The organism is Flavobacterium sharifuzzamanii, from assembly GCF_003254585.1.
In the GTDB taxonomy this organism is placed as follows: Bacteria; Bacteroidota; Bacteroidia; order Flavobacteriales; family Flavobacteriaceae; genus Flavobacterium; species Flavobacterium sharifuzzamanii.
In genome coordinates this window covers 1-115,343 of record NZ_QJGZ01000032.1, presented here as the reverse complement: position 1 = coordinate 115,343, position 115,343 = coordinate 1, and the positions used below count along the sequence as shown (strand labels likewise).

The window sequence follows — 115,343 nt, the reverse complement described above, 5'->3', positions numbered from 1 at the left end:
GTAATCCTGAATTTCGTCAACCACGAGAGGGATATAAGTATCAAAAGGGTGAGGGTAATTATATTTGGGACAATAATAACCTGAATTACTGGATTTTATTGTCGCAAACCCCTAGATTAAAAAAAGATCATAGTACTTTTATTTATAGTAGATGTGTCTTAATTAAAAAGGGAACTCGTGTAGAAAACTCAACAGACAATACAGTATTTACTGTTTTGGACAGTTTTAAAATGAGTAATTAAAATAATGGAAAAGCTATTGCTACTACTCGTAATAGGTTCAATAAATATATCATGCAATTCTCAAACAGACTTAGAAAGATTAAAATTTGATAAATCTATTCCCGAAGACATTAAAAAGATTAAAGATGTTGAAAAAGATGATAATGGAACATATGGACTAAAGTCTTATAGAACCAATCAACTGGATTATTTTAAGTTTGGCGAGGTTAATTTCTCCAAATACGCTGTGCCTAACGGTTACGATGACGCATACAGTGACATTTATATACATGTAGACAATTTTGAGCAAAATAATTATTTAGGTTTTAGCACTAGTATAACAAATGATAAAGAAGCAGAAGATTTACTTAATTATCTAAAAAAGAAGTTTGGTAAACCTGAAGAAAGAACTACAGGTCTGGAAAATGGCATTGCTTTAGTTTGGGAACTAAAAGAATCCAAACAGTGGGTTTTATTGGAACAAAATACTGAAAATACAAGAGACCATAAAAAATATTTAAATACTGAGTTTACGATTGTAAAACAAGGGACTCGGATGTTAAATTCAAAAAATTCAGAATGGCTTACTGTTTTAGAAAACTTTAAAGCATCAAGTAGTCCAAAAAAATATAATTTCTATAAAAATGAATCAAATATATTACGAATTAGATTGTAGTGCTTTAATGTGCTATTTTGAAGTACGCATAAATGATGTTTGTGTTTTTTCCTTAAATGTAGACGGCCAAGCCTCAATGGATATTCCAATAAACAGTGGAATATTGGAAAAAGGGGAGCAAGATATCGAAATCAGAGTTTTACCATTATCTGGAGGTAAGGAACTTCATAAAGAAGCTTATGTACGATATAAAGTTATAGAATATGATGTGAGTTCTGGAGATTTTAAATTTATACAGCAATTTGAAAATTTTCACACAGCTCCTGTTCAGAAAAATATTCCTTTTATCATACACAAAAGTGTTTTTATGTCCAATGTATCTTATAAACTCGATGCATGGCAAAATGGTGTAGATCTAAAAGATGTTAGTTTTGATTTAAAAGAAGCATTGATAGCAGAAAGCAACAAGCTTGTTGCTATACTGAACAATAAAGACTACAAACTCTTTATTGATAAACTATCAAAAAAAGAAAAAAACGTCGCAATTGCGATGTATCTAAATGCATCAGAATCTAAAAGCAGAATTTCACAAATAATAGATGAAATTGAAGATGGCTTTAAAGCGATGCCTATTAAAAATGATGTATATATTGAATACTCTGCTTATAACAAATTAGCAACATTAAAAAGATTAAATAGAATGCCCGCATTATATCTTGAAAATTCGCAGACAAATGAAGAAATTGTTTTGGATATTCGTTTTTGTGGTTTTCCTGGAAAGAATGAATTTGAGATTTTTTAGAAACAATTGTAATTTTCTTAAAAAAGCAATGAGAAGAACCTTTTTAAAATCTGATTAATGAAACTAATAATAGTGACCTTTTTTTTATCTATTCTATTCTCTTGTCAATCGAACTTGTCACAAGAAACAAAAGAAAAAATAAATAAAAAAGAGCCTTTTTGGAAAATAAGAAATCAAATAATCAATAAGAACAAAAATACAATTGAATATCCTCTAAAAAAAAATACAACAATTACAGAACTAAGAACAAACAGAATTTATTTAAGAAGCAATAACTGCCAGTTTGAAGCCTTTGTCGATGATGTATTATTATATAAAGAAATGGGAGAATCTACAAAAAATGGAGGAGGCGTTAGTACCAACTTCGACATTAACCAATTATTGCTTACAAGTGGAACTCACGAAATAAAGATTCGCATGTATCCTAAATATAATGAAGCAGTTTTTGGTGAAGGAGGCTATGTGGGATTAACTTTCTCTTACTTTAAAAATAGAGATTTAAGAACCAAAGAATACAATTTAAGTATGAATGGTGAACATGGGATAGATCTTGATCAAACTACCGAACAATGGATTGATAATAAAGGAGAATTAGGTAGCCCAGATTATGTTGAAGCTCATTATGAACAAAAGAAGCCTCTTCCACTAAAAGGTTTACCAATATATGAGTGGAGAAGTACTTTTGATGCTCAGGTAGATTTTGATAAAATTGGATGGAGAAATTCTGTTAATTTAAAAGAAGAAGATGATGATGAGAAAAAAGATATTAGGTCTGAGCTCACAAAAGAATATGAAAAAATTTATGAAATATTAAGCAAAAAAGATGTTGCCGGATATTTGTCTTTAGTGAAAGAGAGGGAAGAACTTGTTACTACAACACTTCACTATAGAGAAAACGAAAAAGAGCTAAGAAGCAACGAATTTGTAAAAATAATAAAGGATAATGATTATGAAATAGAACCTTTGTTTGAGGAAACATTTCAATTAGAATATCAAGGATATGGGAAATTGGTTATGTTTTTACATAAAGCAGACGGAGAAGGAATTATAAAATTGAAAAATAAAAAGAATCCTGCCGAGGTTGTACATTTAGAATTTAGATTTCAACGAAAAGAAAAAGGAGGGAAATTAACTGTGATTTAAATGATGAAAGTACCAGTCATAATCATTTGCTTATTTACTTTATTTTCTTGTCAATCTAAATTATCTCCAGAAACAGTAAATAAAATAAAAGAGCAAGAATCGTTCTGGCAAATTAGAACCAATCTAATCATTGAAAATAAAAACGCTACTCAATATCCCGTAAAAAAAGACACCTCAATAAGTCATGAAAAAAGATCAAACTACATATATATTCATAGTGCAGATTGTCAGTTTGAAGTATATATAAATGATGTGTTGTTAACTAACTTTAAAGGAGAAATGGCTCGAAAAGGTGGCGTTACAGGAGGTCATATTACAAACTTTTTATTATTGACTAGTGGTACTAACGAAATAAAAGTAAGAATGTACCCGCCTTATGGTGAGAAAGTTTTTAAAATTGGAGCGGCAGTTGGTTTAGTATTTCAACATTTTAGAGATGGTAATTTTAAAACAACTGTTTATGATGAAAAAATGCGAGGAAAAGATGGAATCATTTTAGATCATTTCGACAAACAATGGGTTAGTGACAAAGGTGAATATGGTACTTCGTCTTGGGTAGAAGCTCACTACGAACCAAAAACACCACTTCCCTTAAAAGGATTACCAATTTATGAATGGAGTAGTACTTTTGAAGCCCAAGTTCCTTATGATTTGGTTGGTTGGCATAACTCTGTAAATCTCGAAAAAGAACAAGAAGACGAAAATAAAAATATTAAAGCAGAACTAATTGCTGAATATAAAAAAGTATATGAAATTATAAAAAACAGAGATGTACAAGGCTATTTGAAATTGGTTAAAGAAAGAGAAGAGTTACTTGAAAAAACAATGTATTATACTGAAAAAGACCGTAAAGAAAAAGTAAAAATGGCAGAAGAATTGCTTAATGATAGTGATTATGAAATAGAACCTTTATTTGAGGAAACATTTCAATTAGAATATCAAGGATATGGGAAACTTGCCACGTTAATACACAAAGCTGACGGAGAAGGAATTATTCGAATGAGAAACAAGAAAAACCCCGATGAAAATATATATCTAGATTTTCTCTTCCAACGAAAAGAAAAGGGAGGAAAATTAACCGTAATTTAAAATTACATCCTAAATTAATGAAAAATTCCTTTTTACCTATACTTGTATGCATCTTACTACAAAGTTGCAACGCGCCAAAAAAAGATTTGGCAAAAATTACTTAAACATATAAAATGAAAAAAATCACTATCTATCTTTTACTATCACTAATAATTATGAGTTGTAAAGGACAAATTTTAGATTTATCTACAATAGATTTCGATAAGCCTGCAAATAGCTATCCTTTAGAGAAATTAAAAATCTATCGGAAAGAAAATCAAAAAGGGCATTATGAAATTAAAGAAGACAAAGACGGGGTCTCATTGGATCTAAAAGATAACGGAGAACGGGTCTTAAATTATATTTTTATGGATGAAAGCACCTCTCAAATTAATTTTAAAGGATTAAATATTGATCCTATATTAGGCGCAAAAATAGTTAATTACAATAATAAAATAGGATACATTTCGGCTAATATAATTTCAAAAGAAACTCCAGAACTAATTAACTCCTTAATAAAAACATTAGGACAACCTACTGAAGTGATTTATAATGAAAGGCTTGAAGAAACTCTTGAATTAGGAGCTTCTAAAATATTATTTAAAACCCTTCCTCAATTTACAAAAAAGCAACAAAATAATATAGGAAATAATATTATTAAGTACTCTCAACGTATTATTTGGAATAAGAACGATGTTATATATCAATTGACTTTAGAACCTTTAAATAATTTGGTTGGGAATGATATTAAAATCATTTCAAAAAAAGCTTTTAAAGACAGAATTATTAATGGTTTTCATAATCCAGAAAAAGATCCGTACTTAAGTAAATATCTAAAATGAAAAAACTATAATTATAATGATTTCCATTTTGACCATTTCATGCTCCAGAAGCATTGATAATGAAAAAACACCCTAAACAGAAAAACTAGAAATGAAACAAAAACACATAACATCTCACTTGATAAAATTTATATCCTTTTGTTTATTAGCCTTTTTTGTTTCATGCAAAAAAGAAGTCAAAGTAGTTAAAGTGGATTTATCTAAACTTCAACTGAATGAAAAAATAGAAAAGGTAATCTCTTACAATGACTCATTATATATTGGAGTAGAAACTGTTGAGTATCCGTTTTGTTTGTTGATAGAAGTAGATAATTCGACAAAATATAATTTTGATGGTATCGAGTTAAAAAATCAAAAAATCGTTTTTCAGATCAACTCTGAATTGTTAAAAACGGACAGTATTACCAAATCTGGAGGAGGTCACATTGATTTAAAATCTTTAAGAAACGGAACTGATCTAAAAAAAACATTGAAAAAATTTAAAGCTGAAGATCATATCTATGGTATCCGAATAGAAATGGATACAACAGAACAGAAAAATGATATTCTAAAAAAGATTGAACTTAAATATGGAAAAGGCACAAAAAACCCTAATACAGACAACGGATTATATTGGAATCTAAAAAAGTTGAACAAATATATCTTCTATGCGCCAGACTATAATAGATTAATAATTCTGAATAATACTAATTTGTCAAAAACATGTTATTGGGATGTTTTTAATGGTTTAATAGATTTTGGCGGTTGTGACAAAGAAAGCTATTTTAAAGATTTACTTGTAAATACTACAAAACCAGAAGACATTAAAAATAAACCAAAAATTAAAATTGACAAAAATTGGAATATCAATGGTCTAACAATTGGTCGATCAAATGAGAATGATTTCAAAAAATCAACAATTAATAAAAATTTTGAAAGGGCAACTGTTATTGAAGGAAGTAGTGGAGACATTAAAGAACTTACCTATAATAATGAATATAATTATTGCTATTTCTTTTTTAATAGTACCCAAAAAAATAATGACAATCCAAATTTTAATATTTTAAACGCATATTCTATAAGCGATTTTGAACGAGTTGAAATCTCATTTGAAAATGGATTACTGCCTCTTTGCTCTCGAGCTCAAGTCCTGAAAAAATTTAATAAAGACGAAATTGAAAATTATAATGATTATACATACTCAAATAACATCAAGATTAAGAATGATCTTTTAGATATTGGACTTTACTTTAATGACAAGGATCAACTTTCTAGTTTATACATTTTAAACAAAAAAAAGCCCTGATTACTCAGGGCTTTTTTCTTTTTGCATATTTAATAAATACGCCATATTAGCAATTACGTGATCATGTTTTTTGACAAACGAGTTTTCTTCATTCCAAACATAACCTGCTAAAACGGCACATATTTTTTCTTTTACTTCAGGATTCTCAGGCTGGTGGAAAAATAAAGTCTGAAGATTTCCTGTGTACCATTCTTGAACATAAGTCGTGAAAACGGCAATTCCGCGTTTCATGTATTGCGTAAATTCCACTTCCCAATCTACAGGAATTCCTTGCGATTCTTTTAAGTATAATTTTGCAGCCAACATTCCAGATTCGGTTGCAAAAGCTACACCTGATGAGAAAACTGGATCTAAGAATTCAGAACTGTTTCCTGTTAAGGCAAAACCATCGCCGTACATTCTTTTCACGGCTCTTGAGTAATTTTCTAATTTAACAGGCTCAAACAAAAACTCTGTTCCAGCAAATCTTTTAATATAATAATCCGATTTCTGAATCGCATTTCGTAAAGCCTCCGCATTGTCTTTGTTTTCAGAAAGAGAATTAATAAAATCTGTTGGACCAACAACACCTAAACTTGTATTTCCATTTGAAAACGGAATTACCCAAAGCCAAACTTCGGTTTCCAGAATATCAAAAGAAATTTGAGTTCCTTCTACACCTTCTTCTCTATTAATATCTTTAACATGGGTAAAAATAGAAGAATGCGGATCTAGTTTTGACGGAGTATCCAGATCTAAAAGTCTCGGCAAAACACGTCCATATCCGCTCGAGTCAATTATAAATTTAGCGTGAATTTCTTTTAGGTTTCCGTCTTTATCTTTTACAATAGTTTTCGAATTTTTACCTTCAAAAGAAACTTCCAAAACTTCAGTTTCAAATTCTAAGTCAATTCCTTTTCTTATAATTTCTTGAGCCATTGTATTGTCAAAATCAGCTCTTGGAACTTGCCAAGTCCAATCCCATCCTTCGCCAAATTTTACACTAAAATCAAAATTGCAGATTTCTTCCCCTCTGATAAAACGAGCTCCTAATTTTTTTTCGAAGTTCATAGCATCTAGCGCGTCAAACAATTCTGCCTCAGCAAAATGGTCCATTACACGCGGGATAAGACTCTCGCCTACTACAAGTCTCGGAAACTTTGTTTTTTCTACAACTTTAACCTTTACGTTGTTTTTAAAAAGATACGATGCCGAAACACATCCAGACGGTCCTGCACCAATCACTAAAACATCAACAAACTCCTTTGTCATATTAGAATTATTATCATTAATTAACCTACATTTGCCATCATCAAAATAACTACATTTATTTTGATAAATAAAATTAAATTAGCACAACCAAAATCGATTTGATGAATACAATAAATGAATATTTAAGTTTAGCAGAATTTGAAGCCATTATCTTTGGAAAAAGCAAAGTTGCGATAAGCGATGTGGTTTTAAATCGAGTAAACGAAAGTTTTAATTTCTTAAAAGAATTCTCAGGAAACAAAGTAATCTACGGAGTAAATACAGGATTTGGCCCGATGGCTCAATATAGAATTAAGGAGTCAGATCAAATTCAATTACAGTACAATTTAATCAGAAGCCACTCTTCTGGAACAGGAAAACCTTTAAATGCTGAGTGCGCAAAAGCAGCAATTTTAGCTCGATTAAATACACTTTCTTTAGGAAATTCGGGAGTTCATTCTTCTGTTATTCATTTAATGGCTGAATTAATCAATCGAGATATTACGCCTTTAATTTTTGAACACGGTGGTGTTGGTGCCAGCGGAGATTTAGTACAATTATCACATTTAGCTTTAGTCTTGATTGGCGAAGGTGAAGTTTTTTATAAAGGAGAAAGACGCGCAACTGCAGAAGTTTTCGAAATCGAAGGTTTAAAACCAATTCAGGTAGAAATTAGAGAAGGTTTGGCGTTAATCAACGGAACTTCTGTAATGACAGGAATTGGAGTTGTAAATGTTCATTATGCAAAAAAATTATTAGACTGGTCGTTAAAAGCTTCTTGTGCAATTAACGAATTAGTTCAAGCTTATGATGATCATTTCTCCGAAGAATTAAACCAAACCAAACGTCATAAAGGACAACAGGAAGTTGCGGAAAGAATGAGACAAAATCTTTCTGACAGTACTTTAATCCGTAAAAGAGAAGATCATTTATATTCTGGTGAAAACACCGAAGAAATCTTCAAAGAAAAAGTTCAGGAATATTATTCATTACGTTGTGTTCCTCAAATTTTAGGACCTGTTTTAGAAACTATTAATAATGTATCTTCTATTCTAGAAGACGAATTTAACTCGGCAAACGATAACCCAATTATAGACGTAAAAAACAAACACGTTTACCACGGCGGAAATTTCCACGGAGATTATATTTCGCTTGAAATGGATAAATTGAAAATCGTTATTACGAAATTAACGATGCTGGCAGAACGTCAATTGAATTATTTATTGAATTCTAAAATCAACGAAATTCTTCCTCCATTCGTAAATTTAGGAACATTAGGTTTTAATTTCGGAATGCAAGGCGTTCAATTCGTTGCGACATCAACAACTGCCGAAAACCAAATGCTATCTAACCCAATGTATGTGCATAGTATTCCAAACAACAACGATAATCAAGATATTGTAAGTATGGGAACCAATGCGGCAGTGATTACATCAAAAGTTATCGAAAACTCATTTGAAGTTTTGGCGATCGAATTAATCACAATTGTTCAGGCAATTGATTATTTGAAACAAAAAGATCAGATTTCGTCTACGACTAAAAAATGGTACGACGATATCAGAAATATAATTCCAGAATTTAAGGAAGACCAAGTAATGTATCCTTTTGTTCAAAAAGTAAAAGATTATTTGATCAACAGTTAATTTGAGACTTTAATCATACGACAATCCAACATGAAAAAAATATTTTTTTTATTCTTAATTTTCGCCCAATCAATTAACGCTCAAGAGCTTGCTTTAGTGAAAAAGGACGGTAAATTTGGGCTTATCCGAAACGACGGAACTTTTGCTGTTGAGCCAAAGTATAGCGTTGCAAGAGAATTTTCTGATGGTTTGGCTGCTGTCAAAGAGAATGGAAAATGGGGATTTATAGATAACACAGGAGCGTTTGTAATTCCAGCAACTTTTGACAGCGCAAAAGATTTTAGCAGCGGAATATGTGCCATAGAAAAAGACGCTGTTTGGCATTACATCAATAAAAGCGGCGAGATAGTAAACGGTAATCCAAAATCAGATAAATTATTTGATTTTCATGATGGAGTAGCTTTTTTTAGACAAAACGATAAAGTTGGATTAATCAATAACAAATTTGAAATTGTTCTTGCTCCAAAATATGATGTTATCAGAGCTTTTTATAAAGGTTATGCAAGAGTAGCGTTAAATGACAAATGGGGAATTATTGATACAACAGGGAAAGAAATTGCCGAAGTTGTTTACGACGAAATTGGCGATGGTTTCAATAATACAACATGGGCAAAAAAAGGAAAAGCATATGGATTAGTACACAATGGGGTTTTTATTGAACTACCCGGTGTTACTGAATTTGGTCCTTTTGGCACGCAAGACTTAATTGCGGCCAAAAAAGATGGAAAATTTGGATTTGTTGATTTTAAAGGTCAATGGGTTCTTAAACCATTATTTGACAAAGCTAAAGGTTTTTCTCAAAATTTAGCGCCTGTTTGCTTGAGAGGAAAATGGGGCTATACTAATTTAACAGGAGAGTGTATTGTACAGCCAACATATACCGACGCAGAGCCTTTTAGTGAAAATGGTCTTGCCGCTGTAAAAAATTTAAACGGTTGGGGATTTATAGATAAAACCGGAAATTTAGTAATTCCAACAGATTACGAAATTTCAGCAGTATTTGGAAATTATACACGTGATGAAAAAGGGTTTGTCAACGGATTAGCAAGGGTTAAACATAAAGGAAAATGGGGTTTTCTTAAGCCAAATGGAGAAATTTTGATTGAATGGTTTCAGAATGCTGAACTCTTTCAAAAATAACAAAAATGAATTTTCATAATATTAATATTGAATCATAAAATCATGAAAAAGTCACTTATTTTTTTATCGCTAGTATTAATTCAATTTGTTAATAGTCAAGAATTGGCATTAGTTAAAAAGAACTCCAAAATTGGATATCTGTCTAAAGACGGATCTTTTAAAATCGAACCTCAATACAAATCTGCTAAAAGTTTCTCTGAAGGCTTAGCTGCTGTAGAAAATGGCGGAAAATGGGGATTTATCGATACCAAAGGAACTTGGGTAATTCCAGCCGATTTTAAAGATGCTAAAGATTTTAATAGCGGAATCGCAATTGTACAAAAAGACAAAGACTGGGTTTATATTAATACGAAAGGAGAAATTCAAAAAGCTCCAGCTTCAGAAAAATTATTTGATTTTAATGACGGCGTTGCTTTCATCAGACAAAACAATAAGGTTGGTTTGATTAACAACAAAATGGGTGTTGTTTTAGAACCAAAATACGATCAGATCAAACCTTTTGAAAATGGTTACGCTAGAGTTGAATTAAATAAAAACTGGGGAATTATTGATACTAACGGAAAAGAGTTGGTCGAGCCAGTGTATGCCGAAGTTGGAAATTATTTTAAAGGAACAACTTGGGCAAGAAAAGACAAAACTTTCGGATTGGTAAGTGGCGGAAAATTTATTCCTGTTGACGGAGCTGAAAAAATCTGGGATTTTGAAACTCAAGATTTGACATTTGCCAAAAAGAACGGAAAAATTGGATACATCGATTTAAAAGGAAATTGGGCAATTCTTCCGATTTATGATAAAGGAAAAGCTTTCTCAAAAAACCTAGCTCCAGTTTTAGTTGGAAAAAAATGGGGATTCATTAATCCTGAAGGAAAATTTGTGATCGAACCAACTTACAATGATGCCGAAGTTTTCAGTACAAACGGTCTGGCTCCTGTAAAAGAAAGCAATTGGGGATTCATCAACGAATCTGGAAAATTAGTAATCCCAACTCAATATGGCATCACAACAAATGCTATTATTGCGATGTTTACGCAACAAGACAAAGGATTTATTGACGGTGTTGCCAGAGTAAAAAACGAAGGAAAATGGGGATTTCTTAAACCTGACGGAACAGTTTTAGCCAACCAATGGTTTGAAAATGCAGAACTGTTTTCTAAAAGCGCTGAAAAACCTCAGCCAGCTGCAGCTCCTGTTTCTGCCGAAAAACCAAAACAAGAAACTAAGCCAGCAACAAAACCAGCTGCAAAATCAGCACCGAAAAAAAAGAAATAATATTTATCTCCAAATAAATTAGAAATTTGCATCAATGAAATCGCTTTTATAAAAGTGGTTTCATTGATGACGAATAAAAATAAACCCTACATAAATGAAGTGTGTATTAGTAACAGGCGGTTCGAGAGGAATTGGAAGTGCGATTTGTAAAAAACTAGCCGTAGAATCCGATTATCATATTCTGATTAATTATCATTCGAATAAAACAGCTGCTGAAGAAACATTACAAGAAGTACAAAAATTAGGCGCAACAGGCGAAATCTTAGGATTTGATGTTTCTAATTTTGAAGAAGTACAAAATGTTCTAACTGCTTGGCAGGAAGCAAATCCTGAAAAATTGGTTGAAGCAATTGTAAACAATGCTGGAATCACAAAAGATGGCCTTTTTATGTGGATGACACCTGAAGATTGGAACGGTGTTATGAATACGAGTGTAAACGGTTTCTTTAATGTTACGCAATTTTTTATTCAAAAAATGTTACGCAACAAATACGGTCGAATCGTAAATATGGTTTCTGTTTCTGGAGTAAAAGGAACAGCAGGACAAGCCAATTATTCGGCTGCAAAAGGTGCCATTGTAGCAGCAACTAAAGCTTTGGCTCAAGAAGTTGCAAAACGAAACATTACTGTAAATGCTGTCGCTCCAGGTTTTATCAGAACCGATATGACAAGTCAGCTGGATGAAAAAGAATTATTAAAGCTAATTCCGGTTAATCGTTTTGGTGAAGCCGAAGAAGTAGCAGATTTGGTAAGCTTTTTGATTTCTAAAAAAGCAAGCTATATTACAGGAGAAATTATCAACATAAATGGCGGAATATATTCTTAAAGAATACTATGTTTGCGAGATTATTTTAAGATTATTAAACATAGAAAATTACACTTTAAGGATAAAAAATTACTTTTGAAAGACGATGAATAGACGAGTTGTAATTACTGGAATGGGAATTTATTCTTGTATCGGAACTTCTTTGGACGAGGTAAAAGATTCGTTATACGAAGGAAAATCTGGTATTCAGTTTGATTCTGAAAGAAAAGAATTTGGTTTTCAATCGGCCTTGACAGGAATGGTTCCGAAAGCCGATCTTAAAAATTTATTGACGCGAAGACAACGTATGAGCATCGGTGAAGAAACCGAATATGCTTATATGGCAACTATAGAAGCACTTAAAAATGCCAACATCGATGACGCTTTTTTTGATGAACACGAAGTAGGTATTATGTACGGAAACGACTCTGTTTCTAAAGCAATCATTGACGCAACAGATATTGTACGCGAGAAAAAAGACACCGCTCTTATTGGTTCTGGTGCTATTTTTAAGTCAATGAATTCTACGGTGACGATGAATCTTTCTACGATTTTTAAACTTCGCGGCATCAATCTTACCGTTAGTGCGGCTTGTGCCAGCGGATCTCACTCTATTGGTTTGGCTTATTTTTTAATTAAAAGCGGTTTTCAAGACATTGTAATTACTGGCGGAGCTCAGGAAATTAATAAATATGCCATGAGCAGTTTTGACGGATTAGGTGTTTTTTCTAACCGAGAAGGCGATCCAACAAAAGCTTCAAGACCTTTTGATATTGGTCGCGACGGATTAATTCCGAGTGGCGGTGGTGCAACTTTAATTCTAGAAAGCTACGAATCTGCTATTGCGCGCGGTGCCAATATCATTGCAGAAATTGGCGGCTACGGATTTTCTTCAAACGGAGGACACATTTCAACTCCAAACGTTGAAGGACCAGCCACAGCAATGAAACGTGCCCTTGACGATGCCAAATTAGAAGCTTCAGATATTGAATATATAAATGCTCACGCAACCTCAACTCCAGTTGGAGATGCAAACGAAGCCAAAGCAATTTTTGAGGTTTTTGGAGAAAAAAATCCTCCAGTAAGTTCTACAAAATCCATGACAGGCCACGAATGCTGGATGGCGGGAGCAAGCGAAATCATTTATTCTATCCTTATGATGCAGCACGATTTTATCGCGCCAAACATCAATTTGGAAAACCCAGATGAAGATGCGTCAAAATTAAATTTAGTTAAAACTACGTTAAACAAAAAATTTGACATATTTTTGTCCAATTCTTTCGGTTTCGGAGGAACCAACTCTGCGTTGGTGGTTAAAAAGTTTAAATTGAACAATGAATAAAGAAGAGATTATAGCAAAAATTAATGGTTTTTTAGTTGATGAATTTGAAGTTGATAATGACGACATTGAACCAAATGCTAATTTAAAAGATACACTTGGGTTAGACAGTCTGGATTATGTTGATTTAGTCGTTTCAATAGAGGCAAACTTTGGTGTAAAACTAGTTGAAGCAGATTTTGTTGGAATTTCTGATTTTCAAAGTTTTTATGACTTAATCGAAACTAAAATCAAAGCCAAATCAGCTTAAATGAGTCGATGGGATGGTAAATCCAAAGGAACTGTATTAGGTTATAAAATATTCGTTTTTTTAATTCAAAAAGCGGGTGTCAAAGCTGCTTATGCCTTACTTTATTTTGTTGCTTCTTATTATTTTTTATTTCTAAGAAAAAGCAACAGAGCCATTTTCTATTATTTTAAAGAAAGACTTCAATACTCCTATTTCAAATCCAAAAAAATGGTTTTCAAAAGCTATTATACTTTTGGACAAACCATTATTGATAAGGTTTCCATTTCTGCAGGAATGCGAAACAAATTCACCTATGAATTTGACGGAATAGAAACGCTTAAAAAACTACTTGCCGAGAAAAAAGGCGGTGTTTTAATCAGCGCTCATGTTGGAAACTTCGAAATTGCAGAACATTTTTTAGGAGATATTGATCTTAATTTCCAAATCAATCTTGTTACAACAGATTTAGAACATTCTGCCATTAAGAATTATCTAGAAAGCGTTTCTCAAAAACCAACCGTAAAATTCATCATCATCAAAGAAGATCTCTCTCATATTTTTGAGATCAATGCTGCTTTGGCCAATAACGAATTAATCTGTTTTACGGGAGATCGTTATTTTGAAGGAACAAAATCGCTTTCTGAAACACTTTTAGGCAAAGAAGCCAATTTTCCTGCAGGTCCATTTTTAATTGCTTCGCGATTAAAAGTTCCAGTAGTTTTTGTTTACGTAATGAAAGAACCAAACTTGCATTATCATCTATACGCAAGAGAAGCCGAAGTAAAACACCGAGACGAAAAAGCACTTTTGAAAGAATATGTAAAAAGTGTTGAAAGCATCTTGAATCGTTATCCATTACAATGGTTCAATTATTTTGATTTTTGGAACCAGTTAGAAAACAAAAATTCATTGCCAAAATAGCATCAAACAAACACTTTTCGGTTTAGTTTTTTTCAATAAATCAAAAAATTGGGAATTCTATATCATTGGTCGAAATAAGAAAATTCGTTTAAATAAATTTACTTACTTTTGCGAACCACCAAAGCCAAAAAACCTAATGAAAAATGTTCTCGTAATTTATTATTCTCAATCTGGACAATTGGAATCTATTGCAAGAAATATTGCAAAACCATTTCTAAATTCAGACGAAATAAATCTTACTTTTCACGAAATACAATTAGAAAAACCATTTCCGTTTCCATGGAACAAAGAATCATTTTTTGATGCCTTTCCAGAATCGTTTTTACAGATTCCTACCGCGTTAAAACCAGTTCCAGAAGAAATTTTAAACACAAAATTTGATCTAGTTTTATTTCATTATCAGGTTTGGTACTTATCGCCTTCAATTCCTATTAATTCATTTTTGAAAAGCGAAGATGCCAAGAAAATTTTGAACAATACACCTGTTATCACCATAAGCGGCTCAAGAAACATGTGGATTATGGCTCAGGAAAAAATCAAAGTTTTATTGCGAAAAGCTAATGCCAATTTGGTTGGAAATGTAGCTTTGGTAGACCGCGTTGGAAATTTAATCAGCGTGATTACAATTGTAGAATGGATGTTTTCTGGAGTTAAGAAAAAATATCTAGGTATTTTTCCGCTTCCAGGAGTTTCAGAAAAAGACATACAAGAATCTAGTCAGTTTGGAGAAATCATGCTTGATTCTTTACAAAAAGATAATTTAACGCAATTACAGCCAAAATTGGTCGAAGCTGGCGCTGTAAAAATAAGTTCATATTTAGTGACTGTTGACAAAACGGCCAATAAAATTTTTAATAAATGGTCAAACATCATTTATAAAAATCAAAAAAAACGCAAACAGCTGCTTAAAGTATTTAATGTTTATTTATTCCTTGCGATATGGTTAATTTCGCCAATAGTGTATATATTGCACCTTATTACCTATCCGCTTAAGTTAAAATCTATAAAAAAGGAAACTCAATATTATCAGGGAGTTTAGAAGACGAAATTTAAATTATGTTTGAAGTATATATTACAAAAGCTGCAAAATATTTGCCAAACGAAGCCGTTTCAAATGACGAAATGGAAGCCTATTTAGGCCTTATCAATGATACTGCTTCAAAAGCAAGACGCATTATTTTGCGCAACAATAAAATTACAAGCCGATATTACGCTGTTGACAAAGAAGGAAAAAGCACTCACAGCAATGCCGAATTAACCAGAAATGCCATTTTACCGTTATTCGACGAAAATTTTACGCCTCAAGATGTAGAAGTACTTTCATGTGGAACTTCGACTCCGGACATATTTCTGCCTTCGCATGCTGCGATGGTTCACGGTCTTCTAAAAAATAAATCGGTAGAATTAAACTCTTCAACTGGAGTTTGCTGTGCCGGAATGAACTCTCTTAAATTTGGTTTTCTTTCTATAAAATCTGGAAATTCAAAAAATGCAATCTGTACAGGATCTGAAAAAGTTTCGACTTGGCTGAATGCTCAAAAATACAATCACGAGGCTGACAATTTAAAAAGCCTTGAAGAACAGCCAATTATTGCTTTCAAAAAAGATTTTCTTCGTTGGATGCTATCTGATGGTGCTGGAGCTTTTTTATTGGAAAATAAACCAAGAGGGCCAATTTCGCTAAAAATCGAATGGATGGAAGCTTTTTCGTATGCGTACGAATTAGAAACTTGCATGTATGCGGGAGGCGATAAATTGGAAAACGGAGAAATTAAAGGTTGGAGCGATTATTCTCCAGAACAATGGTTGAATGAATCTGTTTTTTCAATAAAACAAGACGTTAAATTATTAGATGAATTTATCCTGTCAAAAGGTGCAGAAAGCATGAAAGACGCCATGGATAAAAACAATATTAAATCGGAAGATATTACATATTTCATTCCTCACGTTTCTTCTAATTTTTTTGTTGAAGGATTGAAAAAAGGATTAAATGAAAAAGGTATCGGAATGAGCGATGACAAATGGTTCATGAATCTTTCTCGAGTTGGAAATGTAGGCTCTGCCTCTATTTACCTAGCTCTTGAAGAATTACTGAATTCAGGGAATTTGAAAAAAGGAGATAAAATTTTATTATCTGTTCCAGAAAGCGGAAGATTTTCTTTTGCTTATGCATATTTAACTGTTTGCTAATGGAAACAATGGCACTTCTAGAAAAAGAAATGGTAGAAAATTTACTGCCACAAAAGTTCCCTTTTGTGATGGTAGATGCTATGCATTCTTATTCTGAAACTTCTTTGGTTGCTGGTTTAGAAATACAAAATGATAATATTTTTGTTGCTGAAAACACTTTTCTGGAAGCAGGACTAATAGAACACATGGCGCAATCTGTAGCATTGCATACCGGATATCAATATTTTTTAAGAAACGAAATTGCGCCAACTGGTTACATTGGATCTATTAAAGAAATTGAGATTAAAAAGCTTCCAAACGTACACGACAACATTCAGTCTGAAGTTACAATTCTGCAGGAATTTGCAGGAATTACTTTGGTTGATATTGTGACGACTTTAAACAATGAAGAAATTGCCAGAGGACAAATGAAAACGGTTTTGGCAAAATAAAACAATAATGAAAGCTACTGCTGTTGACATACAAAATTATTTACCGCACCGAGCACCAATGCTTATGGTGGATTTGATTTTGAATATCGATTCGAGTTCAGTAGAAACTGTTTTTCTTGTTGAAGATGACAATATTTTCGTTCAAAACAATATTTTTATTGAAGCAGGCCTAATCGAAAATACCGCACAAACGTGTTCTGCAATTGTTGGAAAAAAATACTTTTTTGACGATAACGGAATTGAAAATGAAAACGTAAACGTAATTGGGTTTATCAGTGCTTTGAAAAATGTGAAAATTCATGCGCTTCCAAAAGTTGGTGACACCATTATAACCAAAGCAGATCTGGTTTCTAAATTTGTCGGAGACGATTATACTTTATGCACAATGAGCTGTAAAAGCTTAGCCGAAAACCAGATACTCTTAGAATGCGAAATTAATTTGTTCATTCAAAAGACGGTTTCAGTTGGATAATTTTAAAAAAGTCATTTTACATTTAGGAATTCGAATCGGGATTTTATTGTCATTGTTTGGATTATTAGTCTTGTATTGGAGCTTCATTTATGATCCTCACTCACTTTGCGATCAAGACCAACACAGACATACAGATGCAGGTTTAGGAATGTTCGTTTTAGCATTATTCATCACTGTTTTTTTCTATTTTGGATTATTAATAGAAATGATTTATTTATTCGTGAAGAAAAAACGAATTTTAGCTTTCACAAATCTTGGATTTTTAATAATTAGTTTATGTATACTTTCAATCTGTATGTTTCTAATAAATTAAATTAGCAAAATGGAAAAAGATCAAGTACCTCAGGATCAAAGTAACTTAACGAAAAACAACGTAAAAGAGCTTTTGTATGCAACTGATGAAAACGGCAATTACACCACCACATTAAGTACAGGCTGGGAACCCAAAACAATTGCTCTTTCAAATTCTATTGACGAAATAAACGAACGAATTGCCGATGCCAAACAACAGGTTTTAAACGGCGAAGTAAGTCCGATTGTGTATTTTATGGAAGCCAATAAAATGGATCTTAACATATTATCAAGTTATGTTGGATTTTGGAAATGGCGCGTAAAAAGACATTTTAAGCCTAGTGTTTTTGCCAAATTAAACGATAAAATCCTGAAAAAATATGCTGATACTTTTGGAGTATCAATTGAAGAATTAAAAAACAGCATTACCAAATAAATGGAATTAACTTTCACACATCATCAGTCTGCTCATTGCGAGAATGGAGTAGCGTCAAATCTGCTAAAAAATAGCGGACTAAACATTAGCGAACCGATGGTTTTTGGTATTGGCTCTGGATTGTTTTTTGTATATCTGCCTTTTATAAAAGTGAATCATGCACCAGCAATCAGTTATAGAACTTTGCCTGGACAGATTTTCAATAAAGTGGCCAACCGATTAAATTTAAAAATAAAAAGACAAAAATTTTCTTCTATAGCAAATGCCAATAAAGCTTTAGACGAAAATTTAAAAAACAATATTCCAACTGGATTACAAGTTGGAGTTTACAATTTAAGTTATTTCCCAGACGAATATCGTTTTCATTTCAACGCGCACAATTTAGTCGTTTACGGAAAAACCGAAACGGAATATTTGGTGAGCGATCCTGTTATGGAAACCGTTACGACTTTAACTTACGAAGACATGAATAAAGTGCGTTTTGCCAAAGGAGCTTTTGCACCTCGTGGACAAATGTACTATCCGATTCAGATTCCAAAAGACGTTGATTTAAAAAGCGCCATTATAAAAGGAATCAAAAATACATGCAGAGATATGCTCGCGCCAATGCCAATTGTTGGTGTTCGCGGCATCAAAATGGTTTCTCGCCAGATTCGTAAATGGCCTAAAAAACACGGAGTAAGAAAAGCCAATCATTACTTGGCGCAAATGGTTCGTATGCAAGAAGAAATTGGAACTGGAGGCGGTGGTTTCCGTTTTATTTATGCAGCATTTTTACAGGAAGCTTCGGTTATTTTGGGTAACGAAGAACTGAAAGAACTTTCTAAAGAAATGACTCAAATTGGAGATTCATGGCGTGATTTTGCTGTTGAAGCTTCACGAATTTACAAAAACAGAAGTGCCAAAGAAGACGCCTACAACACTATTGCCGATGAACTTTTGGACATTGCCAATAGAGAGGAAATCTTTTTCAAAAAACTAAAAAAAGCGATCAGCTAAAACACTATTTTGCAATCTATCATTCAAATAGAATCCCTTTCTAAAAAGTACAAAAATGCAGAAATGTATTCTTTGAACAATGTTTCTCTAAATATAAATGAAGGTCAGATTTTTGGTTTACTTGGCCCAAACGGAGCTGGGAAAACCACTTTGATTTCCATGCTTTGCGGATTGGTAAAACCAACTTCGGGACATTTTACCATTGATGGTTTAGATTATCAGCATCATGCTTCAAAAATTAAAAAAATCATAGGCGTTGTTCCTCAAGAATATGCTTTGTATCCGACTTTGACTGCGAGAGAAAATCTGCTCTATTTTGGAAGCATGTACGGTTTAAAAGGATCTGATTTAAAAGATAAAGTAATCGAAACGCTAGATCTTTTGGGTTTATTGAAATTTGCCGACAAACAAGTTCAGACTTTTTCGGGCGGAATGAAACGCCGTGTCAATCTGATTGCTGGAATTCTTCATAATCCGAAAGTTTTGTTTTTGGATGAACCAACAGTTGGTGTCGACGTGCATTCTAAAACTGCCATTATCGATTATTTGAAAGTGTTGAACCAAAACGGAACAACCATTATTTATACTTCGCATCATTTGGCTGAAGCCGAAGATTTCTGTTCTCAAATTGCGATTTTAGATCAAGGACAGATTTACGCACAAGCAACTCCGTCGGCATTAATTGAATCTACAAAAGATGCTCGAAATCTCGAAGATGTTTTTATTTCATTAACTGGTAAAGCGTTGAGAGATGATATATAAAATTTGGATGTCGGTAGTAAAAGAATTCCTTTTGCTAAAAAGAGATTTAGGCGGATTGATTATTTTATTTATCATGCCCTTGGTTTTGGTAATTGCCGTAACCTTAATTCAAGACAGCACTTTTAAAGCCGTAACCGATTCTAAACTTCAGATTCTTTTGGTCGATAAAGACCATGGATCTGTTTCTAAAACGGTTTTTGAAAATTTAGAAAAAAGCAAATATTTTACGGTTGTAACCCAAATCGACAATAAACCGATTACCGAAGAAATTGCCAAAGAAAATGTATACAAAGGAAAATTTCAGCTGGCAATTGTAATTCCAGAAAGCTTAAGTTCGGATTTACAGGAAAAAGTGAATCAGAATGTAGAAAAAATTGTCAGCAATTTAGGTTTGACCGACAGTACAACGGCTGCCGAACCTCAACGCGTTATTAAAGAAAAAGAAGTAAAACTGTATTTTGATCCAGCAGTTCAGATGAGTTTCAAAAATGCCGTTATGAGTTCAATCGATAAAATGATTTCGCAGATTGAAACCAAATCAATTTACAGCACTTTTCAAAAACAGTTAGGCGAGGAAACAATCGATTTTGAACAAAAGAACTTTATTACTTTCAAAGAAATAATTCCGAGAATCAACAACAAAGAAGTTCGTCCCAATTCAGTTCAGCATAATGTTCCAGCTTGGACACTTTTTGCGATCTTTTTTATTGTCATTCCGTTATCTATCAATATTGTAAAAGAAAAATCGCAAGGAACTTTTGTTCGATTAAGAACCAATCCTGTTTCTAATCTAGTTGTCATTATTGGAAAAACCATTACCTACTCGATCATCTGTATGATTCAGTTTTATATGATGGTTGCCGTTGCCGTATTCTTATTTCCGTCCATCGGATTGCCTTCTTTAAATATTGAAGGTCATTTCTTGCTGACAAGTGTTGTCGCATTATTTTCAGGTTTTGCAGCAATCGGCTTCGGAATTTTATTGGGAACTGTGGCAAGCACTCAAGAACAATCGGCTCCGTTTGGTGCGACAAGTGTGATCATTTTAGCAGCAATTGGCGGTGTTTGGGTTCCTGTTTTTGCCATGCCTAAAATCATGCAATATATTGCTAAATCATCTCCAATGAACTGGGGATTAGAGGCTTTTTACGATGTATTGCTTAGAAACGTTTCTTTCGTCGAAATCATACCAAGAATAAGTTTATTATTTTTGTTTTTCATTATTACCACTTCCATCGCATTATTTTATGATAAAAAGAAAAGAGCAGTTTAAAGAAGCTACAGATCTAACCGTTTCACACGAAATCAGGATTCGTTTTAACGAAACTGATCCGCTTGGAATTGTTTGGCACGGCAATTACATTACGTATTTCGAAGATGGACGAGAAGCCTTTGGACGCCAACACGGACTTACGTATCTGGATATTGCCAAAACGGGTTATACAACACCAATTGTAAAATCGACCTGTGAACATAAATTGTCTTTGCGTTATGGTGATGTGGTAACAATAGAAACTACTGTTGTTGACACTCCAGCCGCCAAAATGATTTACCGTTTTAAAATTATTGATGATAAAGGAGAAGTGGCCTGCACCGGCGAAACAACTCAGGTTTTTTTAGATGCAGCAGGAAATTTAATGCTGACCAATCCTCCTTTTTATGAGGAATGGAAACGAAAAGTTGGGTTGTTGAAATAGTTTTTTTGCCACAGATTACACAGATTAAAAGGATTTTAAAAAAAATCTGCCAAATCTGCTAGATCTGCGAGCAAAAATTTCACGAAATTAAAATCATAAAATGTTAAGAGAAATATACATCACAGAAACAAATTGCATCACACCTTTAGGCTTTGATGTTGAATCTAATATTAGCGCCATTCTTCATGGTGATTCTGGAATTCAGCTTCATAATGATGTTTCTTTGATGCCGAATCCGTTTTATGCTTCGATTATTTCTGATGAAAAAATAAATAGTGTCTTTTTAAAAATTAGTACGGAGACAAAATATTCCCGTTTAGAGAAAATGATGATTTTGGCTTTGGAGCCGATTATCAAAAAATCAGGAGTTGAGTTAAATTCAAAAACTGCTTTTATACTTTCTACCACAAAAGGAAATGTAACCGCTTTGGCAAATGATTCTGAGGAAAGTTTCAACAACGCACATTTAGATGTTTTGGCTAAAAACGTTGCCGATTTCTTCGAATTCCAAACTCAGCCAATTGTGGTTTCGAATGCTTGCGTTTCTGGAATTTTAGCCGTTTCTGTTGCCAAAAGAATGATTCAGTCTCAACTTTATGACAACGTTTTTGTGGTGGCTGGAGATGAAGTTTCAGAATTTGTTTTGTCTGGTTTTAATGCATTTCAAGCTATGAGCGAACTGCCTTGCAAACCCTATTCTAAAAACAGAACCGGTGTAAGTTTAGGCGAAGCGACAGCAGCCGTTTTAGTTTCAGCGGAAGCCAATAACGCCAAAATAAAAGTGATTGGCGACAGTTCGATAAACGATGCGAATCATATTTCGGGTCCGTCAAGAACGGGTGAAGGTTTGTTTAGAAGTATTCAGAATGCTTTGAAAGAAGCTCAAATTGAAGCGAACAAATTAGATTATATTTCAGCCCACGGAACCGCAACACCATATAATGACGAAATGGAAGCGATTGCTCTAACTCGTTTAGATTTACAGAATGTTCCCGTAAATAGTTTAAAAGGATTTTACGGTCATACACTTGGCGCTTCAGGATTATTGGAAACGGTAATTGCCATAGAATCTGCCAATCAAAATAAACTTTTTGAATCGAAAGGTTTTGATGAAATTGGAGTTAGTGAAGCTATTAATGTAATTGAGAAAAATCAAGAAAAGAAGATTGAATATTTCCTGAAAACAGCTTCTGGTTTTGGAGGTTGTAATACGGCTGTGGTTTTTGAAAAGATAAAATGAAATGGAAAATAAGGAAACTAAATTTATAATTTATAGTCAACCTAGCGGAAATGTTAGGGTTGATGTTTTTGTACAAGATGAAACTGTTTGGCTCACACAAAAAGCCATGAGTGAGCTATTTGATACAACAACACAAAATATTACAACACATTTAAAAAACATTTTTGGGTCAGGTGAATTAGAAGAAAATTCAACTTGTAAAGAAATTTTACAAGTTCAACTTGAAGGTAATCGTAAAGTCTCCAGAAACCAAAAATTCTATAATCTCGACGCTATTATTTCGGTTGGTTATAGAGTAAATTCAGCAAAGGCAACACAATTTAGAATATGGGCTACTCAAGCCCTAAAAGAATATATTGTTAAAGGTTTTGTTTTAGATGATGAACGTCTAAAACAAGGACAAACAGTTTTCGGTAAAGATTATTTCAAAGAATTATTACGTAGAGTACGTTCAATCCGAGCCAGCGAACGTCGAATTTACCAACAAGTAAGTGATATTTTTGCAGAATGTAGTATTGATTATGATAAAAACTCAGAAGTTACCAAAAGTTTTTATGCAATGGTTCAAAATAAATTTCACTTTGCTATAACAGGAAATACTGCTGCAGAAATTATCCATAATAATGCGGATAAATCTAAGGACAATATGGGGCTTACAACTTGGAAAAATGTTCCAGGAAGAATTATAAAATCTGATGTAATTGTCGCCAAAAATTATTTACAAGAAAAAGAAATTAATCAATTAGAAAGAACCGTTACAGGTTACTTTGATTACATAGAAGGTTTAATTGAAAGAGAAAATACTTTTACTATGGAACAATTGGCTGCCAGTGTAAATAAATTTCTTTCTTTTAATGAATATAAAATCCTAGAAGGAAAAGGAAAAATATCGAAAATCCAAGCAGATAAAAAAGCAATTAAAGAATATGACGAGTTCAATAAGACTCAAAAAATTATTTCAGATTTTGATAAAGAGATAAAACAAATCGGAAAGATAAAATGAGAAGTTTAAGAAACTTAGATATTGAAAAAAGTATAGAAAAAAGTAAATTAGTTTATACTGAAAGCTGGGGTGAAAAACTTAATACTATAATGCTTTGTTTATTTTTTGGCTTTGGAATTATTTGTCCTTTTTTAGTTTATTACGATCCATATCGAGATCATTCTAAAACTGGAACCGAATATTATCTGCTATTTTTTGGAAGCCTCTTTTTTGCTTATGCAATTTATCGAAAGGTGACTGAAAAACATCTTACAAAAATTATAAGCAAATATGACGCTGAAAAAAATAGAACTATCATTAATGACTATTGCAAAAAACTAGAATTTCAAAAGGCTGTAAATTCGAAAGACTTAATCATTTATAACAAATCTGATACTTTTGCTATTAATAATTTATACCAATCAAGCAGGATATTTATTTTAGAGAAGAATGAAATTTATGTAACAATGATCAAGAATGGTCCTAAAACCAATTTTCCTGTTCTGTTTTCACAATTATTTTTAAAGATGGACATAAAAAAATTATGCCAATAAGATTTATGAAACTATCAAAATTCATATTTATAACTTTAGTTCTTCTTTCATCTTTTGGATGTAAGAAGAAAGAAGTGCCTAAATCTGAATTTGAAAAAGAGGTTTTAAATAGTGTTTTTGTCGAAATTGTAGATTCAATTTATATGGATAGAAGAATTATTCTTCCTCCGCCCTCACCAAGATTCAATGAAAAAACAAATAAAGAAGATACAACAGGACATGCTGCCGAATTAAAGAAATATTGGCGTTATACAGACAGTATAAAAAATGACAAAAAAAGAATTTTATTAGGTGTATATGATCGTGTTGGAAAGATTAGTTCTTTCGAAACAGAAATGATTTCTAAAGAAGTTAATCTTTCAAACTTTACTTATGACACTTTAAAAGAAGGCGAAGAATTTAAATTTGATTTAAAACCTTTTAAGAATAATAAAAAGTTTCGTTTTGAAAATACTTCCAAATATCTTCATGAAAAAGAATGGAACTTAAATGATAAAAGTAATTCTTTGATACCTGTTGGAACTATTTTTATATCTAGAATTCAATTTGATAAAACAAAAAAAACAGGAATTTTGTCAGCTGGTGCTTCATGTGGCGGCGGAAAATGCGGAAGAGGTTTTCTTGTTTTAATTGAAAATAAGGCTGGGAAATGGAAAGTAAATAAAATTATTCAAACTTGGGTTTCATAAAAAAACAGACATTATGAATTTAGACGAATCCCTTTTTAAAAAAGCTTTAAAAATTCAAGATTTTGATTTCAAAAATGATGTTGTAAAAATTACAGATAAAACTATTGAATTTCTTGAAAGTTTAAATCTATCGAAGGATTTAATAGATTTTTTTAAAACATTTTCCTTTAGAGAAGAAATCATTTTTGGAAGCATATATTTTAATTGTGTAAACAGAATTAGAATAGAAAATCTTGAAGAAGAGAACAAAGAAATCTATAAAAAAGATTTACTTATAATTGGTTCAGGTGCAAATGGAGATCCAATTGTTGTAAACACAAAAACAATGAGTATTGGATATATTTTTCATGACATTCTTTGGGAAGAAGAAAATATTGAAAATTTAAATAAAGTTTACATTGATCTAAAAATGAGTATTGGAACTTTCTTTTATAAATCGGTAACAGAAGAAGATTTTCCAATTGATGCTTATCAAGCAGAAGATTACATAAAATAAAATGACTCAAAACAAAACCTACATACAATCCTACATCACCATTCAAAACAACGAAATTGTTTTGAACGGAACTTCTGTATTCAAAATTGAACCGACAGATTTTGGTGATTTTTCTAAACAAGCGTATCGTAATTTTGAAATGCAATATCCAAAGTTTTTCAAAATGGATGCTTTGAGCAAACTAGCTTTTTTAGGATCAGAATTGCTTTTGAGTCCGATAACCTCAACGGAGCAGGAAAATAATATTGCTTTGGTTTTGGCCAATAAATCGTCGAGTTTGGATACCGATGTAAAATATCAGGAATCTATTTCAGACAAAGAAAACTATTATCCAAGTCCGGCGGTCTTTGTTTATACGCTGCCAAATATTTGTTTGGGCGAAATAAGTATCCGTCATCAGCTGAAAAGTGAAAATTCTTTCTTTATATTTGACACCTTTAACACCGAATTTATGTCGAATTATTCGAATATTCTTCTGAATACGAATAAAGCAGATGTTATTTTGTGCGGTTGGGTAGAATATTTTAACGACAATTATAAAGCTTTTTTATGTACAATTAGTACAGAAGAAAATACAAAATATACAAACGAGACTATCAATACATTATACAATAAATAATCATGGAAGCATTAAAAGAAGAATTAAAAAATAAAATCATAACAACTTTAAACCTTGAAGATATTGCAGTAGAAGATATTGCTGATAACGATCCTCTGTTTGGAGATGGTTTAGGTTTAGACTCGATTGATGCACTTGAATTGATCGTGATTTTAGATAAAGATTACGGAATTAAATTAGTAGATCCGAAAGAAGGAAAATCTATTTTCCAGTCTATCGAAACTATGGCAGCTTATATCAGCGCGAACAGAACGAAGTAAGACTTCTTAGACTGACTTAGAATTTTAGACTTCTTAGACAATGCTTTTCAAAAATCTAAGAAGTCTAAAATTCTAAGCCAGTCTAAAAAAATCTAAGAAGTCTAAAATTCTAACAATCTAAGAAGTCTAAAAATGAAAGGTGTTGCAATAACGGGAATGGGAATTATCTCTGCGATTGGCAATTCGGTTGAGGAAAATTATATTTCCTTGATTGAAAACAAAATCGGTGTTTCTCGTATTCAAAATATTTCGACTGTTCATGCAGATGTTATCAAAGTTGGCGAAATCAAAAAAACCAACGAAGATCTTGTTGATGAACTGAAATTAAATGAGGATAATAATTTCTCCAGAACCGCTATGATTGGCACTTTGGCAGCAAAACAAGCTGTTGAAAATGCTGGCATTACTGATATAAATGAATTTAGAACGGGACTTATTTCGGCTACAAGCGTGGGCGGAATGGACATGACGGAAAGACATTATTACGATTATTTCGAAAAACCAGAATTGACCAAATACATTACTTGCCACGATGGCGGCGATGTTGCCGAAAAAATTGCTGAAGAATTAGGTTTAAAAGGAATGGTGACAACTATTTCTACGGCTTGTTCGTCTGCAGCCAATTCGATTATGTTGGGTGCGAGATTAATCAAAACGGGAAAATTAGATCGCGTAATTGTGGGCGGAGCCGATGCTTTGGCAAAATTCACCATCAACGGATTCAAGACTTTGATGATTTTATCTGACGATTACAACAAACCTTTTGACAATACCAGAAAAGGATTAAATCTCGGAGAAGCTGCCGCTTTTTTGGTTTTAGAATCGGATGAAATTGTAGAAAAGCAAAACAAAAAAGTGCTGGCAAGAGTTTCGGGTTACGGAAATGCCAACGACGCTTTTCACCAAACTGCTTCTTCAGAAAATGGAGACGGCGCTTATTTGGCCATGAAAAAAGCGTTTGAAGTTTCGGGTTTAAAACCTTCTGAAATTGATTACATCAACGTTCACGGAACTGCAACTCCAAACAACGATTTGTCTGAGGGAAGAGCTTTGCTTCGAATTTATGAAAACGGAAAAGTTCCAGATTTCAGTTCTACAAAACCTTTTACAGGGCATACATTAGCGGCTGCAGCTGCGATAGAAGCCGTTTATAGTGTTTTGGCAATTCAGAATAATGTGGTTTACCCCAATTTGAATTTTGAAGTTCCGATGGTAGAATTTGATTTGAAACCGCAGACTACTTTAAAAAATAAAACTATCGAACACGTTTTATCCAACTCTTTTGGTTTTGGTGGAAACTGTTCAACCCTTATATTTTCAAAAAGCTAATGACGAAGACATATATAAATGGAGTAGGCTGTATTTCGACTCAAAAAACATTTGATACTGTTTTTTTGGAAGAAGCTGTTGTAAATCATGACGAAAATGTACTGGCAATTGTTCCGCCAGTATACAAAGAATATATTTCTCCTGCTGCCAGCCGACGTATGGCAAAAGGTGTGAAAAACGGAATCGTAGCTTCGGCTTTGGCCATGAAAGATGCTAATGTTGAAAATGTCGATGCCATTATCACAGGAACGGGATTAGGATGCATCGAAGATTCTGAAAAATTCTTAAAAAGCATTTTAGACAATAACGAAGAGTTTTTAACTCCGACATCTTTCATCCAATCCACTCACAATACCGTTGGAGCACAAATTGCACTTTTACAACAATGTAAAGGTTATAATTTTACCTACGTGAATGGCGCTGTTTCTTTTGAATCGGCTCTTATTGATGCTAAAATGCAGATTGAAGAAGCTGAAGCTAATTCGATTTTAGTGGGCGGTGTTGATGAAAATGGCGATTATACCACTTCTCTTTTTAAACTAAACGGACGAATTAAAGCAGATAATTCTGCTCCGTACGATGTTTTAAATTCTACAACGAGCGGTGCTGTATATGGTGAAGGCGCCAATTTTTTTGTTTTAGAAAACGAAAGAAAAGAAAACACTTATGCCGAACTTCTAGATGTTTCTATTGTAAATACGCTGGAAGAAAATGAAGTTGAAGCAGCAATTATTTCGTTCTTAAAATCAAATCATTTAGAAATTTCAGATGTTGATGCTCTTGTTTTAGGTTTTGACGGAAATGCCGATTTTGAGAATTATTATAGAAATCTTGCCGAAAATTCGTTTACCCAAACTCCTATTTTATATTACAAACATTTGAGCGGAGAATACGATACAGCTTCGGCTTTTGCTTTTTGGATGGCTGCTAAAATTTTGAAAACTCAGGAAATTCCTGAAATCGTAAAAGTAAATGCTATCGAAAAATCAAGCTACAAAACGATTTTATTATACAACCAATTAAACGGAAAAAACCATAGTTTTACGTTGCTGTCAAAATGATAACGCATAAAAACATATCGCTGTTTTTTATCTTTTTATTGCTTTTATTGTTTCTTCTGAATCTCTATAACGCAATTCATTTTCTGTGGTTTGTGGTTATAATTCTACTTTGGATTGGAATAAATGCCTTTGGTTCTGCACGAATTTCTTCCAATTATCATGTAAAAGCATTTTGCAGCAATCCTTTAGAAACAGAAAAAAAAATCGCGCTTACTTTTGACGACGGTCCTTGTATTTACACTTTAGAAGTTTTGGATCTTCTGAAAAAATACAACGCCAAAGCGACCTTTTTCTGCATTGGAAAAAACATCGAATCTCATCCTGAAATTCTCCAAAAAGTGATTGATGAAGGGCATTTAGTTGGAAATCATTCTTATTCACATTCTAAGTTTTTTGATTTTTTTAATGCTAAAAAAATAACCGAGGAACTTCAGAAAACAGACGCGCTTTTAGAAAAATTCACTTCCAAAAAAATAAACTTCTTTCGTCCGCCCTATGGAGTTACGACACCTTCGATTAGAAGAGCTTTAAAAATAACTGGACATAAAACAATTGGCTGGAATATTCGTTCGCTTGACGGAGGAACCCAAAATCAGGAATTAATTTTCAATCGACTCATTAAGCATATTTCTCCCGGCGGAATTGTACTTTTGCATGATACAGGCAAACATTCTGTTTTGGTACTGGAACAGTTTTTGCAATTTTTACAGCAAAATAATTATCAAGTCGTTTCGATCGAAGAACTTTTGAATCTCAATGCTTATGAAATTGGACGCGGATAAAACAGATTCGCTTGCGCGAAGACGCGGATAAAATGGATTCTTATTAAATAAAAAATTCGTGGCAATTCATGTAATTCGTGGCAAAAACATTAAGCACAATATTATAAAATATGAAAACTAAAATAGCACTACTCATTCTATTTATTTCAGGCAATTTGTTCGCGCAGGAACAAAAAATGACCGATGCCGAAATTGCTTCTTTTAAACAAGATGTAAATGTTGTAGCCAAAAAAATCAAAACCTTAAGTACCGATTTTGTTCAGTACAAGCATTTGGATTTTTTATCGAAGGACATTGAAACTTCAGGAAAAATGGTTTTTAAAGAACCTGCTTTGCTTCAATGGCAATATAAAAAACCGTACAATTATAGCATCACTTTCAAAAACGGAAAAATCCTAATTAACGATGAAGGAAAGAAAAGTGCCGTTGATATTGGAAACAGTAAAATCTTTGCGCGAATTAATAAATTAATTGTGGGTAGCGTAAGCGGAAATATGTTTGATGATAAAGAATTTACGATTTCGTATTTTAAATTGAAAGGTCAGAATCTGGCAAAATTTGTTCCGAAAGATGCGACGCTTAAAAAATACATTAAACAAATCGAACTGACTTTTGACAAAGAAGAAGCAACAGTTGTTCAGGTAAAATTGTTAGAATCATCTGAAGATTATACCCGAATTGTACTTAAAAATAAAGTGATCAATGCAAAAATCGACGATTCAGTTTTTACTAATTAATTGCTTTCTGGCAATTGTTTTAATTTCTTGTGGCTCGGTCACAAAAAATTATACGCCTAAAAAATTAGACAAAACGTCTTATACGGTTCCGTATTTTTCAGACTCAAAAACCGACTATGTTTATAAAACCAATATTAGTGTTTACGGAAATGAATTGTCTGGAATTTTCATTGCCAAGAAAATAAATGACACTACACATCGAATAGTTTTTACAACCGAATTCGGAAATAAATTAATGGATTTTGAAATCTCAGATACCGATTTTAAAGTCAATTCTATTGTGTCTGAATTAGATCGAAAAATTTTAATTAATACTTTGAAAGAAGACTTCAGACTGCTTTTAAAAAAGGAATATTCGATTCAAGAGCAATTCGAAAATGAATCGGCAGACATATATAAATCGGCAGATGGTAAACGCGACAATTACATTTTTATCTCCAAAAAAGATCAGAAATTAGAGAAGATCGTTCATGCTTCTCAAACAAAAGAAAAATTTACACTGCTTTTCAGTTCAGAAAACAATATTTTTGCCGAAAGGATTCAGATAATTCATCAGAATATTAAATTAAAAATCGAACTGAATTATTTCAAATCAGAATAAAAAATTAAACTAATCCTAAACTTAAAATCAATTAGAAATGAGAAATTTTGTTGTACTTGCATTTGTTTTATTAATCGGAATCCAAGCAGAAGCGCAAGTAAAAGTTAGTCCAGGACTAAGAGGTGGTTTGAATGTATCAACATTAACGAATATTGATGATAATAGCTCTAAAACTGATTTCTATGTTGGTGGATTGGTAAATATTAAATTCAATAAATTTTTCTCAGTTCAGCCAGAGATAAATTATTCAAAACAAGGTGATGAAGGAAGATATTTTGAAAACGGCCGTTATTATACTGAAAAATATGAGTTGAATTATATAACACTGGGAGCGGTTGCAAAATTTAACTTTGGTGGTGGAGGTTTTCATCTATTGGCGGGCCCTTCTTTAGATTTAAAAGTTAGTGATAATTATATAAATACTAACCCAGAAGATTTTGACATTGCATTTGTTGGAGGCCTTGGTTATACTTTGCCAAATGGTTTAACTTTTGAAGCTCGACTTAAACAAGGATTAATTGATATTTATGGTTATAATGGATATGATTATGGCAATGACGGATATTACTATAATGATGTAATCTTAAATCAAGTTTTCCAAATCGGAATTAGTTATACGTTTAAAACAAAATAAAAATGAATAAAAGAATATTCTTCTTTATTGCTGTTTTTTTCTCGGTTTTAAATATACAAGCCCAAGTAACCGTAAAGCCTGGATTAAGAGCTGGATTTAGTTTCTCTACCATTTCTGAAATGCACGCCGATTATAAAACTGATTTTTATGCCGGAGGTTTTACAGAAATTAAAATAACCAAAATTTACGCCCTTCAGCCAGAAATTAATTACAGCAGGCAAGGTTCTAATAATGTAGCGCGAAATTATTTTGATGAAAATACACAGACCAATAAAGTAGAGCATTTAGATCTTGATATAAACTATTTGTCTCTTTCTATGATAAATAAGTTTACGCTACCAATAGGAATTCAATTTCAAGCAGGTCCGACATTAGATATTTTATTGAATGATAATCTTGCTGTTAGAAAAGCGCAAAATGATCTTGGTTTGGTTTTAGGAGTTGCCTATGCTCTACCTTCTGGTTTGACATTTGAAGCACGATTCAAAAAAGGTCTACTTGATGTTTTAAGCAGCGATTATTATCAAAATGACTCCAATAATTATTATTTATTTGGAGATTATAACACAAATATTAATTTTCAGTTGGGAATCAGCTACTCTTTTAAATAACGAAAATAAAATAATGACTAAACAAAATTTAGCGATAATCGCATTAACTTTTTTTGCATTTTTAACAACACAAGCTCAAGTAACATTTAAACCTGGTATTCATGCTGGAATTAATATTTCTAAACTAACAAATACCGATCTTGGCAACAAAACAGATTTTTACATAGGTGGTTTTGGAGCTTTAAAACTTGGAAGAGTTTATACGCTACAACCTGAATTAACATATTCAAGACAAGGAGGAAAAGGGACGGCAGATATGGGTACAACAAGTATTTACAATCCAGAAACAAATACATATACAACAACTTCTGTTAGTGGAACTGTAGATGCTTCTTTACAATATATTTCAGCAATTACTATAAATAAATTTAATTTTACTGAAAATTTGTATGCACTAGCAGGACCTTTTGCTGATATTTTAATTGCTGATGACATAAAAGCAGAACCTAAAGAAAAAGAATACAATTTTAATAAAGGTGAAGATATTGACTTCGGAATTATTGCAGGCTTAGGATATAGCTTGAAAAATGGAATTGCATTTGAAGCAAGAGTAAAAAAAGGATTTACAAATGCTTTTACTAATTATTATGATGAAAGTAGTGATAGCAACAATTTAGTGTTTCAATTTGGTGCTGCTTATACATTTGGAAAATAAAAAATATGATTTTACAAGATTTTTATAAAATATTATCAGAAGAAAAAGTATCTGATTCAAAATATATTATTACAATTTTAGTCAATGCCAAGCATGAGGTTTTTAAAGGACATTTTCCTGGAAATCCTATTATGCCAGGTGTTTGTATGATTCAGATTATCAAAGAACTTACAGAATCTATTACCAAAAGTTCGTTGATGATTCAGTCTTTGGCAAATGTAAAATTCATGGCGCTGATTAATCCAGAGGTTAATCCAGAATTACGCTTGGAACTTGATGTTACAACAACTGAAGACGGTTTAGTAAAAGTGAAAAACACGACTTACTTTAACGACACAACTGCTCTTAAACTGAGTAATGTGTACAAAAAATTATAACTATGAAACTGTTACTGACATTACTTTTATGGGTTAGTTTTGCTGGAACGCCAGATTTGGCTTCGATCCGCAAAATGTATTCTGATGTAGCAAAATCAGAAAACAATGCCAAAGAATTTGTAGCCAAACTTTCTGGAGTTTCAAATAATGATGATAAAATTTTGGTGGCTTATAAAGCGGCTTCTATTTTATTGGATTCTAAATTTGAAAAAAAATTTAGCCAGAAAATGGATCGTTTTAAAGAAGGTGCAAAATTACTTGAGGCAACAATAAAAAGTGATCCAAGTAATATTGAAATGCGAATGATCCGATTGAGTGTTCAGGAAGATGTTCCCGGTATTACAGGCTACAAGAAAAACATTAAAGAAGATAAAAAATTCATAACGACGTATTATGCTTCGCAAAGTGCAACTTTGAAAGATTATCTTAAAGACTTTGTTTTACAATCTAAAAGTTTCTCTGAAAAAGAGAAGCAATTTGTAAAGTAAGCTCAAAAAACTCTCCATGAAATCACAGCAAGAATTACTCAGTTCGACTAACTTTTGCGTTATTGTGCCCACTTACAATAACCAAAAAACACTAAAAAAAGTACTGGATTCTATTTTAGATTTCACCACAAATATCATTATTGTCAATGACGGTTCAACCGATTCTACCAGTGAAATTCTAAAATCATATTCGCAGCTGACTCAAATTCATCATCCTAAAAATTTAGGAAAAGGACGAGCGCTGAGAAACGGATTTAGAAAAGCATTGGAATTGGATTTTGAATACGCCATTACAATCGATTCTGACGGTCAGCATTTTGCTGCAGATATTCCTGTTTTCTTAGAAGCAATTCAAGAAGAGCCAAATGCGCTCTTGATTGGAAGCCGAAATATGGCTCAGGAAAATGTTCCGAAGAAAAGCAGTTTTGGAAATAAGTTTTCTAATTTCTGGTTCAAGTTTGAAACCGGAATCAAGTTAGACGACACACAATCTGGTTTTAGATTGTATCCGCTTCGATTGCTTCCAAAAAGTTTTTATACCAATAAATTTGAATTTGAAATCGAAGTTATCGTTCGTGCGGCATGGAAAGGAATTGTAGTAAAAAATATTCCAATTCAGGTTTTATACGATCCTGCAGAAAGAGTTTCGCATTTTAGACCATTTCAAGATTTTACCCGAATCAGTATTTTAAATACTGTTTTGGTGACCAATGCTTTGCTGTATATAAAGCCAAGAGATTTTTTTAGAAGAGCTAAAAAAAAAGGGTTTAAAAAATTCTTTTTAGAAGATATTTTAGAAAGCAATGATTCTAATTTTAAAAAATCGGCCGCAATTGCTTTAGGTATTTTTATCGGACTTTCGCCTTTTTGGGGATTTCAAACTATATTGCTTTTTACCTTTGCTGCCTTGTTCCGACTCAACAAAGTCATTGCTTATCTTACTTCAAACGTAAGTTTTCCGCCTTTTATTCCGTTTATTATTTATGCTTCACTTCAAGTTGGGAGTGTTTTTGTAACCAGCGATACGCCACTGGTTTTAGACAGTTCAATCACCCTCGACGATATTCAAAAAAATGCTACACAATATATCGTAGGAAGTCTTATTTTAGCAACCGTTTCAGCGCTATCAGTTGGTCTTATAAGTTATTTGCTTTTAACGGCTTTTAGTTCTAAAAACAAACCGAATATTTAAGTTAAGTTTGCCACAGATTAAAAGGATTAAAATGATTTTTTTTTCGCCACGAATTTCACGAATTTACACAAATTTAATTGTGGTGATATTTAAAACTTCTGATAAAAAACAGAGTTAAAATCTATCTAACCCTTTCAATCGGCAGCAAAAAACAAAACAAATTTATGCCCTTTTTCAAATTAAGAATTCGTGAAATTCGTGGCAAACCAACACAGATTAGAATCTTTTTAATCCTTTTAATCTGTGGCAAAAAAAATAATAAATAACCATGCATCAATACTTCTACGCCATTCATTTATTTGTAAACCGAAGAAAATCTCTTTCGGTTCTATTGGCTGTTTTGATGCTTCTATTTTTTGGATTTTTCGCTTCAAGATTGAAGTTTGAAGAAGATATTACCAAACTTATTCCAACCAACGACAAAACCGATGTTACCGCCAAAGTCTTAAAACAATTAAATTTTGCCGATAAAACTACCGTAATTTTCAGTTTGGATAAAAATGGTTCTGCCGAGGATTTGAAAGAAATGGCAACTATATTTTCTGACAGCGTTTCTAAATCTTGCAAACCGTACATAACAGGAATTCAAGGAAAAATTGATGAAGAAAACATTCAAGAAACAATCGATTTTGTTTACAATAATTTGCCACTTTTTCTAGATGATAACGATTATTCGGCTATCGAGAAGAAACTTCAAAAAGACAGTATTGCAGCAACCGTTCAAGGAAATTACAAATCGATTATTTCTCCTTCGGGATTTATTACCAAAGATTTTATTCTGCAAGATCCGTTTGGGATTTCTTTTATTGCTCTAAAAAAATTACAGCAATTAAATATTGGTGACGATTTTACTCTGGAAAATGGTTTTGTAATGACAAAGGATAAAAAGAAATTACTGCTTTTTATCACTTCGAATATTCCGTCGAGCGAAACAGAAAAGAATACCATTTTTGCAGAAAAACTGAAATCGATTCAAGAAAATCTCAATGCACAATTTAAAGGAAAAACGTCTATTAGTTATTTTGGTTCTGCTTTAATTGCTGTTGCCAATGCCAATCAGATTAAGGGAGATATTATTTTAACAACATCAATTGCGATGTTCACTTTAATGCTGATTCTTATTTTGTTTTATAGAAAAGTATTAATTCCGCTTATTATTTTCCTACCGACTGTTTTTGGCGGTTTGTTTGCGGTTGCCTTTTTATATTTCGTTAGAGAACAGATTTCGGCAATTTCATTAGGAATTGGTTCTATTTTATTGGGAATTACAATTGATTATTCCATTCACATTCTCACACATTACAAACATAATAGCGATGTAAAAACGTTGTACAAAGACATTACGATGCCGGTCATCATGAGCAGTTCTACAACCGCAGTTGCTTTTTTATGTCTGCTTTTTGTAAAATCGGATGCCTTAAACGATCTCGGAATTTTTGCTGCTGTTATTGTTATGGCAACTGGAGTTTTCTCACTTTTGATTGTTCCTCATTTATACAAGCCAACAGAAAATCCAGCAGAACACAAAAAGAATGTGATCGATAAAATGGCTCATTTTTCTTTTCACAACAATAAAATCTTAATCGGACTTTGCGTTATCATTACCATTATCTGCTGTTTTACTTATAATGATGTTGGTTTTAATAACGATTTATCGCAACTGAATTTTATTCCGAAAGAAATCAAAGCTGCCGAAAAACAGTTGGAAGAAAGCACAAGTTTAACTTCCAAAACCATCTATGTCGCTTCTTACGGAAAAACCATGGAAGAAGCTTTACAGCACAATAGTAAACTTTTTGATGATTTATCTACAGCAAAAAAACAGGATAAAATTTTAAATTTCAGCTCCGTTGGAGGCATTGTTCTTTCGCAACAAGCCCAAATAGAAAAAATTAAAAAATGGAATTCGTTCTGGACTTCACAGAAAAAACAATTTGTAAAATCTGAATTAATTGCCGAAGGTTCTAAGCTTGGTTTTAAACCAACAACATACAATCTGTTTTTTGATCATTTAGATTTCAATTTCAAACCTGTTTCTGCAGCTGAATTTCTAAAAATTAGAGCGCTACAGTTACAAGAATTTATAACCGAAAAAAATGGTTTTTATACCATTTCAACTTTAGTAAAAGTAACGCCAGAACAACGAGATGTTTTTGTAAAATCGGCTTCAGCAAAAGAAAACATCATTGCGATTGATCGCCAGCAGATGAACGAAACGTTTTTCAGCAGTTTAAAAACCGATTTTAATTCGCTTGTAAATTATTCATTTGTTGCTGTAATTTTAATTCTATTTTTCTTTTTCCGAAGAATCGAATTAGTAATCATAAGCTGTATTCCAATTGCCTTAACCGGAATTGTGACCGCAGGAATTATGGGCATTTTTGGCATTCAGATGAATATTTTCAGTATGATTGTCTGCACTTTAATTTTTGGTCATGGAGTTGATTTTAGTATTTTCATGACCAGCGCCTTGCAAAAAGAATATACCAATGGTGTTAACGAAATTGCCATATACAGAACTTCAATTATTCTGGCAGTTATCACGACAATCTTAGGAATCGGTGCAATGATTTTTGCCAAACATCCTGCGCTTACTTCTATTTCATTGGTTTCATTAATCGGGGTTTTTGCTGCGTTAATTATTACTTTTATTTTCTATCCGATTTTATTCAAACTGTTTTTATCGAATCGTCCGAAAAAAGGAAATCCGCCTTTTCAGTTAAGAACTTTTATTCATGGCGTAATTTCATTTGCTTATTATGGTTTGGGCGGAATCGTAATGTCGATTTTCAGTTTTACTATTATGCCGATTTTGCCTTTTAGTAAAAAGTCCAAAATGAAAACTTTCCGATATGTGGTTTCAAAATTCATGAAATCGGTATTGTATTCAAATCCTTTTATTCGCAAAAAAGTAGTTAATAATTTCAATGAAACTTTTGATAAACCAGCCGTAATTATTGCTAATCATTCTTCGTTTCTGGATATTCTTTCAATCGGAATGTTAAACCCAAAAATCATTTTCTTGGTGAGCGACTGGGTTTACAACTCTCCTATTTTTGGCGGTGTTGTGAGAAAAGCGGGATTTTATCCTGTTTCTGAAGGTCTTGAAGGCGGAGTAGAACATCTGCGTAAAAAAGTAAACGAAGGATATTCTCTGATGGTTTTTCCAGAAGGAACTCGATCAGAAAACAATGTTATAAAGAGATTCCATAAAGGTGCTTTCTTCCTTGCCGAAGAATTTAAAATCGATATTATTCCTGTGGTTATTCATGGTGCTTCAGAACTAATTCCAAAAGGTGATTTTGTTATTCACCACGGAAAATTGACAGTTACGATTTTAGAAAGAATTGCTCCAAATGATCTTTCGTTTGGAAATAATTATGCCGAAAGAACCAAACAAATCAGTTCGTTTTTTAAAGCAGAATATCGTAAAATTAGACAAGAACTTGAAGGCCCAGATTATTTCAAAACAATGCTGATTAACAGTTACGATTATAAAGAAATTGAAATTGGGCAAAGCGTAAAAAAAGATTTGAAACCGAATCTCGAAACGTATTACAGCTTAAATGAACACATTCAGCCAAAAGCAAAAATCCTTCATTTAGGAAATGATTATGGACAACTGGATGTTTTGCTTGCTCTACAAGAACCACAGCGCAAAATATATTCTTTTGTAAATGATGAAGAAAAATTGCTGGTTGCCAAAACGAATTATATCGTTACAAAAAGAAAAATATTTTATCTCGAGAATATAGAGTCCGCGACTGAAAATCATTACGATATACTTTTAATTTCCGACGAAAGTTATCACGATGAAATCGAAAAAGTAATTTCGAATGTTGCTTCTATAATTTTAGTGAATTGCTCCCGTTTAAGAAATCAGTTTGAAGATTTTGAAATTGTTTCTGAAGAAAATACTTTACTAGTTTTAAAGAAAAAAGGATGAAAAAACAGTACGATGTAGTTATAATTGGCAGCGGTTTAGGCGGATTGGTTTCTGCTGTTATTCTGGCAAAAGAAGGCTACAGCGTTTGTGTACTCGAAAAAAACAATCAATATGGCGGAAATCTTCAGACTTTCGTTAGAGATAAAACCATTTTTGATACGGGAATTCATTATATCGGAGGTTTAGGTGAAGGTCAAAATCTGAATCAATATTTCAAATATATAGGAATAATGGATCATTTGAATCTAAAAAAATTGGATGAAAATGGTTTTGATATTATTTCTTTTGATGATGATAAAACCGAATATCCGCATGCACAGGGTTTTGAAAATTTCATTAAACAACTAACCCAAAACTTTCCAGAAGAAAAAGAGAATCTCGAAAAGTACTGCCAAAAAATAAAAGCTGTCTGCAAAGCATTTCCACTTTACAATCTAGAATCGGAGGGAAAATATGACGACGAAATTTTAGCGCTCAACGCGAAAGAAACCATAAATTCTTTTACTGAAAATGAAAAACTGAAAGCTGTTTTAGCTGGTTCCAATTTTCTCTACGCTGGTATTCCGGATAAATCGCCTTTTTACGTTCATGCGCTTGTGGTCAATTCATACATTGAAAGTTCATGGCGTTGTGTAAATGGTGGAAGCCAGATTACCAAGCAATTGCTGAAACAGCTTAAAAAATATGGCGGTGAGTTTTTTAAACATAAAGAAGTCACGAAAATTGAAGTCATAGACCAAAAGGTAAATTCTGTACAAATGAAAGACGGAACTGAAGTTTCTGGAACGTATTTTATTTCGAACATCGAACCAAAAACGACTTTGAAAATGGCGGGTCAGGAAAATTTCAGAAAACCATTTTTCAATAGAATTCAGAATTTAGAAAACGTACTTTCTGCTTTCAGTCTGTATATCGTTTTTAAACCCAAAACTTTCAAATATATCAATCACAATTATTATCATTTTAAAAGTGCTAATGATGTTTGGACCGCTTACGAATACGATGAAAATTCATGGCCAAAAACTTTTATGGCTTCTATGAATCCGTCGAAAAAAGACGAAGAATGGGCAGACGGAATGACATTTTTGACTTATATGAAATATGATGATGTTAAAGCTTGGGAAAACACTTTCAATACTACTTTTGAAGAAAATGATAGAGGAGAAAGTTATGACGAATTCAAAGCGAAAAAGGCATCAAAATTTTTAGAAGAAATAGAGAAAAAATTTCCTGGGATAAAAGATTGCATCAAATCGGTGCATACTTCTACTCCGCTTTCTTATCGCGACTACATAGGCGGAGACGGCGGAAACATGTACGGATATGTTAAAGATTCAAATAATCCGATGAAAACTATGATTCCTACTAAAACTAAGATAGAAAATCTTTATCTTACAGGCCAAAGTATTAATATGCATGGTGTCTTAGGAGTTACAGTTGGAGCAGTCATAACCTGCTCTGAAATTGTAGGAAAAGAATATCTGCTGGAAAAAATTAAAAAAGCATCTGAATAAATCATTATGAAAAACCGAATCTTATATATCTTCTTCCTCGGTTTTTTTAGTTTGCTGATTTCCTGCGGTACTTCAAAATCAAAAAAACACAGACCTGATCTTACTGGTTTAAATGATACAAAACCTGTTGTCACCAAATTATCTGACAGTATTTTTATTGCTGGAAAAAATTCGCTTTTAAAAAACAAACAAGGTCTCTGGGAATTATATGTCGAAGGCGATCCGCTCGAAATTGGACTTTCAACCGGAGCTTTGACCGATTCACTTTTGCACAAACAGCAAAGTATCTTTTTTTCAAAAATAACAGATTTCATTCCGTCAAAATTTCAGCAGAAGTTGCTTCGTCAGTTTTTAAAATGGTACAATCGTAAATTGTATCTGAATGTTCCTGACGAATATCAAACTGAAATCTATGGCGTTTCTCAATATTCTTCAAATGACTTTGATAATATCGCACCGCAATACCAGCGCAGTTTATATCTGCATGCCGCACATGATATTGGACACGCTTTACAGGATTTAGCTTTAGTTGGCTGTTCTTCTTTTGCGGCTTGGGATGAAAAATCAGAAGACGGAAATTTAATTCTGGCGAGAAATTTTGATTTTTATGTCAATGACGCTTTCGCGGAAAATAAAATCGCTGCCTTTATAAAACCAAAAGAGGGATATCCGTTTATGATGGTAACTTGGCCAGGAATGATCGGCGCTGTTTCTGGAATGAATTACGAAGGATTGACTGTAACAATAAATGCTTCGAAATCTAAAATTCCGCTTAGCGCGAAAACTCCGATTTCGATCTTGACCCGCGAAATTTTACAGCACGCGAAAAATTTAGATGAAGCGATTTCGATTGCAAAAAAAAGAAAAGTATTTGTTTCTGAATCGATTATGGTTGGAAGTGCAAATGATAACAAAGCTATTCTGATTGAAGTTTCACCAAATAAAATGGACGTTTATGATGTTCCTAACAGTGATCAATTAATTTGTTCCAATCATTTTCAAGGAGAAGCTTTCAAAGAAGATAAACGAAATCTCGAACAAATTGCCAACAGCCATTCTGAATATCGATATGAAAGAATGCAGGAGCTTTTATCTGAAAATCCAAAAGTAAATCCTGAGATTGCTTCGGAAATTCTTCGAAATAAAGAAGGCCTGAAAAATATTTCTCTAGGATTTGGAAATGAAAAAGCGTTGAATCAACTTCTTGCTCATCACGGAATTATCTTTAAACCAAAAGAAAAATTGGTCTGGGTTTCGGCAAATCCGTTTCAATTGGGCGAATTTGTCTGTTATGATTTAGATTCGATTTTTGGTGGAAACCACAATGCAACAAAATCTTTTCAGAACGAAAGTTTGAATATTGCCAAAGATCCTTTCTTGGAAACGACCGCTTTTCAGAATTTTAAAAAATTTAAAATTGAAGATCATAAAATAGATTCTATTATAAAGAAAAAAGAAACTGTTTCACCAGAATTTATTGAGCATTATCAAGCATTAAACTCTGATTATTGGGTTGTGTATTATAAGACAGGATTGTACTTTTACCAAAAAAAGGAATTTCTTCAAGCTAAGCTTAATTTTGAAAAAGCTTTGAGTCACGAAATCACTACAGTTCCTCAAAAAGAAGAGATTGAAAAATATTTAAAAAAAGTCAAAAGAAAATTACAATGATTCCAGCAATAGAAAAAGATTCTTTAGAAGAGATTAAAATTTTTCAAGAAAAAAAATTAGCCGAACTTTTAGCTTATATCAGTGAGAATTCTCCTTTTTATAAAAGACTTTTTTCAGGACAGAATATTGATATTTCGAAAGTAAAAACGCTGGAAGATTTACAACATTTGCCTGTTACAACCAAAGAAGATTTACAGCAATATAACGATGATTTTTTGTGTGTTCCGCAACATAAAATCATTGATTACGCTTCAACATCAGGAACTTTAGGCGACCCTGTTACTTTTGGTTTAACCGATTCTGACTTGGATCGTTTGGCTTATAATGAAGCAATTTCCTTTGCCTGCGCCGGAATTGCAGAAGGAGATGTTGTACAGTTAATGACCACAATCGATAGAAAATTTATGGCAGGTTTAGCTTATTTTCTAGGACTTCGAAAACTGAAAGTGGGCGTAATTCGAGTTGGTGCAGGAATTCCAGAAATGCAATGGGATTCTATTTTAAAATACAATCCGAGTTATTTGATTACGGTTCCTTCTTTCCTTTTGAAACTAATTGAATATGCCGAAATGCACGGAATCGATTATAATAATTCTAGCATAAAAGGCGCAATCTGTATTGGAGAATCTTTGAGAGAACAGGATTTTTCAATGAATATTTTATCGAAAAAAATTACAGATAAGTGGAATATTAAGTTGTTTTCGACTTATGCATCTACCGAAATGAGCACTGCTTTTACAGAATGTGAACACGGAAAAGGCGGACATCATCATCCAGAATTGATCATTGTAGAAGTTTTAGACGAGAATAATCAGCCTGTAAAAAATGGCGAAACGGGCGAATTGACTTTTACTACTTTAGGAATTGAAGCAATGCCTTTACTGCGTTTTAAAACGGGAGATATGGTTCAGTTTCATGATGAGCCATGCGCTTGTGGCAGAAACACTTTACGTGTTGGTCCAGTTGTTGGCCGTAAAAAACAAATGATTAAATATAAAGGAACAACTCTTTATCCGCCAGCGATGAACGATGTTTTGAGCAGTTTTGATAATATAGAAAATCATTTGATTGAAATCTCTACAAACGATTTAGGAACAGATGAAATCTTGATTAAAATTGCCGTTAAAAATCAAACTCCAGAATTTTTACAAGAAATAAAAGATCACTTTAGAGCCAAATTAAGAGTGACTCCAAAAATAGAATTTGCTTCAAAAGAAGTTTTGAATCCGTTGGTTTTTAATCCAATGAGCCGAAAACCAATTCGATTTTTTGATTACCGTTAAAGGTACAAAGTTACAAAGGCTCAGAGGTACAAAGGTTTAACATCTGAATATAAAACCTTTGCAACTTTGCCACTTTGAACCTTTGAACCTCAATTTGGTACAAATTGAACTAAAAGTTGTAATTTTGCAAAAAATTACGAAGATGGTCAAGATTGGCAACATAGAATTACCCGAATTTCCTTTATTATTAGCACCGATGGAAGATGTTAGTGATCCGCCGTTTCGCAGATTATGCAAAACGCACGGAGCTGACTTAATGTATTCTGAATTTATTTCGTCGGAAGGATTAATTCGTGACGCTATAAAAAGCCGCATGAAGTTGGATATTTTTGATTACGAACGCCCTGTTGGAATTCAGATTTTTGGTGGTGATGAAGAAGCGATGGAAATGTCATCTAAGATTGTTTCTACTGTAAAACCTGATTTAGTGGATATCAATTTTGGATGCCCAGTAAAAAAAGTCGTTTGTCGTGGTGCAGGTGCAGGAGTTTTAAAAGATGTTGATTTGATGGTTCGTTTAACCAAAGCGGTTATCAAAGGAACCGATTTGCCTGTTACAGTAAAAACCCGTTTAGGCTGGGATGATAGCTCAATAAATATTGATGAAGTTGCAGAAAGACTTCAGGATATTGGCGTTCAAGCTTTGACAATTCACGCCAGAACTCGTGCTCAAATGTACAAAGGTCATTCTGACTGGTCTCACATTGCGCGTGTAAAAAACAATCCAAGAATTACAATGCCAATTTTCGGAAATGGCGATATCGACAGTCCAGAAAAAGCATTAAAATATAAAAATGAATACGGAATTGATGGTATCATGATTGGTCGTGCTGCAATTGGTTATCCGTGGATTTTTAACGAAATCAAGCATTATTTCAAAACGGGTGAGCACTTGCCTGCTCCAACGGTTATTGATCGTGTTGAAGCTGCTAGAAACCATCTACAATGGTCAATGGATTGGAAAGGCGAGCGTTTGGGAATTGTAGAAATGAGACGTCATTATACCAATTATTTCAAAGGAATTCATTCGTTTAAAGAATTCAAACAAAAATTAGTTACTACAGATGCTCCTGAAGATTTATTTGCTATTATGAAAGAGATTGAAGAGGCTTATGCGGGATATGAGTTTGTTTAGAATTTTAAAAAACTTTAGTTCTAAACAAAATTAAACACAATCATTGTCATTTCGACGAAGGAGAAATCTCCGCAACTAAGTCCATAACAAAAATCCAATCTTTGTCGAGCTTCTCGCGGAGATTTCTCCTTCGTCGAAATGACAAAAATGATGAAACAAAAAAAAGACCTTCAAAATTTGAAGGTCTTTCTTGTTTATTAAACTTGAACTCTTTTCCACTTTCCTCTTTTATAGAAAAATATCCCTGTTAAAGTGATTGCTGTTTCAGCAACAGGAATTGCGATAAAAACCCCAGTTGGCCCCATATTAAAATGTTTAGCAAGAACAAAAGCTAATGGAATTTGAAACAGCCAAAAACCAAAAAAGTTAATTCCGGTTGGTGTCCAGGTATCTCCAGCTCCATTGAAAGTATTGATTAAAACCATTCCGATTCCGTAGAAAATAAATCCAATACTCATAATCTGCAATGCTTCAATTGCAATGGTTTTGACCTGCTGATCATTCGTGAAAAACGAAATAATATATTGTCCAAAAACTAACGTAATAACCATAATCGAAGCCATGAAAATCACATTATATCGGGCTGTCGTATATACCGATTTTTCGGCACGTTCAATTTGTTTAGCACCTAAGTTTTGTCCAACTAAAGTCGCAGCGGCATTACTTAATCCCCAAGCCGGAAGTATAAAAAACATCATTATTCTTAAAGCCGTTTGGTAACCTGCAGAACCGTGATCGCCTCCTGTTGTCGCAACTAATTGCGCTAAGAAAATCCAACTGCAGGAAGCAATTACAAATTGAAGAATTCCAGGTGCGGCGATTTTTACTAAAGCTTTGATTTGTTTAAAATCGGGAGCAAAATAGGGTATTTTAATTTTTAAAATTCCGTTTCCAAAAAACAAATGATATACTTGATATAAAACTCCAATACTTCTTCCAATTGTCGTTGCCAACGCTGCGCCGACTAATCCAAAAGCAGGAACTGGTCCTAAACCATTAATTAAGATTGGACATAAAATAATATTGCAAATATTAGCAATCCAAAGGCTTTTCATAGCAATAGCTGCATTTCCTGCTCCACGGAAAATTCCGTTTATTAAAAACAAAAGCATAATGCACAAACTAGAGCCAATCATAATTTGAGTAAATCGGAAACCATGTTCGGCAGATTCTACAGAAGAACCCATTAAAATCAAAATATCTTTTGCGTATATAATTCCTAAAATGCTCATTATACTATTAATTGCAAATGCAATTATAATGGCTTGCATTCCAGCTTTTGCGGCTGCAATAGGATCTTTTTCTCCGATTCTTCGTGCAACAACAGCGGTTGCAGCCATACTCATTCCGATGGCAAGAGAATAAATTACTGTTAGCACAGATTCGGTTAAACCAACGGTTTGAATGGCAAAACTGCTGTGTTCTAAATGTCCGACGAAATACAAATCGACTAGAGCAAAAACCGATTCCATCATCATTTCTAAAACCATCGGAATGGCTAATAGAATTACAGCTTTTTTTATACTTCCAGAAGTATAGTCAAAAGATTCGTCGCCTTTTAAGGCTTGCTTAATTGTGGTAAAAATTTTAGAAAAGAAACTTTTCTTTATAGTTGTTTCTGTCATGATGTGTTAGGATAAATAATAATATTGGTCCAGATGCTTTTTGATCTGAACTAAAAAAGTAAAAACGTAAGTATCCTAATTATTCTAAAAAAATAAAATAGGATTAGGCAGAAACAATCATATGCTGTAGATTTTCAAGGAAGTAAATATAAGTAATATTTCTAAAGAAAAATTAATCTAGCAATTTTTTACTTACGCGACTGCTTGCAATTAATGAAGCAACAAACCCTAATGAAATAATTGTCGTCATTACTATTAGAACATTTTCAACTGTAAAAACAACTGGATAGGCCAAGGTTGGCGTAATCATTATAAGTTCAAATTTCTGCTGCAATATCACGAGGATAATGCCTAAAACAAGTCCAATTAAACCGCCAAAAACGCTTAATAAGGTTCCTTGAAGCAAAAATATTTTTCGAAGATCGCCAATGTCAGAGCCTAAATTGAAAAGTGTTTTAAGGTTTCCTTTCTTTTCTAAAATCATCATAATCAATGCGCCAATTAAATTAAAAAGTGCCACAATGATAACTAAAGTGAAGATTAAATAAACAGCAATATTCTCTGTATTAAGCATTTTATACAAAGACTCATTCAGCTGTGCTCTATTTCTTAAAGTAATTTTATCTTTAAAAATAGAATTAAGCTGTTTCTTTACAGCTTCTTCATCTGCGTTTTCTTTTAATTTAAATTCTAGTCCGGAGATTTGATTGTGCTTATACATTAACAATTCTTGTACTAAGCCTAAATCTGCAAATACATATTTTGAATCTAAATCTTCGCTGATTGAATAAATTCCAACAGGCAATACATCAGTTTTATTGAAAGCTTCTTCTGGATTTTCAATTCCACCTTTTCCTGGTTTGGGAGCAAAAATCTGAAGCGGATTTTCAAAATCTAAAATCCCCATGGAGAAATTTTGAGCTAAACCATAACCAATTACAACCTGATAACTATCTGGTTTCAGCCACTGACCATTAAAAAGTTTCTTCTTAATATCGTTGACAACGGGATATAGACTGTCAACTCCTTTCAAATATGTAACTTGCTGTTTGTCTTTGAACAAAAACAGCACACGTTCTTCAATAATTTTGGTATAAGAAGCAACACCATTGATTTTCTTTATCTGATTTTCCTGATCTGGAGTAAATAAAAAAGACTTTCCATAGGTACTCGTCAATTTTAAATCAGGATCAATTTCATTTGTAAACGAAAGACTAAAAACCTTTAATCCGCTAAAAACAGATAAAACCACAAACAAAGCCATCGTTCCAACAATGATTCCCATGCTGGCAATACGATTGATGATATTAATAGCATTGTTTTTACTACTGCTAAAAATATAACGTTTGGCTATGTATAAAGGGAAATTCAAATTATGACTTTCTTCTTTTTTCTAAAAGATCACGGTTTTCTATTGGGTTTTCTTTTCCTGCAAGTGCATTGTCAATTTTCTCAATATAGTCTAGAGAATCGTCTATAAAGAATACCAAATTCGGAACACGGCGTAATTGCAAACGCACACGCTGTGCCAAATCATGTTTGATTAAAGTTGTGTTCGTTTTTATTGCTTCTAAAGTTTCTTTGGCTTTTTCTTGCGGAAAAATGCTTAAATATACTGTTGCTACAGATAAGTCTGTAGTTACACTTACTTTGGATACTGAAATTACCAAGTTTGTAATTCCGTTTTTTCTCACTTCACCTTGCAAAATGTCAACCAGATCTTTCTGAAGAACACCGCCTATTTTTTTCTGTCTATTTGTTTCCATACTGCAAAAATACTAAAATTTAGTCGTATTACATGTTCTTTTAATTGTTTTAAAAGCTGATAAAGGTCATAGCGTTTGAGTGAATTATTCTACACATTTGATATAAATATAAAACTAATCTATCATGAAAAAAAGAGAACCAATTAGTCACATTATGACAAAAACTGTTGTGACTGCAAACGAAAAAGATGATCTAAAAACCGTAGTCGAAAAACTAAAAACAAATACAATTCGTCATATTCCAATTGTAAAAGGTAAAGAAGTAATCGGAATAATTAGCCGAACAGATATTAACCGATTAACTTTTGGAGCTTTATTTGAAGGTCAGGATAATGCTGATGAAGCCATATTAGAAATGCTAACTGTTCCTCAGGTAATGACATCCAAGCCAAAGACCGTTTCGGCTGATACTATAATAAGAGATTTGGCTGAAATTTTTGTAAAAGAAGATTTCCATGCGCTTCCTGTTGTTGACAATGGTGAACTTAAAGGAATTGTAACAACTACCGATGTTATAAAATATTTATTAGAACAATACGATTAAATTATACTTGAATAAAAAAGGGAGCTAAATGCTCCCTTAAATTTTATCTGTCTTGCAACCATCCTTCTGGATTGTTGTTAGATGTATTTTGAAGAATCAAAAACTTTATTACTGTCTTTCCAGTATCTCCACTCGTTCTTACTTTTCCAATACTTTGTTTAAGTTTTACTTTATCTCCCTGTTCTACAAAAACCTGACTCAGATTCTGATATACTGTAAAATAATCTCCATGCTGAATAAAAACTGCTCTATTTACAGGAGATAATGCAATTACTTTTGATACAACGCCATCAAATACAGCTCGGGCAGTGGCTCCTTGTTCTGTTGTTATTTCTACTCCAGAATTATGAACCGTTAGAGATGGATGTAGCGGGTGTGGTTGGTCTCCGTAACCAAGAGAAATAAATCCTTTTTCTACTGGCCATGGCAATTTTCCGCGGTTTGCCTTAAAGTCTGCGGCCAAAATCTTGCCTTCAGGTGTTAATGCAATTTTGTCTGAAGAATATGTTTTAGGCGGATCATTACTTTCTGTAGTTTTACCTTCTGCTATTCTCTTTCTTCTCTCTTCTTCTGCTTTCTGATTTGCTAATCTAATTTGTTCTCGAATCAATTCTTTGATTTTTGCATCAATTCTTCTCGATTCCTGCTGTTTAGATTTTGTATCTGCAATAATTTTATTCTTATCTTTTTTAAGCGAATTAACAAGTTTCTGCTGTTCCTTTTTTTCTGCTTCGAGAGAAACTTTCTCTTTTTGATTTTCGGCAATTATTTTTTTCTTTACTTGTCTTTGCCCATCCAATTTAGCATTAAAATCAACTAACTGAGCAGTTTTTGACTGGATTTCAAGACCTTGATTTTTTCTAAAAGCCGTATATTGCTTTAAATATTGCGCTCTTTTATAAGCTTGTAAAAAACTTTCAGAAGATAAAATGAACATGGCACGGCTCTGTTCAGAACGGCTTTTGTAGGATTTTAAAATCATCTTTGCATAATCTTCCTTTAGAACTTTTAGTTCCTTTTTAAGCTTATTTACCTGAACCTGATTAATATACATGTCATTACTAATCAGCTTTTCTTGCTTTGCTGTCGTATTAATTAATTTCTCTTTCAGCTTGATTTTGTTAGCCTGAATTATATATTCATTTACAGCAGATTTCTCTTTTTTTCGAACAGACTGAAGCATCTTTTCGTTATCTCTGATTTCCTGCTGAATTTGAGCTTTACGCTGTTCCAGTTTTTCTTGCTGTGAATCCTGTGCCCATACAAATGTAGTGGCACAAACTAAAACTAGACTTAGAAGAAATTTTGGCATGTTTCTGTTTTTATTTTTGCAAATTTACTTAATTGTAACTTTTTTATAACCGCTTGGAACACTATACGGAAAAGAAAGTTCTTCATTAAATGAAATATTGTTATAATTTAAATTAATACTTGTTTTGCCTTTTGGCTGCACTGCATTTATTTCTATACTTGTCGGTAATATTCCCTGATCAAAATTTTTAGTGTCTGAGTAAGCAATTTGCAATGTTCTATTTTCAGATGGTTGTGAAATCTCTTCTTTCTGAATTAAATATTTTTCTCCATCTAAGAAAAAGGTCTTTTTTAAATTTGCATCCTTTTCTTCGTCTAATCTAAATAGATTATCTACTATTGTCTGCGTATATTTTCCTTTTCTTAAATCATCAAAAGCTTCTCCAACTAATAAATTTTGAACTTTAGAATAATCTAAATCTGTTCCAAGCCATTTACTTAAACTTGTAAAATCGCCTTCATAGTAAGTTCCGTTCATTTTTTCATAATAACTTACAGCAGAAGGTGTTATTAAAGCTTTAGCCATTGTAATTCCTAAGAAACGAACACTTATTAAAATCTGTTTGTCTTTTTCGATTCTAATCTCAGCTGTAACATTCTGGCTTTGTTTTTCATCAGCATATCTTGCGCTCGCTTTTATGTACAAAGTCGAAAAATCCAACTTGTTGTCGTAATGTTTTTCGATTACTTTTTTGTCTTCTTTCTCTACAATTGTTTGGCTTGTATTTCCTTGCACTGCTACTGCTTTCGATTTGCACGAAATTACGGCAATAGACAATGCTAGTATTGATATATATTTTTTCATTTAAATTTTATTTTTTCTTTTTTAATACTTCATTTGCCTTCAAAAAGTATTCCTCTTTTTTCTTTGCATCACCCAATCCATTGTACGCCTCTCCTAATTGAATATTAAAATTTGATTCTAATTTTACGTCATCCACTACATAATCAAGCCCCATTTCTAAGACGGTTTTTGCATTTTTATATTGTTTCAGCTGATTACTTCCTAAACCAGCATAATAGTAAAACTGAGCCTGACTCGGATAAACTTCAATCAGCATCATGGCTCTTTTGGTCATTGGCTCGTATTGTTTTGCCTGCGAATAGGCTTCCAACAATAACATATTGGTTTCAAGATCTGTATCTGAATTGGCGCTTAAATCTTTTTCGTAATATTTAATCGCATTTTCAAATTGTCCTTTACTATGATAAAATTTTCCAATTTCTTTGGCAACATCAACATCTTTGTCATTATCAAAGTAAGAAATAGCTTTTTCTAGATCGGCAGAATACTGTGGATTTTTATTTACATAAATCAAAAATTCATTCAAAGTTCTATGTTTGATTTTTGAATCGATTTTTGAACTTGCCAAAATCACATTCATCGATTTTATAGCTTTATCTGCCTGATTGGCATCTAAGTAAGTTTTGAACAAACTAACTTGCCCCCATTCTGAATTTGGAATTTCTTTAGCCAGCTGTTTTGCTACTTCAAGCGATTTCTCATTTTCGTTGTTTTTTGAATACAACAAAATAAGATTCAAATAATTAGATTCTTCTTTCGGATCTTTTTTAATCTGCTGAACTAAATTGTCAATTTCAGCATTTTGATATTTTCCCTGAGATAAAATCTGAGCTTTATAAATTTCGCGATCCGAAGATTTTCCGAACTTATCATTCATTTCGTTAATCGCTATCAATGCTTTGTCATACTGATTGGTAATCATATATAACGAAATCAAATCGTCTTTATATTCTTCGTCAAAAACAATTATTTTTTGAATAATGTCAATTGCCAAAGGATAGTTTTTTGTCTCGTAACTTACATCATAAATTCCGAGCCAAAACCATTTGTTTTTAGGATCAAGCTGTGTGGCTTTCTCAAAAGCAGTCTGCGCATTTTGATATTCTTTTAGCAAAAAATAGTTTTTCCCTAACTCAAAATAAGCAACTGCATCATTGGGTTTAAGTTTAATACATTTCTCCAATGATACAATAGCTTTATCATAATTTTCAATTCCTTTTTGTTTTAATGATTCATAAAATGAGTCTTGATATTCGTCTGTTGCCATAGCGATATCTTCGGGTTCTGTCTGAGCAAAAACCGAAAATGATGTGCTGAATAAAGCAAAAATCAATATTGTAAAAACTCCTTTTTTAATCATTTCTAAAAATTACATTTTAAACAAAACGAAACTTTCTTATTTTTTATTTTATTCTAAAACAGCGTAATCTCCAATGCTGATGCTTGTAAATTTACCATCATAACTTACATGGTTTCCGATCATTGCATTATCTAAAGCAGCATTTTTAATTTGAGAATAGGTCTGAATCAAACTGTTTTTGATTGTACTGTCTGTTACATGACATCCATTTCCAAGAGAAACATTTGGTCCTATTGTCGTATTTTTCAAGACTACATTTTGCCCAATATAACAAGGAGGAATAATAGTTGAATTTTCTAACGTCACTCCATAATCTACTAAATGCTCTCCGTCATTGTGAAGAAACCCTAACATTCTTGTATTGGTTTCAACAGTAACATCTTTGTTACCGCAATCCATCCACTCGTCTACGCTTCCTGTTTTGAAAACTTTTCCGTTTGCCATCATCGCTTTGATACCATCATTAATCTGGTATTCTCCACCATTCTGAATATTATTATCTAAAACATTTTGAAGTTCATTTTTTAAAATTCCAACCTCTTTAAAATAATAAATTCCAATAACAGCCAAGTCACTAACAAACTCTTTTGGTTTTTCAACCAATTCTATAATTTCATTATTCTGGTTCAATTTTACCACACCAAAAGCTTCTGGCTGATCTACTTGTTTTACCCAAATTACCGCATCTGCTTCTGGATCTAATTCAAAATCAGCTCTAATTAAAGTATCTGCGTAAGCAATTACAGCTGGTCCCGAAAGAGATTCTTTTGCGCACATAATAGCGTGCCCAGTTCCTAACGGTTGATCTTGGCGATAGATTGAAGCTTTTGCTCCTAATCCTTTAGCCAAATCTTCTAAACTTGCTACAACATCATCTCCAAAGAACGCTTCATCTCCTAAAATAAAAGCAACTTCTTCAATTGGTTCTTTTAATATTTTGGCAATATCTTCAACTAAACGGTGTACAATCGATTTTCCTGCAACTGGAATTAACGGTTTTGGAACCGTCAATGTATGAGGCCTCAATCTTGATCCGCGGCCTGCCATTGGCACAATTATTTTCATTCTTTAATTTGATTTTATGGGAAGATCTATCAAAATCTTCATTGGGTTTGGTCTTTGTTTTTTCTACTATTTTACTCCAGTGCTTCCAAAGCCTCCTTCACCTCTTGATGTTTCAGTAAGTGTTTCAACTTCTATCCACTCTGCTCTTTCGTGTTTTGCAATAATCAGCTGTGCAATTCGCTCTCCATTTTCGATTACAAAATCGTCATTAGATAAATTTACTAAAATTACTCCGATTTCTCCTCTGTAATCTGCATCAACAGTTCCTGGCGAATTTAAAACGGTTATTCCTTTTTTTGCTGCCAGACCGCTTCTTGGTCTTACTTGTGCTTCATAACCAATTGGTAATTCAATAAAAAGTCCTGTTTTTACAATTGTTCTTTCTAAAGGTTTTAACGTAATAGGTTCTATAATATTGGCACGCAGATCCATTCCTGCAGAAGCAATCGTTTCGTAATTCGGTAAATCGTGCTGTGATTTATTGATAATTTGAATTTTCATTTTTTGAATATAATTTTGTAAACCGTCTTATTTCCTTTTCATTATTCCTTTAATAGTATCTTTTTCAAAATGGTAAACCATATACATAAAGATTAAAAGAAGCGGAATTCCAACATAATATTTTTCCCTAAATCCGTAAAATGAGATAATTGAAAATACTATTGAAACACCTAAATAAGCACCAATTTTGTTCATGTCATAAGGAATCGGATAATATTTATTTCCTAAAACATAAGAAATAAGCATCATACTTCCGTAAGCTGATATGGTTGCAATTGCAGAACCATAATAGCTATATTTTGGAATTAAAAGATAATTTAAAATCAAAGTAACAATGGCACCTACAATAGATATGTATGCTCCAATTTTTGTTTTATCGGTCAACTTATACCAAACCGATAAATTATTATAAATACCAAGGAAAAAATTTGCTAAAATAATTAGCGGGACAACTTTCATGGCTTCCCAATAGGATTTGTTATCTAATAATAGGTATTTTAAAACATCAGCAAAAACAATTACACCTAATAAAATCAATGATCCTAAAATCACGAAATATTTGGTAATAACGGCATAAGTCTGCGGTGCGTTTTCATTTTTGGCATGACTAAAAAAGAACGGTTCGATTCCTAATCTAAAAGCGGTTGCAAAAAGAACCATGAATAATCCCAGTTTGTAACAAGCGGAATAAGCACCAACTTCAGATTTTGCCAAGTTTTCTGGAAGCAGATATCCTAATAGAATTTTATCGAAGTGTTCGTTGACAGCAAAAGCCAAACCGGCAACCAAAATTGGAAGCCCATATTTCATCATTTTTTTCCATAGAACAGGATCAAATTTTCGTCCAAGCGAAAGATAATTTGGAGAAAGCACAATAAACGTCGCCAAACTTGCCAAAAGGTTTGCAATGAAAATATAAGCAATCTGGAAGTTTTGAACATATAAATTATCCCAAATAGAATTCGGATTTGCCTCTGCTAACTTTGGAAGATACATTAAGAAAAATATATTTAGCAATAAGTTTATCACAACATTTCCAATCTTAATAGCCGCATAAACCATTGGTCTCTGATTTGCCCTAAGTTTAGAAAATGGGATTAAGACTAATGCGTCTAAAACTAAAATCCAAATTGTATAGGTAATATACTGAACATCTACTTCCGCTAAGTTTGCTAATGTATTTCTAAAGATTAAGCCTGCGAAAAGAAAAATTATAGAGGTCCAAAATATTGAAATGGTAGATGTTGCGATTACATTTTTCTTATCCTCTTCTGCACTGTAAAATCTAAAAAACGCAGTTTCCATTCCGTACGAAAGAACCACATTAAAGAAAACCATCCAAGACAATACGATCGAAACTTCGCCATACTCTGCTGTAGGCAAAATTCCTGTATATAATCTCACTAATAAAAAACTCAGCATTCTTGGTAAAACTGTAGCCAGTCCGTAAATTGCCGTTTGCTTGAATAGATTTTTATATAATCCCAAAATATAATTCTAATAATGTTTGTAAGACAAAAATAACCATTTCTTTTGTTTAATAATGTTTTTGTTGGTGCAATAAAGAAAACTTCTGATTGTTTTTAGACCGTCAATTTTTTTTCATCCAAAATTTTCACAAAATGAAATCCTCTTGGCGCATAACCCTGATTATAATAAAATCTATGAGCCCCAAAATTTCCTGTAAATGCATCCAAAACGATACTGCTGCAATTTAACTCGAGAGCTTTTTTATCTACATAATCGGTAAGTATTTTACCGATTCCTTTAGATCTGTATTCTGGATTAACAACAAAATTATCTATCTCAAGATATTTTCCTGTCCAAAGTTTTGTAGCCGACCAGCAACCTGTTAAGCCAAGACAATTATCATCTTCAAAAACTGCAATCTGAATATAATTATGCGGTAACATTTCGGAAAGAAATGCTTTGTATTTTTCAAGAGATATGTTTGGATATAAAAATCGAATCGTACTTATTTGAGTCACCATATCATCAATGGTAGTAAGCTCTTTTATTTGTAAGGCCATTGTTTAAAAGAATAGAAATTCAAAAATACTTAAAATATAAGATAAGCCGAGAGGAATTAAACTTTGAAAAAAAATTTTAACAAAAAAAGAAGAATTATTGTACAAAGTAATCTTAAAATACTTATCTTTAGCTAATTATAACACGTTTTTTTAACAGAACATGTGAAATATATAAAATTAAGTTAAAAATTATGTAACATTTTTTTTACAGTCTTTAACTAAATTTGTTACAAAGGGAATGAGAAAGCTAGATACAACCCTTTAAAAAAAGAAGCACTGGGACTAATAAAGCTTGTTTGTTCCCATAAAAGACAAAGCATAAGGGATTGATTCAGCTGTATTGTAACCCTAATAAAAACAGAGCACTGGGACTGATAAAGCTTGTTTGTTCCCATAAAAGACAAAGCACAAGGGATTGATTCTGCTGTATTGTAACCCTTAAAAAACAGAGCACTGGGATTAATAAAGCTAGTTTGTTCCCATGAAAGACAAAGCACACAGAGTTATCTGTCTATTTTTATAAAATGGTAGTGATTCTCAACTTAACTATAATTTGAGAATCACCATTTTATAAAAGTATTTTTAAAAAAGAATAAAACTTCCAATAAAAGAAAAGCCAGCTAACGCTGGCTTTTCTTTTATCTATTATGGAATAGATTATCCGTTTAAAGCTTCAGCTCCACCAACAATTTCCAAAATCTCACTTGTAATCGCAGCTTGACGAGCTTTGTTATAAGTTAATTTCAATTGGTTTCTTAAAGCTGTTGCGTTATCTGTTGCTTTGTGCATTGCAGTCATACGTGCTCCATGCTCAGAAGCGAATGAATCGCGGATACCTTTGTATAATTGTGTTTTTAAAGACTTCGGAATCAAAGCCAATACAATTTCTTCTTTTCCTGGTTCAAAAATATAATCTCCAGAAGCAGCTGCTGCATCAGTATTAATAGGTGCTAACGGTAAAAACTGCTCTACTTGAACAATCTGAGTTGCAGCGTTTTTAAACTGATTGTAAACTAACTCAATTCTGTCGTATTCTCCAGTTAAAAACTTTTGTGTTAAATCATCTGCAATTCCAGCAACATTTTCAAATGTCAAATTATCAAAAATTGCATTATGATGACCATGAATTTTATGCGTTTTAATCAAAGCATCACCACCTTTTTTACCAATGGCAAAAACGTCAACTTGCTTTCCAGCATAAAAATCAGTACGATTTTTAATCTCTTTAATAATATTCGAATTGAAAGCTCCACATAAACCTCTGTTTGAAGTTACAGCAACTAACAATACTTTTTTTACTTCACGTTGTGTAGTGTAATCTCCTCCTATTTCACCTTCTAGTGTAGCAGAAAGATCTTGCAATAACTCCGTTAATTTCTCGGCATAAGGACGCATTGCAGTGATTGCATCTTGTGCTTTCTTCAGCTTTGCAGCAGAAACCATTTTCATAGCCGATGTAATCTGCATCGTCGATGAAACGGAAGTAATTCTATTACGGATTTCCTTTAAATTTGCCATCTATTAATTAGAAAATGTGACAATTTTGAAATTAGATAATTAGAATAATGATTGCATTTTCTAATTATCTAATTTACCAATTGTCTTATTAGTTATATTTTGCTGAAACTTCTTTTGCTGCTTTCTCGATAACGTCAGTAATAGTGTCATCTAATTTTCCAGCTTTCAAAGCGTTAAGTGTATCTTTATGTTTGCTGTTTAAGTACGCTAAGAAATCAGCTTCGAATTCTTTTACTTTATTAACAGGAACATTTCTTAATAAGTTTTTAGAACCAGCATAGATAATAGCTACTTGGTTTTCAACTGTATAAGGATCATTTAAACCTTGTTTCAAGATCTCAACGTTTCTTTTACCTTTTTCAATTACGTTTAAAGTAACTGAATCTAAGTCAGAACCAAATTTAGCGAAAGCTTCTAATTCACGGAATTGAGCTTGGTCTAATTTTAAAGTTCCAGAAACTTTCTTCATTGATTTAATTTGAGCATTACCTCCAACACGAGATACAGAGATACCTACGTTAATTGCAGGACGAACCCCAGAGTTGAACAAATCTCCATCAAGGAAAATCTGACCATCTGTAATAGAGATTACGTTTGTTGGAATATATGCAGAAACGTCACCAGCTTGAGTTTCGATAATTGGTAATGCAGTTAATGAACCACCACCTTTTACGATAGATTTGATAGAATCTGGTAAATCGTTCATTCCTTTAGCAATACCATCATCAGCGATTACTTTACAAGCACGCTCTAATAAACGAGAGTGTAAGTAGAAAACGTCTCCAGGGTAAGCCTCACGTCCCGGTGGTCTTCTTAATAAAAGAGAAACCTCACGGTAAGCAACAGCTTGTTTAGATAAATCATCGTAAACGATAAGAGCTGGACGACCAGAATCTCTGAAGTACTCTCCAATAGCAGCACCCGCGAATGGAGCATAAACTTGCATTGGAGCTGGATCAGAAGCGTTAGCAGCAACGATAACTGTATAAGCCATTGCTCCTTTTTCTTCTAACATTTTTGCGATTCCTGCTACAGTTGAAGCTTTTTGTCCAATTGCAACATATATACAGAATACAGGTTTTCCTGCATCGTAAAATTCTTTTTGATTTAAGATTGTATCGATACAAACAGTTGATTTACCTGTTTGACGGTCACCAATAACAAGCTCACGCTGTCCACGACCAACTGGGATCATAGCATCAACCGCTTTTACTCCTGTTTGTAATGGCTCAGTTACTGGTTGACGGAAGATAACACCAGGTGCTTTTCTTTCCAATGGCATTTCGTATAAAGTTCCTTCAATTGGTCCTTTTCCATCAATTGGAAAACCAAGAGTGTTAACCACACGTCCTACCATTTGCTCACCTACTTTAAGAGAAGCAATACGTTGAGTTCTTTTTGCAGTAGATCCTTCTTTAAGTCCAGTTGATGGCCCTAATAATACAACTCCAACATTATCCTCTTCAAGATTCAATACGATACCTTCCATACCGTTCTCGAATTCCACTAACTCACCATATTGTACATTAGATAGCCCGTAAACACGAGCAATACCGTCTCCAACTTGAAGTACTGTTCCTACTTCCTCTAGCGTAGCACCAGATTCAAAACCTTCTACTTGCTTTCTTAATATTGCTGAAATTTCAGCAGGTTTGATTTCCGCCATCTTAATTTATAATTTAGACACTTTTTTGTGTTATAAAAACTAATTACTTAACTCTCTTTTTAATACTTGTAATCTGTTTGCAACAGAAGCATTGTATTGCTTGTCACCTATTCTTAAAATAAATCCACCAATAATTGAAGGATCTACTATATTTTCAATCGTAATTTTTTTATCCGATAAAGTTGCAACTTTTGCTAAAACTTTAGCTTCCAAAGCAGCGTCCATTGGAATAGCAGTTGTAACTTTTGCAGTTTCAACTCCGTTACTTTCATCAAATAATTTATTGTATTCTATTGCAATTGCCGCTAGAATTTCAAATCTTTTGTTTTCAAATAATAAATGAAATAAACCTTTAGTTACATCATTTACGTTTGCGAAAACTTCTAAAAGAGCACTTTCTTTAACCTCAACTCTTGTAGTTTGGTTTTGAATAAATGCACTCAATTCCGAATTATTTTCAATTGCTGATGCAATTGTTTTCATATCGTTATTTACAGCTTCGGCAACACCTTTAGAGTTTGCTAAGTCTAGAATTGCTTTTGCATAACGAATTGCTGCTCTTGTACTTGCCATAATCTTAGTTTAACTTTACATCACCTAACATTTTCTCAACCAATTTAGTTTGAGATTCTTTGTTAGATAATTCTTCTTTCAATAATTTTTCAGCAATACTCAATGATAGAGAAGAAACTTGAGATTTCAATTCTGCCATTGCTGCATTTTTTTCACTTTCGATAGCTGCTTTAGCTTGCTCTATTAATTTTTGACCTTGCTCTTGCGCATCGTTTTTAGAATCAGCAATAATTTGCTCTCTCATTTCACGAGCTTCTTTCAACATAGCATCACGTTCTGCACGAGCTTCTTTTAAAATACGCTCATTATCTGCAGTTAAATTTTCCATCTCTCTGCGAGCAGCTTCTGCTGAAGCTAAAGCATTATTGATAGATTCCTCACGGCTTTTTACAGCACCTAAAATTGGTTTCCAAGCAAATTTTGCTAAAAGAATAAAGAAAACAATAAAGATAATTGTTGTCCAAAAAATTAAACTTTCTGGTGAAGTTAATTGCATAACATTATATGTTTAAAAATTGTTTGTCGTTTTTTTTTAAAAAAACTTCCTGAAGCCAACCGCTGCAGGAAGTTTTAAGTTTTAATTATTTTGCGATTAACGCAACAACTACTGCGAAAAGAGCAACCCCTTCGATAAGTGCAGCAGCAATAATCATAGCAGTCTGGATTTTTCCAGCAGCTTCTGGCTGACGAGCAATAGCGTCCATTGCAGAACCACCAATTTTTCCAATACCAATACCTGCACCAATTACAGCTAATCCAGCTCCGATTCCAGCTAATATCATAATAATAAATTTATATAGTTAATAATTAAAAAAACTCTGATTAATGATGATCGTGCTCTTCAACAGCCTGACCGATAAATAATGCTGAAAGCAATGTAAATACATACGCTTGCAAAGCAGCAACTAACATCTCTAAAACACTCATAAATAATACAAATGCTCCTGATACAGGTCCAATTGCAACTGTTTTAAATATAAATATTAAAGAAACTAAACTTAAAATAATAATGTGCCCAGCAGTAATATTTGCAAATAAACGAATCATTAATGCAAATGGCTTAGTAAGCATTCCAATAAGTTCCACAGGAATCATAATTGGTGCCAACCACACAGGAACTCCTGGCGTGTTAAAAATATGACCCCAATAAGATTTATTTCCACTTAAAGTAGTAACTACAAAAGTTATGAATGCCATTACAAACGTAAAATAAATATTTCCTGTTAAGTTTGAACTAAATGGGAAGAATGGAATCAATCCAATAAGGTTATTAATCCAAATAAAGAAAAATATAGTTAAAAGATATGGCATGTACTTAGCATACTTTTTTGTACCTATATTAGGAATCGCAATTTCATCTCTTACAAAAGTTACAAGTGGCTCTAAAAATCCAGCCAATCCTTTTGGTGCTTTGTCATTTTTCTTGTATGATCTTGCTACTGCAAAAAACATAAGAAACAAAATTATTGCAGACATTAACATTGAGAAAACATTTTTCGTAATCGAGAAATCTAAAGGTCTTGCATCGAAAGCAAAAGCTCCATTATCTTTAACATCTTGTGACAATCCTTCGAACTTGTCAGCGTAAAAAATTATTTCTTTATAACGAACAAATTTTTGACCGTTAATATCAACTACATGTTCTCCTGAATTATCGTGGTGAAATTTTGCAGATGAAAAAATCTCTAAACCATTTTTAGTCCACAAAATAACTGGAAGACTAAAAGATATTGGATGACCATTCCAGTCAGCAATATGAAAATCGTGAGCATCTCCAATATGAGAATTGATTAATTCACTAGCATTAAACTCCTCTTCGATTTTATGACCAACAGTTTCTCCATGAGCACTTGTTTCTGCATGGCTTTCCTCTATTGCTTCAACATTTTTGTGTTCTACCGAAACACTGTCCACAGATGTTGCTGCGAAATTTATCGACGAAGTAAGTGCTAATAAGCCAACTAATAAGTACTGGACTGGTTTGTTTGAAATTATCATTATTAAAACTGTATCTAAATTTAGGTTTCAAAAATTTTTTGCAAAGGTACATTTTTAATTTAAAACTGAAAATATATCTACAGAATTTTTATTAATACAACTTTAAATTACGATATTGTTAAAAATGAAGCTATTAGCCTTTGTTTATAAGTCTAATTGCAAAATATACTTCAAAAACTAAAAACAAAAAATATGGAATAAAAAACGCACCCAAGTCAATTATTGGATCTTTTACATCCGCTTTTATTAAAGGGATTAAAAAAACAACTGCAACCATCATTTTGAAAAAGCTGAGGCCAAGAAAAGTAAATCCTGTGTAAGCGGAAAAATTCTTGTTTATATATATAAGGACACTATATATAAGAATAGTGGTAATAACATTAAACAAATAGATACTCCATGCTGGATAAAAAAACACAATTCTTTCAGACAATGAATGCATTATGAAAAATTGTATCAGAAACAATATTATCGAAAAGGGAGCAAAATACTTTAGAAAATCTACAGTTCTATTCATTATTTATTTAAATTTTTTACTTGGCGGATGACATTATACAATGCTAAAAAAACAGAGAATAAAGAAAGGACTATAGTCCAAAGTGATCCTCCATTAGAATATTTTTTGTCTAACCACGTGCCAAAGTAACTAAATATAAAAATAATAATGCCCATTTGAAAGGGAATATTAATAAATGCTAACCATTTATTTCTTCTATCATTATTCGGTTCCTTTTCCATCTTCTAGCATGATTACGGGATTTGAATGTGCAAGCATGGTACAGGTTGCTGTGAAGTCGGCTCCTGGTTCTATCGAAAGTTTTCCTACTGCCACTTCTCCGTGTATTTGGGCAGTCGATTTAATATTAAGGGTTTCTAGAACTTTTATCTTTCCGTGAAATTCTCCTTCAATATCAGCATTATTACAAATTATTTCTCCTTTAACGGCTCCTTTGGCCCCAATCACTATTTTGCCTTGCGAAGTAAAGTTTCCAATCAATTCGCCGTCTAATCTAAAATCGGCTTTTGAGACTATGTCTCCTACTATTGATGTTCCTTCTACAATTCTATTTGTTCTTCCTAATTGTTCAGTTCCGTTTTTCTTTACTTTTTCAAACATGGCGGTTAAGATTTAAGGGGTTTTGGGGGCCAAGTACGCGTCCAAATTCTTTTTGATCTGAACGATCTTGTAATTATCATTTGATATTATTATTGCCTGATCTGGGATTTTATATTTTTTATCGTCTCTGAAAACACCTGCAACATCATTTGCGTAAGCCTCAGATTTTAAACCATGAATAACTACAAAACTTTCTGTTTTATTGTATTTATCCAAAGAAGTCGTCAATCTTTCATAGTTTTCAACTAATAAAAATACTCTGATTGCTTCTTCAATTCTTTTTACTGCTTTTGTATCGTTGTTAGAAACACGATATAATATTTTCCAGTTTTTAGTATCGGTTGTTGTAAAACTAAGTTTTTCTAAAACAGGAACTTGTTTCTCTAAAATTTCTCTAGCATTTTTACCTTCTTCACTATTTGGGTAATTGTCTGCCACATTCTCAAGTCCTTTTTTATACGCTTCCAAACCATTTACTTTTCCTAAAGTATTGGCTTTTAATAATTCATATTTCGATACAATGTCATCTCCCGAATATTGGTTAATCAAATTGTCAATATTAGCTAAGACCTCATCGAATTTTTCTTCTTCAAAAAGTTTATACCATTTTTGATATTCTTTATCGGGACTAGAATTTGGATCGTCTTCTTTATTATTTAAAATGTGAGCATATCTCGAATCTGGATATTTCGTAGAAATCTCTGCCTTTATAGCTTCTGCTTTTGCTGGATTTGTAATCTGATAAATTTTGTACAAATTATACATAGATGGCAATACCAGTTTTTCTTCAGGATTATTTTTAAGCAATTGTTCTAGTTTGTCACTAGCCAAATTGTATTCTTTAAACTTCTCCTTATATATAAGTCCTAATTGATAATATGAAAAATTGCGCTCTTTGCCAATACTATCCATAGCAGTTTGCGAAGTTGGAAGCTGTTCTACATAATATGCCACAGTATATTTTTCTGGAACAATTGTATCTTTCAGTGCATTTGCAACTTCTTTCGTATTAATGGTGTCTTTCATTGCAGCATCGTTTGCAGATCGTACTCCTGCCAATCTCCAATTTCCGCCCAATGTTCTACTGCCCCACATTTTTTTAAACTGAAGTTTTCCGTAAGCAACAGTTGTCGGATTGTAAAAATAAAATGTACTTGCATTATCATTTCCGCCTGGAGGCATCCCAATTCCTTCTGGTTCTACTGGTTTGCCTAGAGAATTAGGATTAACAGCTCCGTTTCCTGAAAAGTCTGCTTGAGAATTTCGATCAATATTAGCCAATCGCTCTTTTTCTTTTTCTTCTAAAAGTCGTTTTGCTTCATCTTTCTTTTTAAGCTCGGCAATATAATTTTCGAAATAATCTTTCTTTTCATTCGGCGGCAAGTTATATACCTTAATAATACTATCATTGCGTTTTGCAATAGCTTCGTATTTAATTACGTCGTCAAGATTTTTTCTGTTTTTTTCTATAAAAGCATATTCTCTGGTTTTAGGATCCAGTTTTACCAAAGTACTGTCATAATATTTGGCTGCCATTGTATAGTCTGTATTTTTGAAATACATGTTTCCAATATTTCTATAAGCCGAGGCCATCAAATATGGATCTTTAGATTTTCTGCCTAAAGATTTATTGTAGAAGACTAGTGCATTTTCCTGATCTTTCTTTTTATCATAATAAACTCCCATTTCATAAAAAAGAACATCATAATAAGGACGATTTTCACGATCAGTCACCAATTTATTAAATGTTTTTAAGAAAATCGTATCATTATCTTTCCCATAATCAAACATTTGTGCTTTCTTCGCGTAAGCGTGCATCATATACTTACGATCTGCCTTTCTGTTTAAATCTATAACGGCATCATAAAAATAAATGGCACTGTCACGTTTTCCTTCTGCCTGATACATTTGTCCAAGGATAAAACGATATCTTGCACGTTCTTCGTTGCTTTTTGTAAATTGCTCAGCAACTCTAAGTCTAGAGACAGCGCTATCTTTTTGTTCTAAATTTAGAAAAGCTTCTGCCAAAAGCGCGTTGGCATCAGCATAAGTCTGTTTATCTAAATCTGTTTTTTTAAGTAAGATTTTGATGTTTTTAAGAGCAATTGCATCATTCCCTAAACGCATGTTGGTTTTCTCGCGCCAGATTTTTGCGGTATAAATATTATTGCTTTCTGGATATTTGTATAAAATATAATTGAATGCCTCAATTGCCGGAATAAAACGCTGATCATAATATCTTGCTTTTCCAAGCATAAGATACGCTTCATCCATCTGCCAGTTTCTTTCTCTTCCGCCAATATTCATAGAGTGTTTCTGAATGGCTTTTGTAGCTTTAGTTTCTGCTTTTTCAAAATCAGGATTTTTAGCTTTTTCGCCTTCAGAAAAATTTTCATCAAACTGCATTTTTTCAATTGGCAGCTGTTTCCAAAAATTATCTTCATTATTGGCCTGAATAGACTTTAAACCTTTATCAAGGCCAATTCCCCCGTTATAAAGAATATTATATTTGGTCCCAATCGAGTGAGAACTTCGAGCCAAAAAGGTATTCTTTTTGGTAGAACAAGCTATCAAAAAGAATAAAAAAATCGGAATAAAACTATATTTAAGAGTATTCTTTTTCAATAGAAAAGAGTTTAAAACACATAACTACTAAAAACTAATTTTAGTATAATCACTTGTAAAAATACGGTTCTTTTTGAAATATAGAAATTCTTACACAGCAAAAAATAATTCTAATTCTTGTAAGGTTTCTTTTGAAGTCTGAATATCTTTAACAATTTCGCCTTTATTAAGAGCAACAATTCTATCACAAACCTCCACGGTATGCTGTAAATCATGGCTTGAGACCAAAACAGTTACATTTGGATCATCTGCTAATTCTCTGATTATTTTTTTTAATCGGCTAACTGTTGTTGGATCTAAATTTGCAAAAGGTTCGTCTAAAATTACAACTTCAGGATTACCAATAAGTGTGGCAATAATTCCCACTTTTTTCTGATTTCCTTTAGAAAGGTCGCGCAGGTATTTTTTGTTCTTTAAAATTTCTCCATTAAAAAACTCTTCGTGTTTTGCTAACAATGCATCAATATCTGCTTTGTTTTGATTTCGTAAATCTCCAATAAAATAAAAATACTCTTCTGGAGTCAAATATCCGATAAGGAAATTTTCATCTAAAAATGATCCTGTAAAAGATTTCCAATTTTCACTTGTATTTACCTGAATATTGTTACTCTTTATATATCCCGTTGATGGTTGGATAAGATCTAAAAGCAAACTGAAAAATGTTGTTTTCCCTGCTCCATTATTTCCTACCAAGCCAAAGCTTTGCCCTTTTGGGATTTCTAAATTGCTAATGTTTAAAACTGTGGTTCCGTTATATATTTTTGAAAGCTGATTTACTTGTATCATAATAATTTTAGATTGTTGATTTCAGATTTTAAATTAATTATCCTATTAACTCTTTTGTTTATAAGCACTTATTGTACTGTATTTCTCAATTTTATATCTTCTTTCTATTAACGAAAACACTTTTTCCTTAAATATAAAACCCAAGATACCAGCTCCCGCAACCAAGCTTAAAGCCACTGTTTTATCTGCGAAACGTAATCCTAGCCAATACAATAATAATGGCAAAAATATTTTTGGCAAAGACAAAAGCATCGAATTTACATTAAAGGCTTTTTTATCTCCAAAAGCTCCACCAGCATTACTCAAATCAATTGGTGTTTTAGTAAAAGCACCTCCTAAAAGCACCAAATGAGAATTGACTCCGATGTTATAAACTGCCCCAACAACAATCGTTAGATAAACTTCCCATCCATACAAAAGATAAAAAGAAGCTAGAATTGTAGAAATAAAAGTAGCAATTACAATAAGCCACCATTTTGCGGTAATATAACCTCTATACGGAATATTCTGAGTCATCATTAATTGATAATACGAACTGTCCCAGCTTGGTACAAACTGGCCAAAAACAAATAGAAATCCTCCTGAAACAAATATTCCAGCAAAAATTTGCATAGCAGGCGGCTGATGCGTATTTCCAAAGAAAATTAATCCGTAGAATAAAAAGATTACACTCATTACTATAGTGGTTTTTGACCTTTTATTTCTTTTAATGAGTTTAATATCGTTTTTAAGAAAAGTCCCTAAAGTCCCAAATTGATTCAGCCAAGCAAGATTTTCTGTTGATGCCACATCGTGTTTTACAGAAAGACCTGCATCTAGGTATAAATTCTTTTCGAAGTATTTAAAAGTAAAAATATAGAGTCCGATTAGTATTAAAATCGGAACTAAAAACACTCCGTCAATATCATAGAAATTTTGAAAAAATGGAGTTGTAAATATAGTGATATCAAATAATTTATAATATTGTGCACCTCCTAAAACTACTATCAATACTACAAATACAGCAAACAATTTGTCAATATTACTCAAGATAATGTTCAGGAAATTATTGATGTATATCATCGCCATTATTCCTAAATGCCAGAAAATAATTTCGACAACATCATATCCATTCAAAATTAACACAACTGAAAACGGAATAAAAAATAAAGCATGTACCCAGTTAAAAAAAGATAAAGCCGTTTTGCCCAAAGAAAAATGAACTATTGTTGGTTTCTTAAAAGGAAGAACCAATAAAGGTTTAATATTCAAAACAGGAATTGACTGTAATAACAATCGAATTATTAAATCTAAAAGGAAATAATAAAAAAGAAATTTGTTGACCGTTACTAATGGTTCCAATTTCATATCCTTTAGAACATAAAATGCTCCAACGCCCATACCAATAAAAATTAGCGAAAAATAGATCATCAGAAAACCTATTATAATTTTCATTGCCAGGTTTTTACCGAAGGATGCCGACCTAATAAAAGCCTTCCATTCGAGGTAAATAAACTTCTTAATCATGGTTTTTGGTTTTAATATTTTTGTAGTAAGAGACCAAATGTAGGAAAACGTTACAAAAAAAGTTAAAAAAAATAATTTCGTGCTAAAATTTTAATAGTGGTTTGCTACTTTTGCATAAAAATTCTATCATGCCTTCATTCTTAAAACTTATAATTAAAGAGGTTAAACGCGAAACTGCAGATGCTGTTTCTATCCTTTTTAATGTTCCCGAAGAACTAAAATCTGACTATAAATTTATAGCAGGTCAATATATAAATTTAAAATTAACTCTTGATAACCAAGAAATTAGACGTGCTTATTCTATTTGCTCTGCACCCGACAGCGGCGAATTAAGAATTGCTGTAAAAGCAGTAAAAAATGGTCTTTTTTCGCAGTTTGCCAATACTACATTAAAAGCAGGAGATGTTCTTGAAGTAGGTCATCCAGAAGGTAAATTTACTTTTGAACCAGATGCTGAAAGACAAAAAAATTATGCTGCATTTGCTGCAGGAAGCGGAATTACTCCTGTTCTTTCTATTATAAAGTCAGTTTTAAAAAATGAACCAAAGAGTTCATTTGTATTAGTTTACGGAAATAAAACTCCTGAAAGTACAATCTTTCAGCAAGAACTTCATGATCTGCAATTACAATATGTAGGCAGATTTTTTGTGCATTATGTGTACAGCCAAGCAAAGGCCGAAAATGCTTTATTTGGAAGAATTGAAAAATCGGCTGTAAATTTTGTTTTAAACAACAAACACAAAGAACTTCAGTTTGATAAGTTTTTCCTTTGCGGACCAGAAGACATGATTAACACTGTTTCTAACGTTTTGAAAGAAAAAAATGTAAAAGAGTCTGCCATCAAATTTGAATTGTTTACTTCTTCTTCTGAAGAGCATGCAATCCAAGGTTCTCAAGAAGGACACACGAAAATTACTGTTTTGGTAGATGATGAGGAAACTACTTTCGAAATGTCTAAAAAACAAACTATTCTTGATGCTGCTCTAAAACAAGGTGTTGACGCTCCTTATTCTTGCCAAGGCGGAATCTGCAGCAGCTGTTTAGGACGCGTTACGAAGGGAAGCGCCGAAATGACGAAAAATTCTATTTTAACAGACGGCGAAATTGCTGAAGGTTTAATTTTAACATGTCAAGCGCATCCAACATCAGAAACTATTTATGTTGATTACGACGACGTATAATATTTGAAAAATATCAAAATATAAAAATCCAAATTCCAAAATAAACCGGAATTTGGATTTTTTTTGTTTCTATATTCACAATTCTTGCTGGGACTTGAAGATTTAGTCGCAATTGAAATAAAAGCAAAATTTTATTAAAATATTGCCAAATTTTCATTAAATTAGAGGTATAATTATCGCAATCTCAATCTAATGGCTTGAGATTTTATAGAGCAAACTCAAATTTTGTCAAACATTTAAACATTAAATATCATGACAGCTCACGTTCACCACTTTCATTTATATCTATTTATCATGCTGGCTGTAACTGCTTCGCTATGCGTTCTGGCAGTTATTATAAAAATGAAAAACAAGAAAGGTCCTAAATTGCTCGAAAGAGAAAAATACAATTCAACTTTGACCGAAAAAATGGTAGAAGTAAAAAAAACAGATTCGAATATTTTTAATATTTGGCCCTATGTAAGCAAACTTAAATCGGCAAAAGTCTTATCTAAAAAAATTAAAGATCATGACTTAATTTATAAAATTTACAGAGATTCATCCAATAAATTCGAACACATTCTATTATCAACCGAAGACAAAAATAACTTTGTTTCTATTATAGTAAACAAAAAAAGAAGAAAAACGATAGGATACTCTTTCCTCGATTCTAATGAACGATATGTTCTGAATAAAAATATTGCTTAAAGATTTTTATTAGCAAATATCCCTGCGAGGTAAGATATTTATAGAATCTCAATAAAAACAAATGAAAAAAGCTCCAGAGAAGCGACATATTATAAAAAACATGTCGCTTCTCTGGAGCTTTAGTATTGTAGCATCATTCCTTTTCTATAAATATTTCGCTTCTCCGAAGCTTACAAAAGAAGATGTTCTTAAACTTTTTTTCTTTATGAAATCTGTTCTACAACTTTATCAACAACCTGCTTCGGTGAAATTGTCCTCATTGCATCCTCATAACCTTCAACAATTTTATTGCCATAAACAGAAGTCGGTAATTTTGGATATTGATTTCGGTCTGAAGTCAATGCATTCTCCAGACTTTGATTGAATGGCAAAAATCCCGCGTACGGATGTGTCGCACCCCAAAGTGTAATGACCTTTACGCCCAGCATTGCTGCAATATGCGCATTTCCAGAATCCATAGAAAGCATTACATCGAGATTGCTTATCAATTGCAATTCTTGCTGAAATTTAATTTTTCCAGCCATATTAATTACATTTTCAAAAGGCTCAGAAATTGAATCCAAAATTTCAATTTCTTTCTTTCCTCCGCCAAAAAGTAAAATTTTATTTGCTGAATTTTCTGCCAATTTTGCAATTACCTCTTTCATTAAATCTAATGGATAAACTTTAGAATCGTACTGAGCAAAAGGTGCAATTCCTATAAGTTTTTGATTTTCATTTCCGATAATTTGCAAAATATCAGAACTTAAAACTACTTTTTCAGGAAATGCTGGATTTGATAAATTTAAAGGAAAGCCTAATTCTTCAAACACTTTTACATGTCTTTCAAACATGGTTGGCAATTGTTTGAAAATCTTATTTTCTTCTCGCGTCAATTCTTTTTTCCCTTCTCTTCCTTTATCAACAGTTGCTCTTTTTTTTCCGCTTAAAGCGAAAAGTAAACTCACAACTTTAGATCGTAAAACATTATGAAGATCGGCAAAAGCATCAATCTTCAATTTTTTCACATCTCTAAATAAGCGTAAAAGTCCTGGAAATCCTTTGTGTCTTTGTTTTTCATCAAAAGCAAAAAAATCCAGATTCGGAATTCCATCAAAGAAAGGTTTAAAAAACGGACGGGAAATAACGGTCAATTTTACCGTTGGATATTGTTTTACAAAAGCTCGTAAAACAGGAACCGTCATGGCGACATCTCCCATTGCGGATAGTCTCATGACGGCTATATGCTTAATTTTGCTAGACAAGTCTGCCAAATTATTATTTTTTATTTTGATATAAAACTGGGTTCAAATCATCATCATTGTACATTTTCATTTGTTTGTACACTTTCATGAATTTATCTCCGTTTTCGATATCTGTCAATAATTCTTCAATTGCTGTAGATAAATCTGTTCTTTGCTCTAAAAGGATATTTAATTTTTCCTGACATTTATCTCTGTGTTCTTGAGAAGCTTCTGCACGATTCGCTTCTTCGTGCATGTGATAGATTTTTAAAGCCAAAATCGATAATCTGTCAAAAGCCCAAGCTGGACTTTCAGAATTGATTTTTGCTCCGTCTTTTACTTTTACATTGCTGTATTTTTGTAAAAAGTAGCTATCTATATATTCCACCATATCAGTACGCTCTTGATTTGATGCGTCAATTCTTCTTTTCAAAGTTAAAGCTGCTACAGGATCAATCTGTGGGTCACGAATAATATCTTCAAAATGCCATTGAACTGTGTCAATCCAATTTTTTAGATATAACAAATGTTCGAATTTATCTTTTGGATATGGATTGTTTATTGGCTGGTCAACATTATCAAATTGGTGATAATCTTTGATGCTTTGTTCGAAAACTGAATATGCTAATTTTGAAAACATGTCTTTATTTTTTTATAGATACAAAGATACTTTTTATACTTTTATGCAGCGAAGAAAAGAAATTATTTTTCGTTTCATCATTATATCTCTAAATAAATTACAATTTCATCATGAAAATTCATTATATCTCTGAAAATAACAGTGTTTTAAATCATTTCTTAGGACAAATTAGAAATGTAAATGTGCAGAATGACAGTATGCGTTTTCGTAGAAATATTGAGCGCATTGGAGAAATTATGGCTTATGAACTGAGCAAAATTTTGCCATATAAAAATGTTGATATTCAAACACCTCTTGGAATTAAGAAAACTACAGAAATTGATGCAGATTTAGTTTTATGTCCTATTTTGCGGGCTGGATTACCGCTTCATAATGGTTTTTTAAATTATTTTGATCATGCAGAAAACAGCTTTGTTTCGGCATGTAGATTTCATCCAAACAATGATGACGAATTTGAAATTCGCGTTGAATATCAAGCTATTTCAGATTTAAATAATAAAACTGTTCTACTTCTTGATCCGATGCTGGCTACTGGCCAATCGATTGTAGCTGTTCACAAAAAATTAATTGAAAATGCAACTCCAGCAGAAATGCATATTGTTGTTGTTATTGCCGCTCCCGAAGGAATCAAACATCTAGAGGAAAACCTTCCTGAGAACTGTCATTTATGGGTAGCCTCTTTAGATGAAAAACTAAATGAGAAAAACTACATTGTTCCTGGTCTTGGCGATGCTGGCGATCTTGCTTACGGAAGCAAATTATAATTGAGAGAAAAAAGTAAATAAACTACATACGATCAGAGTGTAATAAACAATTTCGTTATTAAGTTTCTGTTGCATATATTCTACATGGCTCGTTGCCATAATACTTAATGGCGCAATACTAAACAATAATAGATCGTTGCTTTTGTTTGGCGAAATGATGTAAACAAAAACTGCTATAAAAAAGCAAGCGACAATCTTCTTATATGAAGAATGTACAATTTGAGGTCTGTTTGACAAGGTCATCAACATCGAAGTAACAAAAAACAAAGCTACTGCTGTATATATCGAAAGTGCGGCATTTTCGTAATTATTCTTAAAGTAATCAATTCTAAAATCGATTACAGCTCTTTCCTGAATGAAAGCTATGGCATCAAAATTTAAAATTAATGATGTCATGTAAAACAAAATCGTTACTGCTAAAAGTGCGATAAAAGGCAAAACCCAGTTTCTATAATCTCTCGAAACGTGAAAAATAATCGAGATGTAAACCAAAATTAGGAAGAGAATACTCCAAAATTGAAATAAAGAAGCTATAAAAATCCAAAATGCTGCATCAAATATTTTCTCTTTTGATGCTTTTAGAGATTGCAATGAAACTAATCTTCGAAGTGCCAATAAAATGAAAAAATTGGCATAGATAATATTTGAGTTGTTAAATATTGTTGGAAAAAATAAAATAAACAACAAGTAAAAAAGTATCGCGTAACCATTGTCTTTACTGAGTCCGTTCTTTTTTACAATGAAATTAATCATAAAAAAAGAAGCCAAAATAAAGCACAGCAAACTCACTTTTTGAAAAGCCAAAAAATAAGAAGTAACCCAAGATGGGTCTTTAATTTGGAACATAAAAAAGAAAACCAGTATTAAAATTACAACCAATGAATAATTTAATGGCGTAGATTTTTTAAAAACACTTGTTATCATAAGGATATTTTATACTTTTGTGATTGTAAAGATAATACTTGTTTAAAAGGAAAAACCTAACAAGTTGAAAAAAGATTTGGTTTACCGAATTTTATCTTCAAGGCATTACACAACAATAAATAACATATAATTTTTAAAATTATGACAGCTTTTTTTGAAGGAATTCAATACCTATTTGTTAACATTTTGTTTGCTCCTCTTGACTTTTTACGTCATTTAGAATTAATTACGTGGTTTGGTGCAAACACTATTAACTGGATTTTTATGATCATCTGTGCATGCGCAATCGTTTATTGGATTAAACAATTACGTATTTTTGATGACGCTGGAACAGAAAACCAAGATACAACGGCTCATTCATTTTTAAAATAAAAAACCAAACCCTTTAATTAAAAAGGGCTTGTGAATTTATTTTTTAGATTAAATCGAAACCGATATCTTTTCTAAAATACATCTTATCAAAGCTTAGTTTATCTATGTTTTGGTAAGATTTTTTTATGGCCTGTTGAAAATCATCTCCATAAGATGTTACAGCAATTACACGTCCTCCATTAGTAACGACATTTTCGCCATCTAATTTTGTTCCCGCGTGAAAAACTATAGAATCTGTAATATTTTCTAAACCTGAAATTACTTTTCCTTTTTCGAAATCTTCAGGATATCCGCCAGAGACAACCATTACAGTTGTTGCGCTTCTTGGATCAACTTCTAAATTAAAGTCTCCTAATTTCTGATCTGCAACAGACAAGAACAATTCTACTAAATCTGATTTTAATCTAGGAACCACAACCTCAGTTTCAGGATCACCCATTCTAACGTTGTATTCAATAACAATTGGTTCTCCTTTTACATTGATTAAACCGATAAATACAAACCCTTTATATTCGATGCCGTCTTTTTGAAAGCCTTCGATTGTTGGTTTTACAATGCGAGTTTCGATTTTTTCCATCAAAACAGCATCTACGTAAGGAACTGGAGAAACCGCTCCCATTCCGCCTGTATTTAATCCTGTATCTCCTTCTCCAATTCTTTTATAATCTTTTGCAGTTGGAAGAATTTTATAGCTTTTTCCGTCTGTTAAAACGAAACAGCTCAATTCTATTCCGTCCAAGAATTCTTCTATAACTACTTTTGCACTTGCTGTACCGAATTTAGCATGAACCAACATGTTTCTTAATTCAGTCTTTGCTTCTTCAAGATCTTGAATAATCAAAACTCCTTTTCCTGCTGCTAAGCCGTCTGCTTTTAAAACGTATGGAGGTTGTAGTGTTTCAAGAAACTTGCATCCTTCTTCAACTGTTTCAGCAGTGAAACTGTCATAAGCCGCAGTTGGAATATTGTGTTTCATCAAGAATTCTTTTGCAAATTCTTTACTTCCTTCCAATTGTGCACCTAATTTTGATGGTCCAATAACTGGGATATCTTTTAAACTTTCGTCATTTTTAAAATAATCATAAATACCTTTTACTAATGGATCTTCAGGTCCTACGACTACTAAACTTATATTTTCTTTAAGTACTAATGCTTTTACTGCTTCAAAATCTGTCGCAGATATTGCAACATTTTCAGCAATTGCAGCAGTTCCCGCGTTTCCAGGCACTACAAAAAGTTTTTCGCAAAGCGGACTCTGTGTCATTTTCCATGCAAATGCATGCTCTCTTCCGCCTGATCCCAATAGTAAAATTATCATGGTGTTGTTGTATTTTAGTTGTGGTGCAAAAATAATTGCTTTTGAACGTAAAAAATAATTAAATCTCAAAAACTTCGTGATTCTTGATTGTTAGTAATTGGTAAATACTATTTTTGACGAAAATTATCCCGAAAAATGATTCGCCTTTTTGATCTTTCACTCAAACTAAATGGTTTTCCAATAAAGGAAGCTAAAGCCGAATTGGATAAAGTTGCTCATTTTTCAGAAGAAGAATATGCTTCATTTCTTGAAAACAAAAAAGCAGAAATTGTTGATTTTCATCTTAAAAACAATTCTTTTTACAAAGAGTTAGCAGGAAATACAACCGCTCAAAATTGGGAAAATCTTCCTATTTTAAATAAACAAAATTTGCAAAAACCTCTGGAAGAAAGGCTTTCAAATGGTTATACTAAAAAATCTGTTTACCTCAACAAAACGTCTGGATCTAGCGGAACTCCTTTTGTTTTTGCAAAAGACAAATATTCGCATGCTTTAACATGGGCTTCCAATATTATGCGTTTCGGTTGGTTCGGGATTGATTTTAATCATTCTTATCAAGCACGATTCTATGGAATTCCAATGGATTTTATTGGATATCAAAAAGAACGTTTCAAAGATTTTTTAACGCATCGTTTTCGTTTTCCAGTTTTTGATTTGTCTGATGATGTTTTAGAAAAATTTCTGAAAAAATTCAGAACTAAAAAATTCGATTATATCAACGGTTATACGAGTTCGATTGTGTTATTCGCTAAATTTTTAGAACAGAAAAATATCATTTTAAAAGAAATTTGTCCGACTTTAAAAGCTTGTTTTGTTACATCAGAAATGCTTTTTGAAACGGATAAAAAACTCTTAGAAAAACAATTCGGAATTCCAATCATCAGCGAATATGGAGCTTCAGAATTGGATTTAATTGCTTTTGAAAATCCGATAGGCGAATGGCAGGTAAATGCTGAAACTCTTTTTGTGGAGATTTTAGATGAAAACAATAATCTTGTTCCACATGGAACGGAAGGGAAAATTGTGATTACTTCTTTATTCAACAAAGCAAATCCTTTTATCAGATATGAAATTGGTGACATCGGAATTTTGGATGAAAAAAGTACACCTCAAAAACCAATTCTTAAAAAATTAATTGGAAGAACCAATGATGTTGCCGTTTTGCCAAGTGGTAAAAAATCTCCCGGTTTGACCTTTTATTATGTAACCAAAAGCATTATTGAAGATGATGGAAACGTAAAAGAATTCATTATCAAACAAACTAAATTAGATACTTTTGAAATTGAATATGTTTCTGAAAAAGAATTAATTTCAGAACAAATTCAAAAAATAAAAGAAGCTATCGATTTGTATTTAGAACCCAATTTAAACTTCACTTTTACTCGAAAAACAGTTTTAGAAAGAACCAATCGCGGGAAACTAAAACAGTTTAAATCTTATTTGTAAATATAAATAAAATCTTACATTTGTTTTTTTTCAATTAAAAACTTATGGAAGATCAATCTCTACTTTCTGAAGAAACAATTTCTAATAAAATATATTTTATCCGCGGTCAAAAAGTGATGCTTGATCGTGATTTGGCTTTGCTTTATGGTGTTGAAACACGAATTTTGAAACAAGCTGTCAAAAGAAATATAACAAGATTTCCCGAAGATTTCATGTTTGAACTTAATAAATCCGAATTTGAAAATTGGAAATCACAAATTGTGATTTCCAATTCTGAAAAAATGGGTTTACGTCATATACCAGCTGCATTCACTGAACATGGCGTGTTAATGCTATCTACTGTTCTAAAAAGCGACAAAGCAATTCAAACCAATATTCAAATTATGAGGATTTTCACGAAAGTGAGACAAATGCTTTTGGATACAACTGAAATTAAAGTCGATATTTTACAAATTCAGAAGAAGTTAGAAAATCACGATAAAAATATTGAATTGGTATTTTCTTATTTAGATGAATTAACTGAAAAGAAAGAAAATGAATCTGAAAGAGTGAAGATTGGCTATAAAAAATAATTCTTTAAGATCACAAATTGTGATCTTAGAAACTTGATGTCACAATTTGTGACCTCAAGTTTGTCATTTATATTACGGTTTGAAAAAATTGGAAGTCACAAATTGTGACCTCCAATTCTAAATTAAATTCTTCAAGTTCACAATTTGTGACCTTGAAACTTGAAGTCGCAATTTGCGACATCAAGTTGAATTTTAAATCTTCTTTATATACTTTGGTTTGATTATCAACTGAGTAAATAAAAACCTCATCATTAATAAAACAGAAAAAATGAGATTGTACCCGTGAAAATCTCGATAAACCCCAAAATTGTGTTTGATCAATTTAAACTTTGAAGATGAAATAGAATCTTTTCTAATTCTATAAAAAGCCAGACTTTCTGGAACCGCTTTTGCCGTTTGTATTTGTTTTAGAATTGTAAGCCATATTCTCCAATCTTGTCTTTTCTCAGAAGATTCTAATTTGATTTTTCCAAAATATTCAGCATCATAAATAGCAGTAAGATTACCCACATAATTGCAAAAAAACAATTCTTGATACGTTAACGGATTTGGAGATTCAACTCTTCTGTTTAAGCTATTTCCTTCTTCATCAATCGAATCGTAATAACTAAAAGTAAATGGCTGATTATTTGCTTTTAAAAACTGAATCTGTTTTTCTAATTTATCTGAAAACCATGTATCATCGGCATCGAGATAGGCGATGTATTTTCCGGAAGCTTTTTCTAAAGCTTCATTTCGGGCAAAACCATTTCCACAATTTTTGGCTAATTTGAATAATTTTATTCTGCTATCATCTTGGGCAAATTCTTCTATAACAGAAACTGTTCGGTCTGTAGAAGCATCATCAATCAGAATCATTTCCCAGTTTTTATAGGTCTGATTTTGAACTGATTCGATAGTTGCTCTAATGAACTTTTCAGTATTGTATGTTGGTGTTAAAATAGATACTAAATCGTTCATTAGATTTATTGTTCTTTCAGAATCTTAATTTATTTTATATAGTTTGAAAAGTCTTTGTGTTCTTCTTTTGCCAGTTCTTCAGGAGATAATGATTTGAAATACTCATACGTGATTTTCATTCCTTCAGCACGGCTAACTTTAGCTTCCCAACCCAACAATTCTTTTGCTTTTGTTGTATCAGGCTGACGTTGTAATGGATCATTTATTGGCAGCGGATGATAAACCACTTTCTGGTTTGTTCCTGTCAATTTTATAATTTCTTCTGCAAAATCTTTGATAGTGATTTCGTCAGGATTTCCAATATTCACTGGATAAACGTAATCTGAGTGTAGCAATCTGTAAATCCCTTCAACTTGATCGTCAACATAGCAGAAAGAACGTGTTTGCATTCCGTCACCAAAAATTGTTAGATCTTCTCCGCGTAAAGCTTGTCCAATAAAAGCTGGAATTACACGTCCGTCGTTTAATCTCATTCTTGGTCCGTAAGTATTAAAAATACGTACGATTCTAGTTTCTACTCCATGGAAAGTATGGTAGGCCATTGTAATTGATTCCTGAAAACGTTTAGCTTCATCATAAACCCCACGCGGACCAATTGTATTTACGTTTCCATAATATTCTTCCGTTTGTGGATGCACTAAAGGATCTCCGTAAACTTCTGATGTTGATGCAATCAAAATTCTAGCCTTTTTTACTCTCGCCAATCCAAGGAGATTATGCGTTCCTAAAGATCCAACTTTCAAAGTTTGGATTGGAATTTTTAAATAATCAATTGGGCTTGCCGGCGAAGCAAAATGCAATATATAGTCTAAATCTCCAGGAACATGAACAAACTTAGTAATATCATGATGATAAAATTCAAAGTTTTCTAATTTGAATAAATGTTCAATATTTTTAAGATCTCCCGTAATAAGGTTATCCATCCCAATAACAAAATATCCTTCTTTGATAAATCTGTCACATAAATGTGATCCTAAAAATCCCGCAGCTCCTGTAATAAGTATTCTTTTCATTTCAATATTTTCTGTTCATTACAATCGTTTACCAAATTAAACATGCAGTAAAAAATTATAAAGAAAATTATTCCTCTTTGTCGACTCAAAAAAGATTCGGTCAAAAATAAGACTATCATTGTTACCGCAAAAGCAATATGAATAAAATCTTTATTTATAATCCCACTTCTGATTGTGACAAATAACATGCTTAATACTATCAAAAAACCAAATATTCCTAATTCTGAAAATATTTGAACATATTCATTATGAAAATTAAACTCCCCATAATTCGGGTATAAATTATGCTCTTTTACTTTTTCTTTTATTTTATTTTGAGAAGCATCTAATCCAAATCCTGTGAAAAAGATATTCTCTTCTTCAAGCATTTCTTTAAAAATCCTAATCTGAAAAAGTCGAAAAGCTGTTCCTGGAAAAAAATCATTTTGTTGAAATTGATCTTGGTTCCAAGCCTGTTTTAAACTAATATTATAAATCGGTCCTTGATCTTCTTTTGTGCTTTTATTTAAAGAACTGTCAACCAGCATCGTTTCAAACTCAATCATAAACCTTTCTCTAATTGGCTTAATAAAAAGTATGGAACTTATCGATAGAACAATAACAGCCGAAAGTATTATCAGCTTTGTTTTTCTTGAAATAGTAGAAAAAAAAGAATAATACGTTATGATTAAAACCAAATCAACTACAATAATATTCTTGGATGATAATAAAAATATAAAAACAATTAGAATCAAAAATCCTGCTTTATCAATAATTGATTTTTCTTTTTTAGTAAGAAAATAAAATAACGCTAAAGAAGCAAAAACAGCCATGTAGATTGCGTTCAATTCTAAAGTGACTAATTCATGATAAAAGAAAACTCCTTTGTCACCAGAATTAATAAATTTTATAATTGCTTTCAAAAAGTAAAACATAGCGAAACCTACCATTGCAAAACTAAACCACTTGATAACTTTATTTATATCGTCACGATTTATTTTTGGAAATGAGCAAAAAGCTAAAGGAATCAATAACAATAGTATTTCTTTTTGTAATCCTTTGATAGTTAGTTTAGTTTCTATTGTCCAAATAAGAGATACAAACATCAAAACATACAATAGTATGGGAAGCAATAAAGCTTTAGAAGACAAAAAATCTACTTTTTTTGCTTTGAGAAAGGAAAATAATAAAAAAATAATACAGGTTAAACTCCCGATATTATGTTTGAATGGAAGTGTTATTAACATTGCTGCCAAAAGATAAGCTAGCAAGGTTTTGTTCTTCCATAATTCATCTATTTTACTGAAGACTTTTTTCAAACAATCTAAGGTATGACTCATTTATTTTGTTCCAATTAAATTCTTGAACTATTGTATTAAAGTTATCTTGAACCATTTTTTCATAATCTTTTCTTTTTATGGTTTTTAGAAGGCGTTTAATATCTTCTGTATTCGAAAAATAAAATGCATTTTCCTGTAAAATAGCGCGATTAAATTCGTTGTTATGGGCTACAATTAATGCTTTTGCAGCCATCGCTTCCAACAAAGAAGGATTCGTTCCTCCTACTGAATGGCCATGAAAATAAAGATTAGAAAAATATCTTAGATTATCTAAATGTCCTTTATTATAGACCCCGCCTATAAAACGTATGTTTCCGCAATTATAAAACTTCTTTTTGAGATAATCTCCATAACTATTATCATTATTCCCTACAACCAACATCACTTTATTATCTTGACTATCTGCAATACCGTCCAAAATTACTTCGATATTATTTTCTGGTTCAAAACGTGCTATCAACAAGTTATAGTTGTTTTTTTCAACATTATATTGTGAAAGTACCTTTTCTTGTGGATCAGAAAACAAATCTGCTCCATAAGCAATATAAACAGCTTCTCTCCGATATTTCTCTTCCAAATATTTTTTAATACCAAGCGAATCTGCAACTAGATAATCACTGCTTTTTACAGCTTTATTTTCGGCAAATTTTAAGAATTTTTGGATTGATTTAGAATATTTGGTTCTCTTCCACTCCAACCCATCCATATTGGTAATAATAATTGGCTTTTTTGGTAAAAGAAAAGACCATATAGAATTGCTAGTGTAGCCCAATTGCAAAATGACATCAAAATTTCTTTTCCTAGAATCCAGAATGCAATTCAGATCATAAATAAATTGTCCAGCAGTGCCTAGTTTATATTCTGGGTCATATTGATGAATTATATTTACTCCCATGAAATTTTTCTCCTGAAAAATGTGTTTATGCGAATTATAGACATAAACCTCATGTTTTTTTTCAGCTAAATAAATGGCAAAAATTTCAGCAAACTGCTCAAATCCTCCGTAATTATTTGGAATACCTCTAGTACCAAGAATGGCTATCTTCATTTAAATCTTATAAAATGGGACCCAAAAATAATGATTTTAAAATTCTGAATTTTTTATTACCTATAAATTCATTTATAATTAATGATTATTTGATTTAATTTCTACTTTTGTTCGCAAGCGGTTTAAAATAATACTTATGATTAATTTTGATTACCTGGAAAAAAATTTAGAGGAGTTGCGCTTAAAATATTTAACCGCTAGTCCGTTTCCGCATTTAATAATTGATAACTTTTGTGAAGAAGAAAAGTTAGTAAAAGCTCATAAAAGTATTCCTGAACTCCAAAATAAAAGTCGTGACTATTCTTTTGCCAATAATAAATTTGAAAAATCAAATTATAAGGAGCTAGGCCTTGAAATGCATGAGTTGTATGAAGAACTTTCATCTGAAAGATTCAATAAAATTATATCTTATATAACCTCAAAATCTGTTTTCGTTGATCCAAAAAATCACGGAGGCGGGTTACATCAGGGTAAGAAAAATAGCTTTCTGGATATGCATTTAGATTTTAATTACCATCCCATTAACAAAAACTGGTATCGAGAATTAAATCTACTTTTATATTTAAATAAAGATTGGAAACCAGAATATAAAGGCGGTTTAAAAATATTTGATTTAAGAACTGGAGAAAACACTGAGCTTGATGTTCCTTTTAATCGCTTAATTATTCAGCAATGCGCTCCGTACACTCTCCACGGATATGATATGACAAATTTTCCTGAAGGAAATTTTAGAACATCTGTTGCCACTTATGCTTACCAAATTCATAAAGTACAAATTGAGAAGCCAAGAACAACAGATTGGTTTCCTAAGGATGATGCTTCATTTTTAAAAAAGCAGTTTGCCAAAAATTATAATTTTTTGGTTCAAACAAAAAACAAATTCTTTGGAAGCAATACGGCAAAAAATCAATAAACTGAATTTATTCTTATTCATGTTTTTTAATAAGCTGATATAATATATCTGCCGATTTTTGCCAGCTGTACTTTTCTTTTATCTTTTGTGCCATTGTCTCAAAATCTGATGCCACGTTTTGAGTTAAGATTTTTTGAAGCTTTTGATTAAACTCATCTTGATTATATGGCTCAAAATAATAATCTTCAAAAAAACTAAAATCTGACATTGCCGTTTTATTAGAACAGATTGTCGGAATTTTTGCCGCTACCGATTCCAAAGGAGGAATTCCAAAACCTTCGGCCAAAGAAGGATAAACAGATGCATTTGCTCCTCGCAATAGCAATAACATTGTTTTTAAATCGGTATTTTTTAAAGAAACAATCTCATTTTTTATTTCAGAATCTAATTTGTCAAAGATATCGTCGTATTCCTGATTGGATGAAGTGTCATTTCCTAAAAAAAGAAGCTTGTAGTTTTTATACAATTTAAGATCTAAAAAAGCTTTTAAAACCATTTGATGATTTTTTCTCTGCTCCCATCTGCTTACATAAATAATGTAATTTTTTAATGAAAATTTGTCTTCAACCTCAGCTTTAATCTGCTGTTTATCATATTCTTCAAAAAATGTATCATGAATAGCGTTTGGAGTTATCTCATAATTTGACACTGCAAAATGCTGTTGGATTTTCTGTTTAGAATACTCCGAAACTGTCAATTTGATTTCTGACCTTTTTGCGCTTTGTTTATATAAAAATGTATTGACAATTCTGCTTAAAGAAGTAAAATATTCCGGAAAATCAATAAACAATACATCGTGTGTCGTAACAATGTATTTACACCTTTTTATTGGTGAAACGGTATATTGAAAATGAGCAAAATCAATTTTATTCTTTTTTATAATCTTCGGTACATCAATAAGCAGTCTTAAATACTTGTTATGATACTTATATTTTAAATAAGTAACGTTTGAATGGCTACCAAAAATAGATTCTAAGTAATCTGGATTTGAAGACACTAAAAAAAAATGAAGATCTCTCTTTTTAATTAACTCAGAGTACAGACCTTTTATATATGTTCTTGTTCCCTGAAAACCACTATCAAAAACATGGCAGTCAACAAAAATACTGGTTGTGTTTTTAATACTCATCTTCAATTCTTTTTTGGCTATTATGCTCTTTTATAATTACTTCTCTTAATGCAATCAGAAATCCTATTATTATCGATTTATTGTCTAATTTTAAATATAAGCCTAAAAATACCCAGTTAGACACGATAAGAAAAACACTCGTTCCAATTAATAAATAATTGATTGCCTGAACATTCTTGATGTCAGATTTTTTTTGTCTGTATAAAATAATCAGAAAGACCAGAAGAAATAAAACCCCTAATAATCCTGATTTTAAAAATATAGTCATATATGCATTGTGTGCAATTGGAATATATTGAACATATTCATGATCATTCGTCCAGATTTTCCTGCCCAAATTGAGTGTAGATCCTAAACCTTCTCCAAAAAAAATAGCTCTATTGCCTTTGGCCGAAACTTGATTTACAGCAATTATATTTTCAAATGATCTGTAATTGTCGTTGAAATCTTTCCAATCATCTTTATCAATTTTTGTTTTAAAAGCTTCTTGTGGTGCAATTTTTATTTTATATAAAAAAGCTTGAATACCTTTTCCTTCTCTTTTTGGGTTGATATAAACAATTGATGCGTAACCTATTATTGACATTAAAAAAACAGCCAAAATTACTTTTAGAGATTTTTTATTAAAAATCAAATATCCTTTCAGACCAACATATAGAATAATAAACTGAATCAAGTTTGTTCTTGCTAGGTATAAAAAACTAGACAAACCAATTATTGCTAAAAATAATATCCTCTGCTTTTTTGATATTTCTAAATTTAGCTCTCTGTAGAAAATAAGAATAATCAGTACGTAGATTTCATAGTCACTAAAATAACCACCATGTTCTCTTAGCAAGTTAACACTCAAAGTTCTGAATTCAATGACCGTAAAAGATAACATTGCCAAATGCATTACAGAAATTGCCAATCCAGCATAGACCATCACTTTTAAAGCCAATTTACTGCTGAATCTACATAGCTGATATCCTACCAATAATCCTAAAATAGGCTTCACTAAATAGGTAAAATCTCTTATGAATAAAAAGGGTGTTGTAGTGCTAAAAAATGTAGAAAAAATGGCAATAAGAAGTATAATGAGAAAAATGGCATTATACTGAATTATGGTAAAAGAATATTTTCTTTTAATTGTTAACAGTAAAGTTAAAGACCATACCGCAAAAGTGAGCTCGTAATTAGCAAACAAAGAAACTCCGATGCAAAGCAAAAATAAAATCTGGTACGGAAAACTTTTATAAACTGTTATATTCATTATTTACTCAATCTTATTATTGGTTTTAAAACTGCACAATATAAAACTATTACCATTATTTCGATGATAATCGTAGCTATAAATGCCCCTTGTAATCCAATACTTTTTACTAATAGAAAAAATAAAAGCAAACTAAAAACTGAAGAACCAATAGTAATATTTATATAAACATTATTCTTGTCTAAAGCAAAAAGCAATTGTTTTAAAGCAAAAGTGATTGACATAAATATAGGGATAATCAAACCTAATCTGAAAAAGTATACCATTGATTCTAAGTCATTTGATGTAATATTGAAATATAGCAAGATCTGTTCTGCAAATGCAAATGCAGTAAATGCTAATAATAAAACAAATGAATAATTTAAACCATTGTACTTCAGCCATTGTGAAATTCCGTTTTTTAAACTTGTATGCATCTGCAGACAAACATCGGCATAGATAAAATTGAAGAACATTTGTAAATAACTTCTAAAAGTCATTACAATCTGTTCTATAATTCTATATTGTCCAGCCATACCATTTCCCCCAACATAACTAACTATCATTATAGGCAGATATTGATAAAATGAAAGAAACAATTGTGAAAAAGTCAGAGAGAATTCCTGCTTTAATAACAGAAATGCATCTTTAATGACATTGTGATAGAATTGTAAATTGTATTTTTTTATCAGATAAATTAGTCCAATCAAGCTCGAAACAATCAATCCAATTCCTAAATAAGCATTAGCATAAATATAATCGTCCTTTTCTTTGATAAAAATAAAAATACAAACTACGTATATTGCTTTGGAAATAATATTAATAAAAGAAATCCATTTATAGTTTTCCAATCCTTGAAAAATCCAGGTTGGGTTTAAGAATTGACCAATTACATACAAAAAACTAAAAAAGAAGACGGCTTGCTCTTTATTAAAAAAAGGAATAAAACAAATCAGCAAAAAAGCAATAAAAAATGTGATTAAAATCAAAAAGAACTTCATTACATAAATTGAGACCATTTTTGTTTTAATAATTTCAGCATTCTCTCTGTTTATTGATATTTCTTTGGTTCCATTAATATAAGAGCCATAGTCAATCAAAACATTTAATACTAAAGCAAACGAAAACCCAACACTAATTATTCCTAATCCTTCTTTTTCACAAACTGCTACTAAATAAGGCATTACCAAAAGCGGACTTACCAGATTAACAATCTGACCAATCCCATAAATAACAAAATTCTTGATTCGGTTATTCTGTAATACATTTTGGTATTTTAATTTAAACAAGATAATAGGATTTGTTTAGAAATAGTATCAACATCAGATAAAAAAAGCCACATTTTTGTGGCTCTTAAATATTATTTTACGATTAATTGAATTTGATCGTAAAGTGCTTTTTCTGAATAAAACAACGGATCGTATTTTCCTTCTTTTGTTTTGAAGTTTTGTATAATTGAGTTTTTCTTGTCTACAATTTTTACGCAATCATTTGGAATAAAGTAATTGAAAAATAATGAATCTTTGGCTTCAAAACTTTTACTGTAATACTTCATTTTAAAGTTTTTAATAATGATTTCTTTTTGTTCTTCATTTGTTCCAAAATCAATTCTGATATAGTTTGGAATTACATCTTCAGGAAGATTAAAAACAATGTCCTGAGGATTTTCATTTGCTTTTACTTCTGTCCAAACTGAATTTTCTTCCTTATACGGAACTTCGTAAGCATCTTGGCTGTAATACAACTGAAAATGATCGTCTGTTTTTACGGTTACTGTCAGAGTTACCTGAAAATTATTGTTTTTTGTTTCAACTTCAGCTGGTTTAACCTCATCTTGTTTTTGATTTGCTTCTTTCTTACATGAAGTAAACGCTACAAGTAAAATCAAACTTGCAAAAAATAGTTTTGTTTTCATTTTAAATTTTTGGGCTAATTTGGTTTTTAAACTTTATAAAATTTTATCTCAACTAATGCTGTTGTTCGATTTTTAAACATTTGTTTTCTCTACAATTAATAACTTCTGTTTTCTGTAAAAAGCCTTAAAGAAATGTAGTAAAATGTAAAGAAAAACGAATAAAACGGGAAATATTAGCTTCATATGTCCATAAAAGAAACCTTCTTTTTCAATATTTACTGTTGTGCTAATATCTTTTATAACCTTATCATACCCGATTAATTCAATTCTGTGCGAACCCTGTTCATTAATTAAATCTCCTTTTGTTTTAATAACCTCATTTAGCTGCGTGTTTTCATTATAATAAACTAAGCTGTTGCTTTTTTGAGGGCTATTTGCAGTATTGGAAAATTCTTTTAAGATTCCGTCAATCTGAGAAATAGTAGAATCATTTTGTTTCATTTTCTCTTTAACATTAACCAATCTTGCTTCTTGAATTTTTTTATAGAATTCTGTTCTATTTAAAAAAATTAAAAGTGGCTCAATAATTTTTTTACTATCAGCTATTTCATCTGTACTAATTGAAATTCTGTGATATCGGTAATTTTTACTTGTTAGATTATCCTCAATAATCTTTTTGATGTCTCCATTATCCGCCATCAACTTAATCAATTCAAAATTCTCCGGTTTATTCTCAATCAATTTATAGACATCAGATATAGGTCTAATTGCAATAAATTTAAGATTTTTAGGATACTGAATTCCGACAGTATTTTTTAAAAAAAGAGTATCGCCTTCTTTAATTTTAGAGTAGATTAAATCAATTTTTGCATATAAATACTCTGTGCTATCAAAATTTGGTGCCACAATAATTTCATGGTTGTATTTTTTTTGGGTCATATCTATCAATAATCCCAAACCAAACCCACTTAAAACTAAAATCAAAGCAATAACCCAATTGCGAACAAAAAATTGAATTAAGCGAAAAATATTGGCATTAATTCTGCTGAAAAAATTACCAATACTTTTTGAAACCTGAACTATATCAATCTCTTGATCTTCTATGTTTTGCGGTACTTTTGTACTCATTTACAATTCTTATTTGATGTTGAAAATCTGTTCTAAAATTTTAATAGTAATCAAATAGGTTGGTTTTACACCCGTTGTTCCTAATCCGCCTGAAGCTAGTGTGCTTCCTGTTTCTAAAGGATTATCTGAGGCATAATAAGCATAACGAACTTTAATATCATGCGGAACGCTTTTTCTAATTTTAGATGCTGACTGAATGGCTTTTTGATAATAAGACCCTTCCATTTCAAGACCAATTACACCCCAAGTAGATTCGTGGAAGAATTTCAATAAATCTCTGTTTTGTAATGAAGTTCCAAGAACGGTAACCATCGCACCTTCATAGATGTCAATATCGTTTCCTTCGAACATTGCGCCTGTTAGTTCGTTTTCGAAGAAATAATTATCTGCTGTTCCTTCGTTGATATGTGCCGTAGGAATCATGATATCTCCTTTTCCGCCTTCCAAAATTCCGGCTTTTCCCATAATAGAAACCGATTTTACATTTAGTAAAGTTTCTTTTTTGAATGGTTTCAAAAGCTCATCAATAGTTTCGTACGCCTGTTCTCCAAATGCATAATCCATTACGATAATTACAGGTTTATCTTCACCTACATTTGCATGTGAGAATGCCGTTTTTGACCAGTCAATTTTAGCTGTATCAAAAATCTGAACGTCAATATTGGTTCCTGAACAATCTGGCAGCGAAATCATTCCATTTTTTAGAGCCAAATCTTCTACTTGAGATCTGATTTCTTTTGAACCAGAACCGCTTAATTCTTCGTAAATAAAAAAATCTGTTTTTCCTTTATATTTTGTTTTCAGCAAAGGCGTTGCAAAAATCGAATTCATCACACTATGCATATTGGCACTGATTACGTGAATTGGTCTTTTCAGCAAATCGTTTGCTTTTAAAACTTCTTTAATGTTTGTTGCCCAAATTTCGCCGTGAATGTGATGTCCTAATCTTTCACGCAAAACTGGACTAAAAGTTATCGTACGTTTATTGTTTTCAACAATCTCTTCGATTGCTAATTTTCCTAACCAATAAATTACGTGCAAGAAGCGATCTGGAGCATTTTCTGAACCAAAAGCATCGTAAATATCTAAAACTTCCTCAAAAGTTCTAGCTAAAATATTGGCAACGTGAGAAATTGCTTTTTCTTTTTCAACTTGAGAAAGCTTTTTAGTCTGCATAACGGCTTGCTCTAATTTCTGCCAATCACGTGAAACTTCTCCCCCATCGTCTATTAAAACTCTATTTTTAATTTTATGAGATTCGATGAAAATGAAAGTCAAATGCGTAAGAATATCGTAAATGTCTGAACGTCCACGCGTGATTTCAACATTCATCTGTTCTTCGTCGATTCTGTAACAATTTCTTCTTCTTTTTGGAGGAACAATAGGTTGAAAATGCGATTTAGAGTATCCTTCGTCTGAAGTTAAATTGATAAAACGGCATTGTTCTATTCCGATTGGAAGACGCTCAATAACATACAAAAGCCCGTTAAGTTCTACTTTTTCTTCGGCAATATTCCCGTAAATTTCTGGACGTAAGGCCAATAATGATTCGCGTAAGCTGTCGCCAGAAACTCCCATTGGTTTATAAAAACCACGGTTGAATAAATGGCGCATTGTAATGTACATTTTTTCTATAGCGGCAGAAGATTCTTGCGCTCTAGATCTTGATATATGTTTAGTTTCTTTCATGTCTTTTTAATTTTAAAAATCATCTTTTTGAGAAGATAATTCAAGTATTTCGATAAACGAAAGTAGGAAATATTAATATTATTTCAATTGAAAACTAAAAATGTGATTTAATTATAACGTTTATTTTAAACTGAGATTTACAATTTGAACAACTTCACATTCTGCTACTTTACGCGGTCCTTCCATAAAAAAACCTTTTAAACCAATTTTAATTCGTTCTTTATGTAAAACTTGATTTTCTTCGTTTATAATCCACATTTTTGCTTTTCCAGAAATCGAAACTCGTAATGATTTATCTAAAATAATATTATCGTCATTATCTAAAAATTCAGGCCAAATCATCCATAATTTTTTTGCTTCTTCATCTTCAGAATACATAAAATCAGAACGATACCCTTGTATAGGATTTTCAGTTTTTCTTCCACCTTCATCAGGAGAAAAAAAGCGATATGTAATTATAAAATCACATTCTCTTTTTCTAATTTGTTCATATGGTATGTGAAAATCCAAATTCTGTTTTTATTTCAAATTATCCGCAATATTTCTATCATTCGATAACCTCGGAATCTTATTCTGTCCGCCCAATTTTCCTTGCGATTTCATGTAATCTTGGAATCCGTTTTTAGAAACTTTTGTAATAACAACCTTTCTTAAAACATTTCCAGTAATTAAATCATCGTAATAAATATTCTGCTTTCGCATCGAACTGTCAATCGTTTCAGCAAAAACTTCCATGTTTTCAGGTTCTTTTTCAAATTCTATCAGCCATTCGTGATACGGAAGTCCGTTTTCTGGATTAATCTGAGGCGCAACTGTAAATTCGTTAATCACAATATTGGTTGAATTTACAGCTTCTTTCATCGCATTTTCGACTTCATTTGCAATTACATGTTCTCCAAAAGCCGAAATATAATGTTTAATACGTCCAGAAACTATAACACGATACGGATCCAAAGAGGTGAACTGAACAGTATCTCCAATATTATAACGCCAAAGCCCTGCATTAGTCGAAATAATCAAAACGTAATTTACTCCTAGCTCAACTTCACCAATTGTATATACTTTCGGGTTTTCGCTAAAAAATGCATCTGCTTTTATAAACTCATAGAAAATTCCTGAATTCAAAAGTAATAACATTCCTTTTTCTTTCTGTGAATCTTGGTACGCAAAAAATCCTTCAGAAGCAGGAAACAATTCAATGCTGTCCACTTTTTTTCCTATCATCTGCTCAAACTTAGCACGATAAGGTTCATAATTAACTCCGCCGTAGATAAACAGATTAAAATTTTTGAATATCTCGCTAATCTTTTTTCCGCCACTTTTTTGCTGTAAACGCTCAAAATACATCTGAACCCAAGACGGAATTCCAGAGATAACCGACATATCTTCTTTTATCGTTTCGTCTACAATAGCATCTACTTTGGTTTCCCAATCATCAATGCAATTGGTTTCCCAAGATGGCATTCGGTTTTTCTGCAGATATTTAGGAACAAAATGCGCCACAATTCCAGAAAGTCTTCCAAATTTAATTCCGTATTTCTCTGTGAGGATTGGACTTCCTTGTAAAAAGATCATTTTTCCGTCAACAAAATCTGCTTTTCCAGTTTCGTTAATATAATGCAGAATGGCATTTCGGGCTGCTTCAATATGATAAGGCATCGATTCTTTGGTCAGCGGAATAAATTTTGCTCCCGAAGTTGTTCCCGAAGTTTTAGCAAAATACAATGGTTTTCCTTTCCATAAAATATCTGCTTCGCCTTTTACAACCTTTTCAACATACGATTTTAAATCTTCGTAATCTCTTACTGGAACTTGTTTTTGGAAATCTTCAACCGTTTTTATTTGATTAAAATGGTGATCTTTTCCAAACTCAGTGTTTTGAGCATTTTCAATCAAACTTTCAAAAACCTTATGTTGCGTTTCAACAGGTTTTTCAGCCCATCTAAGAGTTTGTTTATATATTTTTCGGGCAAAAATTTTCGCCGCAATTGACTTAATTGACATTTTCAGTGGTATTATTTTTTGTCACTTTTCTTTTTGTCTTTAGATTCAGCCTTCAGTTCTTTTTCTGTTTCAGCGACATCTTCTCTCAGTTTTATTTCAGCATCAGATGCTTTCATATTTAAGTCTGAAGCATCTTCAACAGATTCTGCTAATATAGAATCTTTATTAAATTTTGAATATTCTAATTCCCCTTTTAAAACTTTTTGAATTCCTTTTATATAAATTTCATTTTGTTTTAAAGCTGTTTCTAATGAATCCGATTTAATTGCTAGTCTTGTCGCGTTTCGCTTCAGTTCTGTAGATGAATATCCAGGAATAAATTCGCGAAGGGGCGTAAAAGCAATGATGAAAGTAGTGACCAAAATTAGAAATATTCCGCCTAAAGTAAACGTTACAAAGACATTCATTAAAGTAAGCCTAAAAGAAAATATCTCTTCAAAAGTGTCTTCATTTAAAATTACTAATCGGTTTTTAATGAACAATTTTTTTCTAAAATTCTTTTTCTTTTTTTGAGTCATTATCCTTCTTTATGCTAGCAAATATAATAATTAATCATCATGATATTTATTCAAAAAATTTCATGAAGACCTATAATTTACGATTTTATAAAATATTTAACGCGGTCTAATCGAAATATTTTAAACTAAAAATACTTCTATTTCGTATATTTCTATATACCTTTGCGGAATAATTAAGAAAAACAATTTGCTTCGGCATTAAATATATTAGTCATGGGAAGATTAGGTCTTACAGAAATCCTTGTTATCGTAGGTATTGTGATATTACTTTTTGGAGGTAAAAAAATTCCAGAATTAATGAAAGGTTTAGGAAGTGGAATTAAGGAATTTAAAAACGCTGCTAAAGACGATCAACCTGCTGCTTCTAAAAAACAAGAAGAAGAAACGAAATAATAAATTCGAAAAAATCAAAATCCCAGATTACAATTGTAGTCTGGGATTTTTTTATGCTTACAAATTTCGCCAAATTTTCTGAGAGAAAATTTCTATATATTTGACGCAAACTTATGTATATGAAAAAAACTCTACTCTTTTTAATTTTCTTTTTAATTTTCTTTTTCCAATTTTTAATCACTTTTGCTCAAAACCCAACAGAAATTGATACTAATTTTGGGGTCTTTCCTGGTTTTAATAATCCTGTACTTACCACAGCTTTACAATCAGATGGAAAAATTCTTGTAGGAGGCCATTTAATTGCTTATCAAGGATTAACTGCAAATTATTTGATACGTCTGAATCCTGACGGTAGTAGAGATGAATCCTTTAACCTTGGAAAAGGATTAAATTCAAGTGTTTATACAATAGCTGTTCAAGCTGATGGAAAAATTCTTGTGGGAGGAAATTTTACTAAATTTCAAGATAATAATCAAAATTATCTTATTCGTCTAAATCCAGACGGAAGTAAAGATAATACCTTCAATATAGGTACTGGATTTGTTAAAGTTAAGGATTACGATCGTGGTGGAACAGTACATACTATATTGATTCAACCTGATGGTAAAATACTTGTTGGAGGTGGTTTTAAGTCTTATCAGGGCAATACCCAAAACTATTTGATCCGATTAAATCCTGATGGAACGAAAGATACAACATTTGATATAGGTACCGGGTTTAATGATATTGTCTATTGCTTAGCAATGCAAAATGATGGTAAAATAGTAGCTGGAGGTAGTTTTTCTAAATTTCAAGATGCCTATCAATACGATTTAATTCGATTAAATGCTGATGGAACAAGAGATTCCTCTCTCAATACTTATACATTATTTAACAGCGCAGTACGAAAATTACTTGTTTTGCCAAATGGAAAAATAATTGCCGGAGGATGGTTTTATAGATCTGGAACGCAAACAGAAACAGGCTTAATCTCTTTAAATTCTGATGGAAGTACAGATACCCCTTTTAATTTGAAATTTGCACTAAACTATAATGTTGAAGCCCTTTGTCTTCAACCAGATGGAAAAATAGTTGCTGGAGGAAACTTTGTTAATTACAACAAACCTAACGAGAATCATGTCATTCGTCTAAATATCGATGGAAGTGTTGACGATTCTTTTAAAACTGACGATGGTTTTGGAATTGCAAATGGTTACTCAGTCTATACGATTACTTTACAAAACAACGGAAAACTTATAATGGGTGGTGACTTTACCACTTTTCAAGGACTTAGAAACGATTATCTTATAAGTTTAAATGCTGATGGAAGTAGAGATTCTTCATTTAGTAAAGGTAACGGATTAAGTAACCTTGTTAATACAATTACCATACAATCTGATAATAAAATTTTAGCAGGTGGAAAGTTTACTACACATAATGAAGTTTCTCAAAACTATATAATTCGCTATAATTCTGATGGAAGTAAAGATTCTTCTTTCAATATTGAAAGTGGATTTAATGCTGCTGTAAATACCATAAACCAGCAAACGGACGGTAAAATAATTGTGGGTGGCGCTTTTACTAAATATAAAAATGAAAATAATTACTCTTTAATTCGTTTAAACTCTGACGGAAGCAAGGATACTTCATTTAATATAGGGACTGGTGGCCTTAATAGCACTGTAAATTGTACAGCCATACAACCTGACGAGAAAATTATTGTAGGAGGTCTTTTTTCTCTTTACCAAAATGTTAGTCAAAATCGTCTTATACGTTTAAATTCAGATGGTAGTAAAGATACTTCGTTTAATATAGGAACTGGATTTGATGGCGAAGTTTTATCCCTAACCTTACAGTCTGATGGGAAAATTATTGTGGGAGGAAAATTTAAAAACTATCAGGGAGTCAGTCAAAATTATTTAATTCGTTTAAATTCTGATGGAAGTAAAGATACTACTTTTAATATAGGTACAGGTTTTGGAAGTACTTATACATTGGGTGATATTTTATCAATTGTAGTTCAACCTGATAACAAGATAATTGTTGGTGGAAGATTTAAGTACTATCAAAATCAAACTCCAAATTATTTGATACGATTAAACTCTGATGGAAGTATAGACAGCACATTTAAAACAAATAATGGTTTTAGTTACTATGTTAATTCAATAGCTTTACAAAAAGATGGAAAAATAATTGTTGCAGGTGAGTTTTCAGTTTATAATAATTATGCAGCTAATAGAATTGCTAGGCTAAATACTGATGGAAGTATAGATACAACATTTATTGGAAGTAATTTTAGTCTAGTGTATAATTATATATCTGAAAATGATACCGTTGGATTAAATTCAATTGCCTTACAAAAAGATGGAAAAATTATTCTAGGAGGAGCATTTTCTAGTTATAAAACAGATATTCCTGCCGCTTTTATAATACGTTTAAAAGGAACTGAAGTGGTCTTATCAAACGAAGATTTCATCAAAGAAAACAAATCATTTTCTCTATGGCCAAATCCAGTAAAAAATACATTAAACATCAACTCATTAAATGAATCTAATTACTCAGTAAAAATTTATGATTTGTTGGGAAGATTAATTTACACAAAAGAAAATGTAAATACTTCAATAGATGTAAGTTCTTTTACATCGGGTTTATATTTAATTAAAATAAAAGCCGAAAATGGAGAAACCTCTCAAAAATTTATAAAAATATAATTATTTGATTTATAAACTAAAACTCCCAAATTACGAATGTAATTTGGGAGTTTTTTATTAAAAGATTCCAACCATTTTGGAATTTGGAATTTCCTTTTTGAAATTTTAAAGTATCATCGTCAACTGAATTCTCTTTCTATCCTCATCAACCTCAGTCACTTTCACATCAACATGCTGGTGTAATTTCACAACTTCATTTACATCGCTTACAAATCCAGCTTTTAACTGCGAAATATGCACTAAACCGCTTTCTTTGATTCCGATGTCAACAAAACAGCCAAAGTTGGTGATGTTATTAACAATTCCTGGTAAAATCATTCCGGTTTTCAAATCTTTAATCGATTTTACATTGGCATCAAATTCAAAAACCTTAGCCGACTTTCTTGGATCCAATCCCGGCTTTTCAAGCTCTTTAATAATGTCTTTTAGCGTAAGTAAACCAATTTCAGGTGTTACATACTTTTCAGCTTTAATAAGCGCTGTTTTCTCTTTGTTTGCAATTAATTCATTCAAAGAAATATTCAAGTCCTTCGCCATCTTTTCAACAACCGGATAAGCCTCTGGATGCACTGCCGAATTATCCAGCGGATTTTTAGCATTTGTAATTCTAATAAATGCCGCTCCTTGCTGATACGCTTTGTCTCCTAAACGTGGCACTTTTTTAAGCTGCTTTCTATCTTCAAAAGGTCCATTTTCAGAACGGTATTGTACAATGTTTTCCGCCAGCTTCTCTCCGATTCCACTCACATAACTTAGTAAATGCTTACTTGCTGTGTTAATGTTGATTCCAACCGAGTTTACGCAACGAATTACCGTACTGTCCAATTCTTCTTTCAATTTAGTCTGGTCAACATCATGTTGATACTGCCCTACTCCAATTGCTTTCGGGTCGATTTTTACCAATTCGGCCAACGGATCTGAAAGTCGTCTTCCGATAGAAACCGAACCACGAACAGTTACATCATAATTCGGAAATTCTTCCCTCGCAATTTTTGAAGCCGAATATACTGAAGCGCCTGCCTCAGAAACCACAAATACTTGAATTGGTTTGTCAAACGCGATTTTTTTGATGAAAAATTCCGTTTCGCGCGAAGCTGTTCCGTTTCCAATAGAAATCGCATCAATTTGGTACGCATTTACCATCGAACGGATTTTCTTTATCGCCATAGTTTCCTCGTTTTGAGGTGCGTGCGGATAAATCGTCTCATTGTATAATAAATCGCCTTTTTCATCCAGACAAACTACTTTACAACCGCTTCTAAATCCTGGGTCAATTGCCAAAATACGTTTTTCTCCCAACGGCGGCGCCAATAACAACTGACCTAAATTATTAGCAAAAACCTGAATAGAATTTGCGTCTGCTTTTGCTTTTGCTTCCTGCAACGTTTCGTTTCCTATTGCCGGATTCAATAAACGTTTGTAACTATCTTCAATCGCCAGCTGTAAATGCGCTGTCGTATTATTTTGTTTTTTAATGATGATTTCGTCAATAACATCGTAAGCATCGTCGATATCAACATCTATTTTCATTTTGATGAAACCTTCATTTTCTGCACGAAGCATTGCTAACAAACGGTGTGCTGGTGCTTTTGTTAAAGGTTCTTCCCAATCAAAATATTGATTGAATTTCTGCGCTCCTTCTTCTTCCGCTTTCTTTTTAACCACTTTTGTAGCAATGGTCGCTTTTCGCTGAAACAATCTACGAAGCTGTTTACGAACATAAATATTTTCATTAATCCATTCGGCTACAATATCTCTAGCGCCTTGAATAGCGGCTTCTTCGTTAATAACATTTTCATTAATGTATTGTGTCGAAATAAAATCAATATCTGCATCACTTTCAGATATAATCAGTTTTGCCAAAGGTTCAAGACCGAATTCTCGCGCCACATCGGCTTTTGTTTTTTTCTTCTTTTTGTATGGAAGGTAAAAATCTTCGATTTCTTGTAAATCAAAACTGTCTTCAATTTTTTTCTTCAAATCTGGCGTAAGTGCCTTTTGCTCTTCAATAGATTTTAAAACCGCTTCTTTACGTTTAATAAGTGTATCATAATCTTTTTGAAGTTTTGCAATCTGCTCAATTACAGTTTCATCAAGATTTCCTGTTGCGTCTTTTCTATATCGCGAAATAAACGGAATCGTACAGTCTTCCTCTAATAATTTAACTGTGTTTTGAATACTGACTGCGGGCGCCTGCACAGACTTGGCAATGAATTGAATATTAGTCATACTTATAATGAAATGATTTTCTTACTTAAAATGATATAATTTACTTGTTAAAACGTTTCTGCAAAATAGTAAATCATTCGGCTAAAATAATATCTTTGTTTCTAATTTTAAGCCAATGGAAGTTTTATTACTATATTTTTTATTGATAAACATTCTCGTTTTTATTTTCGCGGGATATGACAAATCTCAAGCCCGAAAAAATAACCGACGTGTTCCTGAAAAAACCTTGTTTCTCATGGCTTTAGCCGGGGGATCTCCAGGGTTATTAACAGCAATGTTATTATTTAAACATAAAACGAGTAAAACTTCTTTTATTGTAAAGTTTGCTGTTATTTTAGTAATTCAAGCTACACTTATATTTGCTTTTTTAAATTATAAAAAGTAGATATTAACATTGTTGATAACTCAAAAAATACTATATAAATAACTGAATAATAAACACTTAAAATAAAAAACCGAGCAAATTAAAAATTGGCCCGGTGTGTTTATGAATAGGTGCGAAGCACCGAATTTTTTTTTGACTTTTTATGCGCAAGCAATTTTGTTCACTCTATTTTGGTGTCTTCCGCCTTCAAAAGCTGTATCCAAGAAAGTTTCAACAATTTCAACAGCTTGATGAATAGATGTAAATCTCGCTGGAATGCTCACAATGTTTGCATCATTATGTAAACGGGTTAAATATGCGATTTCTTTAGTCCAGCATAATCCAGCTCTTACTTTCGGGTGTTTATTAACAGTCATTGCGATTCCGTTACCGCTTCCGCAGATTACGATTCCAAAATCAGCTTTTCCTTCAGATACATCATTTGCCACTGGATGCCCGTAATCAGGATAATCAACAGAAGCATCAGTATCTGTACCATAGTTAGTTACTTCATATCCTCTGGCTTTCAGCATTTCAACAATTGCTTTTTTATATTCTGGTCCTGCGTGGTCGTTTCCTATCGAAATTTTCATTTTTCTATACTATTAAGTTGTGTTATGCAAATTTACTTAATAAATAGATGTTCGCCACGAATTACACCAATTTTCACAAATTTTTTTCTTTTTAAATACTATATAAACATTTCAATATAAATTCGTTTTACATTCGTGCAATTCGTGGCAAAAAAACATATTTTACAACTAATTCAGCTTCAAAACCTTATAGGTTATTAATAATTTTAATAAGTCTATAACTATCTCACAATCAATGAAGAATAAACAGAATATTTGTTAAAATTTTGAGGTGTTAATAGGAGTTTGTAATTGCTTGATATTCAATTAACTTTAAGTTAACAGAAAATGTTAATAAGTTCGAAAAGAAAATTAGAAGTTTTTTTTGGTTATTTCAGAAAAATACTTAATCCAAAACTTGATTTAAATATGCAAGAAAAGTTTCGTGAATTTTTGGAAAAGTTATCAATATCAAAAATACCATTTTCAACAGAAATCAACATATCAACTTATCTACAAAATCAATTCAATTTTAGTTGTCAACCGTTGTTAATTAAAATACAAAAAGTCTTATAAATAAGTATTTTAACTAAAAATAAGTATGTTGATAACTCAGAATAAATAAGTAAAACGAGATTTCAATGGCTTCAAAAAAAAAATTATTCGACATATTAACAAGCTATAATAACAACCAAATTTTTTTAAATTTTTAAAAATCTTTTTTGTTGTATTTAATATATGTTGAAAACTAAAAAAGTTGAAATTGAAAAAATTTTATTTGAGTTTGAATTTTATTCTGATTTGAATTTGTTTTGAATCTTGTTTCAGACAATTTTTAACGGATTGTTGAGATTGTCCAGAATTTGCTGAACTTCTTCGAAATCGTTTGGATGGACTTTGAGTTTGATTCCGCCCAGTGCATTTGAGTAAAGAGGTATAACGGAAAGTGTCATTTCGTTTTCGAAAAAATAAGGGATTCCTTCTTGCTCCAGTAAGTGTTTGAGAACTACGGTTTCGTGCAGATAATTGAATACGGCGATCGTTTTAAAGCTTTCCATTTTAGGTCTTTTTGTAAATGTACGAAAAGTTATATTTTTAATAATTCTATTTGTTAAAAAGTATTATCTGATATCTTATTTGTAATTTTAAGCCTTATTAGAAAAGATATATGAGTAAGAAAATTAGAAAGCCGATAAAAAAAGAGAAAGATTTCTCTGGGAAGATCCTAAAGATTTTATCGCAAAATGCTAATAAGCCATTCAATTACAAACAGATAGGAGCAAAGCTAGAACTTGATGATACAAAAAGCAGAAATCAGATTATAAAAGATCTAAAGATTCTGGCAGCTCAGAAGAAAATTATAGAAACAGAACCTGGAAAATATTTAGTAAAAGCAATTAGCCAGGATTACTACGAAGGAACAATAGATATGACGAGCAGAAAAACGGCATATTTTATTTGTGACGAGTTTGAGGAAGATGTTTTTATTCCGACCAATAATTTGAATCGTGCTTTAGACAAAGACAAAGTAAAAGTTTACGTTTATAACAGAAGAAAAGGAAAAAGACCTGAAGGTGAAGTAATTGAAGTTATAGAAAGAGATAAAACAGAGTTTGTAGGTGTAATTGATATGCAGCCAAATTTTGCGTTTGTTTCTACTGCAAATCCTAAAATGTATACCGATATTTTTATCCCTAAAGATAAAATTGGTGAAGCAGAAAACGGTGACGTTGTTTTAGTTAAGATTGAAGATTGGCCAAAAAGAGCCGATAGTCCGTTTGGATCTGTAATTCGAGTTTTAGGAAAACCTGGAGAACATAATACTGAGATTCATGCTATTTTGGCTGAATATGGTTTGCCAGCAGATTTTCCTGTTGAAGTAGAAGTGTTTGCACAAAAATTAGATACTTCAATTCAGGAATCTGAAATTGCAAAACGTCGTGATATGCGTGATACACTTACGTTTACGATTGACCCAAAAGATGCAAAAGATTTTGATGATGCCTTGTCTTTCAAAAAGTTAGAAAATGGAAATTTCGAAATCGGAATTCACATTGCCGATGTTTCGTATTATTTGGAAGAAGGAACAATCCTAGATGATGAAGCGTATCAGAGAGCCACTTCGGTTTATTTGGTAGATAGAGTAGTGCCAATGCTTCCAGAAGTGTTGTCTAACTTTGCTTGTTCACTTCGTCCAAACGAGGAGAAATATACATTCTCTGCTATATTTGAAGTTTCTCCAACAGCTCAGGTTATTAACCAATGGTTTGGAAGAACTGTAATTTATTCAGATCAGCGTTTTGCTTACGAAGAGGCTCAGCATATTATTGAAACAAAAGGAAATAATACCATTCCGGTAGATATTTCTATTACTGGAGAATCGTATGTGGTTTCAGATGAAATTGTTGAAGCTACTTTAAAACTTGATGAATTAGCTAAGATTTTGAGAAAGAAAAGAATGCAGCAAGGCGCTATTTCTTTTGATAAAGTTGAAGTGAAATTTAATCTTAATGAAGAAGGAGAACCAGAAGGAGTTTATTTCAAAATATCAAAAGATGCCAATCATTTGATTGAAGAATTTATGCTTTTGGCTAATAGAAAAGTGGCAGAATATATCGGAAAACAAAAGAAAACCTTTGTTTATCGTATTCACGACGAACCAAATGAAGATAAACTGATTGCGATGCAAACTGTAATTGCTAAGTTTGGTTATAAAATTGATTTTAGAACAAAAGGTGATATAGCAAAATCTATTAATGCTTTAATGGAAGAAGTAAACGGTAAGAAAGAACAAAATCTTATTGACACTCTTGCTATTAGAAGTATGAGTAAAGCCAAATATTCGACAGATAATATTGGACATTACGGTTTAGCTTTTGATTATTATAGCCACTTTACATCGCCAATTCGTCGTTATCCAGACGTTATGGTACACCGTTTGTTGCAGTATTATCTAGATGGAGGAGCTTCTGTAGACGAAGAAACTTATGAAACGAAATGTTTGCATTGTTCAAACATGGAAAACTTAGCAACAAATGCTGAGCGTGACAGTATCAAATACATGCAGGTTAAATACATGCAGGATCATCAAGACGAAGAGTTCCTTGGAGTTATTTCTGGTGTTACTGAATGGGGAATTTATGTTGAAATCGTTTCTAATAAATGCGAAGGAATGGTAAGAATCAGAGAAATAAAAGAAGATTACTATACTTTTGATGAAAGACAATATGCATTGGTTGGAGCAACTTCAAACCGTTTATTGCAATTGGGAGACGAAATTTATGTGAAAGTAAAAAATGCCGACTTAGTGAAAAAACAACTGGATTTTCATTTTTTAAGACGAGCAGAATAAATATTAATTTAAAAATAAAAGTATGAGAAAGCTAATTATAGGAGCAGCAATTTTATTTGTACAAATGTCTTTTGGTCAGGTTACCAAACAGTTGGGAGATTTTGATACCGTAAAAGTATTTGATAAATTAAGTGTAAAACTAGTTCAAGGATCTGAAAATAAAATTGTTATAAAAGGAACAAGAGAGGCAGAAGTTGAAGCTGTTAATAAAAATGGTATTTTGAAATTGAGAATGCCTTTTCCAAAACTTCTTTCAGGAAATGATCTTGATATAACTTTGTATTACAAACATATAGAATTGATTGATGTTAATGAAGGAGCAGAAGTGAAGAGTAGTGAAGCCATCAAAGCAACTTCTTTTAAAGTTAGTGCTCAAGAAGGCGGTATTATTAACGTAGATTTGGATGTTGATAAACTAAAAGTAAGTTCAGTTTCTGGAGGTAAAATTACATTAACGGGAAAAGCTGCAAATCAAGATGCAAGTTTAGGAGCTGGAGGATATTTACTAGCAAGTAAACTTAGCACGTCTCAGACTACTGTAAGCGTTTCTGCGGGAGGAAAAGCCGATGTTAATGCTTCTACCCTTGTCGATGCAAAAGTGAGCGCAGGAGGCTCTATTTACATTTATGGAAAACCAAAGCAAATAAACCAGAAAACAGTTTTTGGTGGTAAAATAGAAGAAGTAAAATAACAAGCCGTATTTTGATGATAAATGATATTCTGGCTGGACTCCCGTGGGGACTTGTTCTTAGCTTTATGGTTGGCCCAGTATTTTTTGTTTTATTAGAAACCAGCATTACAAAAGGATTTAGAGCTGCAATTGTTTTCGATTTAGGCGTAGTTTTAGGAGATATTTTCTTTATTGCTATTGCTTATCTTGGAAGTTATAGACTCATTTCCAGTTTAAAAGACGATCCAGCACTTTTTATTTTTGGAGGAATAATTATGCTTTCTTACGGTATTATTTCATTTGTAAAACTAAAGAAAGAAGAAAAAATAAACGATGAAGAAATCGATCGTGATATTCTAAAAAGAAACTATGGAAGTTTATTTGTGAAAGGCTTTTTATTGAACGTTATCAACATTGGAGTTCTTGGTTTTTGGCTTGCTGTTATTATTTCAGTAGGACCAAAGTTAGATATGCAGACTCCAAGAATGATGACATTTTTTACCGCTGTAATTATCACTTACTTATTAATTGATTGTGCTAAGATTTTATTAGCTAAACAGTTAAAATCAAAAATGACTCCGACTAATATTCTTAAAATCAAAAAGGGAATTAGCGTTGTTTTAATGGTTTTCGGGTTTGCTTTAGTAATTCAAGGCTGGTTTCCAAAAGAAAAGGAAATGGTTAAAAATGCCTTTGAAAGAATAGAGAAGAAGTAGTTGTTAATAACTCAAAATTATAAAATTAAACCTCTGAATTTCAGAGGTTTTTTTATGTTTATAACTGTTAGTCCAGAACTTTGTCAAAGTTTCAAACTTTGACAAAGTTGACAGCAGTTTGTCATTTCGACGAAGGAGAAATCTTCGCAAGTAACTCCGTGATGATTGTCCAATTTTTGTAGAGCTTCTTGTGGAGATTTCTCCTTCGTCGAAATGACAAGATTGTAGAAAATTAGACATAAAAAAAAGAGATACATTTCTGTATCTCTTTTAGAGGCATCGTCCGGATTCGAACCGGAGTAGGAGCTTTTGCAGAGCCCAGCCTAGCCGCTCGGCCACGACGCCATTACTTGAACGGTTGGCAAAAGTAACTAAAATCTTTAAATTTCAAAAGTTTCAAAGAAAGTATTTTAAAATTTTAGGATTTTAATTTTAAAAATTACTTTCTAATTTCCGTCATTTTTATAGTAACTGACTCAACATCACCACCAATAGGCGGATTTATTTTAGAAACCCAAACTGTAGTTTTTTCTACCATTTCTATCTCTGCTAGCACACGAATATTGATTCTTTTGGCCACATGTTCCAATAAATGTGAACGAATTGCCATTTCTTCAGCTACAATTTTATTCAAATGAACATAATCTACAGTGTCCAAAAGATGATCTGTTTCTGCTGATTTCTGTAAATTGGTTTTAATTTTTAAATCTACTTTGTAATCAGATCCAATTTTGCCTTCTTCAATTAAACATCCGTGGTAAGAAAAAGTACGGATATTTTTCAATTTTATAACTCCCATTTCTAAATTTAGTTTCAGGTTTTAAGTTTCAAGTTTAGAGTAAGTTTCCAAAGAAAACCATAAACCATAAACTATAAACTATAAACTTTTTTATCTTTGCTAAAATTACTATAAAATAATGGCATCAGAAGAGAAATCACTCAATTTTATTGAACAAATCATAGAGGAAGACGTAAAATCAGGTCTTTCAAATACTAAACTTCGCTTTCGTTTTCCACCAGAACCTAATGGTTATTTACACATTGGGCACGCGAGTTCTATTGCGTTAAATTTTGGTTTAGGAATTGATTATCAATCTCCTGTGAATTTACGTTTTGATGATACAAACCCTGAAAAAGAAGAACAGGAATTTGTTGATGCTATTAAAAAAGATGTGGAATGGTTAGGATATACTTGGGCTGAAGAATGTTATGCATCAGATTATTTCCAACAATTATACGATTGGGCAGTTTTCTTAATTAAGAAAGATAAAGCGTATGTTGACAGCCAATCTTCTGAAGAAATGGCGATCCAAAAAGGAACTCCAACTACTCCAGGAACTGACAGTCCATACAGAAATCGTTCTGTTGAAGAAAATTTAGATTTATTCGAAAGAATGAAAAACGGTGAATTTGAGGCTGGTACACATATTCTTCGTGCAAAAATTGACATGAAATCAACAAACATGTTAATGCGTGATCCAATTATGTATAGAATTTTACACAAACATCACCATAGAACTGGAGATGCTTGGAAAATCTATCCAATGTATGATTGGGCACACGGACAAAGTGATTATTTAGAGCAAATTTCTCATTCATTTTGTACACTAGAATTCTTACCTCACCGTGAATTATACGATTGGTTTTTAGATCAGATTTTAGATGAAAATAAACTGCGTCCAAAGCAAAGAGAATTTGCTAGACGTAACTTATCACATACTGTTGTTAGTAAAAGAAAATTACAGCAACTAGTTAAAGAAAAGCATGTTAACGGTTGGGATGATCCAAGAATGTCAACCATTTCTGGATTAAGAAGACGTGGTTACACAGCTGCTTCATTACGTAATTTTGCTAACACAATTGGTATTGCAAAACGTGATAATTTGATCAATGTATCGGTTTTAGAATTCTGTATTCGTGAAGATTTGAATAAAATTGCACCTCGTGTAATGGCTGTTTTAGATCCTGTAAAACTGGTAATTACCAATTACCCAGAAGGAAAAGAAGAGTGGTTAGAAGCTGAAAATAATCAAGAAGATGAAAGTGCTGGTTTCAGAAAAGTACCTTTTTCTCGTGAATTATACATTGAAAGAGAAGACTTTTTAGAAGAAGCTCCAGCTAAGTTTTTCCGTTTGACTTTAGGAAAAGAAGTTCGTCTTAAAAATGCTTATATCATTAAAGGTGAATCTGTTATAAAAGATGAAAATGGAAATATTACAGAAATTCATGTTACTTATGATACTGATTCTTTAAGCGGAAGCGGGACAGAAGCAAGCCAAAGAAAAGTATCTGGAACATTACATTGGGTTTCTATCAAACATGCTTTGGAAGCAGAAGTTCGTTTGTACGATCGTTTGTTTACAGATGAAGCTCCGGACAGTTATAAAGAGAAAAACTTCTTAGATTTTGTGAATCCAAATTCATTAGAAATTGTAACTGGATTTGTTGAACCAAGTTTATCAACAGCTCAAAATGAAGATAAATTTCAGTTTCAACGTTTAGGATATTTTACTGTTGATAAAGACTCAACTCCTTCAAAATTAGTATTTAACAAGACTGTTGGATTGAAAGATGCTTGGGAAGAAAAAGGTAAAAAAGAAGAAAACAGCATTAATAATTCTTTGAAAGATATCAACAAATACTTTAAAGTTGAAACTAAAGCTGAAAGAATTGCAATTGAAAGTGCGATAGGAGAGAACATCAAAAACATCTCTACTTTTTCTCTTTTACAGAATTCTTTAAAGAAGAATATCAACAATAATAAGGCTTCGCTGTTATTTTCTCAGTTTATTTTGAAATATTCAAACTGGAAATCAACAGATTTTGAAGAAGAAGATATTAAAAAATTATATTCAATGTCTCTAAAAAGTGAATCTACTTATGTTAGATCAAAAGCACTTTTGAATTTAAGAGATATTGAAAGTGAAGATTTGAGAAATCAGTTTTCAGACGAAATTTTGAAATTATATTCAAATCCACCAAAAAATGCTTCAGAAAGAGAAATTGAAATTCTTTCTGAAATGGTGAAGAAGTAATATCAACTTAATTTATGAAAAGCGCTTTTATAAGCGCTTTTTTTTATTATATAGATTAGCTATTATATTTTTAAAATTTATAGTTTTTATAGATTAAAAGTAGCTTTCATAAATTGATTTTAATAGAAAATAAAAATATATTGGATAAGGAATTCATTTTTTTAATTTTCGTCTGTTTGGAAGCTTTATTTTGATTTTAGTCTTTTTTTGCTCCCCATTTTTCCATTAAACTTTATTTTATAGTTTATATTGATGTAGTTTATATTTTTAATTACGTATGTTTATTATTTATAAAATCTATTATTTTTATATTTTTAATTTATTTTATAGATAAAAATTGACTTTCATAAATTATATTTAAGATAATATAAAAAATAGTCGAATAGAGAAGACCTTTTTTTGTTTTTCGTTTCTTAAAACTCTTTATTTTTATTTTTTACTTTTTTAGTTCTATTTTTCTTCTCAAAAAACTGAAATTAAGGTTTTTTCTTATTTTTTTAATTTTTAGCTTCATTTTTTGTAATTATAAATTTTGATTATTATGATATCTTAAAATTTAGATTATAATTATTATTTAGAAAACTGACTGTAGAATTTAAAACGATAGTTTTTTATTATTTTTTTTGCCTTTGATTTTTATATTGTAGTTATAAGTTTTTATTATTGCTTTTAAAAAACTTTAGTTTTTAATTATTATTTATAAAAATGATTAAAAATACTTAAATAATAGTTTTTATAGATTAATTTTAACCTTCATAAATTGATTTTAAGACGTTTTTTATAGTAGATCGATAAATAACTCGTTTTTTGAATTATTGTTTATTTACGGTCTTTATTTTAGTTTTTACTGTTATTTTAGTCAGTTTAACGGGTTGTTAACACACAATTGTTTATAAAACTGCTATTTTTAACTCAATACCAAAAGTCAGAGATGATTTTTGTAAAAAATTAAAATTTGCCGAAAAGAATCTAAGTTGAAATTTATTGTTTTTAGAAACTCGTAATTTTTATAATAATAGATTTTCAAAACTGATTTCCTAAGAAGACAATTTTATGTTCTCATTTTTATTATGATATAGATTTGATAATATTTCCCGTAAAAGATATTTTTTCAAATAGTGTCATAATGTACAAAATTCCATAATGTTGAATTTGAGTGAAAGTTTAGTTTTTAAATTTCAGGTCTGACAATTTTTAATTTAAATCTAATTTATCATGAAAATTTTATATTTTACACTAGCATTATTATTTGCAAATGTTGCAATTTCACAAACACATCAAATTACAAAACACAACGGTGAACAACTTGATGTAAATTTTATTAAAAACGAAAATGGTTTTGTTTATTATTCTTTAAATGGAAGTTCTGAAGAAATCAAAATTAGTAAATATGCTGTTTCATCTATTACAAATAAAGAAACAAAACAAACTCAAAAAGTTTCAGATAAAATAGTAGTTGATTCAAAAGATGATTACAAAATGGTAACTGTTCTTCCGCAGGACAAAACAATAGGACTGAAACAGGCAGCTAGTTTTACAGGAGTCTCAACAAGGACAAAAGGTGAACCGCCAATTGCAAATCAGAACCAGACTGCTATGAGAATCAAATCTAAATCAGCTTCAAATGGTTACCCATTTGTTAGCATTGTTGAAAAAGCAGATGGTAAGTATGAAGCTGTAGCTTATGTGTATTAATAATAGTGTTAATTTTTTATAAATTCCAAACAATCAAAGTTTTATCATTTTAAAAATGAGTATCTTTATTAATAATTTAAAATTGTAACTATCATGTCTAAAAATTTAAATACAGCAGCAGCAATTTTAGCTGCAGCAGCTGCAGGAGCAGCCATCGGAATTTTATTTGCACCTGATAAAGGATCTAAAACTCGAGCAAAAATTAAAGAAGGTTTAGATGATGCAAAACATAATTTGAAAGATTCATTTGATGCAAGTTCAGAGGTTTTACGTGAGAAGTTTGCTCATGCAAAGAAAAACTTAGACGGAACATATGAAGATTTACTTTCAAATATGAGTTACAAAACAGAAGAAGTGATCACTTTTTTAGAAAGTAAACTTGCTGAGCTAAAAGCGAATAACGCTAAACTTCAGAAATAATATTTTTATAAAGCACATTACTTGCTTATTTTTATAAGAAAGTTTTGTGCTTTTTTTTATCTAAAATTTTAATTATGGCTTTTGAAGAATTAAAAGAAAACACTGAAAAAGTTCAAGATCAGGCTAAAGAATATATTGATAGTCATTTAGCTTATTACAAACTTTGGGGTTTTAAGGTTGCAATGAAATCTACAACTTTAATCTTTAAGTTTACTTTGATTTTATTGTGTTTTAGTATGGTAATGATTTTTGGATCTTTTGCCGCAGCGTATGCTTTTGGTTCTTTGTTTGAAAGTAATGCTCTCGGATTTTTGACAGTAGGAGGAATCTATTTGGTAATAACTATTTTGCTTTTCTTTATAAAAGACAAATTTGTTGAAGGACCAATCTTGGAGAAATTTTCAGAAATCTTTTTTAATGATTAATTATGGAAAGAAAAAAATACTCTTCGTATGCTGAGATTGAAAGAGATCTAGAAATTTTGAAATTGGAAAAAGAAATCAATTATCAGAAATTGGTTTTAAGTTTTCAGAAAACTAAGGAAAGTATCACTCCGCAAAATATTGTAAATGGTTTCATTTCATCTTACACAGATTACTTTTCAAATTCTTATGTAAAAATTATCCAGACCATTTTACCGTATGTAATAGGTTGGTTCATAAATAGAAAAAGAGGCGATTAAGCCTCTTTATTATTTTTTAATTATTGTTGAACATCTGGTTGAACATCATCTTCGTAGCCAGATTGTCTGTGAGTTGGTTTTGGTTTTTCAATTTTCTTGTTTCCTTTTTTCATCATTTCGCCAACTTGGTTAGAAGCTGTAAATGAAGCAACCATGTTATTCAACATGTCACTTCCAGCTTGTGGAGAATTTGGAAGAAGAATTAAGTTTGAGTTTGTATCAGAACCGATAGACTGTAAAGTATCATAGTGTTGAGTAACTACAATTAGAGCAGAAGCTTCTTGTGAATTGATTCCAACTTGGTTCAAAACTTCAACACTTTCTACAAGACCTCTTGCAATTTCGCGACGTTGGTCTGCAATACCTTGTCCTTGTAAACGTTTACTTTCTGCTTCAGCTTTTGCTTTTGCAACGATTCTAATTCTTGAACTTTCTGCTTCAAATTCAGCAGCGGTTTTTTCTCTGTCAGCTGCGTTGATTCTGTTCATTGCATTTTTTACCTGGATGTCTGGATCAATATCGGTAACCAAAGTATTGATGATATCATATCCGTAAGTAGACATTGCCTCGTTCAATTCACGTTTTACTGCAACTGCAATATCATCTTTTCTTTCAAAAACATCATCCAATTTTAGTTTAGGAACTTCAGCACGAACTACATCAAAAACATAAGAAGTAATCTGATCATGCGGATATTCTAATTTATAGAATGCTTCGTAAACTTTATCTTGAATCACTTTGAACTGAACTGAAACTTTCATCTTGATGAAAACGTTGTCTCTAGTTTTAGTTTCGATGATAACATCTAGTTGCTGAATTTTAAGATTTACTCTTCCGGCCAATCTATCAACCATCGGAATTTTAAGTTGTAATCCTGAATTTCTAACACTTTGAAATTTTCCAAAACGTTCGATAATTACAGAAGATTGCTGTTTTACAGTAAAGAAAGACGACATGAAAATGAAGAATGCCAATACTAAAAAGATAATAAATGCTGTACTCATGGTTATTTAGTTTAATTTATGAATTTCGGTAAATTACGAAAATTCTTCTAAAAAGGAATGATCAAACATTAAAAAAACGCTAAGAACATTTTGTAGATGTTTCTTAGCGTTCCTATTTTTTTAAACCATTAAAGGCATTAAGATAATTAAGTCAAAACTTTGTCAAGACAATTAAGCTTTATGAACTTAAAAAACTTTAATTTTTTACCATTAAGTTGAGCTTAATTTTCTTAATATCTTAATGGTAAAAATTTTTATAATGTTGAAATTGCTTTCTGAATTCTAGAAATAGTTTCTTCTTTTCCAATAATTTCAACAATGTCAAATAGGTGAGGACCTTTAAGCGCTCCAACCAAACTTAGACGGAAAGGTTGCATAACCTTACCCATTCCGATTTCGTTTTTGGTTAACCAATCTTTTACGATTGCTTCAATATTTGCAGAAGTAAAATCTTCAATATTTTCTAAAACAGAAATCAGTTCCTGCATCAAAGTTGGAGTTTCTTCTTTCCAGTTTTTACTTGCTTTTTCATCGTATGATGTTGGAGCCTGGAAAAAGAAATCTGTCAGATCCCAAAATTCTGAAACAAAGTTTGCTCTTTCTTTAATCAAGGAAACAATTCTTGTTAGATCATATTTAGAAATATCAATGCCTTTTTCTTCTAAAATAAGAGAGAAGGTTTTTGCTAAATCTGCATCATTTTGTTTTATTAAATATTGGTGGTTGAACCATTTGTTTTTCTCAGGATCAAATTTTGCTCCAGCTTTATGAACTCTGTTTAAGTCAAAAGATTCAGCTAATTCTTCTAAAGAAAATAATTCTTTATCAGTTCCATCATTCCATCCTAAAAGAGCAAGGAAGTTTACAACTGCTTCTGGAAAAAATCCTTTTTCTCTGTAACCAGATGAAACACCTTCTTCAGTTTTCCATTCTAAAGGAAATACTGGGAATCCCATTTTGTCTCCATCTCTTTTAGATAATTTTCCATTTCCAATTGGTTTTAAAATCAGAGGTAAATGAGCAAATTCTGGAGCTTCCCAACCAAATGCTTTGTATAATAAAACGTGAAGTGGCATAGATGGCAACCATTCTTCTCCACGAATTACATGTGAAGTTTCCATCAAATGATCATCAACAATATTGGCTAAATGGTACGTTGGCATTCCGTCACTTTTGAATAAAACTTTATCATCCAAAAGATTTGTTTCAAACTTAACATCACCACGAATGATATCTTTCAAATGTAATGTTTCATCAACCGGAGTTTTAAAACGAATTACATAATGCTCGCCATTTGCAATTCTTTTAGAAACTTCATCAGCAGAAATTACTAGAGAAGTATCTAACTTTTCGCGATTGTGGTGATTGTAAATAAATGTTTTTCCTTCAGCTTCGTGTTGTTTTCTATGTGCATCCAAAGCTTCAGGAGTATCAAAAGCATAATATGCCCAACCAGAATTGATCAACTTATCGGCATATTGCTGGTATAAATCTTTACGTTCGCTTTGTCTGTATGGACCAAATTTTTCATTTTTCCCAACCGTTTCTTCAGGAGCAATTCCTAACCATTCAAGAGCTTCCATAATGTAAGCCTCTGCACCAGGAACAAAACGAGTCTGATCTGTATCTTCAATTCTCAGATAAAAAACACCGTTATGTTTCTTTGCAAATAAATAATTAAATAGGGCAGTACGAACTCCGCCAATATGTAACGGTCCAGTCGGACTTGGTGCAAAACGCACACGAACTTGCTTTGACATTTGTTTAAAATTTTGTTGCAAAGATACGATATTAGTCAAAAGCCAAAAGTCGAAAGTCTGAAAGGTTTTTAGCTGTGTGCTAAACTTTTGACTTTCGATTTTTGACTTTCAGACTTATTGTTATAATTACTACTTTTATGGGTTATAATTAAAACAGATTTATTTTGAAAACATCATCTGCAATATATCAAAAGTTAGAGGCTTTCATTAAGAAATATTATACCAATGAACTGATAAAAGGGATATTACTTTTTACTGGTTTCGGTTTATTATATTTTTTGTTTACGCTTTTTGTAGAGTACTTTCTTTGGCTAAAACCTTTGGGAAGAACTTTTTTATTTTGGTTATTTGTTGGAGTTGAAGTTTTCCTTTTAGTCCGTTTAATTATTTTTCCGTTGTTTAAATTATTTAAGCTTCAAAAAGGAATTGATTATACTCAAGCTTCAAAAATTATTGGAAATCATTTCACAGAAGTGAGCGATAAGCTGACTAACTTTTTGCAATTGTCTTCTGAAAATAATGCTGAAAGTTCAGAATTGGTTTTAGCTTCAATTGAGCAAAAAGCAAATTCTTTACAACCAATTCCTTTTGGAAATGCAATCAATTTTAAAGCTAACAAAAAGTATTTACCATTAGCTTTAGTTCCAATTTTGCTTTTTGCTGTGTTTTATATTTCAGGAAATAGTAATATTATTTCTCAAAGTTTGAATAGAGTAGTGCATTTCAATTCTGCTTTTTTACCACCAGCTCCTTTTAAGTTTGTGGTTTTAAATTCGAATTTGCAAGCTGAACAAAATAAAGATTTTGTTATCAAAATGGAATCTGTTGGAAATGTAGTTCCGGAAAATGTGATGATTCATATTGGTGATGAAAGTTACTTTATGGAATCTTCTCAACCTGGAAAGTTTGAATTTAAAATTGAAAAACCAGCACAAGATATTCAATTTTCTTTTGAAGGAAATTCAGTTGTTTCAGAAGAATACGAATTGAAAGTAATCACAGTTCCGTCAATTGCAAACTTCGAAATGGTTTTAAATTTTCCTTCTTATCTAAAGAAAAAATCAGAGACAATTCAAGGAACAGGTAATGCAATTGTACCAGAAGGAACAACGGTAACTTGGAAAATGAATACTAAATCTACACAAGAAATTGAATGGAAAAGAGAGAAAGAAGTATTTAAGTTCATTAAGGTTGAAAATGACTTTAAATTGAGTAAAAATATTAGTCAAAATACAGAATATCAGATTCTTACGTCAAATGATAAGGTGAAAAACTACGAAAAACTAGATTATCAGCTTTCTGTTATCAAAGATCAGTTTCCAACTATCAATGTTGGTCCTGCACCTGATAGTTTGAAGCTAGATAAGAACTATATTCTAGGAAGATTGGGTGATGATTACGGACTTTCAAAATTACAAATTGTATACTATGAACGTAATAAACCACAGTCTGCTAAGCGTGGAAACATTCCTGTTAAGACTGGAGTATTTGATCAGTTTGTTTTTAATTTTCCAAGTAACCTTCCGGTAGAAGAAGGAGTTTCATACGAGTACTACTTTGAGGTTTTTGATAACGATGCACCACACGGATTTAAGTCTACAAAGTCTTCTACATTTTCAGATCGTGTAGCTACAACAGATGAAATTCAAGATCAGGAATTACAACAGCAGAATAATAATATCAATAGTTTATCTAAATCTTTAAAGAACCAAACAAAGCAGATTTCAGAAATGGATAAGCTTCAGAATACAGGAAAAGAGAAAGATAATTTAGAATTTAAAGATCAGCAGAAGATCAATGATTTTATCAAACGTCAGAAACAGCAAGACGAAATGATGAAGCAATTTTCTGAAAAGATGAATCAGAACTTGGATAAATTTAAGGATGATAAAAAAGATAAAACTGCTGAAGATTTACAAAAGCGTTTAGATAATGCACAGAAAGATTTAGAAAAGAATCAGAAATTATTAGACGAGTTGAAGAACTTAAACGATAAATTAAACAGTGAAGAGCTGTTTGATAAGATGGAAAAGTTCAAGCAAATTAGTAAAAACCAATCTCGTAATTTAGAGCAATTGGTTGAGTTGACCAAGCGTTTTTATGTTTCTAAGAAAGCTGAACAGGTTGCTGAGAAACTAAATAAACTGTCAGAACAACAGGAACAGTTATCAAATAAAGAGAAAGAAAATACGAAAGATAAACAGGATGAAATCAATAAATCTTTTGATAAAATTCAGGAAGATTTAAAAGACTTGAAAGAAGAAAATAAGACTTTAAAGAAACCTTTAGATATTCCGTCTGATGCTTCTAAAGAGAAAGATGTAGACAATGATCTTAATAAAGCTTCTGAAGAATTGAGTAAAAAGAACACTTCTGGAGCAAAGCCAAAACAAAAAAGTGCTGCAAAGAAAATGAAGTCGATGGCTCAAGAAATGCAGAGTGAAATGGAAGGTGGAGAACAAGAACAATTAGAAGAAGATGTAGCAATGCTTCGTCAGATTCTGGATAATCTTTTAGCTTATTCTTTATCACAAGAAGATGTGATGAAGCAGTTCAAAGCAATGAAATTGGGTTCTTCTGCATTTACAAAAAATATCAAGATTCAGCAGAATTTGAAACAGCAGTTTAGACATGTAGATGATAGTTTGTTTGCACTTTCATTACGTAATCCGAAAGTAGCAGAAGACGTTACTAAAGAAATTGGAAACGTTCAATACAACATGGACAAGGCAATTGAAACTTTAACTGATGTACAGATTCCAAGAGGAGTCTCACACCAACAATATGCGGTTTCATCTGCCAATAAGTTAGCTGATTTCTTGAGTGATTTATTAAATAATATGCAGATGTCTATGTCTAAACCGGGATCGGGGAAACCTAAACCAGGAGATGGACAAGGAATGCAATTGCCAGATATTATTCAGAAACAAAAAGGACTTGCTGATAAGATGAAAGATGGTATGAAACCTGGACAGCAATCTGGTGATAAACCGGGAGAAGGAAAAGACGGAAAGTCTGGACAAGGACAAAATGGTCAAGGTAAAGATGGTCAGGGTAAAGAAGGACAAGGTAACAAAAGTGGAGATAAGGGTTCTTCAGGTAAAGATGGAAAGAATGGAAAAGGAGAGAAGAACGGTAATGAAGGAGAAGATGGAGAAGGAGATGCTGAAGCTATCATGGAGATTTACAAAGAGCAAGTTAAACTTCGTGAAGCTCTTCAAAAAGAATTAGCAAAGAAAGGTTTAGACTCTCAAGGTAAATCTGTAATAGACCAAATGAAACAATCTGAAAAGCAGATTTTGAACAAAGGATTTAAGAATGAGAACTTGCAACGTATACTAAATATCCAACAAGAATTATGGAAATTAAACAATGCAGTTCAGCAACAAGGTCAAGATACACAAAGACAATCTGAAACTAATAAGGCTGAATTTACTAATCGTTCAAATGCTTTGCCAAGTTCATTATTGGAATATTTAAACAGTGTAGAGATATTAAACAGACAATCACTACCTTTGCGCTCGAATTTTAATCAAAAAGTTCAAGAATACTTTAATACAAAATGATAAATTTTAATTACGAAACAGATTTTACTTTAGGAGACGAGCAGGCTTTTAGTGACTGGCTTAGTGCTGTAATTGTTTCTGAAAACAAGAACGAAGGAGAAATCAATTATATATTTTGTGATGATGAGTATCTTCATAAAATCAATGTAGAATATTTAGATCACGACACTTTAACTGATATAATTAGTTTTGATTATTCAGTTGGTAACGAGTTAAATGGAGATATTTTTGTTTCTGTAGAACGGGTTGCAGATAATGCAAAAGATTTCAATGTTTCATTTGTTGAAGAACTTAAGAGAGTACTATCTCATGGTATACTACATTACTGTGGATACAAAGATAAGTCAGACGAAGAAGCTCAATTAATGAGACAGAAGGAAGAAGAGAAAATGAAGATGTTTCACGTGGAACAGTAATTAAACATCTTTTAAATCTATATGTTCCACGTGAAACGTTTTGATTTTTTAAATTTTCACAGCGTTCCACGTGAAACATATTTAAATAAAATAATAGAATTTACAGCGTTCCACGTGGAATGTTAAAGTAAAGAATTTGAATAAAATATTAAATCGTTCCACGTGGAACGATTTTTTAAGTTTGAATTTAAAGGAAAATAAAACAAGATGTTTCACGTGGAACATGATTTTAAAATGTTCTTTGGAAGTTTATAATGGAAGTTTAAAAATGTTTCACGTGAAACATTTTAATTCGGAAGTTCTGATTTGAAAGTTCTGATTTGAAAGTTCTGATTTGAGAGTTCTGATTTGAGAGTTCTGAT

Annotated in this window: 113 protein-coding genes and 1 tRNA gene (1 of these 114 running past the window's edge); 68 read left to right on the top strand and 46 right to left on the bottom strand. The window is 31.9% G+C overall.

What is annotated here, in order from left to right; genetic code table 11:
* The 7 genes from DMA14_RS03090 to DMA14_RS03060 form a co-directional block, all read left to right on the top strand.
* Positions 1-242: the end of a hypothetical protein gene (locus DMA14_RS03090; RefSeq protein ID WP_157957655.1), read on the top strand. 367 nt of this gene lie to the left of the window's left edge; only the last 242 of its 609 coding nucleotides appear in the window; the start codon falls outside the window, past its left edge; it ends in the stop codon at positions 240-242.
* A 4-nt stretch (positions 243-246) separates the two neighbouring features.
* Complete coding sequence (locus DMA14_RS03085; protein WP_111423043.1) at positions 247-897, top strand: hypothetical protein; 651 nt, start codon at positions 247-249, stop codon at positions 895-897.
* A complete protein-coding gene (locus DMA14_RS03080; protein ID WP_157957654.1) occupies positions 866-1,639 on the top strand; it encodes a hypothetical protein in 774 nt (257 codons plus the stop codon). Before DMA14_RS03085 ends, DMA14_RS03080 begins: the two co-directional genes overlap by 32 nt.
* A gap of 57 nt (positions 1,640-1,696) precedes the next feature.
* The gene (locus DMA14_RS03075; RefSeq protein ID WP_157957653.1) at positions 1,697-2,782 is read left to right on the top strand and encodes a hypothetical protein; all 1,086 of its coding nucleotides are present in this window, start codon (positions 1,697-1,699) and stop codon (positions 2,780-2,782) included.
* Positions 2,783-3,871: a hypothetical protein gene (locus DMA14_RS03070; RefSeq protein WP_157957652.1), complete on the top strand. Its 1,089-nt coding sequence runs from the start codon at positions 2,783-2,785 to the stop codon at positions 3,869-3,871. It begins immediately after the preceding gene.
* Positions 3,872-3,984: 113 nt separating this feature from the next.
* Entirely contained in the window at positions 3,985-4,692 is a 708-nt protein-coding gene (locus tag DMA14_RS03065) for a hypothetical protein (protein ID WP_157957651.1), read from the top strand.
* A gap of 190 nt (positions 4,693-4,882) precedes the next feature.
* Positions 4,883-5,977 carry a hypothetical protein gene (locus tag DMA14_RS03060; RefSeq protein WP_111423033.1) on the top strand — a complete coding sequence of 365 codons (1,095 nt, stop codon included), beginning with the start codon at positions 4,883-4,885 and terminating at the stop codon, positions 5,975-5,977.
* Here the strand turns inward: DMA14_RS03060 and DMA14_RS03055 are convergent, their stop codons facing one another.
* A complete protein-coding gene (locus DMA14_RS03055; protein ID WP_111423032.1) occupies positions 5,978-7,228 on the bottom strand; it encodes an NAD(P)/FAD-dependent oxidoreductase in 1,251 nt (416 codons plus the stop codon).
* A gap of 101 nt (positions 7,229-7,329) precedes the next feature.
* Between DMA14_RS03055 and DMA14_RS03050 the strand changes: the two genes are divergently transcribed.
* The 40 genes from DMA14_RS03050 to dusB all read left to right on the top strand — a co-directional run bounded on the left by DMA14_RS03050 (position 7,330) and on the right by dusB (position 44,687).
* Positions 7,330-8,850 carry an HAL/PAL/TAL family ammonia-lyase gene (locus tag DMA14_RS03050; RefSeq protein ID WP_111423030.1) on the top strand — a complete coding sequence of 507 codons (1,521 nt, stop codon included), beginning with the start codon at positions 7,330-7,332 and terminating at the stop codon, positions 8,848-8,850.
* A gap of 30 nt (positions 8,851-8,880) precedes the next feature.
* A complete protein-coding gene (locus DMA14_RS03045) occupies positions 8,881-9,990 on the top strand; it encodes a WG repeat-containing protein (RefSeq protein WP_111423028.1) in 1,110 nt (369 codons plus the stop codon).
* Positions 9,991-10,032: 42 nt separating this feature from the next.
* Positions 10,033-11,259: a WG repeat-containing protein gene (locus tag DMA14_RS03040; protein ID WP_111423027.1), complete on the top strand. Its 1,227-nt coding sequence runs from the start codon at positions 10,033-10,035 to the stop codon at positions 11,257-11,259.
* 94 nt (positions 11,260-11,353) lie between these two features.
* Complete coding sequence (gene fabG, locus DMA14_RS03035) at positions 11,354-12,085, top strand: 3-oxoacyl-ACP reductase FabG (protein ID WP_008465909.1); 732 nt, start codon at positions 11,354-11,356, stop codon at positions 12,083-12,085.
* An 85-nt stretch (positions 12,086-12,170) separates the two neighbouring features.
* Positions 12,171-13,406 carry a beta-ketoacyl-[acyl-carrier-protein] synthase family protein gene (locus DMA14_RS03030; RefSeq protein ID WP_111423025.1) on the top strand — a complete coding sequence of 412 codons (1,236 nt, stop codon included), beginning with the start codon at positions 12,171-12,173 and terminating at the stop codon, positions 13,404-13,406.
* Complete coding sequence (locus DMA14_RS03025) at positions 13,399-13,653, top strand: acyl carrier protein (protein WP_008465907.1); 255 nt, start codon at positions 13,399-13,401, stop codon at positions 13,651-13,653. Before DMA14_RS03030 ends, DMA14_RS03025 begins: the two co-directional genes overlap by 8 nt.
* Positions 13,654-14,553 (top strand): LpxL/LpxP family acyltransferase, encoded by a 900-nt coding sequence (locus tag DMA14_RS03020; RefSeq protein WP_111423023.1) that lies wholly within the window; start codon positions 13,654-13,656, stop codon positions 14,551-14,553.
* A 136-nt stretch (positions 14,554-14,689) separates the two neighbouring features.
* Positions 14,690-15,592: an NADPH-dependent FMN reductase family protein gene (locus DMA14_RS03015; protein WP_111423022.1), complete on the top strand. Its 903-nt coding sequence runs from the start codon at positions 14,690-14,692 to the stop codon at positions 15,590-15,592.
* 17 nt (positions 15,593-15,609) lie between these two features.
* Positions 15,610-16,743 carry a beta-ketoacyl-ACP synthase III gene (locus DMA14_RS03010; RefSeq protein ID WP_111423020.1) on the top strand — a complete coding sequence of 378 codons (1,134 nt, stop codon included), beginning with the start codon at positions 15,610-15,612 and terminating at the stop codon, positions 16,741-16,743.
* Complete coding sequence (locus DMA14_RS03005; RefSeq protein ID WP_111423018.1) at positions 16,743-17,174, top strand: hypothetical protein; 432 nt, start codon at positions 16,743-16,745, stop codon at positions 17,172-17,174. Before DMA14_RS03010 ends, DMA14_RS03005 begins: the two co-directional genes overlap by 1 nt.
* Before the next feature lie 7 nt (positions 17,175-17,181).
* Positions 17,182-17,646: an ABC transporter permease gene (locus tag DMA14_RS03000; protein ID WP_111423017.1), complete on the top strand. Its 465-nt coding sequence runs from the start codon at positions 17,182-17,184 to the stop codon at positions 17,644-17,646.
* Positions 17,639-17,959, top strand: coding sequence for a hypothetical protein (locus tag DMA14_RS02995; protein WP_111423015.1), 321 nt, complete (start codon positions 17,639-17,641; stop codon positions 17,957-17,959). The genes DMA14_RS03000 and DMA14_RS02995 overlap by 8 nt, the downstream gene beginning before the upstream one ends.
* Positions 17,960-17,968: 9 nt before the next feature.
* A complete protein-coding gene (locus DMA14_RS02990) occupies positions 17,969-18,373 on the top strand; it encodes a hypothetical protein (RefSeq protein ID WP_111423013.1) in 405 nt (134 codons plus the stop codon).
* Positions 18,374-19,372 (top strand): BtrH N-terminal domain-containing protein, encoded by a 999-nt coding sequence (locus DMA14_RS02985; RefSeq protein WP_111423011.1) that lies wholly within the window; start codon positions 18,374-18,376, stop codon positions 19,370-19,372.
* A 63-nt stretch (positions 19,373-19,435) separates the two neighbouring features.
* Positions 19,436-20,134: an ABC transporter ATP-binding protein gene (locus DMA14_RS02980; protein ID WP_008465897.1), complete on the top strand. Its 699-nt coding sequence runs from the start codon at positions 19,436-19,438 to the stop codon at positions 20,132-20,134.
* Positions 20,124-21,407, top strand: coding sequence for an ABC transporter permease (locus tag DMA14_RS02975; protein WP_162536273.1), 1,284 nt, complete (start codon positions 20,124-20,126; stop codon positions 21,405-21,407). The genes DMA14_RS02980 and DMA14_RS02975 overlap by 11 nt, the downstream gene beginning before the upstream one ends.
* Entirely contained in the window at positions 21,382-21,831 is a 450-nt protein-coding gene (locus DMA14_RS02970) for an acyl-CoA thioesterase (protein WP_111423009.1), read from the top strand. Before DMA14_RS02975 ends, DMA14_RS02970 begins: the two co-directional genes overlap by 26 nt.
* A gap of 100 nt (positions 21,832-21,931) precedes the next feature.
* On the top strand, positions 21,932-23,071 hold the full coding sequence (locus DMA14_RS02965) for a beta-ketoacyl synthase N-terminal-like domain-containing protein (RefSeq protein ID WP_111423007.1): 1,140 nt from the start codon (positions 21,932-21,934) through the stop codon (positions 23,069-23,071).
* 1 nt (position 23,072) lies between these two features.
* Positions 23,073-24,074, top strand: a complete 1,002-nt coding sequence (locus DMA14_RS02960) for a virulence RhuM family protein (RefSeq protein ID WP_111423005.1) — start codon at positions 23,073-23,075, stop codon at positions 24,072-24,074.
* Positions 24,071-24,607, top strand: coding sequence for a hypothetical protein (locus DMA14_RS02955; protein ID WP_111423003.1), 537 nt, complete (start codon positions 24,071-24,073; stop codon positions 24,605-24,607). Before DMA14_RS02960 ends, DMA14_RS02955 begins: the two co-directional genes overlap by 4 nt.
* A 5-nt stretch (positions 24,608-24,612) precedes the next feature.
* Positions 24,613-25,296, top strand: coding sequence for a hypothetical protein (locus tag DMA14_RS02950; RefSeq protein ID WP_157957649.1), 684 nt, complete (start codon positions 24,613-24,615; stop codon positions 25,294-25,296).
* Positions 25,297-25,309: 13 nt separating this feature from the next.
* On the top strand, positions 25,310-25,792 hold the full coding sequence (locus tag DMA14_RS02945; RefSeq protein ID WP_111423000.1) for a hypothetical protein: 483 nt from the start codon (positions 25,310-25,312) through the stop codon (positions 25,790-25,792).
* A 1-nt stretch (position 25,793) separates the two neighbouring features.
* Positions 25,794-26,411 (top strand): 3-oxoacyl-ACP synthase, encoded by a 618-nt coding sequence (locus DMA14_RS02940; protein WP_111422998.1) that lies wholly within the window; start codon positions 25,794-25,796, stop codon positions 26,409-26,411.
* Positions 26,412-26,413: 2 nt separating this feature from the next.
* A complete protein-coding gene (locus DMA14_RS02935) occupies positions 26,414-26,671 on the top strand; it encodes a phosphopantetheine-binding protein (protein ID WP_111378796.1) in 258 nt (85 codons plus the stop codon).
* A 132-nt stretch (positions 26,672-26,803) separates the two neighbouring features.
* Positions 26,804-28,000: a beta-ketoacyl-[acyl-carrier-protein] synthase family protein gene (locus DMA14_RS02930; RefSeq protein WP_111422996.1), complete on the top strand. Its 1,197-nt coding sequence runs from the start codon at positions 26,804-26,806 to the stop codon at positions 27,998-28,000.
* Positions 28,000-29,061, top strand: a complete 1,062-nt coding sequence (locus DMA14_RS02925) for a beta-ketoacyl synthase N-terminal-like domain-containing protein (protein ID WP_111422994.1) — start codon at positions 28,000-28,002, stop codon at positions 29,059-29,061. The genes DMA14_RS02930 and DMA14_RS02925 overlap by 1 nt, the downstream gene beginning before the upstream one ends.
* Positions 29,058-29,843: a polysaccharide deacetylase family protein gene (locus tag DMA14_RS02920; RefSeq protein WP_111422993.1), complete on the top strand. Its 786-nt coding sequence runs from the start codon at positions 29,058-29,060 to the stop codon at positions 29,841-29,843. Before DMA14_RS02925 ends, DMA14_RS02920 begins: the two co-directional genes overlap by 4 nt.
* A 110-nt stretch (positions 29,844-29,953) precedes the next feature.
* Positions 29,954-30,580: an outer membrane lipoprotein carrier protein LolA gene (locus DMA14_RS02915; protein WP_111422991.1), complete on the top strand. Its 627-nt coding sequence runs from the start codon at positions 29,954-29,956 to the stop codon at positions 30,578-30,580.
* On the top strand, positions 30,546-31,181 hold the full coding sequence (locus DMA14_RS02910; protein WP_111422990.1) for a hypothetical protein: 636 nt from the start codon (positions 30,546-30,548) through the stop codon (positions 31,179-31,181). The genes DMA14_RS02915 and DMA14_RS02910 overlap by 35 nt, the downstream gene beginning before the upstream one ends.
* 37 nt (positions 31,182-31,218) lie before the next feature.
* A complete protein-coding gene (locus tag DMA14_RS02905; protein WP_111422988.1) occupies positions 31,219-31,815 on the top strand; it encodes a porin family protein in 597 nt (198 codons plus the stop codon).
* A 2-nt stretch (positions 31,816-31,817) separates the two neighbouring features.
* Entirely contained in the window at positions 31,818-32,426 is a 609-nt protein-coding gene (locus DMA14_RS02900; protein ID WP_111422986.1) for an outer membrane beta-barrel protein, read from the top strand.
* Between the two features lie 13 nt (positions 32,427-32,439).
* Positions 32,440-33,081 (top strand): porin family protein, encoded by a 642-nt coding sequence (locus DMA14_RS02895; RefSeq protein WP_157957648.1) that lies wholly within the window; start codon positions 32,440-32,442, stop codon positions 33,079-33,081.
* 5 nt (positions 33,082-33,086) lie between these two features.
* Positions 33,087-33,458: a hotdog family protein gene (locus DMA14_RS02890; protein WP_111422983.1), complete on the top strand. Its 372-nt coding sequence runs from the start codon at positions 33,087-33,089 to the stop codon at positions 33,456-33,458.
* A 2-nt stretch (positions 33,459-33,460) separates the two neighbouring features.
* Positions 33,461-33,946 carry a hypothetical protein gene (locus DMA14_RS02885; RefSeq protein ID WP_111422981.1) on the top strand — a complete coding sequence of 162 codons (486 nt, stop codon included), beginning with the start codon at positions 33,461-33,463 and terminating at the stop codon, positions 33,944-33,946.
* A 16-nt stretch (positions 33,947-33,962) separates the two neighbouring features.
* Positions 33,963-35,138 (top strand): DUF2062 domain-containing protein, encoded by a 1,176-nt coding sequence (locus DMA14_RS02880; RefSeq protein ID WP_111422980.1) that lies wholly within the window; start codon positions 33,963-33,965, stop codon positions 35,136-35,138.
* A gap of 268 nt (positions 35,139-35,406) precedes the next feature.
* Positions 35,407-39,084, top strand: a complete 3,678-nt coding sequence (locus tag DMA14_RS02875) for a 1-acyl-sn-glycerol-3-phosphate acyltransferase (protein ID WP_111422978.1) — start codon at positions 35,407-35,409, stop codon at positions 39,082-39,084.
* Positions 39,081-40,598 (top strand): phytoene desaturase family protein, encoded by a 1,518-nt coding sequence (locus tag DMA14_RS02870; protein ID WP_111422976.1) that lies wholly within the window; start codon positions 39,081-39,083, stop codon positions 40,596-40,598. The genes DMA14_RS02875 and DMA14_RS02870 overlap by 4 nt, the downstream gene beginning before the upstream one ends.
* A gap of 6 nt (positions 40,599-40,604) precedes the next feature.
* A complete protein-coding gene (locus DMA14_RS02865; RefSeq protein WP_111422974.1) occupies positions 40,605-42,269 on the top strand; it encodes a C45 family autoproteolytic acyltransferase/hydolase in 1,665 nt (554 codons plus the stop codon).
* Positions 42,266-43,552 carry a phenylacetate--CoA ligase family protein gene (locus DMA14_RS02860; RefSeq protein ID WP_111422972.1) on the top strand — a complete coding sequence of 429 codons (1,287 nt, stop codon included), beginning with the start codon at positions 42,266-42,268 and terminating at the stop codon, positions 43,550-43,552. Before DMA14_RS02865 ends, DMA14_RS02860 begins: the two co-directional genes overlap by 4 nt.
* Before the next feature lie 142 nt (positions 43,553-43,694).
* The gene (gene dusB / locus DMA14_RS02855; RefSeq protein WP_111423087.1) at positions 43,695-44,687 is read left to right on the top strand and encodes a tRNA dihydrouridine synthase DusB; all 993 of its coding nucleotides are present in this window, start codon (positions 43,695-43,697) and stop codon (positions 44,685-44,687) included.
* A 197-nt stretch (positions 44,688-44,884) separates the two neighbouring features.
* On the opposite strand, the gene DMA14_RS02850 is transcribed toward dusB, so the two are convergent.
* The 3 genes from DMA14_RS02850 to rbfA form a co-directional block, all read right to left on the bottom strand.
* Positions 44,885-46,312 carry an MATE family efflux transporter gene (locus DMA14_RS02850; protein ID WP_111422971.1) on the bottom strand — a complete coding sequence of 476 codons (1,428 nt, stop codon included), beginning with the start codon at positions 46,310-46,312 and terminating at the stop codon, positions 44,885-44,887.
* A gap of 172 nt (positions 46,313-46,484) precedes the next feature.
* Positions 46,485-47,684, bottom strand: coding sequence for an ABC transporter permease (locus DMA14_RS02845; protein WP_111422969.1), 1,200 nt, complete (start codon positions 47,682-47,684; stop codon positions 46,485-46,487).
* Position 47,685: 1 nt separating this feature from the next.
* Entirely contained in the window at positions 47,686-48,078 is a 393-nt protein-coding gene (gene rbfA, locus DMA14_RS02840; RefSeq protein WP_111378779.1) for a 30S ribosome-binding factor RbfA, read from the bottom strand.
* 124 nt (positions 48,079-48,202) lie between these two features.
* On the opposite strand from rbfA, the gene DMA14_RS02835 reads away from it, so the two are divergent.
* Positions 48,203-48,622, top strand: coding sequence for a CBS domain-containing protein (locus DMA14_RS02835; RefSeq protein ID WP_111422968.1), 420 nt, complete (start codon positions 48,203-48,205; stop codon positions 48,620-48,622).
* A gap of 43 nt (positions 48,623-48,665) precedes the next feature.
* Here the strand turns inward: DMA14_RS02835 and DMA14_RS02830 are convergent, their stop codons facing one another.
* The 18 genes from DMA14_RS02830 to DMA14_RS02745 all read right to left on the bottom strand — a co-directional run bounded on the left by DMA14_RS02830 (position 48,666) and on the right by DMA14_RS02745 (position 67,483).
* Positions 48,666-49,934, bottom strand: a complete 1,269-nt coding sequence (locus DMA14_RS02830; protein WP_111422966.1) for a murein hydrolase activator EnvC family protein — start codon at positions 49,932-49,934, stop codon at positions 48,666-48,668.
* Between the two features lie 24 nt (positions 49,935-49,958).
* On the bottom strand, positions 49,959-50,738 hold the full coding sequence (locus DMA14_RS02825) for a DUF4292 domain-containing protein (RefSeq protein WP_111422964.1): 780 nt from the start codon (positions 50,736-50,738) through the stop codon (positions 49,959-49,961).
* Between the two features lie 7 nt (positions 50,739-50,745).
* A complete protein-coding gene (locus DMA14_RS02820) occupies positions 50,746-52,098 on the bottom strand; it encodes a tetratricopeptide repeat protein (protein WP_111422963.1) in 1,353 nt (450 codons plus the stop codon).
* Positions 52,099-52,146: 48 nt separating this feature from the next.
* Positions 52,147-53,163, bottom strand: a complete 1,017-nt coding sequence (locus DMA14_RS02815; protein WP_111422961.1) for a sugar phosphate nucleotidyltransferase — start codon at positions 53,161-53,163, stop codon at positions 52,147-52,149.
* A gap of 66 nt (positions 53,164-53,229) precedes the next feature.
* The gene (dut, locus tag DMA14_RS02810) at positions 53,230-53,664 is read right to left on the bottom strand and encodes a dUTP diphosphatase (RefSeq protein ID WP_111422959.1); all 435 of its coding nucleotides are present in this window, start codon (positions 53,662-53,664) and stop codon (positions 53,230-53,232) included.
* Between the two features lie 27 nt (positions 53,665-53,691).
* Positions 53,692-55,152 (bottom strand): lipopolysaccharide biosynthesis protein, encoded by a 1,461-nt coding sequence (locus DMA14_RS02805; protein ID WP_111422957.1) that lies wholly within the window; start codon positions 55,150-55,152, stop codon positions 53,692-53,694.
* A gap of 95 nt (positions 55,153-55,247) precedes the next feature.
* Positions 55,248-55,694 (bottom strand): GNAT family N-acetyltransferase, encoded by a 447-nt coding sequence (locus tag DMA14_RS02800; RefSeq protein ID WP_111422955.1) that lies wholly within the window; start codon positions 55,692-55,694, stop codon positions 55,248-55,250.
* A 657-nt stretch (positions 55,695-56,351) separates the two neighbouring features.
* Positions 56,352-57,212: an ATP synthase F1 subunit gamma gene (gene atpG / locus DMA14_RS02795; RefSeq protein WP_111422953.1), complete on the bottom strand. Its 861-nt coding sequence runs from the start codon at positions 57,210-57,212 to the stop codon at positions 56,352-56,354.
* Positions 57,213-57,300: 88 nt separating this feature from the next.
* Positions 57,301-58,878 carry a F0F1 ATP synthase subunit alpha gene (gene atpA / locus DMA14_RS02790; protein ID WP_111422951.1) on the bottom strand — a complete coding sequence of 526 codons (1,578 nt, stop codon included), beginning with the start codon at positions 58,876-58,878 and terminating at the stop codon, positions 57,301-57,303.
* A 39-nt stretch (positions 58,879-58,917) separates the two neighbouring features.
* Positions 58,918-59,451, bottom strand: a complete 534-nt coding sequence (gene atpH, locus DMA14_RS02785) for an ATP synthase F1 subunit delta (RefSeq protein ID WP_111422949.1) — start codon at positions 59,449-59,451, stop codon at positions 58,918-58,920.
* 4 nt (positions 59,452-59,455) lie between these two features.
* Positions 59,456-59,947, bottom strand: a complete 492-nt coding sequence (locus DMA14_RS02780) for a F0F1 ATP synthase subunit B (RefSeq protein WP_089053556.1) — start codon at positions 59,945-59,947, stop codon at positions 59,456-59,458.
* Between the two features lie 85 nt (positions 59,948-60,032).
* Positions 60,033-60,233: an ATP synthase F0 subunit C gene (atpE, locus tag DMA14_RS02775; RefSeq protein WP_111422948.1), complete on the bottom strand. Its 201-nt coding sequence runs from the start codon at positions 60,231-60,233 to the stop codon at positions 60,033-60,035.
* Positions 60,234-60,273: 40 nt separating this feature from the next.
* Positions 60,274-61,449: a F0F1 ATP synthase subunit A gene (gene atpB / locus DMA14_RS02770; protein ID WP_111422946.1), complete on the bottom strand. Its 1,176-nt coding sequence runs from the start codon at positions 61,447-61,449 to the stop codon at positions 60,274-60,276.
* Positions 61,450-61,965: 516 nt separating this feature from the next.
* A complete protein-coding gene (locus DMA14_RS02765; RefSeq protein ID WP_111422944.1) occupies positions 61,966-62,187 on the bottom strand; it encodes an AtpZ/AtpI family protein in 222 nt (73 codons plus the stop codon).
* Entirely contained in the window at positions 62,168-62,566 is a 399-nt protein-coding gene (locus tag DMA14_RS02760) for a bactofilin family protein (protein WP_111368379.1), read from the bottom strand. Before DMA14_RS02760 ends, DMA14_RS02765 begins: the two co-directional genes overlap by 20 nt.
* 12 nt (positions 62,567-62,578) lie before the next feature.
* Positions 62,579-65,191 carry a type IX secretion system periplasmic lipoprotein PorW/SprE gene (porW, locus tag DMA14_RS02755; protein WP_111422943.1) on the bottom strand — a complete coding sequence of 871 codons (2,613 nt, stop codon included), beginning with the start codon at positions 65,189-65,191 and terminating at the stop codon, positions 62,579-62,581.
* A gap of 90 nt (positions 65,192-65,281) precedes the next feature.
* The gene (locus DMA14_RS02750) at positions 65,282-65,977 is read right to left on the bottom strand and encodes an ABC transporter ATP-binding protein (protein ID WP_111422941.1); all 696 of its coding nucleotides are present in this window, start codon (positions 65,975-65,977) and stop codon (positions 65,282-65,284) included.
* A 45-nt stretch (positions 65,978-66,022) separates the two neighbouring features.
* Positions 66,023-67,483, bottom strand: coding sequence for a DUF5687 family protein (locus tag DMA14_RS02745; protein ID WP_111422940.1), 1,461 nt, complete (start codon positions 67,481-67,483; stop codon positions 66,023-66,025).
* A gap of 128 nt (positions 67,484-67,611) precedes the next feature.
* Here DMA14_RS02745 and DMA14_RS02740 point away from each other — a divergent pair, with 128 nt between their 5' ends.
* Both DMA14_RS02740 and DMA14_RS02735 read left to right on the top strand, forming a co-directional pair.
* The gene (locus tag DMA14_RS02740) at positions 67,612-68,664 is read left to right on the top strand and encodes a 2Fe-2S iron-sulfur cluster-binding protein (protein WP_111422938.1); all 1,053 of its coding nucleotides are present in this window, start codon (positions 67,612-67,614) and stop codon (positions 68,662-68,664) included.
* Positions 68,665-68,916: 252 nt separating this feature from the next.
* Positions 68,917-69,351 (top strand): hypothetical protein, encoded by a 435-nt coding sequence (locus tag DMA14_RS02735; protein ID WP_111422936.1) that lies wholly within the window; start codon positions 68,917-68,919, stop codon positions 69,349-69,351.
* A 203-nt stretch (positions 69,352-69,554) separates the two neighbouring features.
* Here the strand turns inward: DMA14_RS02735 and DMA14_RS02730 are convergent, their stop codons facing one another.
* Positions 69,555-70,565, bottom strand: coding sequence for a glycosyltransferase family 9 protein (locus tag DMA14_RS02730; RefSeq protein WP_111422934.1), 1,011 nt, complete (start codon positions 70,563-70,565; stop codon positions 69,555-69,557).
* A 43-nt stretch (positions 70,566-70,608) separates the two neighbouring features.
* The gene (locus DMA14_RS02725; RefSeq protein WP_095930592.1) at positions 70,609-71,214 is read right to left on the bottom strand and encodes a DUF4254 domain-containing protein; all 606 of its coding nucleotides are present in this window, start codon (positions 71,212-71,214) and stop codon (positions 70,609-70,611) included.
* A 110-nt stretch (positions 71,215-71,324) separates the two neighbouring features.
* Here DMA14_RS02725 and upp point away from each other — a divergent pair, with 110 nt between their 5' ends.
* A complete protein-coding gene (gene upp, locus DMA14_RS02720) occupies positions 71,325-71,978 on the top strand; it encodes a uracil phosphoribosyltransferase (protein WP_111422932.1) in 654 nt (217 codons plus the stop codon).
* On the opposite strand, the gene DMA14_RS02715 is transcribed toward upp, so the two are convergent.
* Positions 71,973-72,902 (bottom strand): DUF6427 family protein, encoded by a 930-nt coding sequence (locus tag DMA14_RS02715; protein WP_111422930.1) that lies wholly within the window; start codon positions 72,900-72,902, stop codon positions 71,973-71,975. The genes upp and DMA14_RS02715 overlap by 6 nt on opposite strands.
* A 141-nt stretch (positions 72,903-73,043) precedes the next feature.
* On the opposite strand from DMA14_RS02715, the gene DMA14_RS02710 reads away from it, so the two are divergent.
* Positions 73,044-73,274 (top strand): DUF6341 family protein, encoded by a 231-nt coding sequence (locus tag DMA14_RS02710; RefSeq protein WP_041519835.1) that lies wholly within the window; start codon positions 73,044-73,046, stop codon positions 73,272-73,274.
* Positions 73,275-73,317: 43 nt separating this feature from the next.
* On the opposite strand, the gene purD is transcribed toward DMA14_RS02710, so the two are convergent.
* Positions 73,318-74,592: a phosphoribosylamine--glycine ligase gene (gene purD, locus DMA14_RS02705; protein ID WP_111422928.1), complete on the bottom strand. Its 1,275-nt coding sequence runs from the start codon at positions 74,590-74,592 to the stop codon at positions 73,318-73,320.
* 135 nt (positions 74,593-74,727) lie between these two features.
* Between purD and DMA14_RS02700 the strand changes: the two genes are divergently transcribed.
* Positions 74,728-76,038 carry a phenylacetate--CoA ligase family protein gene (locus DMA14_RS02700; RefSeq protein ID WP_111422926.1) on the top strand — a complete coding sequence of 437 codons (1,311 nt, stop codon included), beginning with the start codon at positions 74,728-74,730 and terminating at the stop codon, positions 76,036-76,038.
* Between the two features lie 44 nt (positions 76,039-76,082).
* Positions 76,083-76,610 (top strand): ORF6N domain-containing protein, encoded by a 528-nt coding sequence (locus tag DMA14_RS02695; protein WP_111422925.1) that lies wholly within the window; start codon positions 76,083-76,085, stop codon positions 76,608-76,610.
* Between the two features lie 192 nt (positions 76,611-76,802).
* Here DMA14_RS02695 and DMA14_RS02690 read toward each other — a convergent pair whose 3' ends face one another.
* Genes DMA14_RS02690 through DMA14_RS02675 form a run of 4 tightly spaced genes read right to left on the bottom strand, consistent with a single transcriptional unit; the run spans position 76,803 to position 80,950 of the window.
* Positions 76,803-77,570: a glycosyltransferase family 2 protein gene (locus DMA14_RS02690; protein WP_111422923.1), complete on the bottom strand. Its 768-nt coding sequence runs from the start codon at positions 77,568-77,570 to the stop codon at positions 76,803-76,805.
* Between the two features lie 29 nt (positions 77,571-77,599).
* Positions 77,600-78,583 (bottom strand): UDP-glucuronic acid decarboxylase family protein, encoded by a 984-nt coding sequence (locus DMA14_RS02685; RefSeq protein ID WP_111368361.1) that lies wholly within the window; start codon positions 78,581-78,583, stop codon positions 77,600-77,602.
* Entirely contained in the window at positions 78,580-79,902 is a 1,323-nt protein-coding gene (locus DMA14_RS02680) for an O-antigen ligase family protein (protein WP_111422921.1), read from the bottom strand. Before DMA14_RS02680 ends, DMA14_RS02685 begins: the two co-directional genes overlap by 4 nt.
* A complete protein-coding gene (locus tag DMA14_RS02675) occupies positions 79,862-80,950 on the bottom strand; it encodes a DUF1972 domain-containing protein (protein WP_111422920.1) in 1,089 nt (362 codons plus the stop codon). The genes DMA14_RS02680 and DMA14_RS02675 overlap by 41 nt, the downstream gene beginning before the upstream one ends.
* Positions 80,951-81,086: 136 nt before the next feature.
* On the opposite strand from DMA14_RS02675, the gene DMA14_RS02670 reads away from it, so the two are divergent.
* Positions 81,087-81,863 carry a 2OG-Fe(II) oxygenase gene (locus DMA14_RS02670; RefSeq protein ID WP_111422918.1) on the top strand — a complete coding sequence of 259 codons (777 nt, stop codon included), beginning with the start codon at positions 81,087-81,089 and terminating at the stop codon, positions 81,861-81,863.
* 13 nt (positions 81,864-81,876) lie between these two features.
* Here DMA14_RS02670 and DMA14_RS02665 read toward each other — a convergent pair whose 3' ends face one another.
* The 9 genes from DMA14_RS02665 to DMA14_RS02625 form a co-directional block, all read right to left on the bottom strand.
* Positions 81,877-82,992: a glycosyltransferase family 4 protein gene (locus tag DMA14_RS02665; RefSeq protein WP_111422916.1), complete on the bottom strand. Its 1,116-nt coding sequence runs from the start codon at positions 82,990-82,992 to the stop codon at positions 81,877-81,879.
* Entirely contained in the window at positions 82,982-84,244 is a 1,263-nt protein-coding gene (locus DMA14_RS02660) for a hypothetical protein (RefSeq protein ID WP_111422914.1), read from the bottom strand. The genes DMA14_RS02665 and DMA14_RS02660 overlap by 11 nt, the downstream gene beginning before the upstream one ends.
* Positions 84,244-85,512: an oligosaccharide flippase family protein gene (locus tag DMA14_RS02655; protein ID WP_111422913.1), complete on the bottom strand. Its 1,269-nt coding sequence runs from the start codon at positions 85,510-85,512 to the stop codon at positions 84,244-84,246. The genes DMA14_RS02660 and DMA14_RS02655 overlap by 1 nt, the downstream gene beginning before the upstream one ends.
* A 71-nt stretch (positions 85,513-85,583) precedes the next feature.
* The gene (locus tag DMA14_RS02650) at positions 85,584-86,138 is read right to left on the bottom strand and encodes a hypothetical protein (protein WP_111422911.1); all 555 of its coding nucleotides are present in this window, start codon (positions 86,136-86,138) and stop codon (positions 85,584-85,586) included.
* 72 nt (positions 86,139-86,210) lie between these two features.
* Positions 86,211-87,206 (bottom strand): hypothetical protein, encoded by a 996-nt coding sequence (locus DMA14_RS02645; RefSeq protein WP_111422910.1) that lies wholly within the window; start codon positions 87,204-87,206, stop codon positions 86,211-86,213.
* Between the two features lie 9 nt (positions 87,207-87,215).
* Complete coding sequence (locus DMA14_RS02640) at positions 87,216-88,895, bottom strand: DUF6909 family protein (RefSeq protein ID WP_111422908.1); 1,680 nt, start codon at positions 88,893-88,895, stop codon at positions 87,216-87,218.
* Positions 88,896-89,015: 120 nt separating this feature from the next.
* Positions 89,016-89,405, bottom strand: coding sequence for a hypothetical protein (locus DMA14_RS02635; RefSeq protein WP_111422907.1), 390 nt, complete (start codon positions 89,403-89,405; stop codon positions 89,016-89,018).
* Positions 89,406-89,414: 9 nt separating this feature from the next.
* Complete coding sequence (locus DMA14_RS02630; protein ID WP_111422905.1) at positions 89,415-90,899, bottom strand: GH3 auxin-responsive promoter family protein; 1,485 nt, start codon at positions 90,897-90,899, stop codon at positions 89,415-89,417.
* 11 nt (positions 90,900-90,910) lie between these two features.
* Positions 90,911-91,417, bottom strand: a complete 507-nt coding sequence (locus DMA14_RS02625; RefSeq protein ID WP_111422904.1) for a peptidase — start codon at positions 91,415-91,417, stop codon at positions 90,911-90,913.
* 213 nt (positions 91,418-91,630) lie between these two features.
* Between DMA14_RS02625 and DMA14_RS02620 the strand changes: the two genes are divergently transcribed.
* On the top strand, positions 91,631-91,810 hold the full coding sequence (locus tag DMA14_RS02620; RefSeq protein WP_008465789.1) for a Sec-independent protein translocase subunit TatA/TatB: 180 nt from the start codon (positions 91,631-91,633) through the stop codon (positions 91,808-91,810).
* Positions 91,811-91,929: 119 nt separating this feature from the next.
* Entirely contained in the window at positions 91,930-94,500 is a 2,571-nt protein-coding gene (locus DMA14_RS02615; protein WP_162536272.1) for a T9SS type A sorting domain-containing protein, read from the top strand.
* Positions 94,501-94,605: 105 nt separating this feature from the next.
* Here the strand turns inward: DMA14_RS02615 and DMA14_RS02610 are convergent, their stop codons facing one another.
* Positions 94,606-96,729 carry a Tex family protein gene (locus tag DMA14_RS02610; RefSeq protein ID WP_111422900.1) on the bottom strand — a complete coding sequence of 708 codons (2,124 nt, stop codon included), beginning with the start codon at positions 96,727-96,729 and terminating at the stop codon, positions 94,606-94,608.
* Between the two features lie 115 nt (positions 96,730-96,844).
* On the opposite strand from DMA14_RS02610, the gene DMA14_RS02605 reads away from it, so the two are divergent.
* Positions 96,845-97,114, top strand: coding sequence for a DUF1294 domain-containing protein (locus tag DMA14_RS02605; protein WP_111422898.1), 270 nt, complete (start codon positions 96,845-96,847; stop codon positions 97,112-97,114).
* A gap of 140 nt (positions 97,115-97,254) precedes the next feature.
* Here DMA14_RS02605 and rpiB read toward each other — a convergent pair whose 3' ends face one another.
* Positions 97,255-97,686: a ribose 5-phosphate isomerase B gene (rpiB, locus tag DMA14_RS02600; RefSeq protein ID WP_111422897.1), complete on the bottom strand. Its 432-nt coding sequence runs from the start codon at positions 97,684-97,686 to the stop codon at positions 97,255-97,257.
* A gap of 803 nt (positions 97,687-98,489) precedes the next feature.
* Positions 98,490-98,723, bottom strand: coding sequence for a putative signal transducing protein (locus DMA14_RS02590; RefSeq protein ID WP_111378735.1), 234 nt, complete (start codon positions 98,721-98,723; stop codon positions 98,490-98,492).
* A gap of 110 nt (positions 98,724-98,833) precedes the next feature.
* Here DMA14_RS02590 and rnr point away from each other — a divergent pair, with 110 nt between their 5' ends.
* The 3 genes from rnr to DMA14_RS02575 are packed head-to-tail and all read left to right on the top strand — an operon-like array spanning position 98,834 to position 102,403.
* Positions 98,834-101,017: a ribonuclease R gene (gene rnr, locus DMA14_RS02585; RefSeq protein ID WP_111422893.1), complete on the top strand. Its 2,184-nt coding sequence runs from the start codon at positions 98,834-98,836 to the stop codon at positions 101,015-101,017.
* Positions 101,018-101,039: 22 nt separating this feature from the next.
* Positions 101,040-101,708: a head GIN domain-containing protein gene (locus DMA14_RS02580; protein WP_111422892.1), complete on the top strand. Its 669-nt coding sequence runs from the start codon at positions 101,040-101,042 to the stop codon at positions 101,706-101,708.
* Positions 101,709-101,722: 14 nt separating this feature from the next.
* Positions 101,723-102,403 (top strand): LysE family translocator, encoded by a 681-nt coding sequence (locus DMA14_RS02575; RefSeq protein WP_111378732.1) that lies wholly within the window; start codon positions 101,723-101,725, stop codon positions 102,401-102,403.
* Positions 102,404-102,677: 274 nt separating this feature from the next.
* Here the strand turns inward: DMA14_RS02575 and DMA14_RS22705 are convergent.
* Both DMA14_RS22705 and folB read right to left on the bottom strand, forming a co-directional pair.
* Positions 102,678-102,748: transfer RNA gene (locus DMA14_RS22705), tRNA-Cys, on the bottom strand.
* Positions 102,749-102,842: 94 nt separating this feature from the next.
* Positions 102,843-103,202: a dihydroneopterin aldolase gene (gene folB / locus DMA14_RS02570; RefSeq protein ID WP_111422890.1), complete on the bottom strand. Its 360-nt coding sequence runs from the start codon at positions 103,200-103,202 to the stop codon at positions 102,843-102,845.
* 118 nt (positions 103,203-103,320) lie between these two features.
* Between folB and DMA14_RS02565 the strand changes: the two genes are divergently transcribed.
* From DMA14_RS02565 to DMA14_RS02545, 5 genes are all read left to right on the top strand, one after another.
* Complete coding sequence (locus DMA14_RS02565) at positions 103,321-105,438, top strand: glutamine--tRNA ligase/YqeY domain fusion protein (protein ID WP_111422889.1); 2,118 nt, start codon at positions 103,321-103,323, stop codon at positions 105,436-105,438.
* 1,215 nt (positions 105,439-106,653) lie between these two features.
* Positions 106,654-107,133 (top strand): hypothetical protein, encoded by a 480-nt coding sequence (locus DMA14_RS02560; RefSeq protein ID WP_111422887.1) that lies wholly within the window; start codon positions 106,654-106,656, stop codon positions 107,131-107,133.
* 93 nt (positions 107,134-107,226) lie between these two features.
* Positions 107,227-107,553, top strand: coding sequence for a YtxH domain-containing protein (locus DMA14_RS02555; protein WP_111422885.1), 327 nt, complete (start codon positions 107,227-107,229; stop codon positions 107,551-107,553).
* A 74-nt stretch (positions 107,554-107,627) separates the two neighbouring features.
* Positions 107,628-107,978 (top strand): competence protein, encoded by a 351-nt coding sequence (locus DMA14_RS02550; protein WP_111422884.1) that lies wholly within the window; start codon positions 107,628-107,630, stop codon positions 107,976-107,978.
* Between the two features lie 2 nt (positions 107,979-107,980).
* Entirely contained in the window at positions 107,981-108,235 is a 255-nt protein-coding gene (locus DMA14_RS02545) for a DUF6327 family protein (RefSeq protein ID WP_111378724.1), read from the top strand.
* Positions 108,236-108,255: 20 nt separating this feature from the next.
* Here DMA14_RS02545 and DMA14_RS02540 read toward each other — a convergent pair whose 3' ends face one another.
* Together DMA14_RS02540 and gltX are read right to left on the bottom strand one after the other, a co-directional pair.
* Positions 108,256-109,239 (bottom strand): SPFH domain-containing protein, encoded by a 984-nt coding sequence (locus tag DMA14_RS02540; protein ID WP_111378723.1) that lies wholly within the window; start codon positions 109,237-109,239, stop codon positions 108,256-108,258.
* Between the two features lie 254 nt (positions 109,240-109,493).
* A complete protein-coding gene (gltX, locus tag DMA14_RS02535; RefSeq protein ID WP_111422882.1) occupies positions 109,494-110,999 on the bottom strand; it encodes a glutamate--tRNA ligase in 1,506 nt (501 codons plus the stop codon).
* Positions 111,000-111,163: 164 nt separating this feature from the next.
* Between gltX and DMA14_RS02530 the strand changes: the two genes are divergently transcribed.
* Positions 111,164-114,565 carry a collagen-like domain-containing protein gene (locus DMA14_RS02530; protein ID WP_111422880.1) on the top strand — a complete coding sequence of 1,134 codons (3,402 nt, stop codon included), beginning with the start codon at positions 111,164-111,166 and terminating at the stop codon, positions 114,563-114,565.
* Positions 114,562-114,981 carry an rRNA maturation RNase YbeY gene (gene ybeY / locus DMA14_RS02525; RefSeq protein ID WP_111422878.1) on the top strand — a complete coding sequence of 140 codons (420 nt, stop codon included), beginning with the start codon at positions 114,562-114,564 and terminating at the stop codon, positions 114,979-114,981. The genes DMA14_RS02530 and ybeY overlap by 4 nt, the downstream gene beginning before the upstream one ends.
* Positions 114,982-115,343: the final 362 nt, after the last annotated feature.

Bases quoted from the DNA above. Each gene is read 5' to 3' on its own strand.
- DMA14_RS03085 (WP_111423043.1), top strand. From the start codon at position 247: ATGGAAAAGCTATTGCTACTACTCGTAATAGGTTCAATAAATATATCA.
- DMA14_RS03080 (WP_157957654.1), top strand. From the start codon at position 866: ATGAATCAAATATATTACGAATTAGATTGTAGTGCTTTAATGTGCTAT.
- DMA14_RS03075 (WP_157957653.1), top strand. From the start codon at position 1,697: ATGAAACTAATAATAGTGACCTTTTTTTTATCTATTCTATTCTCTTGT.
- DMA14_RS03070 (WP_157957652.1), top strand. From the start codon at position 2,783: ATGATGAAAGTACCAGTCATAATCATTTGCTTATTTACTTTATTTTCT.
- DMA14_RS03065 (WP_157957651.1), top strand. From the start codon at position 3,985: ATGAAAAAAATCACTATCTATCTTTTACTATCACTAATAATTATGAGT.
- DMA14_RS03055 (WP_111423032.1), bottom strand. From the start codon at position 7,228: ATGACAAAGGAGTTTGTTGATGTTTTAGTGATTGGTGCAGGACCGTCT.
- DMA14_RS03050 (WP_111423030.1), top strand. From the start codon at position 7,330: ATGAATACAATAAATGAATATTTAAGTTTAGCAGAATTTGAAGCCATT.
- DMA14_RS03045 (WP_111423028.1), top strand. From the start codon at position 8,881: ATGAAAAAAATATTTTTTTTATTCTTAATTTTCGCCCAATCAATTAAC.
- DMA14_RS03040 (WP_111423027.1), top strand. From the start codon at position 10,033: ATGAAAAAGTCACTTATTTTTTTATCGCTAGTATTAATTCAATTTGTT.
- fabG (WP_008465909.1), top strand. From the start codon at position 11,354: ATGAAGTGTGTATTAGTAACAGGCGGTTCGAGAGGAATTGGAAGTGCG.
- DMA14_RS03030 (WP_111423025.1), top strand. From the start codon at position 12,171: ATGAATAGACGAGTTGTAATTACTGGAATGGGAATTTATTCTTGTATC.
- DMA14_RS03025 (WP_008465907.1), top strand. From the start codon at position 13,399: ATGAATAAAGAAGAGATTATAGCAAAAATTAATGGTTTTTTAGTTGAT.
- DMA14_RS03020 (WP_111423023.1), top strand. From the start codon at position 13,654: ATGAGTCGATGGGATGGTAAATCCAAAGGAACTGTATTAGGTTATAAA.
- DMA14_RS03015 (WP_111423022.1), top strand. From the start codon at position 14,690: ATGAAAAATGTTCTCGTAATTTATTATTCTCAATCTGGACAATTGGAA.
- DMA14_RS03010 (WP_111423020.1), top strand. From the start codon at position 15,610: ATGTTTGAAGTATATATTACAAAAGCTGCAAAATATTTGCCAAACGAA.
- DMA14_RS03005 (WP_111423018.1), top strand. From the start codon at position 16,743: ATGGAAACAATGGCACTTCTAGAAAAAGAAATGGTAGAAAATTTACTG.
- DMA14_RS03000 (WP_111423017.1), top strand. From the start codon at position 17,182: ATGAAAGCTACTGCTGTTGACATACAAAATTATTTACCGCACCGAGCA.
- DMA14_RS02990 (WP_111423013.1), top strand. From the start codon at position 17,969: ATGGAAAAAGATCAAGTACCTCAGGATCAAAGTAACTTAACGAAAAAC.
- DMA14_RS02985 (WP_111423011.1), top strand. From the start codon at position 18,374: ATGGAATTAACTTTCACACATCATCAGTCTGCTCATTGCGAGAATGGA.
- DMA14_RS02980 (WP_008465897.1), top strand. From the start codon at position 19,436: ATGTATTCTTTGAACAATGTTTCTCTAAATATAAATGAAGGTCAGATT.
- DMA14_RS02975 (WP_162536273.1), top strand. From the start codon at position 20,124: ATGATATATAAAATTTGGATGTCGGTAGTAAAAGAATTCCTTTTGCTA.
- DMA14_RS02970 (WP_111423009.1), top strand. From the start codon at position 21,382: ATGATAAAAAGAAAAGAGCAGTTTAAAGAAGCTACAGATCTAACCGTT.
- DMA14_RS02965 (WP_111423007.1), top strand. From the start codon at position 21,932: ATGTTAAGAGAAATATACATCACAGAAACAAATTGCATCACACCTTTA.
- DMA14_RS02960 (WP_111423005.1), top strand. From the start codon at position 23,073: ATGGAAAATAAGGAAACTAAATTTATAATTTATAGTCAACCTAGCGGA.
- DMA14_RS02955 (WP_111423003.1), top strand. From the start codon at position 24,071: ATGAGAAGTTTAAGAAACTTAGATATTGAAAAAAGTATAGAAAAAAGT.
- DMA14_RS02950 (WP_157957649.1), top strand. From the start codon at position 24,613: ATGAAACTATCAAAATTCATATTTATAACTTTAGTTCTTCTTTCATCT.
- DMA14_RS02945 (WP_111423000.1), top strand. From the start codon at position 25,310: ATGAATTTAGACGAATCCCTTTTTAAAAAAGCTTTAAAAATTCAAGAT.
- DMA14_RS02940 (WP_111422998.1), top strand. From the start codon at position 25,794: ATGACTCAAAACAAAACCTACATACAATCCTACATCACCATTCAAAAC.
- DMA14_RS02935 (WP_111378796.1), top strand. From the start codon at position 26,414: ATGGAAGCATTAAAAGAAGAATTAAAAAATAAAATCATAACAACTTTA.
- DMA14_RS02930 (WP_111422996.1), top strand. From the start codon at position 26,804: ATGAAAGGTGTTGCAATAACGGGAATGGGAATTATCTCTGCGATTGGC.
- DMA14_RS02925 (WP_111422994.1), top strand. From the start codon at position 28,000: ATGACGAAGACATATATAAATGGAGTAGGCTGTATTTCGACTCAAAAA.
- DMA14_RS02920 (WP_111422993.1), top strand. From the start codon at position 29,058: ATGATAACGCATAAAAACATATCGCTGTTTTTTATCTTTTTATTGCTT.
- DMA14_RS02915 (WP_111422991.1), top strand. From the start codon at position 29,954: ATGAAAACTAAAATAGCACTACTCATTCTATTTATTTCAGGCAATTTG.
- DMA14_RS02910 (WP_111422990.1), top strand. From the start codon at position 30,546: ATGCAAAAATCGACGATTCAGTTTTTACTAATTAATTGCTTTCTGGCA.
- DMA14_RS02905 (WP_111422988.1), top strand. From the start codon at position 31,219: ATGAGAAATTTTGTTGTACTTGCATTTGTTTTATTAATCGGAATCCAA.
- DMA14_RS02900 (WP_111422986.1), top strand. From the start codon at position 31,818: ATGAATAAAAGAATATTCTTCTTTATTGCTGTTTTTTTCTCGGTTTTA.
- DMA14_RS02895 (WP_157957648.1), top strand. From the start codon at position 32,440: ATGACTAAACAAAATTTAGCGATAATCGCATTAACTTTTTTTGCATTT.
- DMA14_RS02890 (WP_111422983.1), top strand. From the start codon at position 33,087: ATGATTTTACAAGATTTTTATAAAATATTATCAGAAGAAAAAGTATCT.
- DMA14_RS02885 (WP_111422981.1), top strand. From the start codon at position 33,461: ATGAAACTGTTACTGACATTACTTTTATGGGTTAGTTTTGCTGGAACG.
- DMA14_RS02880 (WP_111422980.1), top strand. From the start codon at position 33,963: ATGAAATCACAGCAAGAATTACTCAGTTCGACTAACTTTTGCGTTATT.
- DMA14_RS02875 (WP_111422978.1), top strand. From the start codon at position 35,407: ATGCATCAATACTTCTACGCCATTCATTTATTTGTAAACCGAAGAAAA.
- DMA14_RS02870 (WP_111422976.1), top strand. From the start codon at position 39,081: ATGAAAAAACAGTACGATGTAGTTATAATTGGCAGCGGTTTAGGCGGA.
- DMA14_RS02865 (WP_111422974.1), top strand. From the start codon at position 40,605: ATGAAAAACCGAATCTTATATATCTTCTTCCTCGGTTTTTTTAGTTTG.
- DMA14_RS02860 (WP_111422972.1), top strand. From the start codon at position 42,266: ATGATTCCAGCAATAGAAAAAGATTCTTTAGAAGAGATTAAAATTTTT.
- dusB (WP_111423087.1), top strand. From the start codon at position 43,695: ATGGTCAAGATTGGCAACATAGAATTACCCGAATTTCCTTTATTATTA.
- DMA14_RS02850 (WP_111422971.1), bottom strand. From the start codon at position 46,312: ATGACAGAAACAACTATAAAGAAAAGTTTCTTTTCTAAAATTTTTACC.
- rbfA (WP_111378779.1), bottom strand. From the start codon at position 48,078: ATGGAAACAAATAGACAGAAAAAAATAGGCGGTGTTCTTCAGAAAGAT.
- DMA14_RS02835 (WP_111422968.1), top strand. From the start codon at position 48,203: ATGAAAAAAAGAGAACCAATTAGTCACATTATGACAAAAACTGTTGTG.
- DMA14_RS02830 (WP_111422966.1), bottom strand. From the start codon at position 49,934: ATGCCAAAATTTCTTCTAAGTCTAGTTTTAGTTTGTGCCACTACATTT.
- DMA14_RS02825 (WP_111422964.1), bottom strand. From the start codon at position 50,738: ATGAAAAAATATATATCAATACTAGCATTGTCTATTGCCGTAATTTCG.
- DMA14_RS02820 (WP_111422963.1), bottom strand. From the start codon at position 52,098: ATGATTAAAAAAGGAGTTTTTACAATATTGATTTTTGCTTTATTCAGC.
- DMA14_RS02815 (WP_111422961.1), bottom strand. From the start codon at position 53,163: ATGAAAATAATTGTGCCAATGGCAGGCCGCGGATCAAGATTGAGGCCT.
- dut (WP_111422959.1), bottom strand. From the start codon at position 53,664: ATGAAAATTCAAATTATCAATAAATCACAGCACGATTTACCGAATTAC.
- DMA14_RS02800 (WP_111422955.1), bottom strand. From the start codon at position 55,694: ATGGCCTTACAAATAAAAGAGCTTACTACCATTGATGATATGGTGACT.
- atpG (WP_111422953.1), bottom strand. From the start codon at position 57,212: ATGGCAAATTTAAAGGAAATCCGTAATAGAATTACTTCCGTTTCATCG.
- atpA (WP_111422951.1), bottom strand. From the start codon at position 58,878: ATGGCGGAAATCAAACCTGCTGAAATTTCAGCAATATTAAGAAAGCAA.
- atpH (WP_111422949.1), bottom strand. From the start codon at position 59,451: ATGGCAAGTACAAGAGCAGCAATTCGTTATGCAAAAGCAATTCTAGAC.
- DMA14_RS02780 (WP_089053556.1), bottom strand. From the start codon at position 59,947: ATGCAATTAACTTCACCAGAAAGTTTAATTTTTTGGACAACAATTATC.
- atpE (WP_111422948.1), bottom strand. From the start codon at position 60,233: ATGATATTAGCTGGAATCGGAGCTGGATTAGCTGTAATTGGTGCAGGT.
- atpB (WP_111422946.1), bottom strand. From the start codon at position 61,449: ATGATAATTTCAAACAAACCAGTCCAGTACTTATTAGTTGGCTTATTA.
- DMA14_RS02765 (WP_111422944.1), bottom strand. From the start codon at position 62,187: ATGGAAAAGGAACCGAATAATGATAGAAGAAATAAATGGTTAGCATTT.
- DMA14_RS02760 (WP_111368379.1), bottom strand. From the start codon at position 62,566: ATGTTTGAAAAAGTAAAGAAAAACGGAACTGAACAATTAGGAAGAACA.
- DMA14_RS02750 (WP_111422941.1), bottom strand. From the start codon at position 65,977: ATGATACAAGTAAATCAGCTTTCAAAAATATATAACGGAACCACAGTT.
- DMA14_RS02745 (WP_111422940.1), bottom strand. From the start codon at position 67,483: ATGATTAAGAAGTTTATTTACCTCGAATGGAAGGCTTTTATTAGGTCG.
- DMA14_RS02740 (WP_111422938.1), top strand. From the start codon at position 67,612: ATGCCTTCATTCTTAAAACTTATAATTAAAGAGGTTAAACGCGAAACT.
- DMA14_RS02735 (WP_111422936.1), top strand. From the start codon at position 68,917: ATGACAGCTCACGTTCACCACTTTCATTTATATCTATTTATCATGCTG.
- DMA14_RS02730 (WP_111422934.1), bottom strand. From the start codon at position 70,565: ATGAGACTATCCGCAATGGGAGATGTCGCCATGACGGTTCCTGTTTTA.
- DMA14_RS02725 (WP_095930592.1), bottom strand. From the start codon at position 71,214: ATGTTTTCAAAATTAGCATATTCAGTTTTCGAACAAAGCATCAAAGAT.
- upp (WP_111422932.1), top strand. From the start codon at position 71,325: ATGAAAATTCATTATATCTCTGAAAATAACAGTGTTTTAAATCATTTC.
- DMA14_RS02715 (WP_111422930.1), bottom strand. From the start codon at position 72,902: ATGATAACAAGTGTTTTTAAAAAATCTACGCCATTAAATTATTCATTG.
- DMA14_RS02710 (WP_041519835.1), top strand. From the start codon at position 73,044: ATGACAGCTTTTTTTGAAGGAATTCAATACCTATTTGTTAACATTTTG.
- purD (WP_111422928.1), bottom strand. From the start codon at position 74,592: ATGATAATTTTACTATTGGGATCAGGCGGAAGAGAGCATGCATTTGCA.
- DMA14_RS02700 (WP_111422926.1), top strand. From the start codon at position 74,728: ATGATTCGCCTTTTTGATCTTTCACTCAAACTAAATGGTTTTCCAATA.
- DMA14_RS02695 (WP_111422925.1), top strand. From the start codon at position 76,083: ATGGAAGATCAATCTCTACTTTCTGAAGAAACAATTTCTAATAAAATA.
- DMA14_RS02690 (WP_111422923.1), bottom strand. From the start codon at position 77,570: ATGAACGATTTAGTATCTATTTTAACACCAACATACAATACTGAAAAG.
- DMA14_RS02685 (WP_111368361.1), bottom strand. From the start codon at position 78,583: ATGAAAAGAATACTTATTACAGGAGCTGCGGGATTTTTAGGATCACAT.
- DMA14_RS02680 (WP_111422921.1), bottom strand. From the start codon at position 79,902: ATGAGTCATACCTTAGATTGTTTGAAAAAAGTCTTCAGTAAAATAGAT.
- DMA14_RS02675 (WP_111422920.1), bottom strand. From the start codon at position 80,950: ATGAAGATAGCCATTCTTGGTACTAGAGGTATTCCAAATAATTACGGA.
- DMA14_RS02670 (WP_111422918.1), top strand. From the start codon at position 81,087: ATGATTAATTTTGATTACCTGGAAAAAAATTTAGAGGAGTTGCGCTTA.
- DMA14_RS02665 (WP_111422916.1), bottom strand. From the start codon at position 82,992: ATGAGTATTAAAAACACAACCAGTATTTTTGTTGACTGCCATGTTTTT.
- DMA14_RS02660 (WP_111422914.1), bottom strand. From the start codon at position 84,244: ATGAATATAACAGTTTATAAAAGTTTTCCGTACCAGATTTTATTTTTG.
- DMA14_RS02650 (WP_111422911.1), bottom strand. From the start codon at position 86,138: ATGAAAACAAAACTATTTTTTGCAAGTTTGATTTTACTTGTAGCGTTT.
- DMA14_RS02645 (WP_111422910.1), bottom strand. From the start codon at position 87,206: ATGAGTACAAAAGTACCGCAAAACATAGAAGATCAAGAGATTGATATA.
- DMA14_RS02640 (WP_111422908.1), bottom strand. From the start codon at position 88,895: ATGAAAGAAACTAAACATATATCAAGATCTAGAGCGCAAGAATCTTCT.
- DMA14_RS02630 (WP_111422905.1), bottom strand. From the start codon at position 90,899: ATGTCAATTAAGTCAATTGCGGCGAAAATTTTTGCCCGAAAAATATAT.
- DMA14_RS02625 (WP_111422904.1), bottom strand. From the start codon at position 91,417: ATGACTCAAAAAAAGAAAAAGAATTTTAGAAAAAAATTGTTCATTAAA.
- DMA14_RS02620 (WP_008465789.1), top strand. From the start codon at position 91,631: ATGGGAAGATTAGGTCTTACAGAAATCCTTGTTATCGTAGGTATTGTG.
- DMA14_RS02615 (WP_162536272.1), top strand. From the start codon at position 91,930: ATGAAAAAAACTCTACTCTTTTTAATTTTCTTTTTAATTTTCTTTTTC.
- DMA14_RS02610 (WP_111422900.1), bottom strand. From the start codon at position 96,729: ATGACTAATATTCAATTCATTGCCAAGTCTGTGCAGGCGCCCGCAGTC.
- DMA14_RS02605 (WP_111422898.1), top strand. From the start codon at position 96,845: ATGGAAGTTTTATTACTATATTTTTTATTGATAAACATTCTCGTTTTT.
- rpiB (WP_111422897.1), bottom strand. From the start codon at position 97,686: ATGAAAATTTCGATAGGAAACGACCACGCAGGACCAGAATATAAAAAA.
- DMA14_RS02590 (WP_111378735.1), bottom strand. From the start codon at position 98,723: ATGGAAAGCTTTAAAACGATCGCCGTATTCAATTATCTGCACGAAACC.
- rnr (WP_111422893.1), top strand. From the start codon at position 98,834: ATGAGTAAGAAAATTAGAAAGCCGATAAAAAAAGAGAAAGATTTCTCT.
- DMA14_RS02580 (WP_111422892.1), top strand. From the start codon at position 101,040: ATGAGAAAGCTAATTATAGGAGCAGCAATTTTATTTGTACAAATGTCT.
- DMA14_RS02575 (WP_111378732.1), top strand. From the start codon at position 101,723: ATGATAAATGATATTCTGGCTGGACTCCCGTGGGGACTTGTTCTTAGC.
- folB (WP_111422890.1), bottom strand. From the start codon at position 103,202: ATGGGAGTTATAAAATTGAAAAATATCCGTACTTTTTCTTACCACGGA.
- DMA14_RS02565 (WP_111422889.1), top strand. From the start codon at position 103,321: ATGGCATCAGAAGAGAAATCACTCAATTTTATTGAACAAATCATAGAG.
- DMA14_RS02560 (WP_111422887.1), top strand. From the start codon at position 106,654: ATGAAAATTTTATATTTTACACTAGCATTATTATTTGCAAATGTTGCA.
- DMA14_RS02555 (WP_111422885.1), top strand. From the start codon at position 107,227: ATGTCTAAAAATTTAAATACAGCAGCAGCAATTTTAGCTGCAGCAGCT.
- DMA14_RS02550 (WP_111422884.1), top strand. From the start codon at position 107,628: ATGGCTTTTGAAGAATTAAAAGAAAACACTGAAAAAGTTCAAGATCAG.
- DMA14_RS02545 (WP_111378724.1), top strand. From the start codon at position 107,981: ATGGAAAGAAAAAAATACTCTTCGTATGCTGAGATTGAAAGAGATCTA.
- DMA14_RS02540 (WP_111378723.1), bottom strand. From the start codon at position 109,239: ATGAGTACAGCATTTATTATCTTTTTAGTATTGGCATTCTTCATTTTC.
- gltX (WP_111422882.1), bottom strand. From the start codon at position 110,999: ATGTCAAAGCAAGTTCGTGTGCGTTTTGCACCAAGTCCGACTGGACCG.
- ybeY (WP_111422878.1), top strand. From the start codon at position 114,562: ATGATAAATTTTAATTACGAAACAGATTTTACTTTAGGAGACGAGCAG.